This window comes from Vagococcus vulneris (assembly GCF_003950515.1).
In the GTDB taxonomy this organism is placed as follows: domain Bacteria; phylum Bacillota; class Bacilli; order Lactobacillales; family Vagococcaceae; genus Vagococcus; species Vagococcus vulneris.
Window position 1 is genome coordinate 115,343 of sequence record NZ_NGJS01000001.1, and the last position, 115,343, is coordinate 230,685.

Genomic DNA, 115,343 nt, shown 5'->3' on the forward strand with positions numbered 1-115,343 from the left:
TGATTCGCAAGTATTTGCGGTGGGGATTGCTTGGTTATCCTCTGTGAATGTCCGGATGTTGTAGTAAAGTGATTTAATGCCTTTCATCCAAGCACATAATCTCGCAAGCGATTTAAGTCGCGTGTAGTTAATTTTAATTGATTGTTAGTTTTCCACTCATCAAGACCTTTTAGTAAAGTCAACCCATGAATAAGGTTAAACTCATTAATTAAACGCTGATCAATCTATATAAAAAACACAATATATCGCAACAAATACTAATCGATGCAGTATAATGTGTTATTAATTTTTTAACTATCTGCTACATTAACTTATGAACATGTTCTTTCAAGACTGGTAGCACATCTGTATCAAACCATGGATTTTTACGCATCCAAATCTGGTTTCTAGGAGACGGATGAACTAAAGGGAAATAACGTGGCAAGTAGTGATTATAGTCACGAACAATATCTGTTAGTTTAACCGATGTTTTCAAGTTTAAATAGTGGTGAACAGCATAAGAACCTACTAAAATAATTAATTCTAAGTTTGGCATTTGCTCAATTAATTTAGGATGCCATTTTTCTGCGAATCCTTTACGAGGTGGTAAATCACCAGACTTTCCCATTCCCGGAAAGTAAAAATCCATCGGTAAGATGGCAATTTTATCCGTTGAGTAGAATTTTTCACGTGATACACCTATCCAATCGCGTAATCGATCACCGCTTTGGTCATTCCAATACATCCGAGATGCTTCTGCTTTTTGACCAGGTGCCTGACCAACAATCATAATCGTCGCATTTTTATCTGCGGAGTATAACGGATCAATTCCCCGGTCAGTAAAATCTTTATTCATCGGATCATCTTTAATATCGTTAAAAATCTCTTTAAGCACATCAGTCATATCAATCACCCTTTAAAAATTACTTGTTTGATATCTATATTTATGATTCTAGACATTAAAAATAAATAAGTCCAGAATAACGACTTTTAACGTGAATTCATTAAAGATATAGCTTAAAATAAAAGTACTAAGACTAGAAGGAGCGAAAATCTTGAGTAATTTTAAAATTTCGATTCGTGAAATAGAAACTATAAATACAATTCATTGGCAACTTTTGTTAGAAGCTGATCCATCTGTTACTAGTATTGAGAAATATCTTAGAAAAAGTAAAATTTATGAGGCTGTTCAAAAAGATGAAATCATCGGTATTCTAACGCTTACTCCACGTTCCATTGAAACCATTGAATTAACCAATATTTCGGTAAGTCAGAAGTTTGAAAATCAAGGGGTTGGGTACAGCTTACTGACGCATGCTTTAAATGAAACTAAGAAGAAAGACTATCAAGAGATGCTAGTAGCAACAGGAACAACAAGTATCAAGCAGCTGTATTTCTATCAAAAATATGGATTCCGTTTTTGGAAAATTAATTCAGATTATTTTACGCAGCACTATTCGGAAAAAATATTTGAAAATGGACTACTATTAAGAGATCAAATTGTATTGAAAAAGACTTTAGCTGTGGACTAAAGTCTTAGTATTTTTTATTCTTATTAATTGTCATAATTGTTAGAGGTAAAGTTAATAAAACAAACCCAACAACGATATAAAGCACAAGTTGAATTGATTGTGACGTGATATCAAAATAATTAATAATCATAAAAGGAATAAGAATTGATATAATATAGCAAATGAATAACTGAACAAAACGTTTAATTGTCATTTTTAGCCCTCCTAGATAGTTAGTTACTGTACCTTAGTTAGTTTAAAATAAAAAAAATGAAATAGCAAAAAATATTTAGTGAAAATACAAGCAATCTATTATATAATTTTTTATATAAGGAGCGATGAACATGATAGTCATTGATTTAAACGAAAATCTGTATGATACAGTTAAAAAATATCCAGAAGTTATAGAGATTATGTACAGTCTAGGTTTCAAAGCAATTGCACAACCTGGAATGCTGCAAACAGCAGGAAGATATATGACAATTAAAAAAGGTGCACAGATGAAAAAAATAGAATTAAAAAAAGTTATCGAGGTTTTCCAGAAAAATGGGTTTATTGTGGAGGGCTATAATTAATGGAAAAGTCAATTAAAGAGCAAAGACAAGAGAGAATAGTCGAAATATTGAGTTTACTTCATAAAGGCGGTTCGTTTGAAGAAGCTAAAAAATTATTTAACGAAGAGTTTGATGGGGTTGATGTTACGGAGATAACAGCAGCCGAAAGAGCACTCATTCAAGGTGGATTAGATCCTTCTGAGATTCAAAAGTTGTGCAATATACATGCTGCTGTTTTTAAAGGATCAATTAATGATATCCATCAATCAAATGAAGGATATGGACAACCAGGACATCCCGTACATACCTTGAAACTTGAAAATCAAGTACTGCAATCATTGATGTCTGATGAAATAGATGGACTTTTAACAAAGATTGAAGCGGGAGATTGGAGTTTTAAAGAACGTTTAATTGCTGCGTTAAAAGATTTAAATCAATTGAATAAGCATTATGCACGGAAAGAAACACTAATATTTTCATATATGGAGAAATACGGAATAACCGCACCCCCAATGGTTATGTGGGGTGTGGATGACTCAATTCGCGATCAAATAAAAGAAATAAATAAACTTGTACTTGATGAAAAAACAGCATTTAATCCATTAAAAATTAAATGGGAAAATCTGAAAAATGAAATAGATGAAATGATTTTTAAAGAAGAAGAAATTATGATACCCATGACTCTCGACATTTTTAGTCTAAATGATTGGGATCAAATAGCGAAAGATAGTTTTGATATCGGCTTTGCTTACATACCAGATCCGCTTCCTTGGCGTCCCAGTAATGAAAGCCTTATATCAGAATTAGAAAGAGAGCCTGCACGTTTAGAAGCCATCAATGAGGCTAAAGAAATGACTGAAGGTATAGCTGCTGGATTAAAAGTAAATCCAGATGAAGAAGAGTTAAAAACAATTTCGTCAAACATTATTTCTGAAAATCATAATTTATCAGAAAGGGAATCTATCGAATTTCCAACTGGTACTCTTCAAATGAGTCAATTGATTCAAATGTTTCGTTCTATTCCTGTTGATTTAACTTTTGTAGATGATGAAGATACAGTCTGTTTTTATTCTGAGGGAAAAGATCGTGTATTCCCAAGAACCAATTCTGTTATTGGGCGAAAAGTAGTTAATTGTCATCCCCCTAAAAGTATGCACATTGTTCAACAAATTCTAGATGATTTTAGAAACAACATTCGCTCTCACGCTGAATTCTGGATTGACCTTCATGGGAAATATGTTTATATTCAATATTTTGCTTTAAAGGATGATTCAGGTGACTACATGGGTTGTTTAGAAGCAACACAAGATATAACTCATATTCGTTCACTTGAGGGTGAAAAGCGTCTAATGGACTAATATCTGTTAATAATGAATTTGTTTTCGAAAATGTATTTTTATTAAACATTTTGTATTCTTAAGCATATTATTTGTGCTATCTAAATAATCTATATAAAATAATATATAGAAATAGGAGGGATTCTTTATGAGTAAAAAAATATCAGTATCAACAGTAATTAATACTGGAGGTCGCGAAGGTGAAAGTAAATCAGTCGGTGGTTTTCTAGACTTAAAAATAAGCAGTCAAAAAAAAGCTGGTTATACTAACCCCGAAGAATTATTTGCAGCAGGTATTTCGGCATGTTTCAACGGAGCACTTGAGTTTCCGCTTAAAAGAGATGGTCTAGAATCACGTAATCGTGAAATTCGAGCCGAAGTAAGTTTATTAGGCGATTTGCCTGATTTTCATTCATTACATTTAGCAGTTAATTTAATAGGAAAAATTGAAGGATTAAGCAAAGAGGAAACAATGAAATATTTAAAAGAAACAGAAGGTATCTGCCCATATACAAAAGCAATTGAAGGTAATGTTAAAATTAATTTAGTTGCTGAATAGAAAAGAAAATAACACAATGATGATGAAAGCTGATGATCAGAATGAGATTAACAATATCCGATGACGTACTAAAAGTTGTACCAGAACTAAAAAAAGGTTTTGTTTTAACTTTAAATGATGGTTCTAATGATTTTTCTTCAGCACAAGGGTGCTGTATGATTGGTGAACGGTGTCTTTTAATTCCTACTGATTCTTTGATTGAGCCATTTAATATCGTCGTTAACAGCAATGTAAGCAAAGTATGGATATCTAAGTACGATACAATGTTTATTAATGGCAACATGACGTTGGATATTAATCCCACAGCAAAAACTATAATGTTGCGCAATGATGGAGGTATTATCGATAGTAACGTCACAGTTTATAAAGAGACTGCAACAAAAGTAAATTAAACTATAATTAATTTAAAGCAAGACATCTGGAAATTTTTTTCGGGTGTCCTTTTTTTGGAAAATAAAAATATTTTGTTTTTTTTTATAAAAAAATTGAAGTAATAATGTTCTTAAATTGAATGTATTCCGAAAAGTAATTATTTTTTTCTAAATTTGTAAACGTATTAGACGAATAACTTCAGCAATGATATATAGTAAATTAACAATTGACAATATTGGTAAGGAGATATTATGAAATTTAAAAATATTTATTTTTTATTTTTTCTGTTTATATTTTTAGCTGGCTGTTCGCATGATAAGCAGACCACTAAACCAAGCACCGATAACTCCAAAATGAAAATTAGTCAGAGTTCTTCTAGTTCGGATAAAAAGGGTACAACTGAACTAAATCAGCAAGCATTATGGGCTGACAAAAAACAAAAGGAATTAAATAACTTTATGACGGGTTGGGGAAAAGAAATGCAACAAACATACAAGCCGTTGATTAAAGATGAATCAATCAAGTGGTACGACAAAAGAATATCGCTTAATACCTTAACAGAAAAGAATAAAGTCTGTATCAATAATCAAGTAGTTAATATGCTGCCTATAGCGTCAAATGTCAAAAAAGACAGTGAGGTGCTGTTGTTAACGGCATATTCAGATATTGACAATGGCGGTCAGCATTTATATATTTTTACTATTAAAGAACAGACTCCTACTGTATTTATTACTGAACAACCAGAAAATGATCAGGGACAACTTAACTTTATCGAAACAAAAAATAAAGAATTAAGCGATGGTTTTAAGACTGTCTTTAACCAAGATAATACCAAAAATACGTTTTCCAACAGTAGCCAAAGTGATACCAAAAAAGAAGTATCAAAATTTAAAGAATTATCGAAACAACTACAAGTATTAATGGCTGGGCAATATGCTGATAATCGTGTCAATCAATATAAAGGACTTTCAGGCATGGATTTTTATTATTCGTTTGATGGCACAGATTTATATACATACATAACCAGCGGTGTTGGCACAGGACATCCATTGTATCATATAGAATTTTTTGAAAACGGAATAAAAGTTATACAAGGTGTTGTCTACCAAGGAGCTGTGAGCGGATTTAGTACAATAGAAACTCCCAACGAAATAGTTTCATATTCTGAATTATACGATAAATATATTAACGATAAACAAAGTTATGATCAAGCACTTAGTAAAATGAAAAATACAGGTAATGAAACTAAGGAAAATTACATTGACACTTGTTCAAGTGCTGGTGTACAACCTTTATAAAAATAGGGTATCTTCATTCGTAGAAGATACCCTTATTTGTTAAACCATAAATTATTCATTGCTTGCCTTTGCTCTTCATCAACGATATGAGTATATATCGCTGTAGCACTTGTACTTGTCTGACCTAATTGGTGAGATACTGTTAGGAGGCTGTTCGTTTTTTTATATAGTTGAGTACCGACAGTATGTCTCAACTTATGAGGAGTTATTCGTACTTTGTATGCTGATGAGTATTTTGCAACCATTTTTTCTACAGTGGAAGTGTCTATTTGTCGTCCTTCACCTTTATAAGTTGTTAAAAAAAGATATCTTTGAGTGGTATTAGGCTTATAAAGTGCATTACGGCGGTCACTATAATTAGCTATATAATCTATAAATAGACTTGAAATAGCAGTTGTATCTTTAAAACCTCCCTTACGAATTATCGTAGCTTCCGAATTATTTATGTCTAAATCTGAAATCTTCATATTGACTAATTCCGAAAGTCGCATACCAGTTCCTAAAAAAAGCGCATTTATAGCAAGATCTCTTACTTTATTTCTTTTAAAAGCCGCTTTAGCTTGATGACTTGTCAAAGTATCTTCATAATCATTATTAATAAATTCCAAAAAGCCTAAAGCTTCGTCATCCAAAAATAATTTTTTTTCAATTGAACGAGAACGTTCTTTCAAAGTTTTGCCGCTTTTAACGTTCTCAATGGTTAAAAATATATTTTGTGATAAATAAGGAACTCCTGATTCATTCTCCGTTTTTAATGATAAATATTTGAAAAGAGAGCGCAATGCAGTAATTGATCGTTGTATTGTAACAAATGAGCGCGATTGGCCATCAGCAACAGTTCCTTGTCGCGGCGCATTTAATAGATAAGACTTGTAAGCTTCGACATCTTCTTTTTTTAATCTATTTAAATCATCTAAAGTAGTAAGAGTGTTGCTGGTAAGATTTTCGGAGTAGAGCCAATTAAAAAAACGTCGAAACTCTTTAGTATATTCGTATAAAGTTACAGTGGAATAGGGGATTGAACTTTTTGATTGAATATATTCTTTCACAAAAGAAGGTAAAGCTTCTAATTCTTTTTGCAAACGAGTATAAATTAAATTATTAGCCATTTAATTCCTCTCTTTCATATAAATCAGTAGGGAACGTATGTTCAAATATATTTTAACATATCTATACCAATATTTAAATAAAGAAATATTATTAGATAAAACAAACTTTTATAAATATATACCTTTACGGAAAGTACATACTTTCACGAAAGGTAAAAATACGACAGACCATCTTCAGAATAAAAAAAGTATACTGATATGAATCGAGTAGTTATCTTAATGTTCAATGCCATAATCACGATACATTAAATGAAAAACAATTCATATATGACACGTTGAATCTTTATAATGATTAACAGCTTATTCTAAAAAAAATTTAAAACACTTAATTATAAATTATAGATCATAAAATTTTATGAATGTCATTTCGATAATTGATAATTATATAAGGCACAATACCTATATACAATTCAAATAATTATTAAATGCAGATGCTGAAAACTACTATTAATTTGCTAAGATAAAGAATACTATTATTAGATAGATCAATTTTGTAAGTTGATAGGGAATGTTTGATTTTGATATAAAATAAAAAATATTTCCTTTGGTTTACATAATATATATTATATAAAGTTACGTTTTTATAATTAATTTAAAAAAACCAACCATTTAATTTTGGTTGGCTTAAGCTTATATATTGTAAAACGTCTATATAAATTTTTATTCTTGATTTGTATCATCTGAATCATCATTATCGTCACTGCTATTATTTTTTTTCTTATTTCTAAGAATTAAGACTACAATAATAATTAAAACAATACCGATAATAATGCCCATGATTCCTCTTTGTTCACCAGTTTGAGGTAATTTTGACTTTGAAACTGCAGCGTTACTTTGGTTAGTTGGAACTGTTTTCACCTTTGCTTCTTTAATGCTAGAGGAAGTTGAACTTATTCCTGAACTTTCCTTTGAAGTTGTTGTTGTGATTGATGAAGTAGAACTAATTGTTGATTCGTTTCGATCGATTGCTTCACTAAGCCCGCTAATATCTGAAATTGTCTTTGCAGTATTTAGGAGATTTAAAAACTCATTCATTTTTTCTTTTGAAATTTTACCATTTTTATTTAAATTCTCTATACGTATTTTTAAAGCATCATAGCTTTTCTTAAAAGCTTCACTTGTTTGACCGATTTTAATTGCTTCATCATAAATATCACCAGCTTTATCAGGAGTATCAACAGATGGATCGTTTAATCTTGCTAAGAAATCAGTGACTTGATTGCTTGTTAATTCACCAGATTTACCCATATCTTTAATCATAAATAAGAAATCGCTTCGTGCAACGCTTGCCGCATAGTTAGCTTCTAATTTTTTAAATTCCAAAGATACTTCGTTTAAATCAGTAATGGTTTTCGCGCTTTTTAAATTTGCAATTATTGTATCATACTCCGATTCCGTACAATTTCCAATGTTATAAAAACCAGTGATATCTTTTTCTAATTTATTTTTTTGAGCGCCAATATCATTTTGTTGTGTTGAAGATTGTGTCGTCTCAGTTGTTCTAAAAGAATCTGTTGAGCTGGTTTCTTCAGCTAAAACATCTGTAATGCTCATATTTAATAAAAGACCTAATGCTATCCCGATAATATACATTTTCTTCATAAAGCATCCTTCTCTCCATAATTTTCCTACCTTTACATATTAACACTTTGTTTTTAACTAATCAAAAAACAGACAAAAATGTTCTTTAAATTCACTAGTTTAAATTCACTAGATAGTATTTTGCTTTTCATTTTTATCTATTTTAGTTATTATTATAACTAGAACATAGTAAAGGGGGATTAATTTGAAAAAGAGGACTGCTATCGTTTTGGTCACCACAATTGCTGTTAGTCTATTTATTGGATTTATTCTTGGTAATCATAAATTTGTCAATACAGATACATCATTTAAAGATACACAAGTCATCAAATCGCTAACTAAAGAGAAACAGGTTGTATTAGTAAATTTGGGGGTTTCCGAAGTATTAACTGCTAAACAAAGTATTCAATTGTTTGACACTGATTTATTTGGTACCAATAAATACAAATACGTGCAAGCTGAATTTGACGCAAAATTAGGATTAGACGGTAAAAAAGTTACAATAGAAAAAACAAATGACAACACATATAAAATCAAGATTCCTGAATTTATTTTTATCGGTCATAGTAACGAGAAGTTTTCAGTGATTGCTGAAAACAATGATATCTTAAGTTGGGTAACACCTGATATAAATGAAACGCAAATGGTAACCAAAATCTTAAATAGTACCGCTCAACAAAAATATTTAAAAAAGTATCATGACTTATTAAAGGAATCTACACAAGATTTCTATGGTTCCCTGCTGCGAACAGTTAATCCAGAGGCTAAGTTAGTATACGAGTTCCCCAAAAAATAATTAGAACATTACTTTAGAGGCGATGTTCTAATTATAATATTTTTACTTTTCGGTATAGATATAATAACGATTAATCTTATTCTTATCCATTTCTACTTGATCAATCATCTTGCCAGAATTTTTTTCTATAACTTTAATTGATGCCATGTTATCATTTTTGACTGTAAAAAGAATTCTTTTTAAATTCGGATTAATGCGTGCCATCTCTTTTAGCATCTGTCTGACCATTTCTGAACCAAAACCTCTATTTAAAAAGTCAGGATGAACAGTAAAACTGCTGTTTCCCCCGTAAATAGTATCTTGAAAACTTAGTGACTCTTTAAAATTTATTATCCCAACTAGATTGCCTTTCTCATCTCGTGCAACAAATAAATAGTCACCATGGCGTATGTTAGCCGTTATTTGTTTAAACCACTTTACTTCGTCTTTTGTCCTTTCCAAATTGTATCCGCCGTGGATACGGTGTTTAGATTGCAAACAAATCACTTTAAAATTCTTCAATTCAGCTAAGTCGTTTCGCCTAATTAATGTTAACTTCATAAATAGTCCTCTCAGAAAAATTTTAACAAATCATCCATTGTCAACTGTTCTTTTTCAAATTTTGAATAATCTTTAATTACCTGTCCTTTGCTTAAGACAATTAGACGGTTTCCGTAATCCAAAGCGTCTTGCATTTGATGAGTAATCATCAAACATGTTAATTGATCGTCTTTCACCTTCTCATTTGTCAACTTTATTAGCTGCTTTCCCGTCTTAGGATCTAAAGCTGCTGTATGTTCATCTAATAGTAAAATTTCAGGTTTATTGATTGTAGCCATGAGTAAACTCAAGACTTGACGTTGTCCACCAGATAAGTTTCCTGCTGGGGTATTTAGATGGTTTTCCAGCCCATTACCTATTTGTGCACATATATCTTTAAAGAGGGGTAAGTATTTTTTTAGTTGCCGAGTTTTTAAAGTTCTCTTTTTCCCTCTTTGTTTAGCTAAAAGCAGATTTTCGGCTACAGTCATTCTCGGAGCAGTCCCATTTTTAGGATCTTGAAATACTCGTGATAAATAATCAGCTCTTTTTTCTTCTCCCAAATGTGTCACGTCTTTTGTTTTAAGAATAATAGCTCCTGATGTTAATGGCATTGTTCCACTAATAGCGTTGAACAGCGTTGACTTGCCAGCACCATTACCACCTAGTACTGTAATAAAATCTCCTTTATTTACCGTCAAATTTAATTTATTCATAATAATCATACCGGTTTCCGTCACTTTAGAGCCATCTTTAACTGTTAAAATTGCTTCCCTCATTCACCGTCACTCCTTTTAAATAAATCAATATTCTCAAAAAATCTTTTTTTTAATTGAGGTACCATCAAGCAAATTGCGAGAATGACTGAAGAATACAGTTTTAAATAAGTCGTATCAAAATTCAGTTTTATGACTGCTAGAATTAATAACTGATATAAAACGCTCCCTACTACAATAGCTACGAAACGATCAATCATTGTTAATTCACCGAATAATAACTCTCCAATAATAATAGAGGCTAATCCAATTACTATCACACCAATCCCTTTATTCACATCCGCATAGCCGTCACTCTGAGCAATCAATGCGCCAGCTAAAGAAATAATCCCGTTGGATACAACCAAACCGACAATCTTCATTGTATCGGTTTTTATTCCCAAAGATTTTGCCATGATTTCATTGTCACCTGTTGCTATGTAGGATTGGCCTATTTCTGTATTTAAAAAGAATACTAATAAAATTAAAACGATAATTACAATAGCCAAACTCATAATAACGATATCAAAATTCTTAGGTAATGAAAGGCTATTAAATATACTGAAAATAGTTCGATGGTTTAATAACGATACATTCGGTGACTTCATAACAAACAACATAACAGAGTTCAAACCGCTCATTACTAAAATACCAGCTAATATTACTGGGATTTTACCTTTTGTATATAATAATCCCGTCGTTAGGCCAGCCAGCATCCCAGCTAGAACGCCTAAAATGGTTGCAATCGCTGGATTTATACCATTGGTGATTGCAGTCACACAAACTGCTCCTCCTAAAGGAAAACTTCCCTCTGCTGTTAAATCAGGAAAGTTTAAAATTCGAAAAGTTAAATAAATACCCAAACCTAAAATAGACCATAAAAATCCTTGTCCAATCGTAGAAACCAACATTTAATTCACATCCTTTGCTTTATTTGCTTGATTTATAATGTCTTGTGGAATCGTTATACCTAATTCTTCAGCTTTTTCCTTATTGACTGAAGGGTCACCTTCTTTAAAGATTTCTACAGAAGTGTCTGCAGGATTTATTTTACCTTCCAGTACTCCCACTACCTTTTTACCAACTTCTCGGCCAAGTTTATACTGGTTGCTACCAATTGTTGCAAGACCGCCTTGTTTTACCATCGCATCAACAGAAGGTATAACAGGTATCTTGTATTGATCTGTCACAGCAATAACTGAATCGATTGCATTTGCAATAGTATTATCATTAGGAATATAAAGAAAATCTATCTGACCAGCCATTGAGTGCACCATTTGTGTGATTTCATTTGAACTTGGTACTGTGTATGATTTTACTGTGAAACCTTTAGCTTCTGCAATTTTAGTTGTTCTCTCTATGTAAGACTTAGAGTTATCTTCACCTGAAGAAGTTAAGATGCCCATTACTTTTTTTCCAGGTAAAATCTTTTCTACCAAATCCAATTGTTTGTCAACCGGCGCTATATCACTCACTCCTGTTGCATTCGTTTTCGGTTTCTCAAGTGTTTTTACCAATCCGGCACGAACAGGATCGCTTACAGCTCCTAATATTAATGGAATATCCTTTGTCTGATTAGCTAAGGCTTGTGCTGCTGGAGTGGCTATTCCAACAAGAACATCAGGATTTTTAGAAATTAACTGCTGACTCATACTAGCGAGTTTGCTTTGATCTGCTTGACCATTTTGAAAATCAATGTTGACTGTTTTACCCTCTTTATAGCCGCTGTCTGCCATTTCATCAATCATTCCCTTTCTAATCTGGTCTAATGATGGGTGACTTACAAATTGTAAAATACCAACTGTTGGAATTTTATTTTCTTTTTTTGCTTCAATTCTCCCTTCAGATGCACGAGATTCTTTGATAAATGACCCGACTAAAAATATTAAAATGATACTAACTGCTGTAATAAGACGTTTACTCTTCATGGCTATTCCCCCTAAAATTGTACTAAAAAAACAGGAACCGTTAACGGTCCCTGTCACGTAATAATGACAACAAAAAACCGCACAGCTGATTTATAAAATCTTCCATGCGGATTATGTTTCTTATATGTCCTCGCATAGATACATCACTTTAGATTGCTCTCTAAATGTTGTATCTATGAAATTACTTCATACATACAACTATCTACGCCAAGTTTGCCATGAAAATCCAGCTGCTGTTCTTTTGGTCTTTTTACTATTTAAAATAAACATGACAATCCCTCATCTCTTTTTAATATTTATTGTGATAATCATAGCTGTTTTACTTTGTCTTGTCAACTAATTATCAAAATAAATTTCCTTAGTTTGTTTTTTTACATTAGGATTCACATTAAAATCTAATTCTTTATCTTTTTTGACACGGACTGGTTTATGCTGTGGTATTACAGGATTTACTAATTCGTAAATTTGTCCCTGAAGCTTATTGATATCTTCACCATTTTTACCAAAATTGTCAAATGCAATTCTCTGTTTTTCTTTTCCATTATCAAAATAAATCAAATTATTTTTTGAAGTAAGTTGGTAGTCAGCAACTACCGTCCTAATTTGATAAATCGGCTGATACAGATACACAGGATCTTTGACTTCTTTAAAGTTTTCTGGTTGATTTATAAATTTTAGTAATTCATTCGTTGCAGTGTTATCTCGATTATCTATAATAATTAATAAATAATTTGATTTATCACTTTTTAACTTAGTGAATTGGCTAGCATTAATTGCTTTAATTTTTTTGTTTTTCAACTTCAGATTAACAACAGATGAAATTTGCTGTTTCCTAATAATTGGTCGTAGTGTTTTATCAAACAGGTTGTTAATACCAATAGCAAGTAAAAAAGCAATCAGCACAACTATGATAATTTTATTTCTTTTACTGGCATTCTCATTTCTGTTAACCCTTTGTTTTGTACCTTGTCCCATCAGTATCCACCTTAAAAAAATTAATATATTTATTGTACATCATGACTTATCATAAAAGAATAGTAACAATAATGCAATATACAATCTGTTTTTTAAACAGGACGAGACTATTTTTTTTGTTTATAATAGTATATAATGTATAAGTTGAAGTAAGATTATTAAACGATTAGGAGCGATTTACTTGCCTAAAAAGGATAAAAAGTGCCCAAACTGCGGCCAAATTATAAAAGAAAATGAAGAATATTGTCCAAATTGTCATCTTTTTGTACCTGAAAATTCTGGTGACGAAACTGATAAGTTGGAAAATAGCGATGATAACCATGATGTTGTCTTTCATCATAGAATCAGACCTAGTTCAGCTCAAGACGAAGAAACAATACAAAATAATCAAAATGATGATAGTTCAAATAACACAGCTGACGTAAGAGAAAATGAAGAATCAGCAACTAAATCTGTGTCAGAATCTTTAGATGAAGAACAGCATTTTGATTCTGAAATCTCTGAAGAAACAGAAAGTGACACTGTAACAAACAGTCAACAAAAATCAGACTCTAAAGAAAAAAATGTACCGAAAATCTCACAAGATACTGTTTCCAACGCTCAGCCAATTAAACGTCAAATGCCAAGAAAATCAAAAAAAACACTCTATATTTTATCAGCAGCAGTCGTTTTAATTGGCGGCGGCGGATATGCTTATTCATCTTATCAAAAATCACAAGAACAAAAAGTAACTGCACAAATGGTTGCAAGTGCCAACACCGATGTCAAGTCATTATTCTTGAATTCAGAACATACTTTCTTAAAAAAAGGTATCACTAAATCGGATTTTAATAAAGCAAAAGATGCCTTAGATAAAATTAAAACACAGAGTGAATTTAATGATATGAACAAGCTCTACGAGCAGGCAGAATCAATATTCAACAATCAAAATGATATAAATGATTTGTTTAAAAAAACAGTTCTTGATGCAGATAACTTATCACTAGACGGTGCTTATGTAAAGACGGCTGATGCAACTGGATTGAAAAACCTTGATAGTAAAGACAATTCAGCTTTTAATAAACTTTTTAACGAAGCTCTTACTGAAGCAAATAAACAAAAAGAATTATTAACAAAAGCTCAAAATGCTGTAGCTGCCGTCTTTAAAAATAATAAAGTAACTGACGATGCGACAATAGATAAATATGATTCTGCCATTGATGCTGTTAAGTCAGTCAAAGATCCAGATATCCAAAAAACTTTGAACAACCAGTTGGATCAAGTGAAAAAATCACTTGATGAAAAAGCTATGGAAACACAAAAGGCTGAAGAACAGCGCAAAAAAGATGCTGAAGCAGCTAATAATAACCAGTCTCGCAGCCAAACAAATGATACTGTAAACAATAGTCAAGGTGCGCGACAAAATGGTGTTCCATCAACAAATGGCAAGTGGGGAAATAGACAAGATGCTAACATTGATTTATCTAACCCTGCTTGGGGTTGGAACCCTGGTGTTCAGGATAAATTTATTAATACTGTTGTTTCAAGGGGCTATGTTGTACCGGGTGGATATTCATTAGTACCCAAATTCATCGAAAACGGTGATGGCTATTATGATTTATACGCTACAACTAATTCACGTATCTTCCCTAACAGCAAGCCTGAAGAATTTCCAATTTACGTTGTAACAGTTAACGTAAAAACAGGTTGGTTTAGAGGAAACGGTCCTCGATAAATAAATACGAAAAATAAGAAAGAACACCTTGTTGTTTTTTCTTATTTTTATATTCTAAAGGAGTTTTAATATGTCATATGACGGTCTTTTTACCCATTATATGGTCAAAGAATTAAATGCTGCGCTTCTAAATGGCAGACTATCCAAAATTCATCAGCCATATGAGCATGAAATTATGCTTGTTATCCGAGCAAACGGAAAAAATCAAACATTGCTTCTTTCTGCACACCCTTCCTATGCTAGAGTACAGTTAACAGATATTTCTTATAAAAATCCCCTATCACCTCCTAATTTTTGTATGATTTTAAGGAAGTATTTAGAGGGTAGCATCTTAACAAAGATTAGACAGATTGAGAATGATCGCATCATCCATTTTTCATTTAATAGTCGAAATGAATTAGGTGATATTGAAGAAATCGTCCTCATCGTTGAAATTATGGGTCGACACAGTAATATCATTTTACTAAATAAACAAACAAATAAAATTATTGATACAATCAAACATGTTGGCAGCAGTCAAAACAGCTACCGCCTGCTGCTTCCAGGTGCTGAATACATAAATCCGCCAGCATCTGATAAGATGAATCCTTTTACATTGTCTTCAGATAAATTATTTGAATTTGTTCAGACTCATCCGAATTTAGATTCAACTGCAATCATAAACTCTTTTCAAGGAATCGGCAGAGATACTGGTGAAGAAATTACCTACCGGATGATTCAATCTGAAAAGGAAAAAATCGCTGCGTGGAACTCTTTCTTTAGCGAGTTAGCATCTTCATTATCACCGACTTTAACTAATTTTCAGAATAAAGATTACATCACTCCTGTACCTTTTATTAATTTATCCGGGACAAAACAAAATTTTCAAACTCTAAGTCAATTACTAGACGCTTTTTATGAAGGAAAAGCAGAACGCGATCGTGTCAAACAACAGGCTGGCGAGTTAATAAGGAAAGTAACAAATGATCAGCAAAAATTAAAGAAAAAAATAAAAAAATTAGAACAATCGCTTATCGATGCAGATAATGCTGATATATACCGGATTAAAGGAGAATTACTGACAACATACCTTCACGAAGTTCCTAAAGGAGCAAAGGAAGTAAAGCTGCCTAATTACTATGATGAGGCAACCAGTCTCCTAAGTATTTCGTTGAATAAAGCACTCAGTCCCAGTCAAAATGCACAAAAATACTTCCAAAGATATCAAAAACTTAAAAACGGTGTCAAGGTTGTTAAAGAACAAATTTCCTTAGCTAGGTATGACTTAATCTACCTAGAATCGGTGTCTTCGCAATTAGAAATTGCAAATCCAAGCGATATTGATATGATTCGCGAAGAACTAATTGAAGAAAAATATATTAAGCCTAAACGTCATGAAGCGAAAAAGAAACAAAAGAAAAGCAAACCTGAAGAATTCATTTCATCTGATGGTGTGAATATCCTAGTCGGCCGAAACAATATTCAAAACGACCAACTTACCTTAAAGCAGGCTAAAAAGACTGATTACTGGCTGCATGCTAAAGATATTCCTGGATCACATGTTATTGTTAAGACAGATCAACCTAGTGAACAAACATTGTTGGAAGCTGCTCAACTTGCGGCTTATTTTTCTAAATATCGATTATCCAATCATGTTCCTGTTGATTATGTTCAAGTCAAACATATCAAAAAACCGAACGGTGCTAAACCAGGATATGTCATTTACGAAAATCAAAAAACACTTTTTGTGACACCATCTAAAAATATCGTGACCAAATTAAAATTTTAATCTTTAAAAAGATAATGTTCACACGTATGACAAGAATTAGTTTCCCACTAATTCTTGTCATTTTTCCTTCTAACATAAAAACTAATAAAGACACCGATTGAAGTTATCTTTTTCAATCGGTATCTTTATTAGAAAAAACTTATTTTATCTCATGACATTCTCAAATTATTATCATTTTTATTAGTTTTTCATTGTACAAGTTAACTTTTAAACTTATGATTAATAGTGTATAAACTATATTTTAAAAGGAGTGTGATTGCTTTGGGTAGTTCTAAACAATTACGTTGGTACAATGTTGCCATCATTGCCTTTGTTTCAGTTTGGGGACTAGGTAATGTTGTCAATAATTATGCAACACAAGGTATATCAGTTATTTTTTCTTGGATTTTGATTATGCTTTTATACTTTATACCTTACGCATTAATTGTTGGGCAACTTGGATCAACATTTAAAGATTCTAGTGGAGGTGTCAGTAGCTGGGTTAAAAATACTACAACTAAAAAAATTGGCTACTTTGCTGCGTGGACTTATTGGGTGGTACATATCCCCTATTTAGCTCAAAAACCTCAACAAATTGTTATTGCATTTAATTGGATTATTAAGCAAAATGGTAATTTTATTAAAGAAGCCGGTGCAACTGTTACATCTATTTTAAGTCTTGCTATTTTCCTTTTCTTCTTATGGATTGCATCTAAAGGTTTGACAACATTAAAAAGAATTGGAAGTATTGCTGGAACTGCAATGTTTATTATGTCACTGCTCTTTATTTTATTAGCAGTCAGCGCACCAATGATAAGTAATCAAGCCACGTTAGCAACACCTGACATGGGGTCATTAAAAACATACTTGCCGACGTTTAATCTAGGTTACTTTACTACAATTTCTATGTTGGTGTTTGCAGTAGGTGGTGCTGAGAAGATCTCGCCTTATGTCAATGATACCAAAAATCCAGCTAAAGAATTTCCTAAGGGTATGTTGGCATTAGCTGCAATGATTGCTATTTGTGCAATCTTAGGTTCTTTTTCAATGGGGATGCTATTTGACAGTAATAATATCCCATCCGATTTAATGGCTAATGGTGCTTATGTTGCCTTTGGAAAATTAGGCGCTTATTATGGTGTTGGAAATTTATTTGTTATTGTTTATGCAATTGCACAAGCCTTAGCACAAATTTCTGCATTAGCATTTTCAATTGATGCACCTCTTAAAATTTTATTAGCAGATGCTGATTCTGACTACATCCCCGAATCATTCTCTAAAATGAATAAGAATGATACACCGATTAAAGGTTATGCTTTAACTGGTGTGTTAGTTAGTATTCTAATTATCATTCCTGGTCTAGGTATGAAAAACATGAATGATTTATACAACTGGCTGCTTAATCTGAATGCTTCTGTCATGCCACTTCGTTATTTGTGGGTATTTTTCGCTTATATGATGGTTAATAAACTTCATAAAGAGTTTAAGTCTGAATACAAATTCGTAAAAAATCCAAAAATTGGCTTTATCATCGGCCTTTGGTGCTTCTTATTTACTGCATTTGCATGTATTTTGGGAATTATTCCTAAAACACCTTATGCTGCTAATCCAAAAGCTTGGATTTTCCAAATAACATTAAATATTCTAACACCTCTTGTCTTGTTGGCTTTAGGCTTTATCTTCCCTTATATGGCTAAGAAAAATAAAGAAAAAGCACACATTCAATAAAAATGATTTAATAAAAAACCTGTTGAATTCATGAAAAATGAATCCGACAGGTTTTTTTTATACTCTTTTTCGTCGAGCAAACTCGACAAAGCGAAATTTATCCAACCGATGAATTGACTCAGTATACTCAAAACAACGTGTATCTTCTAAATAAACCAGACTACGGATGACAACAACATGGGTATCTTCTAGCAGATCCATTAACTCACGAATACCTTTAGTTGCTGGTTCAACAGTTATCTCTTTTTTGGCATAAGAAATATCCAAGTTCAAATGATCTTCAAAATACTCATAAATTGAGTTTTCGGCTTCTTTTTGTGGTAATGTTGAAACTATGTCGGTTAGTAAGTAATCCCTATCTAGTATAACTATCTCATCATCAATTTTACGCTGACGAACTAGCTTCCAAGCTTCTGCAGCAACGTTCCAACCAGTTATTTTTGACAATTCCTTACTAACAGCTATCTTTTTTAATTCAACCACATTAGTTTCACCTGAGATTTGTTGGCTTTCTCTCACCTCTTTATAGCTTGTCAAACCAGATACAGGAAAATTAAACCTGTTTATATCCAAAACAATTGATCCTTTTCCTTGCTGCTTTTGAATATAACCAGCATTTTTCAATAATGTCAATGCTTTTCTGACAGTCTCACGTGATACTTTATAGTGTTTGATTAACTGACTTTCACTAGGAAGCATTGTATTAGCCGGATATTCATGAGTTAAAATTTTTTCTTCTAAATCACGATAAATCTCTTTAAATTTATTCATCTTAGAACTCCTTTGAATGTTCTAAAATTCATTATAGTTATTCTGACTCCTGATAGCAATAGTGAATACCAAACATTACTATCTATGATTTTGACAATAAAGACACTTTAAATAAATCATGCTTTCTAAGTTGATAAGATTTTCCAAAAATAACCGCTTGACTATTTTCTGATGAAATAATTTCAATATCTTTTGTTGTTACAACCACATCAAACAAAATATTTTGATGTGATACCTTAAATGACAATTTTCCCCAATTTTTTGGCAAGTTTGGGTTTAATGAGATACTCTCATCAGTTACTTCAAGACCTGCATACATGCTTAACGTAATATCTAAAGTTGCTGCCATCACGCCAGTATGTATCCCTTCAGAAGTTGTACCTCCCTGGATATCAGCATAATCAGAAGAAAGAGCTTCGGAATACAGCTGCCAAGCTAATTCATCATTACCAACAATTTTAGCTAATTTTGCATGAACTACACGGGATAATGTTGACCCGTGTGTCGTACGTTTTAAATAATACTCTAGATTATCAGAGAGTGTACGATCAGTATAGTCATATCCCAATTGACCAAAGATATTTTTAACTTTTTTTTCAGGTAAGTTATAAAATATCATTAATGCATCGGCTTGTTTAGCAACTTGGTAGTCATCAGCCTTTTTACCCTCCGCATCTAAAATCCGATCCATACGATAAATATTACTGTGTTTTTCTTTATATGCCGCAAAATCTAATTCTTTCAGTTTAAAATATCCGTCAAATTGTGCAATGATGCCGTCATTATTTATGTCTAGATACATACTTTCTTCAAGCTGTTGTTGTTTGTTCGTTTCGTCTGCTGTCCAACCGACTTTAGTTTCTAGTGGCGTTAAATAATCTTTAAATTCACTTTGATAAATTTTCAATTTATCTAAAACAGCAACCAACATTAAATTAGTATAGGCATTGTCTTTAAAACCACCCTTGTCAGATCCTGGGTAAGCTTCATGAAATTCATCTGGGCCCATAACACCTGAGATCGAAAAACGGTGTTCGTCGGCATCCCATTTAGCTAAATGCAACCAGAATAAACTGATTTCCATCAACATTTCAAGACCGTAATTAATCATAAAATTCGCATCTTTTGTTTGGTCATAGTAACGAATAATGTTGAACGCAATAGCTAAAGAGACATGTCGTTGATTTTGGCTATGATCTTCTTTCCATTCGCCACTCACAGGATTAAGATGCATCTTTTGCGATTGTTCGTCACCAGTCAGACCTGATTGCCATGGATACATTGCACCTTTATGGCCTGCTTCCTTAGCATTAATCTTTGCTTGGTTTAATCTTGTATAACGATACATCAACAATTCTCTCGCAGTCTTTGGAAAATGATTGATGTAAAAAGGTAAAATGAATAGTTCATCCCAAAAAATATGACCACGATATGCTTCGCCATGCAGTCCTCTAGCAGTAACTGAAGCATCTAGTTCCTTATTCCCTGTCGGTGAAGCTGAACACAACAGATGATATGTGTGAAGGTTAATTAAAAATTGTGATTTTTCATCACCTTCAACAACTATTTCCGCAGCTTTCCATAGCTTTTCCCACTCATTAATCGATTGTTGTTTTACATCAATGTAATCCAACGGTTTGATTTTTTTCTCTGGAATAACTGTTTTTGAATAGTCCGTGTAAACTAATTTTTCTACACTATACATTTTATTTTTTTCAGTTTTAAAGGTAATCTCTTGTTTAATTTCTTTATTGTCTTTAACGATATTTATATCATTGCTGCTTAGCAAGTCCCCTGTTAACAATGTTTCTTGTAAAATATTTATTTTTGAATTTTTAGTTTCACTCCGCAACCACGCATGATTTTTGTGCGCACCTAAATCTAATATATCAAGATGTCGATTCGTTAAAGAACGATAGCGTTCAACATTATAATTATAGACATCACCATCAATCGATGAAATCAAATTTAAAACTACATCGTCTGCATCAATACTGAAACTATACTTAACACCAGAGTAATGTTTATCAGCCATACTGACAAAACGTTCAGACATAATAGTTAAATTATGTTTATTGGCTAATTCAATGACGACAGTCGATTGAAAGACCCCATTTTTTAGATTTAAAGATCGGTCAAGTTCTTTCACAGCATTATCTTCGATATTAATCCTTTCACCGTCTACGACAACATAAATCTTATAAGCATTCGGTAAATTTATAAAATCTTCATTAAATATAGCATGACCTGCTACGTCGGATTCTTCTGTATTATAAATACCTGCCAAGTAAGTCCCAGGGTAATTATTTTCAGATATTTCCATTTCAGGCAATGTTCCTCTGACACCCAAAAAACCATTTCCGACTGTTGTTAATGACTCTTGCGAATATTCTTCTTTACCTTTTGAATATGAATGATAAGTTAACATAAATTCATTTTCTTCTGTTGTCATTCCCTCACTCCTTAACTTGTATATACATGATTAAATAAAGCATATCAGGTTTATTTAAATTTTTCAAATATTATTTATTTATTTAATTTATAGACTTTTATAGTATATAAGTCAATTATACCGTTTATTTAAACGCTTGCATTTTTTACAAAAAAGTATTATGATAACTTCAAACAACCACTTGTCTAGTCAAGTAGGAAAATTAGGAGTGTTATTATGGGAAAATATTCAAAAGAGGCTGAGCAGCTGCTGAATTATGTCGGCGGATCTGAAAACATTGCAGCTGTTAGTCATTGTGCAACGCGTATGAGATTTGTTTTAAACGATGAAAGTCTAGCGAACAAAGAAGAAATCGAAAAATTGGATTCCGTAAAGGGTATGTTTACAAATGCTGGTCAATTTCAAGTAATTATTGGAAATGACGTTGCAACTTTTTTCAATGATTTTTCTACCGTTTCAGGCGTCAGCGGTGTTTCAAAAGAAGCTGGAAAAAAAGCTGCAAAACAAAATCTGAGTGTCATTCAACGAATTGTAACAGTATTAGCTGAAATATTTGCACCACTGATACCTGCTATTATTGTTGGTGGTTTAATTTTAGGTTTTAGAAATGTCCTTGAAGGGGTTCCGTTTGGTTTTCTCGACGGTAAGACAATTGTAGAAGTTTCGCAGTTTTGGAAAGGAACCAACGACTTTTTATGGTTAATCGGTGAAGCCATCTTCCACTTCCTACCAGTTGGGATTACTTGGAGTATTGCAAAACGGATGGGAACAACTCAAATTCTAGGAATCGTCTTAGGGATTACTTTAGTCTCTCCGCAATTATTAAATGCATATAGTGTTGCCGGTACTGCTGCAACTGATATTCCTGTATGGGATTTTGGTTTCGCTCAAGTACAAATGATTGGTTATCAAGCACAAGTTATTCCTGCCATTCTAGCAGGTTTTCTATTGGCCTATTTAGAGTTGTTTTTCAGAAAAATAATTCCTCAAGCTGTATCAATGATTTTTGTTCCATTTTTCTCTTTAATAATTACAGTTATTGCCGCACACGTTATCTTAGGTCCGATTGGTTGGACAATCGGCAGTGCCATCAGTCATGTTGTCTCAACGGCAATCGAATCAAATTTTGCTTGGTTGGCTGGTTTAGTTTACGGTACCTTCTATGCGCCACTCGTTATTACTGGATTGCATCATTTGATGCTGACCATCGATTTACAGATGATTGGTGACTTAGGCTATACGACACTTTGGCCAATGGTAGCTTTATCAAATATTGCTCAAGGTTCAGCTGTTCTTGCTATTATTTATTTACATAAAGGTAATAAAAAAGAAGAACAAGTATCTATCCCTTCAACAATTTCAGCTTACCTGGGTGTTACTGAGCCGGCAATGTTTGGGATCAACTTGAAATATTTTTATCCATTTGTAGCTGGAATGATTGGTTCAGGGATTGCGGGCTGTTTTATTACAGTAATGAAAGTTAAAGCCAAAGCAGTTGGTATTGGCGGTTTGCCAGGAATTATCTCAATGAAGCCCGGCAGTTATGGTTCATTTGCAATAGGAATGGTCATTGCGATCGTTATTCCTTTTGTATTAACATTAGTATTTAGAAAATCTAAAAAACTAAATAAATTAGACTCTGTTGAATTGGAAAAAATAGTCCCAAAACAAGCAAACGCAGAAAGAAGTGCTATCCAGACCGAAACATTTTATGCTCCTGCTGATGGTGAGCTGATTCCAATATCTAAAGTAAATGATCAAGTTTTCTCAGAAAAAATGATGGGAGACGGATACGCAGTCTTACCAGAAAAAAATGATATTCATTCACCTGTTGCCGGTCATGTGACTAATATTTTTCCGACACAGCATGCAATTGGAATAACTACAGACAGCGGTATTGAAGTTCTTTTACATATGGGACTAGATACAGTTGACTTAAATGGTGAACCTTTTAAATTGTTTATCGAAGAAGGACAAAAAGTGACACAAGAAACAAGAGTTGCCGAGATGGATCTCAAAGCAATTAAAGAAAAAGGTAAAGGTATCGATGTTGTCGTTGTTCTGACAAATATGGATAAAGTACCTAAAATAGATTTAACAAAAACTGGAAAAGTAACTGCAGAAGCCGTGATTGGTTCTGCTGACGTTTTATAATAATCAAAAAAGACTTAACAGAAAATCTGTTAAGTCTTTTTTTAAAGTAATTCTTTTCTTAAATCAGCACCTGATTTAGGTGAAATATAACTTGGTGCAATATCTAATACGGTATATGCACCATATTTTTTCTCTTCAGCTAGTCTTGCACATGCTCTGGCGTAAGCTACTAAAGTACTCGATGTAAATTCAGGATTACTATCCAAAGCTAATGAAAAATCATATATTTCTTTATTTTGTTTCGATGTTTGGCCAACACGTAATACTTTACCGCCGTGCGGCATTTTTTGTTTATGATTTTTCTCTAATTCTTCTTGTGTAATAACGTTTACTGTTGTGTCGTATTCATTAAAGTAATTTGGCATTGTAACAATTTTTTCAATAATTGCTGCTTCATCAGCCCCATCTTCTAATACAATAAAACATTCTCTAGTATGTTTGTCTCGAGTTGATAACTCTAAATGTTCACCAACTTTCAGACGATCAATAATATCATTATTAGGAATAGTATATTGAATTGCATCTTTAATTCCATCAATCCGGCGTAATGCATCACTATGTCCTTGGCTAACACCTTTACCCCAAAAAGTAACCGTTTCACCATCTGGTAAAATACTCTCAGCATAGGCACGATTAATACTAAATAATCCTGGATCCCAGCCAACTGAAATTATTGATACTGTGCTATTTTTTTTCGCTGTATCGTCTATTACCGAATAATGTTCTGGTATTTTAGCATGAGTATCAAAGCTGTCAACTGTATTAAATATTTTCGTCAATTCAGGCGTTTGGACGGGTAAATCCGTTGCCGAACCTCCGCATAAAATACAGACATCAATTTCATTTTTTTTATCATAAAGGTCTGCCATTGAATAAACCTTTCCTGCTTTGGCCTTAACTGTCAGAGGGTCTCTTCTAGTAAAAATTCCGACTAATTCGGTATCATCAGTCTTCTTAATTGCAGTTTCCACTCCGCGTCCTAAATTACCATAGCCAATAATTGCAATTCTAATCATTCAATATCATCCCTTTTTCTTTAAATTCAGAAGTATGAAAAACTTCTTGTTAAAAACAATACAACAAAAAAATGAGAATGTCTATAAAAATTCTCATTTAATATTAATTTTATTTTTATTTATTCCATTTTTCTGGAGCAGTTTTCCACTCTTCTAAAAGAGTCAAATCATCAGCAGAGATATAATTTTTTTCTAGTGCTACACTTAACAGCTCGGTATAATTTGTCAGTGTCAAGAAAGATAATTTTGCTTTTTCAAAATTATCTGCGCCTTTTGGTAACTGGTAACTAAAAATTGCTACAGCACCTAAAACATCAGCACCTTCGCGTGTCGCTGCTTCTGCTGCATCAATAACGCTTCCGCCGGTTGAAATCAAATCTTCAATAATAACCATCTTTTGATTTTTTGTTATGTGGCCTTCAATCTGATTTTGTTTTCCATGGTCCTTTGCTTTTCCGCGAATATATACCATTGGCAAGTCTAATAAATCTGCTACCCATGCAGCATGCGGGATTCCTGCAGTAGCTGTCCCAGCAATTACTTCCGCATCAGGATATGTTTGTTTAATTAATTCTGCTAATGACTTTGCAATATCTCTCCGAACTTTTGGATAACTCATAGTAATTCGATTGTCACAATATATAGGGCTTTTAATACCGCTCGCCCAAGTATACGGCTGAGATGGACTTAAAGTAACGGCTTTAATTGATAATAATTCTTCTGCAATATGTTTCATTAGTCAACACCATTCCATTCATTTTTTATTTTTAGGTAGCTTTCATACGGTATGTTAGATTTTGTAATCGGTCGCCCGACAACAATATAGCTTGAGCCGATATCTCGTGCTTCTCTTGGGGTAACGACTCTTTTCTGATCGCCGACAACTGCATCAGCTGGACGGATTCCTGGTGTCAGACAAATAAAGTCACGGGACGTTCTCTGTTTAATCATATCAACTTCTAATGCAGAGCAGACTACTCCCGCTAAACCAGATTCAGCAGTTATTTCAGCATAGTGGCAAACACTTTCATTAAGAGTACAAGTGATTAGTTGGTCCGTATGCATTTGCTGTTCACTAGTTGATGTCAACTGAGTAACAGCGATTAATTCTGGAACTTGTTGACCTTCAGGCGTTCCTTCTTTCAGTCCCAATAAGGCTTGCTCCATCATTTCTTGTCCTCCCGCTGCATGGACATTAGTGATTGCTACTCCTAAAGAGGCGATACTCTTCATCGCTGAGCGAACAGTATTTGGAATATCGTGTAGTTTTAAATCAAGGAAAACATCATGGCCGAGATCTTTTAACCATGTCACAATACTTGGACCTTCTTTGTAAAAAATTTCCATTCCTACTTTGACGAACAAAGATTCATTTTTTGGAAATTTATTCAAAAATAATTGAACACTGACCTTGTCCGGAAAATCAAGCGCAATAATTGGTCGATTCATTAATCTCGTACCTCCTTAACTTCTTGAATTAAACTTTTTAAAGATTCGATACCTAATTCATCCATTCTTTGCGGTAATTCATCAATCAGCTTAGGACAGATAAAAGGATCTGTAAAGTTCATAGTTCCGATAGCTACTGCACTCGCTCCTGCTAGATACATCTCAAGAACATCGTCAACAGCAGCGACACCGCCCATTCCTATAATCGGTATATCAACAGCATGCGACACCTGATGGATCATACGTATTGCTACCGGTTTTATTTCAGGTCCAGATAAACCGCCAGTTCCATTTGCTAAAACTGGACGACGAGTTTTTAAATCAAGTCGCATACCTAATAGAGTATTAATCATTGTAATACCATCTGCACCTGCTGCTTCCACAGCCTTCGCAATAGGTACAATGTCCGTCACATTTGGCGAGAGTTTGATATAAACCGGAACAGTTGCAACAGCTTTAACTGCACGTGTCAATTGTGCAGCAACTTCTGGACTAGTGCCAAAAGCGATACCGCCTTCTTTTACATTGGGGCATGAAATATTCAGTTCAATTGCATGAACGTTAGGTGCATCACCAATTCTCTCACACACCTTTACATAATCTGCCTCAGTTGAACCAGCAACGTTAGCTATGATTGGTACATCATACTTTTCAAGTGCTGGTAATTTTTCATTCATAACAACTTCAAGACCTGGATTTTGCAAGCCTATTGCATTCAACATGCCGCTTGGCGTTTCAGCGACACGAGGTGTTGGGTTTCCATATCTGGATTGATAAGTGGTGGCTTTCACCATAATTGCACCCAAGCGGCTCAAATCATAATACTTTGCATATTCTTCACCAAAACCAAAACAACCGCTAGCTGGTATTATTGGATTCTTCAAATCTAGACCAGGAAGTTTAACAGCTAACCGACTCATATAATAACCTCCCCTGTTTTAAATACCGGACCTTCATCACAGACCTTTTTATTCTTTGTTGGATCTTTTTTTGATTTGCAGACACAAGCATAGCATGCCCCAACACCACATGCCATTATTTCTTCCATAGACAGATAGACATGTTCTAATTCTTCGAATGCACCTTCTACACTTCGCAACAAAGGACTTGGACCGCATGCATAAACTGCTTTTGGTAGTCCATAAACTTTCTTTGCCTCATCAATTAGATGACCAACATGTCCCTTTTTACCACAACTTCCATCATCTGTTGCCAGCATGACTGTTCCCAAATTTTTAAATTCAGTATCGTAAAAACTAACTGATTTTTTAGCAAATCCTAAAAGAAAGATCAACCGTGCTTTTTTTTCTTTTAGTTCTTTGCCTAATTGATAAAGCGGCGGAACACCTATACCTCCGCCAATAATAAAAACTGTGTCATTTTCAGCAATGACTGAGGTGTCAAACCCATTCCCGAGAGGACCTAAAACATCTAAATAATCATTCGTACCTAACGAGCTCATCGCTGTTGTACCATCGCCATCAGCACGATATATTATTTTGCAAGTTTTTTCCTGATGATTAATCTCAGCTAAACTGATTGGTCTTCGTAATAATAAATCAGCTTGCGGTACTCTGATATGAATGAATTGACCCGACTGTTGCAATTCATTTGTTAATTCTCCAGTCAATGTCATTTCATAAATATTTTCGGCTATTTCTACCTGCTTTAAAACGCGCATATCCTCTTGCTTCATGGTCGACCTCCATCATCTATATTTTATAAATTGACTAATGAAAAACTTCTAGCTTCAAGAACCTTTAATATTGCATCAGCTGTATCTAAAGACGTCATTAAGGGAACACTAGCTTCAACTGCCTGACGCCGTATTTTAAAACCATCAGTCGCAGTCGTTGTATCTTTTCCAGGTGTGTTAATTACTAATTGACAGCGCCCTTCTCGGATAACAGTTAAAATATTATCGGTATCTTCCGAGTTTGCTTTTGTCACAGTATCAACCGTCAGACCATTTTCTTTCAAATAGTGCCCCGTTCCTTCCGTTGCCATTAAACCATAACCAATATCATTGAATCGTTTTGCCAGTTGCAGAGCTTCCTCTTTTGCCTCATCATCAATGGTAAATAAAACAGAGCCAAAGTCAGGCAAGTGCATACCGCTCGCTTCAAAAGCTTTATACAGAGCTTTTTCAAGTGTTTTATCAGATCCCATTACTTCACCAGTTGACTTCATTTCCGGACCCAAATTTGTGTCAACATCATGTAATTTTGCAAATGAAAATACTGGTGCTTTAACATGAACTTGCGTACTTTCATGATAAAGACCTTCCTGATATCCTAAATCATTTAACGATTGTCCTAGTATTAATTGAGTAGCAACTTGAGCCATTGGAATACCCGTAACTTTGCTTAAAAACGGAACTGTACGACTAGCACGCGGATTAACTTCAATTACGTAAACTTCATCTTGATGGACGATAAATTGAATGTTCATCATACCTTTACAATTCAAACCAATTGCTAACCGTTTGGTATAATCAATAATTTTGTTAATTACAGCTTTTGTCAATGATTGAGGCGGATAGACAGCCATTGAGTCTCCCGAATGAACACCCGCTCTTTCAATATGTTGCATAATTCCTGGGATTAAGACTTCTCTGCCATCGCTTATTGCATCAACCTCACATTCAACACCCATTAAATATCGGTCGATTAAAACCGGGTGTTCTGGTGATGCTTTAACAGCTTCTTCCATGTAACGTTCTAGATCTTTTGTTGACCATACTATTTCCATTGCGCGACCTCCAAGCACGTAACTAGGTCGTACTAAAACTGGATATCCTAATCCCTCAGCAATTTTTACTGCATCCTCTTTATTAGTTGCTGTACTGCCTTTTGGTTGTGGAATCTGTAGTTCATTTAATGCTTGTTCAAATTTATCTCTATTTTCAGCTCGGTCTAAGTCTTCAATAGTTGTACCTATAATAGTCACTCCATTTTTTGTTAAACCTTCGGCCAAATTAATTGCTGTCTGTCCGCCAAATTGAACAATAACTCCCACAGGCTTTTCTAAGTCAATAACATGCATTACATCTTCTAATGTCAATGGTTCAAAGTATAATTTATCAGATATTGAAAAATCGGTCGACACTGTTTCTGGATTGCTGTTCATGATAATTGCCTCATATCCGGCTGCTTGAATCGCCTTAACTGAATGGACTGTTGCGTAATCGAATTCTACACCTTGTCCAATTCGAATCGGACCAGAACCAAGTACTAGAACTGAAGGTTTTTCACTAATGTGACTTTCATTTTCTAATTCATAACTGCTATAAAAATAAGGTGTTTTAGAGTCAAACTCTGCAGCACATGTATCGACCATTTTGTATATTGGTATAATATTATTTACTTTTCGGAATTGATAAACATTTTCTTCTGTTGTTTTCCAAATTTCAGAAATTATTCTGTCCGAAAAACCATATTCTTTTATTTCTTTTAAGACCTCTTTATCGTCTTTATTGTCCGCTGCCAATCTTTCTAGTTCGATAATATGAAGTAATTTGTCTAAGAAAAACAAATCAATCTTAGTTAAACCAGCAATATCAACTATATCAAATCCGCGTCGTATGGCTTCAGCGACATAAAACAAACGATCATCTTGCGCATAGACCATGCCGTGTGTTAATTCTTCATCTGACACGATCTTTAATTCAGCTAATTCAATATGATAGACCCCGATTTCTAATGATCGAACTGCTTTTAATAAGGACTCTTCTAGATTTCTTCCCAGTGCCATTACCTCGCCAGTTGCTTTCATTTGTGTGCTTAAAAGACGGTTGCCTTTTTCAAATTTGTCAAAAGCCCACCGAGGTATTTTAGATACAACATAGTCTAACGTTGGCTCAAACATTGCGTAAGTTGTTTGTGTTACTGGATTTTTCATTTCATCTAAGTTTAAACCAACAGCGATCTTTGCTGCAATTTTAGCAATTGGGAAACCTGTTGCTTTACTTGCCAGTGCTGACGAACGTGAAACTCTAGGGTTCACTTCTATAATGTAATAATTAAAACTGTGAGGATCTAATGCTAATTGAACGTTACATCCACCCTCAATCTTCAGTGCTTTAATAATTTTAAGTGATGCATCTCGCAGTAACTGTACTTCAACATCTGATAAAGTCTGACAAGGTGCAAAGACAATTGAATCACCAGTATGTATACCGACCGGATCAAAATTTTCCATGTGACAGACAACAATCGCATTATCTGACGAATCGCGCATCACTTCAAATTCTATTTCTTTGTAACCAGCTATACTTTTTTCGATTAAACATTGGTTAGTCGGTGAAAGTGCTAGTCCGCTTGAAGCAATAACAATCAACGACTCTTCATTTTCACACATACCACCGCCGGTACCTCCAAGCGTAAACGCTGGTCGTACAATTAACGGATACCCAATTTTTTTACCAAACGCGATAGCTTCTTCAACTGTATGAACAATTGTACTTTCAGGTATTGGTTCATCCAATTCTTCCATTAATTGTTTGAACAAATCTCTATCTTCTGCTTGGTCGATTGCTTCTAGTTTCGTTCCCAACAGTTCAATTGAAAGTTCATCCAATAAGCCACTCTTTGATAACGACATAGCCATATTTAATCCAGTTTGTCCTCCTAATGTGGGTAAAATAGCATCTGGACGTTCTTTTCTTAAAATTTTCGATACAAATTCAAATGTAATTGGTTCAATATAGACTTTATCAGCAACTTCTTTATCAGTCATGATAGTCGCTGGATTTGAGTTAATTAAAATGACTTCATATCCTTCTTCTTTAAGAGCTAAACATGCCTGAGTTCCTGCATAATCAAACTCAGCTGCCTGACCGATAATAATTGGACCAGATCCGATAACTAAAATTTTGTTAATATCTGTACGTTTAGGCATTATTTTTCCCCCAATTTTCCATTAATTCAATAAATTCATCAAAAATTCCGACTGCATCATGAGGCCCCGGCGCTGCATCTGGATGAAACTGAACTGAAAACGCAGGGTACTTTTTATGTTTAACGCCTTCAATGGTGTTATCATTAATCTCAATGTGTGTCACCATCAAATCTGTCATCGTGGTGCTTTCCTCAGACACAGCATATCCGTGATTTTGTGAAGTAAAGCAAATCTGACCTGTTGCAATTTCTTTAACCGGATGGTTGCTGCCACGATGACCGAATTTTAATTTATACGTATCTGCACCATTAGCTAAACTAAGTAATTGATGTCCAAGGCAAATGCCAAATATCGGCACTTTACTTTGCAACTTGGTGATTGTTTCAATTCCCTCAGGTACGTCTTTGGGATCACCAGGACCATTTGACAACATAATGCCATCCGGTGCCAACGTTAAAATATCGTCTGCTGAATAATTGTAAGGAACAACCGTAATATTGCATCGGCGATTAATTAATTCTCGAAGAATGCTGTGTTTCATTCCAAAATCAACAACTACTACCTTTTTACCATCTCCAGGTATTGTATAAGGCTTTGTAGTTGATACTTGCTGTACTTGGTTTCTCGGTAAAACCGTTGCTCGCAGCTGATCATATTCATGATCAATATCCGGGACAATATCGATAATACTGCCTTTTAATGTACCGGCATCTCTGATTTTCTTTGTCAACGCTCGTGTATCGATACCGGATATACCAGGTATCCCTTTTGATTTTAAAAATTCATCCAATGTCATTTGGCTACGCCAATTCGATGCCAAACGAGCTACATCTTTAACAATGACACCATTACATGAAGGCAGCATAGATTCAAAATCATCTCGATTAATACCGTAATTGCCGATTAAAGGGTACGTAAACATAATAATCTGTCCCTTGAAACTAGGATCTGTTAACACTTCCTGATAACCGCTCATACCGGTCGTAAACACAACCTCTCCGGTACCGATTCCTTTAGCTCCAAACCCTTTACCTTCAAAATAAGTGCCATCTTCTAAAATTAATAATCGTTTTATCACGTTACATACCACCTTTATCCCAAACTATTTTCCCATCCACTAATGTAAATAGTGTATCTCCTTTAACCTTTTCACCTATAAAAGGTGTGTTATCCGCTTTAGAAGTAAAGTCTTTTGTTATCTCTACTTCGCTGTCTATATCAAATATTGCAATATCAGCTGGTGTCCCAATATCTAAAGTCCCAGCCTCTAAGCCAAAGATTCTGGCTGGTGCATCTGTCATCCAGTAAACAACGTCTGCCAAGGTGAAAATTCCCGTTTCTACAAAATGGGTGTACATTAATTTAAATACTGTTTCACTACCGATAATTCCAAAAGGAGCCTTAAGCATACTTTGATTTTTTTCTTCATGACCGTGAGGAGCGTGATCTGTTGCTATGCAATCAATTGTTCCATCTAAAAGTCCTTTAATTAAAGCTTGTCGATCCTCATTGTCACGTAATGGCGGATTCATCTTAAAATAGCCGTGGTCACAAGTGATATCTGCATCCGTCATAATTAGGTGATGTGGGCAGACTTCGCACGTCACGTGGATTCCGTTTAGTTTTGCTTGTCGGATAACTTCCACACTCTCTTTTGTAGAAACGTGACAAACGTGGTAATGAACCCCTGTTTCTTTAGCCAATAAAATATCCCGAGCTATTTGTGATGATTCAGTCGCACTCATAATACCTGGTAATTCTAACTCTTCCGATTTTTTTCCTTTATGCATTACGCCATTAAACAGCAGTGATTCATCCTCTGTATGTGCAACAATTGCCATATTGAGCGCAGCCGCGGCTTCCATAGCAAGATACATTGTACCTGCGGTTTGTACACCTACCCCATCATTGGTAAAAGCAAAGGATCCGGCATCTTTTAACCCTTTAAAATCAACTAACTCTTCACTTCTTAAATTATTTGTGATGGAAGCGTATTGTAAAATTTTGACATGCGCATTTTTATTTATAAGTGATTGTATCAGCTCCATATTTTCAACTGTATCAGGAACAGGATTCAAATTAGGCATCGCACAAACTGTAGTAAATCCCCCTCGAGCTGCAGATAAACTGCCAGTTTCAATTGTTTCTTTGTATTCAAAGCCAGGTTCTCTGAAATGAACGTGTACATCTACCATTCCTGGAGTAATTAATCCATTTGCGGCATCAATTACCTTATCAGCACTAACAGTTCTTGCATCAAACTTGCCAATACCTTGAATCTTACCTTCTTCAATAAAGATATCTGCAGAAATTAATTCATTTCGATTTGTTACCATGCGTCCATTTTTGATTAATAGAGTTGTCATACGTTTCACCTACGCCTTTCCATGTAGAATTGCTTCTAGAATTGCCATTCTCATATAAACACCATTTGTCATTTGCTGTGTAATCCTTGATTGGTAAGACTCTACCAATTCGTCAGCTAGTTCTACATCACGGTTCACCGGTGCTGGATGCATAATAATTGCTTTCGCTTGCATCTTTTCAGCTCGTTTCACGGTCAACCCGTATCTCTGATGATACGTTTCTTTAGAGAACCCTTCATCTGAGTCATGCCGCTCATGCTGCACTCTAAGCATCATCATCACATCGACTTTGTCTAGAACATCATCTATAACTAAATATTCACCATATGCTTCATACTGCTTGTTATACCATTCTTCTGGGCCGCAAAAATAAAGATTTGCACCTAAACGTTTCAGCATTTTCATATTTGAATTAGCAACACGCGAATGAGTCAAATCCCCGCAAATTGCTACGTTCAACCCAGAAAAATAACCAAATTCTTCGTATATCGTTAACAGATCCAGTAAACATTGAGTCGGATGATTGCCGCTACCGTCACCGCCATTAATAATCGACGTCGTAATTGTTTTGCTTTGAATCAATTCATTATAATAATCTTCTTGCGAGTGTCTGATAACACAGGCCTGTACGCCAATTGCTGACATCGTCAATACAGTATCATATAATGATTCGCCCTTCGTTACTGAGCTAGACTTTGCATCAAATTCTATTACATCAAAACCCAATTTTTTTTCGGCTACTTCAAAACTCTTATGTGTCCGTGTGCTGTTCTCAAAAAATAGATTGGTAACAAAAAATTGTTCATCCGGCAGATTTGATTTCGCCCCTTGTTTAAAGGCCTGTGCCCGTCTAATCAGCCCCATTACTTCTTGATCGCTCAATGATTCGGCCGTCAATAGATGCTTTAAACTGATTTGTTCTGATGTAATAATCATTCGTAACTCTCCTTTTCTTTACTCTTCTTCACTTTTGGCAACTTTTGGTAAAACAAGATTCATAACAATCCCGAAGACTGTAGCTAGTGCCATACCTGAGACTGCGACTGGACCAGCTTTAAAGGTTAGACCGCCAATACCAATCACTAAAATGACTGATGCTATTAAAAGGTTGCGTTTCGAATTAAAATCAACTTTATTATCAATTAATATTTTCAAACCGCTTGATGCAATAACTCCGAATAAGATAAAACTGATTCCTGCAATAACAGGACCAGGTATACTTTGTATCAAAGCACTTAATTTGCCGACAAAGCCTAATACCATAGCAAGGATCGCTGCCCCGCCGATAACAAACACACTATGTACACGTGTAATTGCAAGAACACCAATATTTTCACCATAACTTGTTACTGGAGGTCCACCAACGAAGCCAGCAACAATTTGTGCTAACCCATCACCCATCAAAGTTTTATGAAGACCTGGATTTTCATAAAAATTCCTCTTTGTTAATTTATTCAATACCATTAAATGTCCGATATGTTCAGTCATCGTAACAAAGGCTATCGGTGCCATCGTAATGACTGCTGTTAAATAAAATTTAGGCGTATAAGTTACAAAAGGTGTCTGAAAATTCGGTAAAGCAAACCATGCTGCATCTGCAATCGGCTTTGTATCAACAATACCGAACAGCAAAGCGACAATATAGCCGCATATGATACCCAACAAAATCGGAATAAGTCCTAAAAATCCTTTTAAATACATATTGAATATAATTGTTAAAATTAATGTAATCATTGCCACAGCGATATACTTTACATTATAAACTTGAGAACCATCCGGCATATTTTGAAACATTGCTTGATTCGCAGCGTTCGCAGCTAATCCAAGACCAATTACCATAACAACCGGTCCGACTACGATTGCCGGTAATAATTTGTCTAGCCAGCCAGATCCAGCTTTTTTTACAATCATTGAAACAATCAGGTAGACAATTCCTGTTGTTAGTGCGCCAAGAGCGATTGCCGGATAACCATCTTCTTTCATCAACATTTGCATAGCTGCTATAAACGCAAAACTGCTGCCTAAGTACGCTGGAATTTTACCTCGAGTCACACACAAGTAAACGACCGTACCTAAACCTGAACTAAATAGAGCGATCCCTGGATTTATCCCCACTAAAATCGGAACTAATACTGTTGCACCAAACATAGTGAACAAATGTTGCAAACTTAAGCCAAGCCACTTAATTCCTGATGGTCTTTCATGAATATCAATTACTGCATCTTCATTACGAAACTCTTCTTTTTTCATTTTATTTTCCCCCTTATAACAAAAAATCCTCGTTTCTTAATTAGAAACGAGGTTCATAACAAAATGATGCACATAGTGTTCCTTGTGCATTTGTTACTCTTCCAAGTCTCTCTGTACTTGATTAAAAAGTATTTTTATTGATCTGATTTTATAGAAATGCTGTCTTTACCGTCAACTTCCTGAACTTGTACGATAACTTGCTCTTTCCTTGATGTTGGAATATTTTTCCCAACATAATCAGCACGAATCGGTAATTCTCTGTGGCCTCTATCAACTAACACTGCTAAAGAAATCTTATCTGGACGGCCTAAATCCATCAAAGCATCTAATGCTGCACGAATAGTACGACCTGTGTAAATAACATCATCAACTAGAATGACCTCTTTATCTTCCAATGAAAAAGGAATATTTGATGCATGAACCGTAGCATCATCATGCTCGTTCTTGTGGTTATCATCTCGGTATAAAGTAATATCGAGCTCACCGACAGGCACACTATGCCCCTCTAGTTGCTGTAAACGTTCAGCAATACGTTCAGCTAAATAAATACCACGAGTTTTGATGCCGACTAATGCAATATTATCGATGGATTTATTGCGCTCAATTATTTCATACGTAATTCTTGTTATCGCGCGTTTCATTGTCACAGCATCCACCACTTCTTTTTGCTTCACAATACATCCTCCTAATTGAATCCAATAAAAAACTCCTACCCAAGAAAAGGATAGGAGGAAATGTTCTCATAAAGACATTCTATATAGAATAAGACACACAGCCACAATCCATATAGAGCATTTACCTTCTTAGCCTCTCGGGACTATTCTTAAAGGAATCATGTTTGATTTGTTAATTTCACTTTAACGTAAATTTAGATAAAAATCAATCTTTTTTTCTCAGTTCAGCTAAAGTTTCTTTGAAAACAGGTGGTATTTCAACAGAAAACGTCATTAACTCATGATTTTTAGGATGCTCAAATCCAATGGTTTGGGCATGTAAAAATTGACCATTACCGGGTAAAGTTTTCTTCGGACCATACAACGGATCACCAGCGATTGGATAACCAATGTATTCGAGATGGACTCTCAGTTGGTGTGTTCTACCGGTTTCCAGTTGACATTCAATTAATGTAAATTTATCAAATTTTTCAATCACTTTAAAATGTGTGAGTGCAGGTTTTCCGTCTTTAATAACCGCTTGTTTCTGTCGATTGTCTTTGCTTCGTCCTATCGGAGCTTCAATAGTCCCTTTTTCATGAGGAATAACACCATGAACTAAAGCAAGATACTTTCTTAAAGGTTTTTTTTCTTTTAATTGATCCGATAAATACTCGTGTGCTTGATCATTTTTTGCCACCATTAATAATCCGGATGTATCTTTATCTATTCGATGTACAATACCAGGTCGAACAACATCATTTATCGATGATAAATGATCGGCATGAAATAGTAAAGCATTCACTAACGTGCCATCAGGATGACCTGCTGACGGATGTACAACCATTCCTTGCGGTTTATTAACAATGATGACATCTTCATCTTCATAGACAATATCAATCGGAATATCCTGAGGTTTAAGCGTTAATTCTTCTGGCTCTGGAATAGTAATTGTAATGATTTCACCATTTTTAACTTTATGATTTGCCTTAACAGGCGTCTTATTAATGTCTACTAGTCCATCTTTAAGCCATGATTGGATTTGAGAACGTGAATATTGACTAAATGCACTAGTTAATACCTTGTCAATACGACCGCTCTCATCAGATATTTTTAAATTAAATTGATCCATTTAAGTCCTCCTAAGACTATTTATCTTTTTCTGATTTCTCAGCTACTATATTTTTATCACTGAAAACTGCTGCTATTTTATTATCTTCCTGTAAAGCCGCATAGACCAGATAAAGTTTTTTTCCCTCATATTTAGACAAAGCATAACTATCATCTTTATCTTTCGCATCATCTAATGCATCCCATGAGTCAAATACTTCGGTATACTTATATTTTGCTTCATATTCTTGTGCTTCTTTATTATATTTTGCTAAATCATCTTTTTGAATTTCCTGAGTCCCAGTATCTTTCGCTATTTTATCAGGAGTTTGCTGAGATGATTGTTGCTTGTAGAAATAAAATCCACCAAATCCTAACAACACAACCACTAACAGGAATATTAAAACCTTCTTCAAATGACGTCACCATCCTTAACTTTATATTAAGCTATTTAACTACTTTGTCAATGTCTTCTTCCAAGTAAATCAATCAATTTGATTTTATAGTTTTTATGAATCAAATGCTACCACAAAGAAAATACCATATTTTAAAATATCCATAATTCTCAAAAAACCAACAATTAACAATTTATTTTTAGTTTATAATATTTTGGATAACTCACAAAAATTTATGACTTATTTCTAATAACAGGAATTGTTTTATTAATATCAATACTTCTTTCAATAACTAACTGATCTAAAAGACAATTTATTAACAAAAAATCTCCAATTGTTTCATAGTCTAGCGTTCTTAATAAATCTTCTTTAATACAATCATACCATACTGGACATTCTTTAGATGTTTTTTCAGGTAGATAAACTACCATCATCTGATAATAATCTTTTTCAGCAATCAAATAATCTAAATCAACTAGTGAAGTCATCAAAATGTCGGGATGATTAGAGATTTTATTTTTTCCTTTTAATAATCGGCGAATTTTTCGGTCAATATAGCTGAAATAAAATTCCGGATTAACATCCCCAATCTTTTGATATATCTTCTGATATTTGGAAGGTATCTGTTCTTCATTAATAGATAAATGGTTAAAATAATCATTTAAATCGTATCGCTCAGAAATAACTGGTTGATGAAAAACATCCCATTTATAGAGAATACCGTCACGCGTTGATAGTTGATTGGGATATTTTTCCCATCGTTGGATAAATTCATTGGTTTCAAAAAGTACAACTTTATTTTTGGAAGGAGTTTTAACAAATAACGAGAGCAGCTCTGCAAGGACAAATTGATCATCATCTGACTTTAACTTTTCCTTATCAAACCAAGCTAAGAATTTTTTTTTTTGATTGTTTACACTTTTAATTATTTCTTGACAGCTTTCTTCCAATTCATTGGTTTTAATGTAGGGAATATCCGTCATATATCGACCATGATACCTTTGAAGCAATCCATTTTTAATAAGTACATCTATATGTCGCTCAATATTACTCATACTCGGAAAATAGCGCTTAATATCTCTTAATGTCACTGTATCATCACGATGAGAAACTAAAAAGTCAAGTAGTTCTTTTGGAAAATCAGTTTCTCCATATTCTGCTAGTACCGAATCCTCTTTTAAAATATCCATTTTAAGCATTAGCTTACCTCCTCTGCAAAAAAACTTCCAAGAGAAACACCTCTCTTGGAAGTAATTGAATTTCTAAGCAAATGCATTTGTTAAAGGCGGAACAACTTGTTTCTTACGTGAAACAACACCTTTTAATAATGCTGTATTATTTTCTAATTTAACATTAAATGCAACTTCTACTTTTTCTTTAGGTTCACCGACAACCAATACGACTGAATCGCTATCTAAGATATTCGTAATCACTAAAATAAACATATCGAATCCGTTATCTTTATTTGCTTTAAGCATAGCTGCTTCGACTTCAGTCTGACGAGATAAAACATCTGAGACATCAACAGTATTAACCTGTCCGATTCTTAAATTTTTACCGCCCATCGGAAAACTCTTAGCATCTGAATCAATTAAATCTTCAGCTGATTTGTCTGTTAAGTTCGTTCCGGCTTTCAGCATAGCTAAACCATAAGTATTCAAATCGATATCAGCTAGTTCAGCTAGTTCTTTCGCAGCAGCAACATCTTCTGATGTACATGTAGGTGATTTAAATAGTAAGGAATCAGAAATGATTGCAGATGCCATCAAACCAGCAATTTCTTTAGGAATTGTTACATTATTTTCTTTGAATAATTTTAAAATAATTGTATTTGTACAACCGACTGGTTCTGCACGATAGTATAATGGATTAGCAGTTTCAAAATTAGCAATCCTATGATGATCTACAACTGACAAGACTTCAAGTTCTTTAATATCTGAAACGCTTTGCTGAAATTCATTGTGATCTACAAGCATGACCTGTTTCGTTTCATTTGCTGCTGTTTCAATTATGCGCGGAGCAGCTGTGTTAAAGTAGTTTAAAGCGTAAGCTGTCTCTTCATTGACCGCCCCTAAAGCAACAGCTTCAGTATCGATTCCCAATTTATTTTGTAAGTATGCAAATGCAATAGCAGATGTAATTGCATCTGTATCAGGATTTTGATGTCCAAATACTAATACTTTTGACATAAGTTAATTCCTCCAATTTGTTTTTTCATACTGACATTATAACATAAATAAAGCTGTGCTTACGATATTATTTTTAAACCAATTGTCGCAATAATTATTAATGAAATAAAAAATAAGCGTTTTAAATCTTTTGATTCCCCGTGATAAATAATTCCAAGTATCGCACCACCAGCCGCACCTATTCCTGTCCATATTGCATAAGCAGTACTCATCGATAATTTTGTTATTGCATACGATAATAATAGAAAACTGCATAAGAAAAATATAATTAACCCAAACAGATTAGCTGCTGATTTTTTTTCATTAAAACGATTAATTGCATTAACACCTAACATTTCAAATAAACCTGCTGCGATAAGCGCTGCCCATTCCATTAGTCATTACTCTCCTTTAATTGAGTTGTTTGTTTTAATCCGATTATGCCGATAACCAAAATCAACATTAAGCATATTTTTGATATGGTTACTGGAGTTCCAAAAAAAATACTGTCGACTGTCAAAGTCCCCACAGTCCCAAGGCCGACAAAAACCGCGTAAACTGTTCCTACGGGAATTTTTTCACCAGCTTTAATCATTAACGAAAAACTTAGAAATATAGCTGCAATTGTAACAATCCATTCTAAAGGGGATCCCGCATATTTTAAGCCAATTACCCACAACACTTCAAAAATTGCAGCAACAATAATCATTACCCACTCTTTCTTCAATCTAATTTTCCTCCCTAATTATGTCTACAAAAAAAAGCCTGAGAATTATTTATTCAATAACTCCCAGGCTTTTATCCTTCCGTGTCATAGCAGAAAGCTGCCATGGTTTTCTCTCGGTCCAGACTGAAAAAATTTCACGGAACCCTAGAAAACTTGACTATTAATTTTTCAATATATATGTTAGTATATCCAACTATTGCAATTAAAGCAATAGTTGACGACTTTCTATCTTGTTAAATATTTTTTATAATCATCGACATGTAAAAGTTTTTTTGCATTTTCAACTCTCTCTTGCGAAGGGGTAGGTATTCCTTCTAATGGGTATTCTAACCCCATATCTTCCCACTTAAACAGCCCCATTGTATGATAAGGTAAAACTTCAACTTTATCAACATTATTCAATGACTTTATAAATTCATCCAATCGAATCAAATATTCATCATAGTCTGTTCTTTGCGGAACCAATACATGTCTGATCCAAACAGGTTGATTGCGTTCAGATAAATATTTTGCCATTTCTAAAATATTATCATTTGTATTCATTGTTAAAATTTTATGACCGTCGTTATCAATATGTTTAATATCAAATAGTAGAAGATCAGTATAATTCAAAAGTTCTTCAAATTCACTAAAGAATGGTTCATCGTAAGTGAATGGTTTTCCACATGTATCAATCGTTGTATGAATTCCTAAAGCCTTAGCCTTTTTAAACAGTTCAGTTATAAACTTAGGTTGAAGTAACGGTTCACCGCCACTAACAGTTATCCCACCGTCTTTACCCCAATAAGTTTTATACTTTAAAGCCTCCGCAAGAATTTCATCAGGAGTTACCTCTTTGCCTCCCCCTATCTTCCATGTATCAGGATTATGACAAAATTGGCATCTCATTTTACATCCTTGCATAAACACAATAAACCTTACACCTGGTCCATCTACTGTACCAAAGTTTTCTGTTGAGTGAATTCTACCCGTTACTTGTTCTGTCATAATGTCCCATCCCTTTATCTAAAAAGGAGATGACGATGTAACACGTCATCCCCTTCAATAATTTTTTTACATTCTTTCGTGTGCTGTACGTGAGATAACATCTGCTTGTTGTTCAGGAGTTAAGTCACGGAATTTAACAGCGTAACCTGATACACGAATTGTTAAGTTTGGATATTTTTCAGGATGTGCTTGAGCATCCAATAATAAATCTTTAGTAAAGACGTTTACATTTATATGGTATCCGCCATTGTCAAAGTATCCATCTAACACGTTGCGTAAGTTAGCAATACGTGTATCGTCATCCTTACCTAAACCATTAGGGTTAATTGTTTGTGTATTTGAAATACCATCTAAAGCATTAGAGTAATCTAAGCGTGCAGTAGAGTTTAATGATGCTAATAAACCGTTCTTTTCACCTAAATATTTTCCATCTTGATAGCTTGGGTTTGCACCTGGTGCTAACGGTTTTCCTCCGCGGCGTCCATCAGGAGTGTTACCAGTACCTTTACCATAAACAACATTTGATGTAATTGTTAATAATGATGTAGATGGTGTTGAATTACGATAAGTATGTTGACGTTTGATTTGAGTCATGAAGTATTCTAAAATCCAGTTTGCCATTGCATCAGCTTCAGCATTATCGTTACCATAAGTTGGGAATTCTTTTGTTGGTACATAATCTACAGCTAAACCATTTTCGTCGCGAATAACTTCTACATGACCGTGTTTAATTGCCATAATACTATCAGTCGCATGAGAAATACCTGCAATACCAGTTGCAAATGTACGTTTTAAGTGAGTATCCATAAATGCTAATTGCGGTGCTTCATAAGCATATTTATCATGCATGAAGTGAATAACATTTAATGTATTTACATACAACTCTGCTAACCAATCTAAGATATCTGTAAATTTAGACATAAATTCATCATATTCTAAAACTTCGCCAGTCATTGGACGGAATCTTGGAGCAACTTGAACCTTAGTCATTTCATCAACACCGCCGTTAATTGCGTAAAGAACAGCTTTAGCCAAGTTTGCACGAGCTCCGAAGAATTGCATATCTTTACCGATAACTGTTGCAGATACACAACAAGCAATACCGCAATCATCTGAACCCCAGTTAGAACGTAATAAGTCATCATTTTCAAATTGAATTGATGAACTTTCTTTAGCAATACGAGAAGCAAAAGTTCTGAAACCTTCTGGTAAATGAGAAGAATAAAGTACTGTCAAGTTAGGTTCTGGAGATGGTCCCATATTTGTTAATGTATGTAAAATACGGAAATCATTTTTTGTAACTAATGAACGACCATCAAGACCCATACCGGCAACACATAAAGTAGCCCAAATTGGATAACCAGAGAATAACTGATTATATTCAGGTGTACGTGCAAATGTTACCATACGTAGTTTCATAATTAAGTGGTCAATTAATTCTTGTGCTTCAAATTCTGAAATAATCCCTTTTTCAATATCTCGTTGAATATAAATATCTAGGAATGCAGAGATACGTCCGATTGACATAGCTGCTCCATTTTGTGATTTAATAGCAGATAGATAAGCAAAGTACAACCATTGAATTGCTTCTGCAGCATTTTCTGCAGGTTCAGAAATATCAAAACCGTAATAAGTTGCCATCTCTTTAATAGCATTTAAAGCTTTGATTTGATCTGATACTTCTTCACGTAAACGAATAACATCATCTGACATTACTTTATTACCAACATTAGAAAGATCTTTTTTCTTTTCAGCAATTAAGAAATCCATACCATATAATGCTAAACGACGATAATCACCAATGATTCGTCCACGTCCATAAGCATCTGGCAAACCAGTAATAATTTTATTTTTACGTGCTGCTCTCATCTCTGGAGTATAAGCATCGAATACACCTTGATTATGTGTTTTTCTCCAGTCAGTGAAGATTTTTGACATTTCTTCATCAACTTCATATCCATTAGCAGTTAAAGCATGATTAGCCATATTAATCCCACCAAATGGCATAAATGCTTGTTTTAAAGGAACATCTGTCTGCAAGCCGACAATTTTTTCTTCATCTTTAATTAAATATCCAGGTTCATGAGAAGTAATCGTAGCAGGAATATTGTTATCCATATCGTAAACACCATTGTGTTCATGTTGAACTTCAAATAATTCTTGCAATCTACCCCATAATTTATCAGTGCTTTCTGCCGGTCCTTCTAGGAACGAGTCATCTCCACGATATTCTGTGTAGTTCTTTTGAATAAAATCACGAACGTCTACACTTGATTCCCATTTTCCACCTTTAAAGCCATCCCACTGTTTTCTCATGATGAGAAACCTCCTTAAGTTTGTTTCGTTTTTAGCGTTTTAGTTTTTTATTTATCTTTTAACAAATTCAGTATAACACAAATACAATCGTTTTCAAGTGTTCTAGTTAAAAAAAATACAATATATGTTAAAAAAAATACAATGGCAGCAAAACATTGTAATATAGGGGTTTAAATGTTTTTGATACCGGTATCAATTCTGTTTTCAACTTCAAGAAAACTGTACTATAACAGTGCTCTTTGTGAAATAATTATATAGAACACAAAAAAACACTCACGTTTGTGTAAGTGTTTTCCTAGTTTATTTATTCTCTGTTTTGTAATGTAACAGTTGTTACATTAGCTTCTGTATACAATGATCCGTTTGACTGGCGATCAGTTATCGGAATTTTTTTTATTTCAATTAAATATTCCTTATTTTCCTCATCAGATAATTTAATTTTTGAATGTTCGCTGGTTATAAAAGCATTTAAAACTCGATGGGGATTTGATTTTAGCTCTCGCATAATCATCAAACCTCGTTTAGCCCTGCTTAATTTACTGATATCATTAACTTTCATTCGCTTTAATCCGCCCCGATTTGTCGCGATAGTTAAAATCGATTCTGCGCCACGCACAACTAGTAAACCTGCTGCTACAAAATCACCATCTTTTAAATTAATAGCTTTGACGCCAGCAGCTTTCGCACCAACGCAAGGCACTTCATCTAAATCATACAAAAGACCATATGCTCGATTTGTGATTAGCAGAACATCCATCTTCTCTTGTTTATCGATTAACTCTGCCGTAATAACAATGTCATCATCTGACTTTAATTTCATGGCCATCGTTGACCGACTTTTATAGGTACGCCATATATCAAAATCCGTCATTTCAGACTGTTTAATCATTCCGTCTCTAGTAATGAAAACAAATCTTTTTTGGTTTTCTAATTCTGTGTAAGGGAATACAGAAAGTATCTGTTCATTAGCAGTAAAATTATTAATGCTTTGAGAAAGATGTTCCCCAACCTCTTTCCAGCGTTTATCAGGTAATTCATGAACAGGACGATAAATCATATTTCCTTTTGTTGTCACTATCAACAACTGGTCATGTGTATTCAGCTGATTGCTGAATACAATAAAATCTGTTTCCTTCATATCCATTTCATCATCTTTTGAAGCATTAAACGAGCGCAAGCTACTTCTCTTAACATAACCTTCTTTAGTCACACAAACCATCACATCTTCTTGCGGAATTAATACAGACGCTTCAATCGTAATTTCTTCAATTTCTTCTTCTAACTTAGTTAGACGCTGTTTTGTATATTTTTTCTTAACTTCTCTAAGTTCTTGTTTCATTAATTTAAATAGTTCTTTTTCATCATTTAAAATATTTTTTAAATAAGCAATTTGTTTATTTAAATCTTCAGCTTCAATTTTTAATGCTGTAATATCTGTATTGGTTAGTCGATACAACTGAAGGGAGACAATAGCTTCAGCTTGTACTTCGGTAAAATCAAAAGATGTCATTAAATTATGTTTTGCATCTTTTTTATCTTTACTTCCTCTGATAACACTGATCACTTGATCAAGAATAGATAATGCCTTAATTAGACCATCAACAATATGCAGTCGTGTTTTTGCTTTATTTAATTCAAACTGACTTCGTTTACGGATTACCTGCTGACGATGCTCAATATAGGCTGATAAAATTATCTTTAATCCTACTTGTTCAGGTCGAGAAGCATGAATAGCCACCATATTAAAATTGTAATTTATCTGTAAATCAGTATTCTTTAAAAGATAGTTCAAAATACCCGAAGCATCCGCTTCTTTTCGTAACTCGATAACAATTCTTAATCCAGTTCTATCACTTTCATCTCGTACCTCAGATATACCCTCAATTTTTTTATTTAAACGTATCTCATCAATTTTTTTGACTAAATTTGCTTTGTTGACCTCATAAGGAATTTCGGTTACAACAATTTGTTCTCTACCGGCTTTTAATGGTTCTATTTCCGTTTTTGACCGTAAATTCACTTTACCTTTACCAGTTTCATAAGCCTTCCTCAACTCTTTTTTACCTTGCAAAATCCCCCCAGTCGGGAAGTCTGGTCCTGGTACAAATTCCATCAATTTATCTAAACTTGCATTTGGATGATCGATTAAATACACTGTACCATCAATAATTTCAGCTAAATTATGTGTTGGAATTTCTGTAGCATAACCTGCGGATATTCCTGTAGAACCGTTCACTAATAAATTCGGATATTTAGCTGGCAAAACGGTCGGTTCTTTTTCAGTATCATCAAAGTTCCAAACCATCTCAATGGTTTCTTTTTCAATGTCTTTCAACAATTCGTCACTAAGTTCTGATAATCTTGCCTCAGTATAACGCATTGCTGCTGGCGGATCTCCATCCATACTTCCGTTATTCCCATGCATTTCAATTAAAGGTTCCCTTAACTTCCAGTCTTGGCTCATACGCACCATAGCTTCATAAATACTGCTATCACCATGCGGATGATAATTTCCCATAATATTACCAACTGATTTCGCAGATTTTCGAAATGCTTTATCAAATGTATTACCATCGTTATTCATCGAAAATAGGATTCGTCTTTGCACCGGCTTCAGTCCATCACGGATATCTGGAAGAGCCCGTTCTTGAATAATATATTTAGAATAGCGCCCAAAGCGATCTCCCATCACTTCTTCAAGCGTTAATTCTTGAATTCTTTGATGTTCAGTCATCTAATTCTCTCCTATCATGCCGATTAATCAAATAAACTTATTTCTTGATTATCTGAGTTATTCGTTGCTGCTGTATGAATTGCTGTATCGTCATGGTGTTCTAAAATACTGCCATCTTCTTCCAAAGTAAATTGAACATACTTTTCAATCCACTTTCTTCGAGGCTCTACTTTATCACCCATGAGAGTTGTCACTCGACGCTCAGCCATTGCAGCATCTTCAATTTTTACACGAATTAAAGTTCTGGTTTCCGGATCCATTGTCGTTTCCCACAATTGCTCTGCATTCATTTCACCCAACCCTTTATAACGCTGAAGCATATAGCCCTTGCCCATAGATTTAGTAACAGAAGTCAATTCTTCATCTGTCCAGGCGTAATTAATATTAGCCTTTTTACCGGTTCCTTTTTGAACTTTATAGAGAGGTGGCAGTGCTATATAGACTTTACCAGCTTCAACCAAAGGCTTCATGTAACGATAGAAAAAGGTCAATAAAAGCACTTGAATGTGCGCGCCGTCAGTATCCGCATCAGTCATAATAATAACTTTATCATAATTACAATTTTCTACGTCAAAATCAGCTCCAACACCTGCTCCGATAGTGTAAATCATCGTATTGATTTCTTCATTTTTTAAGATATCCTGCAGTTTAGCTTTTTCTGTATTAATTACCTTTCCGCGCAAAGGCAGGATAGCCTGAAACTTTCGGTCCCTGCCTTGCTTAGCCGAGCCGCCCGCAGAGTCACCTTCGACCAAATATAATTCATTTTTTTGAGGATTTTTTGTCTGAGCCGGTGTAAGTTTCCCTGAAAGTAACGCTTCACCTTTGCGTTTCTTCTTGCCATTACGACTGTCTTCTCGAGCTTTTCTAGCGGCTTCTCTTGCTTCTCTTGCTTTAATTGCTTTTCTGACGAGCATCTGGGACATATCACTATTCTCTTGTAAAAAGAATCCTAACTGCTCGCTGATCGAACCTTCTACAGCAGCTCTTGCTTGAGGAGTTCCTAATTTTCCTTTTGTTTGACCTTCAAATTGAAGCAGATTTTCAGGAATCCTAACAGAAATAATAGCAGTTAAGCCTTCTCTGAAATCACTACCCTCTAAATTTTTATCTTTCTCTTTCAATAAACCGGTCATCCTAGCATAATCATTAAACGATTTTGTCAATGCCGATTTCATACCAGTTTCATGCGTTCCACCATCTTTAGTCCGAACATTATTAACAAAAGACAGGGTATTCTCAGAATAACCATCATTATATTGACAGGCAAACTCAATTTCAATAGAATCTTTCTCACCAGCAAAATAGATAACAGGAGTTAAATTATCTTTACCTTCATTTAAATAGGTAACAAACTCCTTAATTCCTTCATCATAATGAAATACTTCAACTAAATCTGTCCGTTCATCTGTTAATGTTATTTTAACTCCTTTTAGTAAAAAAGCTGTTTCTCGTAAACGCTCTGCTAACGTATCATAAGAAAAAATAGCTGTTGAAAAAATAGTTGTATCCGGTTTGAAAGTTATTAGTGAACCATTTTTTACAGATTTTGAGACTTTTTTCCGCTCAACTTTACCAGTAACATGTCCACCATTTTTAAAAGAAAGTTTAACTTCTTCGCCATCTCTGACTGTTTCTACGGTTAATTCACTTGATAATGCATTAACAACGCTTGCTCCAACGCCATGAAGGCCGCCGGAAGTTTTATATCCTCCTTGACCAAACTTCCCACCTGCATGAAGAATCGTGAAAATGACCTCGATTGTCGGTTTGCCAGAAGTATGCATCCCCGTCGGCATTCCTCGTCCGTAATCACGAACGCTGATACTGTTGTCTTTATGAATGATTACATCAATTTGGTTCCCATACCCCGATAAAGCTTCATCGACAGCATTATCAAATATTTCAAATACCAAATGATGAAGTCCCTTAGAATCTGTCGAACCTATATACATTCCCGGACGCTTTCTAACAGCATCTAATCCTTCTAACACCTGGATAGATGAATCGTCATATTGTTTTTGAATTTCTTTTGCCATTATTTTCTCCTTTACAAAAAAATAAATTATAAAAAAGATAAATCATTATGTGAAAATACAATTTCTAGATACTTTCATAACAAATGATGCAAAAAAAAAGCAACTTTGTTGAAAGTTGACACGTATAACCTTTAAATAATGACCTACGAAGTTTATCTTATAATAATTCAATCCAACTTGCAAAGTTTTTTAAATCCTAAGAGAGTTCATTTTTTATGTAATATTTAATATAATAAGGTTACATCGAAATTTATGACAAAGTATAATCGGTCTCATCTTCATAAAAAAAACAAAGTGGTAATCTACACATTTTTATATGAGTTGATCTGATTATTCTGATAATCTCTAGATTCATCTTAGGACTGTTTGCATATCGAAAATTTATTAGAGGATTCTTTTATCATTAACTGGTGTTAGCCAATTATTATTTCACCTTTTAATAACCAATAAAAACAGCGTAACTAAGTTACTGTCACACTGTTTTTCGTTATTTCAATATTCGATCATCACCAAACCATTTTTCACTAATTTTCTGAGCTTGACCGTCTTTAATTGCCTTTTCCAAACCAGTATTAATCACTTCTACTAACTCTTTATTGTCTTTGGCCACACCGACAGCAAAATCTTCTTCTGCAAAATCAGTTGGCAGTATTATATAGTCAACTTGGTCTTCCTGTTTAGATACATAATACTCCGCGAATACCTTATCAATAACCAAACCATCGATTCTTTTTGCCTTTAAATCAATAAACGCTTCTGTAAATGATGGGAATAATACAGCTTCTTGGTTTTTCACATTATTTTTTAACAGTTCAGGTTTTTTGTCAAAAGATTCTTGACCACTAGACCCTTCCTGCAGCCCTACTACTTTATCCTTCATCTGTGCTAAGTCTTTAATACCGCTATCTTTCCTCACAACTAAAACTTGTTCATTTTTTAAATAATAGTTACTGAAATCAACTTGTTTCTTGCGTGCATCTGTCACAGTATAGCCATTCCAAATGACATCAATTGTACCATTCTTTAATTCTGACTCTTTTAAGGACCAATCAATTGGTTGAATTTTCGCCTTTAGACCTAATTCTTTTGTGACAACATTAGCTAAATCAATATCAAATCCGACTAATTTATCCTGTTCATCTCTAAAACCCATTGGGACAAAAGTATCATCCACACCAATAATTAATTCACCGCGCTTTTTAATTGCTTCATAACTTTGCTGTTTACCTTGGGACCCGCAAGCTGTAAAAATCGTTACTCCAAAAATAATTCCGACAAGAACCACTAACTTTCTTCTTATGTTTTTTCTCATCTCTATTTCTCCTTTTCTATTTAATTGGCTCTACTTCTATCAGTTTATCTGCTACTTGTTTTGCAAAATTCATATCGTGCGTCACAATCAGCTGTGTCATACCACTTTTACTTAACTCTTTAATTGTTTTCGTCACATCTGTTACTAACGATGGATCCAGTGCGCTTGTCGGCTCATCGTAGCAAAGGATACTAGGATTCATCAACAAGGCACGAACAATTGCTACTCGCTGTTTTTGCCCTCCCGATAGATTTACGGGATAGTAAGCTTGATGATTTTCTAATCCAAATTCTTTTAAAAATTCTATTGCACGTTTCTTAATAACCGCTTTATCTTCGTCTTTTTTTAATAACGGTGCCGTCATAACATTTTCTAGTACGGTCAAATGTGGAAACAAATTAAAGTCTTGAAATACTATACCAATTCGACCCCGATTATTTTTGGGATCTACTTCATGCCCATTAATCATAATCGTTCCGCTGTCTAATGATTCTAAACCTGATATACACCTCAATAAAGTGGTCTTACCACCGCCAGATGGTCCAACAAAAACGACGATTTCACCATCATTAATCGACAAGTTAAAATCTGAAATAATTCTTTTATCTGCATATGACTTGTTTAACTGACTGATAGTTATCATATTATATACCTCGTTTCATTCTTTTTTGTTCTATATAATTAAGCAACAGCGTCATGACACCTGTCAGAATTAAGTAAATAATACCTACGACAATCAGCGGAACAATACTGGCTTCCCGTTGCATGGCGATCCGTCCAGCTTTCATAACATCGCTTAAACCTAACGCATAAATAAGAGATGTATCTTTGACTAAAGTAATAACTTCGTTAGATACCGATGGAAAAATTATTTGGAAAACTTGCGGTAAAATAATTTTAAATGTGGTCTGATTTTTAGAGATACCTAATACTTGGGCTGCTTCATATTGACCATTGGGAATCGATTGAATACCACCTCTAAATATTTCAGCAAAATATGCTGAGTAGTTAATAACAAACGCTATCAGTACCGCGATCACCCTACTTTCAATGATAATCCCCATAAATGGTAATCCAAAGAAGACAAAAATTAATTGTAGCAACAACGGTGTGCCACGAATAATCCAAATATAGACGCCAATTAAACTCTTTAGTAATTTCGGCCCCTTTGCACTGGCAAAACCAATTAAAATCCCTAATGGTAAAGATGTTATTAATGTTAATAAAAAGACGAGCAGTGTCATCTTTGTCCCTTCTATAAGCGCCGGTAAAATTTTTACGATTAACTCCATTTGGTTTCCTCCTTAAAATAAAAAAAGCCCTCTTGGCAGATTGCCAAGAGGACGAGCATTAACAATGTCGTGGTCCCACCTCATATTCGCTAAGTCAAAAAACTTAACCTCAAGACACGATAACGAGTGAACCGATAAATTCTACTATTCATTCAAATTTATATCTCCGAGGTGTGTTCAATGACTAGTCGTGACCTTTTTACAGCAACCAAAGGCTCTCTATACACGATGATTAATCAATTACTTGTCCTCATTACAGATGATTTTCATTTATTTTCAAGCATTGTTCAATAATTTGACGACATAAAACAAAAAAGTCCTCTTGGTTATTACCAAGAGGACGAGCATTAACATGTCGTGGTCCCACCTCATATTCGTTAAGCCGAAAAGACTTAACCTCAAAACACGATAACGGGCGCCCGGCTTAACCTACTTGATTTCAGCTAAACTTCTCAAAGGTGTGTTTATTATTTAGGGATGGTCTTCTTCCACCAAACGAAGACTCTCTATACATCTGACTAAATAATTACTTGTCCTTTTCATTGATTTGCTTGATTAATTTAAATTAGAATACCATGATAAAAAACAGTTGTCAATACTTATTTGTTTAATTCGATTTTAATGCAACGATTCATCACAATATCGTTTCGATTATGATTTTGCAGATATGTAGCAGCTTCATCGCTTTCGATGCCCAGCTGTGCCCAAAACACCTCAGCATCTGTCTTTACAAAATCTTCTGCTATTTCAGGCAACGCATCGCTTCTTCTGAAAATATCTACAATATCGATTTTTTCTGGTACTTCCATCAAAGAAGCGTACACCTTTTCATTCAGTACTGTTTGACCTGCTATCATCGGATTTACTGGAAAAATTGTATACCCCTTTTGTTGCAGCAATTCCGCAATTTGGTAACTTGTTCTGTCCGGCTTATTGCTTAGTCCTACAATTGCAATATTTTTTGCTTCTTTCAAATATGTTTTTATGGTTGCATCACTCGGATTTACAAAAGACATGTTAAAGACCTCCATATTATTTTAATATCGCAATCATAGCGTTAATTTTTTTAAAGTGCAAGCAATTAAATTGTATTGTTGCCTTTTAATTTTCATGGTAAAATTAGACTTGTCGTTAAGGAGGCAGTCATCGTGAAAGTTATGTTACTTCTTTTTCTAGCCTATATTTTAGGCTCCATTCCTTCTGGAGTTTGGGTAGGAAAATTATTTTACAACAAAGATATTAGAAATTTTGGTAGCGGTAATATGGGAACTACTAATACTTTTAGAGTTTTAGGAAAAAAAGCTGGAATCATTGTCCTAATCATGGACATAGCCAAAGGGGCCGCTGCAACATCATTACCGATTTGGTTTGGTCTTGACGTTAATCCTTTATGGTTTGGTGTCCTCGCCATTCTAGGTCACACATTTCCAATCTTTATTGATTTTAAAGGCGGCAAAGCGGTTGCTACAAGTGCTGGTATGTTATTAGGATACAGCCCGACTTTCTTTATTTACTCTGCTAGTATATTTGTCATTTTACTCTTTCTAACTAGCACTGTTAGTCTATCAAGTATGATCAGTGCTATTCTAATTACAATCTCAACAGTTGTAATTCCGCTGATTTTTCCTGATATTTTAGCTGAACAAAATTGGCTTTTAACTACACTTGCAATTATTATTACACTGTTTATCATTTACCGTCACCGCGATAATATCAAACGTATTAAAGATGGCACTGAAAGTCGAATTCCCTTCGGATTAAAAAGCTCAAAAAAACAAGATGCTAATTAATGCATCTTGTTTTTTTCATTTATATAATCTTGTGCCACCTGATAATCACCTTTATAAGGTACATCTTTGCCATTTTTCTTTTGATATCGATCCTGGCCCTTACCGGCTAATATAACAACATCTCCAGCAGCCGCTAAATCAATTGCCTTTTTGATAGCCTCTTCTCTATCCAAAATAATAAACTGCTTTACCTCCGGATTATAGATAGCCTCTGAAATTTCATTAATAATTTTTTTAGGATCCTCAAATTGCGGATCGTCTTCAGTCAACACTACTGTATCTCCTAATTCAGATAAAGCTTTTCCAAAATCTTTCCGGCGTGATACCCCTTTATTACCTGTACTACCGATAACCGTAATAATTTTTCCATCCGGATACTCTTTTTCAGCAAAACTTAATAAGTTTTTTAAGCTATCATAATTATGAGCATAATCCACATAAATATGTTCACCTTCTGTACCTAAAACATGCTCCATTCGACCTGGCACTTTGGCCGCTTTTAGTCCTTTAGCTGAATCTTGCTTTGAAGCCCCCGCCATGTTAGATACAATCAGACTTGCTAGCGCATTATCTTTATTAAAATCTCCACGTAACTGAAGTCTATACTCACCAGTAATATTTATTTGCGAATGATTTGACGATGACACATGAAAAGTTAAAGCATCAACATCAGGCTGCCAATAAAAGTCAGCATCAGGCTTATGACCATAGGTAACATAAGGTTTTCCGTAAGCATCTGCTGTTTCAATCAATAAAGTAACGTCTTTTGTCTCCTTAAATATAACAACTTTTTTTGCCTGCTTAATTAATTGCCGCTTGCAATAATAATAATCATCAAATGTTGGATGCTCAATTGGTCCAATATGATCCGGAGAAATATTCATAAAAATACCAATATCAAAAACCAAACCATAGGCTCGTTTTACTTTATATGCTTGAGAGGACACTTCCATGACCATGTGTGTCATTCCATTCGTAACAGCTTCTGCCATCATTCGATACAAATCCAATGATTCCGGTGTTGTTAATTCAGATTTAAAAAATGTTTTACCATCTAATGTTGTGTTCATAGTTGAAAGCATTGCAACTCTTTGATTCGTCGTTTGATCTAAAATAGCTTTAGTAAAATAAGAAGCCGTTGTTTTTCCTTTAGTTCCTGTATAACCGATTAATGTTAATTTATTTTGAGGGTAATCATAAAAAGCCATACTTAATAGTGCCAAAGCCTCTCGAATATCAGTAACAATAATCCCTAAGTCGGCTGTAACATCATAAGGGTTTTCTGAAATATAATAATTCAAACCTTTTTCTAAAATTGCTGTTTCCAAATATTCTTGTTTAAAAGATAATCCTTTACAGAAAAATAATGATTCTGCGCCAACTTGACGTGAATCATAAGTTATATGATAAAATGTTCTATCTTCAACTGGAAGTTGAAAATACCATTTACCTTGATGAACATATTCTTTAATCAAGCCTGAATTAAAAAGAATTGATTCAATTTGTTTTAATGATAACGACATCATGTAACACCTCTACTTTAAGTTTGGTTTATTATAACATAAGACGGCAATCTTATTAAGATGACCGTTCAAATAAAAAAGAATCAAGATAAAGTGATCACCTGCTTTATCTTGATTCAGCGTCTAGTTTTTAGCTTTGTATAATAGATAGGTTTTATCCCACTCTGCAAATTGACTATGATCAGCAACTAAATCATAATTTTTCTGGATATTCTCTGGAACAGCTTTATCAGGTGTCTCACCAAAATTTATCCTACACACAACAAATTTTATAGTCTTATTGTCAACCGCTTTATTTTGTGTTTCCATCATTTCTGGTAAGTATTCATCGCTGATATTCTGTCGTTCAAAATAATAAACTGTTGGTACTATGTTAGCAGCCTGATAAAAACCTTCGTCTAAAGCACCGTAGTTCAACAGTGTGGGCTCTTTTTCTTTATTCATTATTCTAGCAAATTTTTCCTGTGCAAAGGAATGATCCTTCGTATTAAACGTCAACGACCGATTATTAGGAAAGAAAGTAGAATATTTGAAATTTCCATTTAAACCAAAAACGAGGATTAGACTCAACAGACCGGTAAAAATCCATTGTATTTCTGTTAATGTCTTTGCTTTTACATAAGTCAATGCCCACAGAATACTTAAACATGCAAACGGCATCAAGATTAAGAAATAATAACTAAAATCTTTACCCCCATAAAACGTGCTGATAATTAATGTGAAAAAAGTTGCACAGTAGATAAACAAACTTTCATAATCACTGAACAGTCTCTTGGTCAAGCAAGTAACGGCTAGACCAAAGCCTAATGTCACCGTTAAAATTTGATTGCCGATTACTCTTCCAGAAAAAATACGGACTGCGTTTAAAATATTACCTATTAAACCGCTTGTTTCATTATTTGGATAGAGCGAAATATTAGCATAAAAGTAATTAAAAATTAATTGATTTAACCCGCCGAGAACCGAAAAATATGCGACAATCAACATACTGACAACAATAAACATCAACAAGAACCAAACCAGTGAATTTACAGCTTGATAGGTTCGCTTTTTTAGTAAAAGAATAATAAACAAGGCTATGTAAAAACCTAAGTAACCGCCAACCATAGTAAATTTCACCCAAAATAAATAAGAAAAACCTAATCCTGCTAAAATGTAATCACGGTTTGTCAGAACATAATCGGTGTGTTGTAATTTTACAATTAAATAAATCAGAAAAACAACCGGTACGAATGCAAACTCTTCGGCGCTTCCTCCCATCTTAAAAAAAGGACTCATCAACAACAAAGTGTAACTTAAGAAAACGAACACTAAGCTCTTACTTTTGTCTAAATAAAAGCGAGCAGTTTTAAAGAGTAGCATAGATACCCAAGCTAAATTGACTACTTCTAAAAAGTAAATACCATGATAACTGGGTGAAAGTTTCGAGGCTATCATAAAAACCAGATATAATAAAGGACCTTTCTGTTCAAATAAGTCACGATAAGGGATCTTCCCATGCCCCCAAGATTTCCCCATTGTCAGGAAAGCATTTAAATCGACCCAATCATTGTATCGATAAATAGGCGAATTCTTGCTTGCTATTAATAAAAAAATTGCAGATGTTAAAAAAAACACTAAAAAAAGCAACATTCCTAGTGACGGTTTCCACTTTCTTATCGTTTGATTATTACTTCTCATAATCCTTAACCTCGCGCCCATTTAAGTTCGTCTCGATGATAAAACGCGGACGATGTTTCACCTCAGAATAAATTTTACCGATATATTCTCCCACAATTGAGATTCCTATCAACTGCACGCCGCCAATCAGCCATATACTCATGATAGTTGATGCCCAACCGGTGTCTGTGTTGCCGCTGATTTTTTGATATAACGTATAAAATACATAAATTAGTCCAATTAATGTTGTTAATAATCCAAGATTTCGTACAAAGCGAATCGGCATGATAGAGAATGAAGAAATACCTTCCATTGCAAAACTAAGCATTTTTTTTAAAGGATACTTCGACTCGCCAGCTGCTCTTTCGTTTCTCGAGTAATGTACTTTGGCCGACGGGTAGCCGACCAGCGGAACCATGCCCCGCAAAAACAAATTCTCCTCTTTAAACTGAAGTAACGTTTTTACAGCTCGTTCACTCATCAGACGAAAATCAGCATGATTTGGAACCATGTTTATCCCAATTCGCTGCATAAAAGCATAAAAACCGTTAGCTGTTATACGTTTAAAAGCAGTGTCTGTATCACGATTATTACGTACGCCATAAACGACATCGTTTCCTTCATAATATGCATCTACCATTTTAGGAATTGCAAAAATATCATCTTGCAAATCAGCATCAATACTAATAATCATATCTGAATATTCAACAGCTGTCGCCATACCTGCTAAGACTGCATTTTGATGTCCAAAATTACGACTAAATTTTATACCGTTATAATGAACTGAATCACTATTATTTAATTTACTAATCACTTGCCATGTTTTATCTTTACTGCCATCATCAACAAATAAAATTGAACTATCTTCAGTAATTTTATTGTCTTTAATCATATTTAAAATTAATTTGTGTAATTCCTTGCTAGAAATAGGTAAAACTTCTTCTTCGTTATAGCAAGGAACAACTATCGTCAACTTCGCTATTGTCATTTTACATCCTCCAAAAATTTCCATCATAAAATATTATAGCATTGCTAGTACTTAGTTCATAGTTTTTTTGAAAAATCTACCAAAAAAAAATTTTGTTTTCATCTATCTACAGCAAATTATTGGATTATCTAATTTATAACTGTTACAATCTGTTTGTACGACTATTAATTATTTTAGGAGGTTTCATGATGAAAGTTATTGTCTTAGGTTCTTCACATGGCGGTTTTGAAGCAGTTGAAGAATTATTACTAACTCATCCTGACGCAGAGATCCAATGGTACGAAAAGGATGACTTTATTTCATTTATGGGTTGAGGTACCCAACTATATCTTGAGGGAGCAGTTAAAGATGTGAATTCTATTCGCTATATGACTGTTGAAAAGATGCAAAAACGTGGGGTCCACGTTTTTAACAATCACGAAATTCTATCTCTTGATGCCAAAAACCATCAAGTAGAGGTTATAAATCATAAGACGGGCGAAAAACGCACCGAGTCTTACGATAAGATTATTTTAAGCCCTGGCGCTACACCATTTATCCTACCTGTTCCGGGAAATGATTTAAACGGCATTGAAACTATGAGAGGTCGCGGAGATACTATTCAATTAAAAATGAAAAGTGTTGATCCTGACATTGAAAATGTTGTTGTCGTCGGCAGCGGTTATATCGGCATTGAAGCAGCTGAATCATTTGCATTAGCAGGAAAAAATGTAACGGTTATTGATGTCATTGACCGTCCGCTAGGTACTTATTTAGATAAAGAGTTTACTGACATTCTTGAAAAAGAAATGACGAATAATGGTATCCACTTAGCAATGGGTGAAATGGTGAAAAGTTTTGAAGGATCAGATAAAATTCAAAAAGTTATTACCGATAAAGGTGAGTACACAGCTGATTTAGTTGTTATGTCTGCAGGTGTTCGACCAAATACTGCATGGCTAAAAGATTCCATTGAGTTATTGCCAAACGGAATGATCAAAACAGATGAATATATGCAAACAAGCGAACCTGACGTATTTGCTATTGGTGATGCTACTTTAATCCAATACAATCCTGGTGAAACAACCGTTAATATCTCATTAGCCAGCAACGCCCGTAAACAAGGTCGTTTTGCAGCTAAAAACATTGATGGTCCTAAGTTTGCCTTCCCAGGTGTACAAGGTTCTTCAGCGTTACGGGTTTTTGACTATAAATTTGCATCAACTGGTGTTAATGCACTTATGGCTGATAAATTAAAGATGACCGTTCGTTCTGTTCTTATTGATCAAGATACTTTAATGGACTTTATTCCCAAATCAATGAAAACAAACGTCATGTTTAAATTATATTACTCACCAGAAACACATCAAATACTTGGGGCTCAAATCATGTCCAAAGAAGATTTGACTCCTTATATCCATTCTATTTCGATAGCTATTCAGACTAAATTTACTATTGATCAATTGGCTTATGCCGATTTCTTCTTCCAACCAGAATTTGATACGCCTTGGAATCTATTAAATTTAGTCGGCTTAAAAGCCTTACAGCAAGAAAATTAAAAAAAAACGCCTGAATTCAGGCGTTTTTTTAATTACTTTCAATATCTCTTATATACCTAGCAGGTGTTCCCGCGACAATGACATTGTCCGGAACATCTTTTGTAACAGTTGAGTTGGCTGCAACAATTGCGTTTTTACCGATAGTTACTCCTGGCATCACAACAGCAGAGGCTCCAATCCAAGCACCTTTTTTTATATGAATAGGTGCTGTAATAACCCCTCTTCGATCTTCCGGATTCTCAAAATGATTCACTGTTAACAGACTCACTCTCGGACCGATAAGTACCCTGTCATCGATAGTAATCCCACCAAGGTCAACAAACATAGCATCACGATTAATAAAAATATCTTTACCTAGTTTTATATGCCGACCAAAATCTGTCAAAAAAGGTAATAAGACATCAACGCTATCGTCAATAGGACAATGAGTAATACGCGCTAAAATAGCACGTGTTTCATCTTTATCATGATATCCTGTATTCAATTCCGCCACAAGCCGATTATTTTCCGTTTGTATAGCAGTAATAGCCTGCAATTCTTTACTATTCGCTTTTATGCTCTTAACTGTCATTGTAAACACTCCTTATTATTAGTTGATAGATATAGTATAGTTCGGTATATTGTACATAACAAATACATATATATTATCACAAAGTATAACCAATAGTTATGGAGGATGTTTTATGGAATTACGCCTTATTGAATATTTTTTAGCAGTTGTCGAACAACAATCAATTACTAAAGCAGCTGATAAACTGCATATTTCTCAACCTGCTTTATCAAAGCAAATAAAACTCTTAGAAGAAAGTTTAAATGTTAAACTTTTTCACCGCGGAAATCGTCAGATCCATTTGACAAGTGAAGGACGCTATCTTGCTTCTAAGGGAAAGGACATTCTAGATTTAGTAAGTAAGACAACTAATAATCTTCAAGCACATAGTGACTTAGTTGGAGAAATAAGTATTGGAGCCGGAGAAACTAAATCTATCAAACTTATTGCTAAAGCAATAAATCATCTACGAGCTGCATTCCCTCTAATTACAATAAAACTTTATAGTGGAAATGCTGATGATGTGATAGAAAAACTTGACAACGGTTTGATTGATTTTGCGCTTACTATTGATCCAGTCAATAAACAGCACTACTCCTTTATCCCCCTAATGACGACTGATTTATGGGGAATTATAACGAAAAGAAATAGTACCTTAGGAAAAAAAGAAGAAATAACATCCAGTGATTTGTTAAATGAACCACTGCTTATTTCATCACAATCACTCGTCCAAAATAACTTGTCAGAATGGCTAGGTCTCAATATCAACCATCTTAATATAGTTGGCACCTATAATCTACTATACAATGCTGCACAATTAACTAGTCAAAATACAGCACACACTCTTTGTATTGACGGAATTATAAATACAGAAAATAGCGATATTATTTTTATACCTTTATATCCCGAAGTTAGAGTCCCTCTTAACGTTATTTGGAAAAAGAATGGTCAATTGTCAAAACCATGTGAGTTATTTCTTGATTACTTAGCTAATGAAATTAAAAAAACAGACAGCTTAAAAAAACTGTCTGATTATGTGTTATTTCCCATTGTAAACCGGGAATTTCGCTGAATCTCCGTAACTGTCTAATTTCTTGATATGTTTTAATTTTTCCATATCACCGTCTGAAATGATAAAGTCAACAGCAGCATTATCTTTCATATGCTCAGGATTTCCTGTCTTGGGCAACACTACAGTATTTAACTGTAAATCATATCGGATACATAATTGTGGAACTGAGACATGATATTTATCAGCCATCTCTTTAATTAACGGATCTTTTAGTGTTTCACCATGTGCTATCGGTGAATATGATTCAACTAATATATTATTTGACTGACAAAAATTAATGACATCCATTGGTGTATTACTAATATGGCACAAAACTTGATTGACCATCGGTACAATATTACAGTTTTCTATAATATTTTCCAAATCATCAATCAAAAAGTTGGAGACACCGATAGCTCTAACTTTTCCTTCTTTATACGCTTCTTCTAACGCACGCCAAACATTGATATTTTCTTTAAAATAACGTTTGTCTCCCCTAAACTCATCCCAAGGCTGAGGGCTATGAATCAACATTAAGTCAATATAATCCAAGTCCATCTCTGTTAAAATATCACTAATTGACTGTTTAGCTGACTCGAAAGTTTTAGCATTAGCAGAAACTTTTGATGTTATAAAGAGCTGTTCCCTATCTATACCGCAATTTCTGATTCCTTGCGCTACTTCAAATCGACTGTCATATGCTTGTGCTGTATCGATTAACCGATATCCGATTTTAACTGCAGATTCAACAGCAAAAGCAGCTTTATCTTCTGGAATCAACCAAGTACCAAGTCCTAATTTAGGAATTAATATCCCATTATTTAATTGAAAATTTTCATCAAAAATCATATTAACATCTCCTTAAAGATCATTATACACCTCATCAGGCACAGATTCACACCATTCGCTTTTTCCCGAAGTGATAGCTATATGAGAAAACCAACTATCTTTCGCAGCACCATGCCAGTGTTTAACACCATCTTTAATTGAGACAACATCGCTGGATTGTAATTTTTGAGCTGGTTTTCCTTCTTCTTGATACCATCCACTACCGTTTGTCACCAATAAAATATTGTGCATACGTATCATTCTTACTACCAATTGGAAATATCTCATTTTTTAAATCTTCTTTGTCCATTCTATATTACCCCACTCTCATTATTAATCCTTGTAAACTTCTTTAGCCGCATTAAATGCCGACCAAGCTTTCGGCCATCCAACATAAAATGATAAATGTGTAATAACTTCTGCTATCTCTTCTTTCGTAATGCCATTATCTTTACCTATAGCTAAATGTGCCGGAAGTTGTTCCAAATTGCCACCAGAAATTAATGCAGAGATTGTAATCAGACTTCTTTGAAGAGCACTTAATTCGTTCTCTCTTGACCAAACTTCACCAAAAAGAACATCATCATTTAATTCTGCAAATTTAGGTGCAAATTCTCCCAAGTTATCTCGTCCTGCTGTTTGTTTTTTCATCACCATTACCTCCTAAAAAATGACACAAATTGTAACTTCATTACACTGTAATAGTAAAACTGATTAATTATGTCGTCTAATACTTTTTCTATACAGTGCTATGCCTTGAAAACATGGCTAACATTTGAAAAAAATTTTTCTGCTGGTGCAGTCAGCAAGCAATTCGCTTTAATCTCCGGATAAAAAGGAATAAATACCAGATCATCATCAAGAATTGCAACTGCAGAGCCGACACACGATTGAACTAACGGAAGTATGTTAAATGTTAGATTAAACGTCCCTCGAATATTTAAATCAGAAATTTTCGAACAGAACAGTATCTAATTCTTCTTCTAACTCCTTCAGTTGACGACTCAGTGTAGGTTGTGTAATATTTAATAACTTTGCTGCTCCAGAAATAGATCCCTCTTTAATAATTGCTAAAAAATAGTTTAGTCGTCTTAAGTCCATGTCATCAGTTCCTATAAAGTTTACATAATATATTTATTTGTTTTAATAAACTAATAAATATTAAAATGAATATAAATATAAGTGATAGAATGATTATTGATTTAGATAAAGTTGCAAAATTAATATTCAACCGCAATATTTCTGCAAACGAACTAGCTGAAAAAGTTGGTATGTCACATCGAACAGTTTTAACTTATCGTAACAAAGAACACGATTTAAAAAAATGAGCGTAGAACACACATTAGAATTTCAAAATTACCAAGATGAATTAGAATTTAATAAACATCTTAACCATGGATTATATAGGATAAGACATTGTTATCAATGTTTATGACAAATGATGAATACTTCGTATTTCATGAGAATGTCACTAAACATCCGATTCCATAACTTGATAAAATCGACATTTTTAAACAAATAATCCATTTCCTTATAAATAGTATTGATCATGATAGTCTTAATGGTGACACAATAGATGTTCCGTTAAAACCTGAATGGTTAACAAACACGATAAATTTAAAACTAATCATCTCCAAGAACGATGAGAGTATCAAATTTTACAACAGACTATAACAAAAAAACCGCACAAGAATTTTTTCTGTACAGTTTTTTTACAATTCTTGACTTAACTTCTCAATCTTTGCTTTAAATTCTTCACGGTCATCCCCATCATAATCATTTAAAAGTTCGTATGCATCCTTCAAAAGATGACGACGATCTGGCTGCTGCATTTCGCGTTGTAATTCTTCATAATCATCAGCAGTTGCATTTTTCATTAAATCGATTAAATAATCTAAATTTTCTTTGATTTTTTTTTCATTTTTCAAAAGCCATCCCTACTCCCTATTTTATCTCTTACTATTCATTATTATACGCTCAATTTTTAATAGCGTCATTTTTTTATACAGATATTAAATAATACTCTCATAAATTGAAGATATCTTTTAGTTCAATCTTTAAAGTTAAAAAGTTTTAAATTAATCACTACAGAATACTATCCTATACATTAATCTATTGATAATCCGCTTAAATTTTTCATGTCTATAAATTCATTTTTAATGGAAAAATGTAAAAAAGTTGACCCATCATAAGTTATCCTTTTAATTAAGGAAAAACAAATGACAGGCAACTTTTTTACTTCTTAAACGATTTATAAATTCAATTACTTCTTAGGTTCGTCCTCATCCATCTTCGATACCGCCAACCATAGCCTAAAGCCTGGTATATCAACATCGGAAACATCAATAATGGCTCGTGACAACCAATTGACAGCATAAAAATGAGAAAAAATTAAATATCAAACTTCGTGAATTCATCCGCGAGTGTTTGATTAGTTTCTGGATATAGATGGCCATATTTATCTAAGGTAGTTTTTATGGAAGAATGACCTAATCGCTTTGATATCGCATAAATATTTTTATTGTGTTCAACTAAAAAAGCAACATGTGAGTGTCTTAATCCATGCATGTGTATTGGTTTTACTCCAGCAAGCTCTGACAACTTTTTGATACGATTAAGGATTGTACGCGGTGAAGGTGGCAGACCGTCAAACGAGAAGACAAAATCGATATTATCACCAATCGTTGCCTGCATTTCTTTCCACTCTTTCAGTTCCTTAACAGTTTGTTTATCTAAAGTAATTGTGCGGATGCTTGACTTGTTTTTGGTATCAGTAAATTCATAATCTTCTCTTGTACGAATATAAATGGATTTATTGATACTACAGGTCCCTTTTTCCAAATCAAAATCAGACCATTGCAAAGCCAATAATTCTTCACTTCTGACACCTGTTACAAAAACAAAGCGAATTAATCGTTTGTAAAATGATTCTTGAAAATCATTCTGATAAGAGTAATTATAAAAGCTCTTAAATTCATCAACAGTCCAAAAATCGACCTGAGAACGTTCCGTTTTAATTTTTCCTATTGTATCAACCGGGTTCTCCTTGATAACCTCCAGAACAACTGCTCGTTTAAAAACAACTCTCAATTTATTGAACATTTGTTTGACATAATTGTTCGATAAAGGAAGAACAGAGCCATCTTTCCTTTTCACATTACAATTTTCAACAAGATGTTGCTGAAATTCTTGAATATGAATCGGGCGAATATTTTCCATTTGCATCATTCCAAAATAATCGAGTGCACGTTGTAAAATATTATTAGTTTTAACATAAGTCTTTTCAACAGTTCCAAGTCTATACCATGGAAAAAAGTATTTCTCATAGAAGTCATTAAATTTGATTCCTTGTAAGTACACACCTTGCGAATCTGAATAATTCTTTTTTAATTCCTCCAGAGCTTCTTTTGCTTCACGTTGCGTTTTAAACCCTCTTCTTGTTGGTTGAATTCTTTTCCCAAAACGATCATATCCTAAAGTAACACTAAAATACCAAGTCCCTCTTTTTTTATCTTTGTATATATTCGAAACTCTCTTCATCAGTATTATTCCTCCCAAGAAATATTCAAAACTTCTTCGATAATATTTATGGGAATTCTTTTTATTTTTGTGTTTCGATAAAAAGAATAACCTCGTTGAACCAGAAGTTTTTTACATTCCTTGAAAATTTTGTCAGCGTAATACTGTGAAAAACCTATCTCAATTAGATCTTTACGAGTAGCTGTTTTCATTATAGCGCCTTCTTTGTTAATAGTCTTGGGTTTTAATCATTATTTTTACGAAATCAAAACTATTTTCATAATAATTGATTTCTAAATATTTAAACATCTATCAGCTGCAATATTATTGCACATAGGTATTTTACCTCTCCCCAGTGATGGCGAGCCAATTTGGTTACGGAAGTATCATTATAAAGCATTCAACTAATTCTCTTCATAGTATTCGCTCTGAGCTAGTTACCCGTCATGGCGTATCAAAAGAAGAAAGTTTAAAAACTAAAGTACTGATAGAATTGATATTTTCTTGTCAAAGAACAGAAGGGTTTTTCACCCTATGAAAATTTCGAACAAAAAATGTACAAAACTTTCATAGAACGAAAATGGAAAGAGAAAAGAGTCAGAAGACTAACGAGTAATATTAAAAGTCATGATTTTTTCCATTAACTTCGTCTCCAACCTTCTGCGAGTATATTCATCAACATAAAAAGGAGATTTAGCAAATTCTGTATAATCTTTGCGTAACGAGAGACTTACTATATATCCTTGATAGTGATTCAATACACAGTTCATTGCTATTGGATCGCCAGATACAGCTTCAAGTATTACTTTTGATGTTAGCGTTAAATGATTATCCTTAATATTCATTTCTTAGATACTCCAAATTTTCTCTCAGTTCATCTTCTGCTTCTTTGCGTTGATACCATATTCCTCCAACGCTCATCTGTAAAACTTCTCCAATTTCACGATCATTGAAACCAGCAAAGTAATATAATAAAATAATCTTTTTCTTTTGTTCAGGCAGATAATTAATTCCCTCAGATAAAGTAAGATCAGAAACAATTAACTTCATTCCAAAAATGGAATATAATTCACTATTTTCTATTGAACAATCTCTAACCTGAAAACCGTCTAAAATATCTTTAGGAATCTGTGACAGTGATACTTGACGCCTTCTTATACGTGAGTATTGTTTATTAATATTCCTCACTTCATTACGTATCACGGTCTTACAAAAACTATCAAACATATGAGTTATATGAGAATCCAGCGAATGATTCATATTTATTTCCTCCTAGACAACAGCTTTTTTATTCTGACATTCTTTCCTCTTTCCACTACTACTACAATTTGAGTTATACTTTTTTTCGAAAATTCAAAAAAAAATATACGTATAGACAAAATGTCCATACGTATTTCAGAAGTTATCATGTAGATATAAGGTATTTTTTCTTATTATTTTTTTATGAACAGTTGCCTCACGTAATGTAAGCTTTCAAGTGTCGATTCTTGTATGATTGATACACTTTTTTTGATGTAAAAATGTTGATTTACCATTCAGAAAATAGAAGTAACACGTTTTGATACTAATTAATAGATTAAAAAAATGAAGCTTTGATATCGATAACATTTTGCATTAATTCTACCAAAAAATTATCTGATTCTTTCGGAGATCTCAATAACCTCATTGTTAGGGCCTAAAAAATTGAAATATAGAATCCCCTGCTCCCAAAAAGGCAAGTTTTCAATTTTTTCATTTATTAAGGGGTACCCTAGCTGCTTGACTGTTTGATAAGCCAGCTCAATATCATCGGTATCCAAGGCTATATGATCAATAGCGCCTTTAGTACCACTTGAAGCATCTTCCCAAATTTCAATAACTGTTCCATTTAGATTGAAAAACCCCACATTACTCGTACCGTTTTTCTCTTGATTGATCAAGGTGAAACCCAAAGATTCATAAAACTTTTTCGAAGCCGTAAAATCTTCTGTTGGAATACCAATGTGTTGCAAGCCATTTAATTTCATCTGTCTTTCCTTCCTAGTGGTTAGAACCCACAACTATACTCTGTTGAATAGCGAATCTCTCCCATTTCAATGGTCCCTTCAGTAACAGTAAAACTGATACTCTTTCCGGGTTTGTCATACATTCGTGTACTCAATGCAACATCATTAATATAAAGAACGGCCAACGTCCCATCCACAATCAGCTTCACATCATACTCTTTTTCTGGTTCTAAATATAAAGGACGCTGTAACCCTTTATCAAACAGCTGTGGCCAAGGATAATTCGGTGTTTTATTAAAAGAAAGCTGCTGATTGTTCAGTGAAATACGATATTCATAGCCTTCTTGCGTTACTTGGTCTGTAAATAACTTCACTGCAAACTCTTTTGTCCCACTTGCTACAGTCACCTTTGTTTCCATTAAGAAATAGTCATCACTTTCAGGAATTATAAATTTCTCTTTCTTTCCATCCACCTGTTCTAAGCTAAAACCTGGAAAAGAGGTATTTTTTTCAAAATGATCAATAATTGTTTGGGGCAATCGAACTCCCAGTGTCTTGTCCTCTTTTTGGATAACTTGGTGTGGAACAAGCGCTCCTCCCCAATCCCAAATATTTTGATCGTCTTCAGCTTCTTTTGTGGCAACCCATCCGGTTAGAAAGCGACCGGTCTCATTTGTCCCAACAGTGCGTGCTGCATAATAAGCTTTCCCATCAAATGCTTCGTCTAGTGGTGACTGCCATTTATTGAACAAGCCTGAACCTATTCGATATTTTGTTTTTTTATCTTCGCAGTATTCCGAAAATAATAAATACCACGTACCATTCATTTCGAAGATGTCCGGCATTTCAATCATGTTGAATTCATCATTTGCCCAATAATCACCCATAAATTCCCAATCTTGTAAATCAGATGATTCAAAATACACAAGACGCCCCGTTGGTTTTTTCTTACTAGCGGGTTTTCTAGCCCCTAACACTAAAACATATTTTCCTCGCTCTTGATCATAAATCACAAAAGGGTCACGCCAATCGTTCTTATCGTATCCGGCTTGCGGGACAAGCTTGGCTGCTTCCCCAGACTTTTTCCAATGAACCAAATCATCAGAGCTTGCCACCATCAGGACTTCCGATGTTTTTCCAGCTAATTTTGCCTGACGGTTATGTCCTGTATATAACGCTAGCTGCTCATGTACTCCTTGAATAATACTTCCCGCATAGATAAACTGATCAATATCGTCTTTCCCGCCATGTGGAATCACTTCTCCATAATCTTCAAAAGTCACAAAGTCTTTAGTTGTCACCAGAGACCAACCAAAAGGATCGGTCAATGGCTTAGGCTTTCTAGTATCACGTTGATGAAATAAGTAGTAGACCCCATCTTTAAAAAATGGCATACAGTCACCAAACCAAAGTCCGTTTGGTTGATAAAAAATTTTTTGCATGGTTTCTATTCATCCTCTTCATTCGTCATTTTTTGTAGATCTTCATAAAATCCGATCGTAGTGTTCTGGCGTAACCGTTTTACGATAGCACTACCTTTTTCTTCCTGCAGTTTCATATTCATGGCTTCAATCAACAAACCTAAATTTGTTCCTCCAAGGAGATGAAATTCCTTTTGAAAACGCTCACCTCTTTTAGCAAACTCATTAAAGGGAGTCCCTCCAATTAAATCTGCAAAGATCAGGACATCCTCTGTTTTAATTAGCTCGACCGTTTGCTCGATCTTTATGCGAAAATCTTCAATTCCCTCATTTCCCAACGAGACGACGTGGCAATCAGCCGTCTCACCGAAAAACATTTTCAATGTTTCAGCAAAACCAGCAGCAATGCTACCATGAGAAGTAATTACAAATTCCATCTACCTATCCCTCAACTTTATTTGATAAAATCTTTTAAATATTCTTTGGCATCTCGCGGCGTCTGAACTACGGTCACCTCTACTCCACGATCCATTAAGTCTTTAAAAGCTTGTCGTTCAATGTCCGTGATATTTATCGTTGGCCGGATTCGCTCAGTCCCTTCTCGCCTTGATAAATTGCCGACATTGACACTCGTTATCGGTAGTCCTTGCTCAATTAGAAACTGAACATCAACTGGCGATACCGCGACAACAAGTACTCGTTGACCGGCATACTTTCCAGCAAGAATATTAGTAAGTGCTGTTTCTTTAGTAATTATTGATGTTCTAACATTTGGCGGAGCTGCTAAACGGACAACGGATTTCTTTACGTCATCGTTGGCCACGTCGTTATTAATTACCATAATTCTGCTAGCATTTAATTGATTGGTCCATTGTGTGGCTACTTGTCCATGGATCATTCGGTCGTCAATCCGTACATGGATAATCCCTTTCATCTGTTCACTCATTTTCAACACCTACTTCACTATATTTGCGGCTCTTAAAGCAATCGAAACAACTAAAATCAATAAAATAACGTATACAGGTTTTACTTTTTTACCTAATAAATAGTAGACAATTGCGACTACACATGCTGGCAAAAGACCCGGCATGACTTGATCGAATATCTCATTTCCTGTCATTTTCAAATCGCCTTGCTTAAATTCAAACGCGACATTCACTTTCACAACTGTAGCAATCAACGCTCCTACTACCATTAACCCCAAAATTGAGACAGCGTTGGTAATTGATTTAAGCTTGGTCTCAATTTGAGTTAATAAACTGCTTCCCGATTCCTTACCTGCTCGATACAGTGGGTAAGCGGTTAATCGCAATAAAATTGAGGCTATGATCCATAGAATAATTCCTACAAAGCTACCTTCTAAAGCCATATTTGCGGCAATTGCGCCAAATATTGTCCACGGAATGACAACAAAAACACTATCACCAATACCAGCCAAAGGACCCATAAGTCCTGTTTTAAGGGCACTAACGGCCTCTAATGCGCCGTTTTTTTCTTCTTTCTCAATCCCAACATTCATTCCAATAATGTACGGTGCAGTATAAGGTGTCGTATTAAAGAACTGAAGATGGGCTAATACTGATTGCTTCATACCTTCTGGGTCGTCTTTATATGTTTCTTTAATGAACGGAAGCATTGAATAGGCATAACCTAAGCCTTCCATTTTTTCATAATTCAATGAAGTTGCTCCATTGAGAATCCAGCGAAAAATTACTTGTCGATCGGTTTTGGTCAATTTTTTACTCATCTTCATCGAAACCTCCCCCTACTGTTGATACTGCCTGTTCCTTGTGAGCATTTTGTTTATAAACAATTAACGCAATTGCTGCACCTAGTAATGAAATCCCTAAGATCGGTAGCTGCAAATAAACAGCCAGCACAAACCCAACTAACAAATATGCAAAATAGTCTTTCGTAGGAAGATATTTTAATAGCATTCCAATACCCACAGCAGGGAGTAAGCCTCCTGCCACCTTCAATCCTCCTGTTACCCATTCGGGAATATAATTAATCGCACTGCCAACTAAAGTGGGGCCTAAGATAACCGTTAATAAAACTGGAATTCCCGATACAAAGCTCGTATTAATTGACGCCAAGTATTGCATCCATTCTAATTTACGATAATCCGCTTTTTGTGCAAATTTCTCAGCTTGCTGCTGGAAAAAAATGTTGGTCGACCATTTCAAAACATCCAATTGAACAATCAGCATCGCAACAGGAATAGCTAAAGTAATTCCAATCGCTGCATCTTGATTCGTTGAAATCGCCAAATAGGTGCCAATTAGCGCAGCTGTTTGATAATCTGGTACCGAAGCACCGCCAAAACTGGTGATTCCCAGTGTCATTAGTTGAAGCGTCCCACCAATGTATAGGCCTGTTTGTACATCTCCCATGATGAATCCTGTCAAAAAGCCTGCAACTACTGGTTGAGAGGTCCCTAGCTTGGGCCCTTCCTTATCCCAGTTAATAAAGAACCCATACAGTACAACTAATAGTGTTTGCCAAAATGCCATTCTTTTCTCTCCTTTCTGTTAATACTTTTATTTATGCAATTAGTATGCCAATTTTTTAAGGGGCTAAAAGTAGACGATAGAAAGCTTTTCTAACTATTAAGAGCGTCCAAAAAAAAATTGAACACCCTTTCATTTTTTAGACGCTCAATTAAATAGTGAAAAAAGTTTGTTCAAAAATCATAAATATTAATTCGTACTCTCCTTTAGGGATCTCTATACAATAGATCATCCTAATTTCCGAAAAAATCTTTTGTGATATTTGTAAGAACTCCGCAAATGTCTCTTGTTCTATCATTAGATTCGCATCAACTGCTCCATCCCCTATCATGATTCGTTCAATCATGCTGGAAAGATGTAAAAATAGGTTGATCCGTAAAAAACTTGGGATTTTTATTTGATAATATTTTTCGTATTCATAGAGCACTTTTTCAATATCATTAAAAACCTTTTTAGAATCTAAAAAGCGTAGTTTCATACTGGCACCCTCAATTGTGAAGAGTTTAATCAATTCATTTAGACACCGCTCACATTGATCAGCCGCGAGATAGTCCTCTAATTTTTCCAAAGTTTGATTTCCATTAATCACTTCTTCAAGATTTAAGCACTCAACTCCTTCAATGCATAAATCAATCGAAGACAAAACAAAAACAGTATCCTTAAAAATTACCTGGTCTTTCTCATCCGCTATTTTTTTCAATGCGTTTAAATCGAAGGTTAGAACCTCTAACTGTTCTGCTAAATAATTACTCAATATTTCTTTTACTTTTTCAGAAATCCCTTGCCCTGAAAGGCATGAAACAATAATATTTTTCTTTTGAGATAGTCCTTTGTAATATTGAACCTTTACTTTATAGGGATCAAAATCCATTTGATGAAAATAGCTCACCGGTTTCTTTTGACAAACTTGCATCCCGCACTCAATTGCTAACCCGGTAGAAACGTTGTTTAAAATTACTAAATCCCCGATTACATTTGATTCGATTTTTTCATACATCTGTTCCAAAGAACCCATATCGACAAGCACAATGAGCCCCTTTGATGTATCAATATTTTGGCAAAAATTATTGATTAGTGCTATAACATCTTCTGTCTTTCCATCAATGGGCATGTTGAATCCGTCATAGACGTAGTTTCCTAACAGTTTATTTGTTTCACTAGCTAATGCTGTAGCTGTTTGTCCACCATGCATCACAATCAGGCAATGGGTTTCAGGTAAATTTTCATAATATTTTGTTACAAGAAAAACCGTCCATCTCAATAATAAATCCTTTTTACTCCCTTCAATTTCTATATCTGTGCAAATCTTTTTAGCTAATAAGAGATATTTTTCATTTTGTGATGAAAATTTCCGTAAATGAGAGAACAAGAAACTCCTATCTATCTCATCAACTGCGTCAATGAATAGAATGAAAATACTAAGTGCTTCTGCTATTTCTTCGATCGCCCCCTTCCCTGCATTCATTATCGTGGTGGAAATACAATCCAATACGTAGGTCCTTAAAACCTGAAATTCATCATCTTTGAAATAATCATACCCTGAAATATTTTGGCATTTTTGATTGATTTCATTATCTAGCTGAGACATCTTCTCTTTGATTGAATCACTATTTTGGAATAAACCACGTAAATTAATAGTCGTAAGCGCCTCATAAAAGAATTGATTAGAATCAAAAGGAATGCCGGGCTCTATCCAAAAGCCACTATCAGATGGGTTACCTAGATAAATGGCTTCCTTTTTACTATTTTGGATATACCCTTCTGCACATAAAAGTTTTATTTCATTCTTAAGCTCCCCGATATTTCCTTCAAATGATTTTGACAAAAAATGGGTAAAAAGAGGGATTGGACAAAAAATTTTGCTCGCAATCTCAGTTGCTTCCGCACTCAGAAAGCCAAACAACAACTGAATTTTTTCCGAAGTGCTTCTATTGTTATAGTCTGGTAGGGTGATTTCGGCAGGAATCCTCCTTCTAAACGTTGTTAGCAATGCATTATTCGTATTTTCAGTGGTTGCTAAAATTAGTCGAACATTGGCCGATTCCCACTTTTCACTTTCTCCTAATTTCCGATATTTATGAGAATCCATTAATAGAAAAAGTTTTTCCTGATTTTCTGAACTTAAATTGTGCACCTCATCTAAAAACAAGTAGCCCCCATCTGCCGAAGACAGCATCCCCTCAGTATCCTTTTCTGCTCCCGTGAAGGCGCCTTTTTTATAGCCAAATAATACTGCTGACAATAATTCTGGATTATTCGCATAATCCGCGCAATTTACAACAACGAATTTCGCCTTCTGCTTGATTACTTCTCGGTCAAGCGCATAATGATAGATCAACTTTGCTAAGTAACTTTTTCCGACACCGCTATTTCCTTTTATAATCAACGGTAGACCATTAGGTGGATACATTACGGCAGCTTTGCATTTATTTATGGTCGACTTCAACGACTTGTCAAAACCAATGAAAGTAGAAAAGTAGTCCGTTGCTTCGTTTTTAGCTAATTGAAATAGGACCGGTCGAACAGTATCATTCTTAGATAGCTTCCTTTCAGAAAATAGTTGGTTCAAATAATGTGAAGCCACACTTCGTTTGATACCAAAATGAGTTGCGATTTCTTGCGCGGCAAAAGTCGCTTTTTCCAAGTCTTCTTCAATGTATCCCAAGACTGCTTCCTTCATCTTTATTTTCAACTCTTTTCCTCCCACTAGCTTTAATAGAAATAGACCGCCTCAACCTTAAAGCCAAGACGATCTCGTTTGTTTACGCTGAATGCTGTTTAACTTCTTTTGCCAATGCCAAGCAGCCAGTTATCCCGGCATGATCCCCTAACTTAGGTGTTACGATATAATCAGCAATCTTAGGTATACTAACATAGTCATTAAGTAACTCTAGAAATTTTTCCTGCACTTTCATTTTTAGTTGTGTCTGTTTCATGACACCGCCACCAAAGATAATCACGTCAGGAGAAAGCATCAATGTGGTGTTATAAGCACATTGAGCAATATAAGAGGCTACAATTTCCCATACTGGATCTTTTTCAGCTACTTCTTGTCCTTTTTTACCTGTTCTTTTTTCAATGGCTGGACCGGCTGCCAATCCTTCTAAACAGTCTTGGTGAAACGGACAGCTACCAGAAAAATGATCCTTCTGATGTCGCCTAACAAGCATATGCCCCATCTCTGGATGGCTGAACCCTTCAATGAAACGCCCATTTTGAATTGCGCCTCCGCCGATTCCTGTTCCTACGGTATAGTAGACTACATTAGAATATTCACTGCCATAACCTAAAATATATTCCCCGTAACAAGCCGCATTGACGTCGGTAGTCCAAGCGATTGGAACCGCAAAAAATTTTTTTAAAGTACCTACAAAATCAAAATTCTGCCAAGCACTCTTAGGAGTCGCTGTGATAAAACCATAAGTTTTAGACTCTCTTTGAATATCAATCGGCCCAAAAGATCCGACTCCGATACTTTGCAAATCCTCTTTATACTGAGTAAAAAATTCAATCACCAATTGCATTGTTTCTGCCGGCGTGGTTGTTGGGAAACTCGCTTTAGCCAAAAGATTGAAGTCTTCATCGCCAACTGCACACACAAATTTCGTTCCACCAGCTTCAATTGCACCATAAACCATTGCTTTCCCTCGATTTCTCTTTTTTAATTATGAATGATTTTTGCTAAATCATCATTCATCATACTAAATCGAAAAGCTTTTGCCCCTGTTCTACACTTTTCAATTCAGGAATAGATATTTTTCCTTGATATTCTGGAAATACCACGATAACATCATTGGGTTTGTCCCTTTCTTCCAAAACTTGAAGATTTACAAACATCAGATTGTCTCCAGATTTTACTTTTTGATTTTCTTTCACTTGAACATCAAAGCCCTGTCCGTTTAATTCAACGGTATCCATCCCAACATGTATTAAGAGTTCTAAACCGGATGCGCTTTTTAAGCTAATCGCATGCTTAGTCGGAAAAATGTTTGTGACAATTCCATTTATGGGAGAAACAACTTCACCCTTAATAGGCCTAATAGCAAATCCTTGACCCATCATACCCTTTGAAAATACAGGATCGCTCAATTCTGCCAATTCTTTAAAAATCCCCGTTGTTGGCGCAACAATCTTAACTTCTTTTTTCTTAAAAATATTTAGCATATCAGTCGCTCACTTTACCTGTATTGGCTGTTTTTTTGATGATAACTCATCTGAAAATTTACGATGCTTAGATTCTGGAATAAACACCTTATATTTGTCATATACAAGAATAAATATAATTGGCAACGTAAACGCAATAAGATTCCCAATAATATATGGTAAGACAGGATTAGCAATCGTCAATCCTGGTAAAACTGTCAAGCCCTGACCAATTGCTTTAACATCAAAAATCTTCATGAAAGCTCCACCAAAACCAGCACCGATAAATGAGCAAACAAATGGAACAATGGAATACTTCAAATTAACAGCAAATATCGCTGGTTCCGTAATTCCTACCAGAGTGGGAATGAAACTTGAAAGGGCAATATCACGATCTTTTGATTTCTTTTTAAATAATAGATACATCCCGATACAGCCTCCGCCCTGCGCAATTATAGATACTGACCAGATAGGTTGAATATAATTAAAACCTGTAGTTGCTACCAAATTTGCTTCAATCCCCTGAATAGCATGTTGCGTTCCAGTAACAACTAACGGTTGAAGTGCGCCAGCGAATACAAACGCTCCAAATGCCCCCATTTTCATATATAGAAAATCAATGATTCCTCCAAGAACATTACCAACAAAATTTCCTAACGGACCAAATACTAAAAATAAGGCAAAATTGGATAAAATAATGGTAACTGTAGGAACTAGAATATAAGCAAGGACTTGTGGTGAATACTTATTCGTAATTTTTTCAACTTTTGCTAAAAACCACGAGGTCAATATGGCTGGAAAAACTCCCCCCTGAAAAGCTACAGCCGGAATACTTAGACCAAATAAATGCCAATATTCTGGTTTGACTGCATTCATGACAAAATCATTGCGATTGGCAAGTCCCGGATGAATCATCACAAATCCGACTAGCAACCCTAAGATTGGGTTACCTCCAAAACGCTTTGTTGCCGAATACATAACTAAAACTGGTAAATAATCAAAAGTGGTAGCGATGATCCCAAAAAAACTAGCTAAATCATTTAGAAAAACATTATGGTCAGCAAAGGAACCCTCCATGCCAAACATTCCTGGAGTCGTTATTAGGGAACGAATACCTAATACCATAGCTGCTCCAATAAAAGCCGGAATAATTGGAATAAAAATATCTGAGAATACTTTGAATGCTTGTTGTAGTTTATTGCCTGAATTGTTAACGCCTTCATCTTTCATTTCTGAAACCGATACTTCTTTTACCCCAGTTAATCTTACAAATTCCGCATAAACTTTTTCGACTGTACCAGTGCCAAAAATTACTTGAAGTTGACCGCTGTTGAATAGAACACCTTTAGCTCCTTCAATATTCTCAAGCTTTTCCATGTCGGCCTTGTCCTTATCTTTAAGAATCAGACGTAAACGAGTGATACAATGAGTAACACTGGCAACATTTTCCCGGCCACCAATGTTGGCTAATACTTCTTCAGCAGCTTTTTTATAATCCATCTCATTTTCCTCCTCATATGCGGCAAATGAAGAGGTCTCACCTGCCGCAAGAATAGTGTAATTTTCTATTTCAAAATTTTATTTGAAAACTTTGAGTCAGATACGGTTAGTGATCCATTCGTAGCTGTAATTGTGATCGCATCGCCAAACTGATCATAAACACGAGCATTCAAAGCAATCCCATCAATATATAGAGTCAAGATATTGTCATCAACGATTACTTTCAAATTGTAAGACTCATTTGGTCTTAAGTTAATTGGTCTAATTAAGCCCTTATCCATGTATTGGAACCATGGATAGCAGGGATTTTTGTCAAAAGTAAGTCGACCTTCATCCAAGTTAAATCGATATTCATAAGATTCATCCGTCTCAAAGTTTTTGTAAAGCCTAAGTGAGAAGTCACTGAGCTGCTCATCAAATGAAATAGTTGTTTCAAAATTGAAAATTGTACCACTATGCTCTACAAGCGTCTTTTCTTCCCTAGTGTCAATCGTCGAAAGTTTCGTATCAATCAAACTAATTCCATCTGTAAAGGATTTCCATACTTCATCGATTGGTTTTACTCCTAGTGAGAAATCTTCTTTTTGATAAACCTCATGCGGTACAAAAGTCCCTCCCCAGAGATAATTATTTTTGTCATCTTCTTGGTCTTTGGTTGGAACCCAACCAAATAAAACACGACGTTCCCCATCGAAAGCGGTCCTTCCTGCGTAATATGCCCGTCCATCAAAAGCTTCATCTTTCGGTTTTAGCCAAGGACCATCCAGACTCTTACTCATACGATAAAGTATCTTATTCCCATCAGAATATTCTGAATAAACTAAATACCACCAATCACCTATTTTAAATAATTCGGGCATTTCAAACATTGTGTACAAATCTGGTGCCCAAAAATCTCCCTTGAATTCCCAATCAATCAAATTGTCTGATGTGAATTTTACTAAACGACCTGTTTGTAAATGCTTGTCTTGACCTTTACGGGCACCCAAAATTAATAAGTACTCTTCCTTTTCGTCATCCCAAACAACAAAGGGATCTCTCCAGTTTCGAATATCGTATCCTTCCTGTGGCTCTAATTCCAAAGCCGCTTCTGATTTTTTCCAATGAACAAAATCATCGCTCTCAGCATGCAGTAGAACTTGCGATGTTTTCCCCTGTGCTAAAAATTCTCGATTGTATCCAGTATAAAAAGCATGAACTTTCCCATTTGCTTCAAAAACTGACCCGGCATAAATAAACTGATCCCGCTCATCATCTTCGCCTCTTAAAAGCGATTCTCCAAAATCTTCATAATGGACAAAATCTTTAGTAGTCGCTAAGGCCCAACCAAACGGTTCTCCAAAAGGAACGGGGTTTCTTGTATCTCTCTGATGATAAACAAAAAATTTACCATCCTTACCATAAGGCATAACATCACCCACCCAAACATCTTTAGGCTGATAATAGAGTTGATGTTGGTTGCTTGTAATTGCTTGTTTTTCCATCTTCTGTTCCTCCATTGAAAAGGTTTTATTTACACCAATAATATATGTCAACCCGTTTCATATGTCAACCCGTTTCACATAAATTATTTTTTATCGACGAAAATTATTTTTTCGTCGATAATTCCTAAGCTGTATGATTTTTTAAAAGTCTTACCGGTAAATCTAGTTCATCTTTTTCTTCTTTCCCACCAATCATGTTTAACAATTTATGAACCGCCACACTAGAAATCTGTCCGATAGGTTGTTGGATTGTAGTTAAATCCGAATTATAGATTAACGTTTGCTCCGCCCCGTCAAAACCAACGACCTTAACATCTTCAGGAACATTTTTACGCATATAAATCAAACTATTAATTGCCAATGTAGCTAATAAATCGTCACCAGCAAAAATTCCGTCGATGTTTGGATGCGTCTCTAGATACTCTCCAATCATTTTTTTCTTATCTTTTATCTCTGCGACAAATGGAACCTCCAAAATTAATGGATCAAGGTTGTTTTCTTTCATAATATTTTTATAGGCTAACGTTCGACTATTAGCGGGTAGCTTTATTTTGCTATCACCTCTTATACATAAAATGTTTCTGCATCCATGACTAACTAATAATTGAGTGGCTATTTCTCCCCCCGTATAGTTATCACAAGACACAGTGACGGTATTCTTCCCTAGATTTCGATCTATTGCTACAATCGGTAATCCGGGAATATTATAATCATCAATATCTTTATTATGTGTTCCTACAATAATCCCATCAACTTGATTTTTCCTTAACATTGCTAGATATTCTTTTTCCTTAGTTGGATTATTTAAACTATTGCACAATAATACCTTGTAGCCTTTGTTAGACAGTTCAAACTCGATTGATTGAATCAACTCTGCATGAAAAGGATTTGTTATTGTTGGAAATATAAGGCCAACAGTATACGTCTCATTTTTAAACAGCGCTCGCGCCAGCTCATTAGGATAGTATTCCAGTTTATTCATGGCATCAAAAACTTTATTCTTAGTTTCCTCACTGATGTAGCCACGATTATTTAAAACTCTTGATACAGTTGTCGGAGAAACCTCTGCTTCTTTTGCAACTTCTCTAATACCAATTTTTTTCATTTTTTTCTGACAAGGTTGTAGGTCAACTCATTATCCCTACTCGATTTTTCGACATTCCAAGAACCCTGATTCCACTCATTCCTTTTCACAGTAAATAGTATCTACATCATAGCATTTATATCAGTCATGTGAAAAGTTAGAAAGTCCTTTTTCTCTCGCCAAATCGATTGTAACCGAATTTTAGTTTACTTTTAGGTGTCACTAAGAAAAGCTGAGGATATACCCCGCCTAAATCAGACTGTAGTCATTAATAAAGGAAGAGCTGAAATGAGCTGGTATTTCAGCTCTGTAAACTTTCTATTCTTAAAAATTTGCTATCCGGTAAAAGTTGCAGTCCCATCAATTACAGCGACCGAAAAAGCATCCGCATTGTTTTTTTCTACTCGACAACTTAATGTGATTCCATCAATCGTTATCACTGCTATTGTGTCATCAATCAGGACCTCAGCTTTATAGTCGGTATCAGGAAAGAGCGCGATTTTTCTTTCAAGTCCAATATTCATCATTTGGAACCATCTAAGATTTGGCGTTCGTTCTACACGTAATAATTGCTTTGAGACATCAAGATCAAAAACGTAACTCTCATTCGCTTTTTGATCTTGATAAAACATAAATTGAATATGTTTCGTTCCTGCTTTAAAAGAAAAAGTGGTTTCAATAGAATAATGTTTTCCTAGCCCTTCTTTATATCGGACTTCTTTTCGTTGACCAAAAGCATTGATTTCACCCAAGTTTATTGCCGACCGCTCTTCAACTTGTTCAATTATACTTTCAGGTAGTTTAGTTTTTAAGGTATGATCGGGTGTCGAATAAATTTCTAAGGGCAAAAGCGTTCCGCCCCACAAATAATTGTTTTCGTCCTTGCCCGCTTCTTTTGAAGGCACCCATCCAACTAAGGTATGAGTATTCTCGTTCGCAACACTTCTAGCGGCGTAATAAGCTCTTCCAGCGAATTCATCATCTTCAGGAATAGTCCAAGGTCCGCGGAGATTTTCACTCACACAGTAATGGGTGGTTTTTTTATAGTCATACTCTGAATAAATCAAGTACCAATATGAATCGATTTTTACAATTTCTGGCATCTCAATCATTGTATAGATGTTAGGCGCCCAAAAATCACCTTTAAATTCCCAGTCTTGACAATTCGTTGAAGTAAAATAAACAAGTCTTCCCGTTTTTTCCTTCTTGGGTCCACTCAGACGAGTACCTAAAATCAGGAGATATTCTTGCTTTTCCTGATCCCAAATGATAAATGGATCACGCCAATCATCTGGATCGTAGCCTTTTTGTGGGGTCAAAGATTCCACAACGCCTGTTTTCTCCCAAAGGAAACCATCACTGCTTTGAGCTTGCATTAAGACCTGAGAAGGTTTCGGACTATCAATGAACGTACGATTATATCCAGTATAATAGGCAATTTTATTGCCTAATGGTTCCTTAAAAACCGACCCTGCATAAATAAACTGATCCTGATCCGTCTCATGCCCCCGTACTAAAACTTCACCATGCTCAAAAAATTGGACAAAATCTTTCGTCGTTAATAGGTTCCAACCAAACGGCTCTCCAAAAGGAAGCGGGTTTCGGGTATCACGCTGATAATACAGATAATACTCAGAGGACTTGTCATTGAAAAAGGGCATACAATCTCCAAAAAAAGCTCCTTCAGGTCTAAACAAATACTTTTCCATTCACCTTCACCTACCTCTAAACAATTTTTAAAGCACTTAACACAAACGATAAGATAACCATTAAGACAATAATTTTATTTGGACTAACCTTTTTACGAATTAATGTAAAACACCCCAATGTTATTCCTAAAGGTAATATTCCCAGCATGATCTGATCGAGTACTTCTTGTAACTTAAAGGTCATCTCACCCATTTGAAATTTTAACGGAGTCGTAACTGTGACTGTTGTAAAAATCATCGCTCCAACCATTACCATCCCGAGAATGCCTGCAGACTTTGTCAAAATAGCAATCATTCCATTCTCATAAGCTTTCTTGATAAAGTCTCCACCTAGGTTATATCCTAGCTTCAAGCCATACCATCTAGTTAAGATGTTGGGGATGTTGTAAAGAATTAGAAAAATAATTGGGCCCAAAACATTTCCTGTTTCTGCTAAACTAATTCCAATCCCTGCAGCAATAACACGAATCGTGCCCCAGAAAAGAGAATCCCCAATACCTGATAAAGGTCCCATCAAACTTGCTTTCACCGCATTGATTGAATTTGGATCAAACTCCGTTGTGACCTTATTTTCCTCTTCCATTCGAGAAGCAATACTCAATGGAAACGGTGCCACAGCTGGGGTGATGTTAAAATATCCCATTCCTCGTTTTAAGGCTGCTGTTCGCTTTTCTTTATCTTCAGGATTAGGATACAATTTCTTAATAAATGGAATCATCATATAGCAGGCTCCTATTCCCGCACCGTTTATATAATTCCATGTTCCTTGTAATAAGAAGGAACGTAAGAACATTTTTCTAAAGGTCTGCTTATCCATTAAATTTTCAGAATTATTCATTAAAAAAATCCTCCTCTAATGATGACGTAGCTTCTATTGATGTAGCCTGCTGATTTCTCTTTTCAGCAATTTTCTTATTATCAAGTAGGTTTTTATCAATTGCTCCTAAAACAACTACAATAACAATCCCAAACAATGCAATGGCAATAAGTGGTAATTTTAAATAGGAAGCTGCTAAAAAACCAAGCAACAAGAAGATCATATTTCCTTTTTCATAAATCATGTTTAATAATAAGGATATCCCTAGTGCGGGCAATACTTTCCCTAAAACCGTTAACCCATTCATCACAAACGAAGGAATCGCATCCACTAATGCCGATACAGAGTTCGTTCCTAAATAGATTCCTAGAAAACCAACAATCGCATAGACTAATGGTCCGGCAAAAATACTGGCATAATGCAACAATTCGATCGATCTGATTTGATCTTCCTCTGCAAACTTATTAAATTGATCTAAAAGTAGTCCTCGAATAAATATAACTAATTGATTAATAAAGACGGCTAACAAACTAATTGGAATCGCTAGAGACAAAGCGACTTCTGTTCCTTGATGATTCAAGATAGCAAATGCCGTTCCAAAAATCGAACCGGTCATTGAGTCTGAAGGCATCGCCCCTCCAATACCGCTCATCCCTAAGAAAATGACCTCCAAAGAAGCTCCCATGATTAAGCCTGTTTTTAAATCACCCAATAAAAGACCAACAAACATTGCCATAACAAGTGGCCGACGAATCATCGGATCAGACAGACCACTATCAGATAAATTTCCAATAAACATTACTAATGCAATACTCAAAGCTGGCACTAACATAATTTTCCTCCTTTATAAAACTTCATTTAAACTGATATCTTGATCAGTTGGAACCGGTTGAATATTTACCTTTACACCTGTGTCTATTAATTGTCGAAGAACTTGTTCGTCCTGTTCACTTACAAAAATCGTTTTATTTAGCTGGCGTTTTTCTTTCCCTTCTGGATTATTCATTCTTCCGTAGTTGCCTAGGTTAATTAGCGGAATATTTTGAACTTTTTCCGCAATTTTTAACGCATCCTTGGGATTATCAATCACTACTAATATCTTAAGATCATTTGATTTTGGATTATTCAACAGTGCAATTGCTTTATCTACACTGACAAAAAAAGCTTTTATCCCTGCAGGAACTGACATTTTTAAGGCCATGATTTGTGTTTCATTATTGAGAATTTCGTCATTAGCGACAACAATTCTATCTACTCCCAAATATCGACTCCATACTACTGCCACCTGCCCATGAATCAAGCGTTCATCTAAACGAATCATACTAATCATAAAAATCCTCCTCCTCATTTTGTTTTTCATTTTGCAATTCCATCATTGAGACCGCCTTTTTACCGGATTCTACTGCTTTGTCTAAAACACCTGCGATCGGTTCTGCATCATTTGCCAAGACAAGTTCTAACACCATTGGAATATTCAACCCAGACAATTGTGAAATTTTAGGCTCTCCTAGTAAACCCATCATAGCAGTATTAATACTTCCACCAGGAAAATCAGAAACTAAAATAATTTCTTCTCCACTCGTTGCATATTCTAAAATGTTTTCAATTTTCTTAATGACATCCTGTGGGCTTTCTCCAGCTTCCATTGAAAAAGCAGACAAATTTTCTTGCTTACCACTTATCATTTCCACGGAATCCTTGACACCTTTAGCCATCAGTCCATGACTAGCAATAATCACTTTTCTCATAAAAAATCTCCTTCAATACTTTTTTCACTTTATTACTAGCAAATTCCATGCCAATTTGTAAAACGCTTCTAAATCAGCTCTTTTCACTAAAAAAAAACAAAGTGTCTAATCTGTTAACAGAGATTAGACACTTTGTTAGACGTTTATTTATTGATATTCGGTCCCATTAATTCATACAATAAGGATAGTTCATACGCATTTACTTTGAAATTGTACTTCATTTCCATTGATTGAAAGATGCTTCTAGATACATAATAGAATTCCTCCTGCTCATCTGTAAGCTTATAAGGCAATTCTTCCGCCTTTTCAGTTCTAGATAAGAATAGTCTTTCCATCATTAGCGCTGTATGCATATACAAGTTTAACTTGATTCTTCCATTTAAAGTAAAATGATAATAGTTTTCATACTTGGAGATAGCAGTCTCTACCTCATTCATAACAATATCGGGATTTAAAAAGTTTAGTCTATTAGCGATACCTTCCAAAGAAAAAAATTTTACTAACTCTTGCAGCAAATTATTAAAATCCTGTTGCGATAGTTCATTTATTAGTAAACTCTCCAAATGTTTAGCTCCTTCACCATCTAAAATATCGTAAACATTAATATTAGGAATCTCAAAAGATTTTGGAAGATCCGATGTTGTGAGGACTAATTTGGTTTTCGCAAAATAAGAGACATCATTTTGATCAATTAATTTACGCAACTCACGATAATCTTTAGTAAAAACCTCGACTGTCTCGTCTGCTAAGTGGATTCTGAAAACTTCTTTCAATTTATCAGAGATCCCTAAACCAGACATACACGAAATAATGATATTACTTGTTTGGGAAAATCCTTCAAAATATTGTGCGTTGATTGAATATTTTTCGGTAGCATCAACAGCGATTTGATTAAATGGTGCATTTATCATCATCTTTAATCCGATATCTAATGCAATAGACGTAGTTAAATTATTTAGTAGTAACAACTCACCTTTCAAATCATTTTTGATCTGCGTGTAGATTTGATTTAGCGAGCCCATATCAACAATCAGTACCAAACTGTCCGTGTGTACTTGTTTTTTGATAAAATCTTTTGTCAACTCCACGATTTCTGAAACATTGCTTTCAATCGGCATGTCCAAAGCTTCAAAAACATAATTGCCACATAATTGGTTCACGACCGTTTGAATACTGCTGGCGGTGCTATCGCCATGCGCCAATAATAATCCCTTCAATTCAATCGACTCATCAACATAATCAGACAAGGTCACTAGGATCAATAAACGTAAAAAACTCTTTTCACTATCTGACAGCGCGGGCAAGCAATCAAGAAAACGTTCGCTTAAATAGGCAGTACGTGGCAGACTGATGCTCAAACTACGATTGGCTTGAGCTAAATCGACTCCATATGTTGGCAAAAAAACATATGCGCGGCTTGTTATTTCAGCCGCCGGACCACTCTTAGTCAATCCGTATTTCTTTTCTAAAGTAGTCATCCAGCTGTCGCGATACATTTTTATCAACAGTTTTTGTCTCATTGAAAGAAAACTATTCTGATCGATTAGCTGTAGCAGATGCTGAGTTTCTTTTTGGATCATTGGGAAATTCTCATCAAAATCACCTTGCGTGCTTAATGCGACAATTTTTGCTAAATGATCATCGCAGTCCGCCCACTTATTTTGATCTAATTGAATGGCTTGATTTTTCTTAATAACCAGATCTGACAAAGGCACGTTCTCAACATCCACCTCTTCATCCCCTAATTGTGTAGCAATCTCATTTTTTTCAATAGCCAGTGGTTCTTTCGTTGAACGGCTATAGATATCAGCACAACTGATCTTAATCAAATTTTTCAATCGCCCGATATTTCCGCTGAATGGATAGAACAATAATAGAGACAACGCCTCTTTTAAAACGAGGATATCTTTTTGTAAGATTTCAGCCTCATTCTGGAAGAACTGCTGAATCAATGCTAGACGTTCTTGAATCGGGCGCTCCTCAAAGGTCGGTAATTGAATAGTGATCTGGATCCGGCGATTAAACGTCTCTAAAAGAAAATCTTCGTTTTTTTCAGTCGTCGCAAAAATAAAACGAACCTCGGAGCTGGACCAATGAACATTTTCCCCTACTGGACGATACTTGCCAGTATCCATAAAAAGAAATAACTTTTCCTGATTTTCTTTTGAAAGTCGATGGACTTCATCTAAAAAAAGATAGCCATTATCGGCGGTCGCCAACAAACCCGCAGTATCTTTTTCTGCCCCAGTAAAAGCCCCTTTTTTATAACCAAATAATGTAGCTGAAAGCAATTCTGGATTGTCCGCATAATCAGCACAATTCAAAATTGCAAAAGGTGCTCCTTCCACGATAACACCTTCAACTAAAGCATATTCAAAGATCTTCGTAGCTAGAAAGCTTTTCCCTACTCCGGTAGCTCCATTGATCAATATGCTCAAACCATTCGGAGGGTATTTAACCGCCGAAATGCATTTCTGAATCGCGTCTCGTAAACTACCATCAAACCCAATCACTGAACGAAAGGCTTGGTTGGCAACAGGACTATTTCTCACATCAAATTCAGCTGCTGGTTGCCATAAAACTGGTTTTCCGGGAATTTTATTTACTTGTTTGTCTTCCATCAGCCGAGTCAAGTAATGACTGACATTTTGTCGGGAAAGACCTAGATTTTTTGAAAGTTGCTCTGCCGTCACCGATTCATTTTCACCAGTTAGACGGGTCAGTTCATCAAAAACCCGTTCCTTTGCACTCTTTTTCATAACTACCTCCATTAATGTGTCTAAAAGGAATCATAAACGATTCTAGATGATGTGTCTAATTGTTTTTGTATCTCGTTGGATAGTTAGAGCTTTATCAAAGTATTCTTGATGCCATTAATTCTAGTTGACTATTGATTATTGTCCATGAATTCGTATGAATCTAGCCATCCAACACATCAATTTCAAAGGGGGGAGGGGTTTCCCCCATCACACCGAGCGTACGGGTTTCGTATACAGCGCTACATCTGTATTGTTCACGATTGTCTTAGATAGTAATATAGAGGCTTTCAATACGTCGAGCATTTCTGACTAAACAATGATGACAGTATAGAAAAATTTTCAAAGTCTATTTTCCATGAACCATATCTTCAAATTTTTTAGAGTATTCCTTTTCATTTAATACAACAACAGGAATCATCAACTCACGAATTTTTTTGCCCTCTCTTCTTAAAGTAACAATTATTGGAGAAAATTTTTCTTGAGACTCCCCTTTTATATATAATTTCAGTTTATCTTCAGGTTGAGTAAAGGGTATTTGAAATAGATGGCTACTTAACATCACACTCTTCGAATTACCTTCATACTCTTTTGGAAGGTTAATATAAAAACCAGCTACATTGTGCACTCCACCAGCTACATTCCCTAGTGTATTTATCATCGTATTGTTTTTATAATTTGGCTGATAATCCCAAATATAAACATTTTTGCAACCTACTTGCCAACGTGTGTCAGTTTGTATTTCTACTTCAACATCTTTCCAGTTTACAATTTCATTATGTGCAAAAATAAATCGCAAAAGAAATTCACTACAATTCCGACTATACAATTTTGGCATGACTATACCATATGGACCAAATTCAATCCCGTCTTCTTGAGCCATACATTCACTCTCAATTATTTTCACCTCTTTAGGTTCAAAATTTACTGTTCTAATTGAGACATCCAATGTTTCTCCAGACTCAAGACAAAAATTTTTATTTAGTGAATCGCCTTCAGTACCCGATCCAAATGGCCTTGCAGCTAAAAGAACTTTAAACGATTCATTGTTATTGTTTCTTACCTTAAACGCCGTTTCATTTTTCTGTTCTGAATAGACAATATCAAACTGATACCGTCCAATCTTTCCTTGTTCCAACTTAAAATGTGAAATAAGTCCCTGTGGTTGGATAATAATAGTTTTATTAAGGCCATCAACACGAATACCAAACCACTGTTCAATACTTTGTTGAACCCACTGGCCTTGTCCTTGACTGCATCTAGTTAAACACCGTTTTTTATTATGACCACGCGGCCACCAAAATAAAGAGCCGCTTTCATCTAATCTTTCATATAGTAAATTCAAATTATCTCGCATTTCAGCTCTTGTATGACTACCCCCTAAACGAATAGTACAGCCGGTTGCAGAGGGATGCATCCCATAGGGTAATTCCCGCATAATTTGAAATTCAGGATCATAACAAGGTAGGAACATGGATCTAGCATAACGATGCAAATTCACATATGGCTCATGGTTAAACCCATATAACCCATACAAAGGAGCTAATACTGTTGTTGTATCCTCACCAGCATAGTAATATTCTTTCTCCGACAAATAGAACCTTTTCGCATCAATATCATCTAGGTTTGTCCCACCAGTAATCTGTTTTCCAAATGGCCCGTCAGCTTCCATTACTTGGGCCATGTCTTCTGGCATTTTCATTAGGAATTCCTCTACCAATTTCGTATCTTCAGAAAAAATATCTAGGATATTTTTGTATCCTTTCAAAGCATAATAACATTGAACATTGGCCCCATAATCATATTTCTTAAAAACTGGCAAATCACTTGCGTAGCGACTTGAAAATAGTGTTTTCTGGCTATGCTTAAATGTGAGCAACTCCTCAAAAATACCTTTGATCCTCTTTGATATTTCAGGATTATCCTTAAAATATTTACTATCACCTGTTAATTCGAGATATTTTTGGGCAATTAGTAATGGAGATACGAGAAAAAATATGCTGTGATCATCATAAATACTATATCTTGGTCTATTCCTTTCAATTAAGTATTCGATTACTTTAGGGCCAATTTCAGGAATTGCATACATCACACTTGTAATACTCGGTACAAAGTCAATTCCCCAAGAACGAGAAAGGCCATGAGATGGGGCTCCCTGACTATTCGTTAAAAGCCCTCCTTCCCTATTAAAAGAAAGACAGTTAAAATTATCTATTAAAAAGCGTATATGCATGTCACGATACTTCATAGCATTATTAGGGTCCTCGTGTATTCCAAGATTACAAATCCCTAATCTTTCCTTCCAAAACAACGACGTGGAATTAATCCACTCTAGTGGTGTATGTTGATAAATAATTCCTAAAGCTTCATGAACATCTTTCCGCTCTGGAGCTACTGAAACAATCGTTGTAAATAATTTTCTTTGCCCTGGTTCTAAAGACAATTCTGTTGATATTCTTGGATTATTTGGATTTCCACTAATATCTGCATCCAACATTTGAATAGCTGCACAAGCTTCTGGATCCCAAAGTATTAATAGTTTCTGTTCCCAAGCCTCTTTATATGGAGAGTTTGAAAAACGTTCAAATTTTTCCCCATATTTTTCAAATTGATTGACAAATTTTTCGTCAAAGGAGAGACTAACTTGCCCCTTTACAGTCGTTGTAGAAGTGTTTTCAATTTCCATACAATACAAAACTGCTTCCGGACCTGGGAGTGGATGAATGCTAGTTCTTTTTAATGATTCTTTTTCCAAAATAGGCGCTAAAGAAAAGACTCTTGTATCAAATCTCGCATTCTTCGTTTCTGTAACTGGAAGATAGTGATCCAAATAAGTAGTAACTGAATTTTTTCCCGTTGTTGAAACAACAGCCCCACTATCTAGGTTAATTTCATAATTCATTTTACCTAAAAATAAAGAAGTATCTGTTTGATAGTATTGACCAATATTTCCTTTAAATTGTCCACCTAAATCACTCCCGCCAGAAGGTATAGCATAAATGCGATTGTGTGGAGTGCTTACAAAATGTAATCTTCCTTGAGTATCTTGACCAATTAAACTTCTTCCATTCGATTGAGTAAAAAGTTGTCTTTCACTCAAGGATAAATCGATTTGTTCACTCTCTTCATCAAATTTTGCTCTAAAATATTTTGAACGGTAACCGTTTTTCCAAAGTTGCTTCCAATTTTTATAGATAGGCTTTCCTCGTAAATACATATAGACAAGTCTCCTTTTGATATTAAATTTTTCCCAATCTTATGACTTAATCCTTATTTTTGTTGAAAAAATTCTAGTCTCGTCAAATTAAGATTCTTATTTTCTTCATCTTATAGGAAAAGGAAAGAACCTTTTCGAAGATTCTTTCCCTTTCTGACTTCTCAATCACTTGAATACTTAAACTAAAATAACCCGATGAGTGCACCAACAAGACAAAATACTATCAATATGAGCAATAGTTTAGTAATCGACATTTTTTTATACTTAATTGCCCAAAATACTAGAAAAACTAGACCTAATGAAAGTAAACCTGGAGCGATTTGATCTATAGTATCTTGAATAACAACCATTTGTCCATTAATGTTAAACTTAACTTTAGTAGTTAACTTTACGAAAGACGATGATAATGCCCCCATCATAAACATCCCAATGATAGATCCACATTGAATCAGTTTGTTAATCATACCGCTTTTCAGTACCTTGGAAACCGACTGTCTCCCCATCTTATACCCCATATTAAATAAAAAGTTCCCTACAAAACCATCAAATATATTATAGGCAATAATAAGAATTGGTCCTAAAATATTCCCCTGAATTGCAAAAGATGCTCCTAATGCGTTAACAATCGCCATAAAGGTCCCACCCTCTAATGCATCACCGATTCCTGCCATTGGTCCCATTAAACCTGTCTTAAAACTAGTGATGGTCTCATCTGGAATATCTTCTCCAGATGCCTTGGCCTCTTCCATTGCTAATACGGCCCCTGGTATCATTGCTCCCCAAATAGCTTGTGTATTGAAAAATTCTAAGTGGCGCTTTAAAGCTTTTTGTAATTCTTCTCCTGGTCCATATAACTTTTCTAAACATGGAGCAAAGGAATTACAAAATCCTAATCCCTGATAACGTTCAAAATTGAGGGTTAACTCACACCCCATCCACCATCTAAAATAGACATTCCTAATATCTCTTTTTGTCAACTTACTATTTTTTTGTGTCTCCATTGTTAAACTACCTCCCCATCATTTTCCTTTGGCCAAAATGTGATCAGTAGCGCAATGCAAATAGCGAAAATTGCTGCTCCCATAACCGACAATTCAAAGTATGCAACCAAAAAGAATCCTATGATAAAAAGTGGGATTAATCTATTCTTTCCAATCACAAATATTGTCATTGCAAATCCAAGTGCTGGAAGTACACCACCCATTGCATTCAAACCATTCATTAACCAATTTGGAATTTGATCTAACATGGACTTGATTAGGTCTGATCCAAAATAATTCGCGATAAATACAATAGGGAATCGTAAGATAAACCCAAATGCAAGGGAATACCATGTTGCACATCTTTGAATACCTTTAATATTTCCTTCTTCAGCAAATTTATCTGCTTTTTGTATCAAAAATGCATTTCCAGTTCGTCTGATATTATTAATGAAAACCCCAATTACTCCAACCGGGATAGCAATACTAACTGCCATCTCTGGCTTCATACCAGTGGCCAAAACAACCGGAATAGCAATTAATCCTGCTAACATACGATCAGCGGGCAAATTCCCTCCTGCATTTACCATACCAATGTAAATAACTTCTAGACTTGCGCCTGCAATGAGTCCCGTAGTCATGTCGCCATATAAAAATCCTAACACCATTCCAATAACTGAAGGAGATATTACGATAGGATAGATGGTATATCCTATAAAACTTCCTCCAATCCAATACCATGTAGCAGTTACCAATGCTAACGTAATAGTAGACATGATTTTCCTCCTTTATTCACCTACGCGTTTTAGAATTTCATCAAAACTTATTTTTGATTCTTCTGGAATTATTTGTGCACTTACCTCTACCCCTTCATTGTGTAATTCACAAATTTGCTTCAATTCAGTAGAATCTACCGATACAGCGGTTACAATTTTCTTTTTCCCTTGTTCATTTGGAATCCCTCCTAACTGTAATGTTGGAAAATGTAACCCCTTTTGATACGCTGCAAATGCTGAAGAAACTGTTTTAAAAAGTAACATAATCTTTCCTTCACCCAATTCATCCTTTTGATAACTTTTGCCTGCTTCCTCCGTTGACATCAACTCAACTTTCATCCCAGATGGTGCAGCCATTTGATAGATATCAACCATAAATGGGTCGTTTGATAAAGTGTCATCGACAATTAAAATTCGGTTACTGTTTGCGATCCTAGACCATTTTACAATCACCTGACCATGGATAAGTCGATTATCAATTCTTGTTAGTGTCAATTCTGCCATTCGTATCCCCTCCATTTTTGAATTCATGATATAGACGAACTATATTATTTCTACAGAGACTTTCATTGAGTTCTAGCGTGTCTATGGACTCTTCAAAGGATTTTTCTTCTTCAAGTATATCCGCTATACTCATCAACAAGCCTAAAGATAAATTCATAAAAGCTGGAATCTTACTATCCAGTGCTATTTTTAAAGCTACTTGAAATGTTGTACTCCCAAATAAATCGCAAACAAGAATAGATTGTGGTTTGTTTTTCGCATAAGATAAAACATCTTTCTCATACTTTTCTTTAGATGTGTCTTTTCCCAAAGGAAAAACCTTTATTTCACATGAACTTCCAAAAAATTCTTGAAAATCATTGACTAATGATTGCCCCCAAAAACCATGACACAAAACAATAATAGTCCTATCCAAAGTATCCCACCTTTCCTAATGAACAACTAGCTTAGCACATCATTTAATAATACTGCTTTATCTTTTGGAATCATTTGTTGGAAAATCCTAATTCCTTTTCTGTCCAAAAACCGTAGACATTCAACGTCCTCATTTGATAAAAATATTCCCTCACTAAATTTCTTTTTTCCTATTCCTGCAGACAGTCTTCCTATTATTAAATCATTCGCTAAAATACCTCGGTTTAATAAAATTTGTGCTACTGACAATCTTTTGAATAAAATTAAACAGTTGTCATACACTTCAATGGAATTATTTAACTCCGGAATTGTTAGAATCTCCACGGGATACTGTTTATCGACGGACATTCGAATAATATTCTTTTCTTGGAGATCAATTGCTGCGTCATCATCCACAATTAATATGGATGATAATTTATTTTCATGTAACCATCGATAAATAACCTGACCGTGAACTAAGCGATCGTCGCAACGAATTATGTTCATTTCACCAGCTCCTTCTTACTATTGAAGAACCATGATCGAATCTTTTGATACCTGTGCTGCTTTTGTGACTAACTCTTCCTCATTCTGTTGCTCATTTGATAAGGAAAGTTCTATTAGCAAGGGCAAATTTACACCTGTAATAATTCTAAAACCTCCTAAAGTTTTTAGAAGAAAATTTGCAACATTGCTTGGAGATCCACCCAAAATATCTACTAAAACGATTACCTCCCCTTTTTTCTTTAATACTGTCAATTTCTCCTCAACAATCTGCTTAAGTTTCTCAATATCATCATCTTTGTCCAATCCTAAGGCAAAATAATTATCCAATTTTCCTGTGATTAGTTCACAACTGTCTAATAACGCCTGTCCAAAATTTCCATGTGTAATAATCAAAAAACTCGTCATTCTAACACCTCCCTTTCACTTATACAGTAGCAATTATCATGCCAAGAATGGAAATTGCTCACTAAAAGCATTCATTTTAAAACAAAAATGACACACATGACAAATCAATAATGAGTGTCGTAATGTGTGTCGTTTTCTCTGTCTCTTTTTTTATTCATCATGGATGTGTGTCAATACTAGATTATTGGGATATTCATGAATTATCATATCCATAACATTCGCAACTTCCTCTATAGCGATTTTTAATCCGAAATACTCTTCAATGCCCTCAAATGCTTCTATTACAGAATGATATAAATTAGGATATTTTTTGAATAGTCTCTTAGGATTTTCATAGTTAAGTACTTCTTCAGTAAAAGATCGTTCTACCATACAAGAGCAATGAAATATGAATTTAACTAGAAACTCTTCTGATAGATTTAAGTTGTTTTTCTCAAGGATAATTTTTAATGCATAATTCGAAATGTCGAAAACTTTTTCAGGATCAATAAAAGATAAAATTCTACTCAGATTATCTATTAGTACCTGATCGAAGTATCTATGTTCTTCATTCTTTTTAAGTGTATTCGATCCTCTGTTTTCCTGTAATAGCTTTGAATATATTACGTCAATAGTATCTTTACTGCTCAAAACATAATTCGTTGCTTCAATAGCTATTGGCGTACTGATTCTGTCTAAAGTTCTTATTTGTATCCCTAGTTCCGTTTGAAGTTTATTTCCAAAACTCAGAATTGAACCCATGTCACCAAGAATAAGTACACCATCTCCCTCATTGATTTCTAGGACCAATTCTTTGGTTTTCTTATATACATTATCAATATCCTCTGTTAAAACCATATCAATAGCTTTAGCATGCTGTACTTGAAGCAATTGGTTCACAGTTTTTGCCATACTCGATGCCGTCGAGTCTCCATGCATTATTATAACAATGCCAATTTTTGAGTTTGGATTTCCCTCCTGTACCATTCTTTCTAAAATTCCAGAAAAAAAACGTTTATCAACAATCGAATAAAAACAGTTACTCTCGGTTTCAATTTTTTCAAAAATCTCTTGGGTCATTTTCTCTGAAGGGCTATGAGAAACAAACTCTCCAGGTGATTTTTCTTTAGGAATTAATTTACCTACATGATAGGCAAGCAATTGAGATACATGAATTACTTTTTCTTTGTCTTTTAAATAGGGAGCAAGGGTGCTGGAAACAGTATCTTTTATTTTCTTATTAATAATTGTTTCTAAAACTGTTGTATTTTCCGTCATCTCATTCTGGCTTTCAAGTAGTCTCGAATAGTCATTTGCTAACTTATTCATATATTGGAGAATTTCATCTTTTAAATTTTGTTTAGCTTGTTCATCTGAGTTTTCCTTTTCGTAAAAGTCTCGTATCTTTACTTCAGAAATACTATAATAGTCTTGATCTAGTATTGAATACACTTTGCTTTCCTTTGTGAAACTGTATTCTAATGTATTTGACAACTTGTAAATAAATTTTTTGTCTTCAAAATCTGTCAAATACCCTTGTTCAACCAAAGACGTTGAGACATCCTCTAACTCAATTACGACAGATCTAGTGTTTTCTGAGATAAATCGTAAGAAAGCTCCTGCACAGGCAAATTGAATATTACTTTTGAGGTTTCCAATGTTCCCTTTAAATTTTCCTAATAAAAAAAAAGTAAGTATATCTCTTGAAAGGAAGATATTTTGTTTAATACTCTGTGCTTCCCTTTCAAAAAAATAGGAAATTAGCTCAAATCTTTCCTTAATACTTTTTTCATTCAATGAAACTAGCCGAATATGAACAGGGATTCTTCTCAAAAAAGTGTTCAACATCACTTCAGAAGGTTTTTCTGTCGTTGCTGCAATTATTCGAACTTTTGACTTGGAGGATTCTCCAACTTGTCCCAACTTTCTGTATTCACCATGGTCCATCAATGAAAATAACATTTCCTGCCCTTTGTCACTTAATCTATGGACCTCGTCCAAAAAGAGAACACCACCGTCGGCAATTCCTACTAAACCTTCTTTATCTTCAAGCGCACCAGTAAAACTACCCTTAACGTACCCAAAAAGTTGTGAAAGAAGCAATTCCTGATTATCAGCATAGTCTGCACAGTTGAAAGTAATAAACGGACTAGTAGGTTTGATTACTTCCTTTTGAACGCCAAACGAATACATTTTCTCAGCAAAAAGAGATTTTCCAACGCCAGATTCTCCGGTTATCAAGGTGGCTAATCCATTGGGCGGGTAGAGAATCGAAGCTTTTGACTTAGTTATGGCTTCTTTTAACGACTCATCCCATCCGATCAGTTCTTTAAATGCTTCTCTCGAGTTTGTTTCAATACTATTTTCAAATCTAAGAATCTCAGAAATACTATTAAACTTAGTAGCATTCAATTGAATATTAAAAAAATTTTCTATCTCTTCTTTAGAAAGGTACTGAGTCGGTTTCCCCTTTATCTTGATCAAAATTCCTTCTTTTACGAGAGTGTTCAACTCTCTACTAGTATTACTTCGATCAATACTCAATTTTTCTCCAATCATTTGAGTAGTAACTCCATTATTAATCGTATGGTACATAAGCAATTGATTTTGAGTATCAACTTTGACTGCTTGAAGTATCTTCTGTTTACGTGAGAGATTTTTCATTTTTCCTCCTAACCGAAAATGTAGTCCAATACTAATATTTTCATATCTGTTTTTCCATCAATAAAAAGACCTTTTCGCTAAAAAGCTATCTTTCAAAATATTGTGAGACTAAATTTAGTTTAGTAAAAGTAAGGAATTCCTAAATTGGGCTTTCTGAATCAATATAGAGCAAGAAGGTAAAATCACTGTCAATTAAAATGGACAGTAATAATTATATTTCAAATCTATTATGAATTGATTATACAGTAGAACGCTAAATCCACATAATTGAACTCCAAAGAATTGGTTTTGACCAATGAATACGATAATTAATAAGCGCCGAACCGCGCTTACGATGTATAGACGCTGTAGCTTCAATTTATAAAAAATGTCTTGACCATAGAAAACCGAAAAAATATAAGATTGGAAAGAGCCGGTTCAACGCTTACGTTTCATATGTAAAAAGCACCAAATGGCTTAAACCTATTGCAGGTTCAGGCCATTTGGTGTGTAGATACTCAATGATTAAGTATTTAATATTTTTCCTAATATTCAGCAACCATTTGTAATTGATATAATCGCCACGTCATTGCTAAAAAGATATCTCGAAAATCATTAATCAGTATTCATTTTTTTGCTAGTCACTTTTGAAATCAAGATGTCCATTTCTGATAAATATTGAGGATCAAGAATTTTTAGTTAGATTACATATTCCTTAATGGCTACTTTAAACTAAACCCGGATTATTTTTTTCCGTTCGCTCTTCAAGCATTTTTTGTAACTCAATAGTTAACGATTTATTTTTTAACGAAACACATTCACAGGGGTCATCAATATACATTATCATATTTGAATCCATATCGAATCGTTCCCATCCAGGAAGATCTGATGTATTAGGATCATGATTTCTAGCAAAGTTAGCCCAATACTTAGCCATTGCATTACTAACACGTACATCGCTCTCTCCATAATTAATAAATTCACTACTAAGATTTTGAAAGTGGTATGCGTTTTCGCTCGCATGATAGGCCCCAAAATAATAGGGTTCTTTTCCAGGAGTCACTCTTTGAAAAATATAGTAGAAAGTTGGTGAAATTCTGTTCTTGTCTAAACACGAAGCAAAATACCTCATATTTGCAATAGTATTGTCAGATCTAAATCGTCCAAGTGCGTACGCAGGAGAAGCATCTAAATATGATCCATATTTCTCGTAGATAAACTTCTTATGATTTGGGTATTTAGTATTTACTGTTTTATCAAATCGCTCTTTTCCAACCTTGTCACGCTCTCCAAGCAAAATAGAAGCTTCATCTGCAGTACATCCAAGAATAATTGGAATATCATGAATGTTTCCTTTCAAAAAAGATTTTTCCAAGCGATCTGGAATTAATCGATTATCGACATATGGGCAGAATTCTGAGGCTTCATATTCATCAGGTTTACTCAATAATTGATCTACTGTGGCCGTAAATAGATCTTCATCATCAATACCTACACTATCCAAATACTTTTTACAGCGTTCCTGTTCTTGCAACTCATCGATATCCCACTCATCATGATTGAACGGTGATCCACTTTGAGTGATAGCAGCTTGAAATAATCCTTCAGCTTCCGGGCAAGTTAATAGGACATTAATAGCAGAAGAACCTGCAGAAACACCGAATAAAGTAACATTATCAGGATTTCCTCCAAAATTCTCAATATTGTCCTTTATCCATCGCAATGTCGCTAGCATGTCTTCTAATCCAGCATCAGGGGGAACTTCTAACAATATTTGAAGCCTTTGTCGTAATAAAATGGACGCCTTTTAAAAGAGATTACATTAGAAAATTATCCAGTGTCCTTTAGCCCTTTAATACTATGCTACTGTTCCTCAAAAAAGCTGCTTTCTATTTTCCTATAGATAAACTGGAAAATGGAAGCAGCTTTTTTCTTTGCTGGTAAGCTAGTTTAGCAATTTTGAAAAAATTTTTACTCAATGCTTGTTCATTTATTTTGTAAATAGATATACTTTTGCTTCATACGGTCTTATATTGTTTGCATCATCATCCCCGTAATTGCTAAGTAATAAGGTTTTTTCAACTGGTAAATGATCGTTTCGTTCCACCGTTTCAGCTGTGAAATTGCAGATAACGAATACTGTCTCTCCGTTATAATTTCTGCTATAAACAAAAACCTTAGGATCATTAAGATCAATTACCTGGTAATCCCCATAGGTAATAATGGGGTATTCTTTGCGTAACTGAATAATTTTTTGATAATAGTAAAAGATTGAGTTCGGGTCTTTCAAAGCCTCATCCACATTAATATCTTTATAATTTGAATTCACTTCCAACCAAGGCTCACCTTGTGTAAAGCCAGCGTGCAAATCAGTGCTCCACTGCATTGGTGTACGAGCATTATCACGCGAGGAATGGTGGATATACGTCAGCATCTGTTCAGCACTCAGGGTTTCCTTTTCTAACACATACTCTTGAAACGCATTCAACGTATCAATATCACGATAATTTTCAATTGTTTCAAAAGAAACATTGGTCATTCCAATCTCTTCACCTTGATAAATGTATGGTGTACCTTGCATAAAATGTAAAACCGTTGCCAGCATTTTGGCTGACAGCTTTCTAAAGGCTGGCGAATCATTCCCAAAGCGAGAAACAACTCTCGGTCGGTCATGATTATTCCAATAAAGACTGTTCCACGCTTTATTAGACAAACCCGTTTGCCATTTTGATAAGATTTTTTTCAATTCGATTAAATCAAAACGATCGGCATTCCATTTACCAAAACCATCCTCTTTATTTTCAATATCCGCATGGTCAAATTGAAAAACCATCTGAAGTTCTTTCGATTCAAACCCCGCATATGCTAATGCGTCCTCAATTGTTACCTCTGGTGTTTCCCCTACTGTAATCACTGGATATCTTGAAAGAACTTCTTGATTCATTTCTTTCAAATACTCGTTCACTTTTGTGCCATTCGCAACCATCGCTAAAGAAGTCGTTCGTTTCCCAGCTTTGATCAATGGATCATCTGGATAACTCTTATCTTTTGAGATTAGATTAATAACATCCATTCTGAATCCATCTACCCCTTTGTCTAACCACCATCGCATCATCGCATAAATCGCTTCTCGGACTCTTGGGTTTTCCCAATTCAAGTCTGGCTGCTTTTTAGAAAAAATGTGTAGGTAATACTGATTGGTTTCTTCATCAAATTCCCAAGCAGAACCACCAAACTCAGACCCCCAATTATTAGGAGGCTGCCCCTCTTTAGGATCTCGCCAAATATAAAAGTCCCGATAAGGATTGTCTATTCCTTTTTTACTTTCTTGAAACCAAGCGTGTTCATCCGAGGTATGATTGACAACTAAGTCCATCATAACCTTTAACTTATGCTGGTGCGCAACACGTAATAGCTCATCAAAATCTGCCATCGTCCCAAATTCAGGTAAGATTTGTTGATAGTCACTAATATCATACCCATTGTCATCATTTGGCGATTGATAAATCGGACTTAGCCATAGTACATCTATTCCAAGTTTCGCAAGATAAGGCAAGCGTTGAATGATACCTTTCAAGTCACCAATCCCATCATTATTGCTGTCTTGAAAACTACGAGGATAGACCTGATAAACAACGGCCTCCTTCCACCACTCTTTTTCCATGACTCTCTCCTTAATGTTTTTCACAAAACTCGATTTTTTCTTTGTTTGGCCCTTCGATAATAAAAAAACTAATCCCTTTATTCCAATAGGCTAAAGTCTCGATACCCTCTGATAGGATTGGATAATCCTTCGCTTGAATCATTTCAAAGAGCGTATCAATTTCTTCACTCACCTGCAAGGCAATATGATCAATCACACCCGTATGTCCGTCTAGATTTTTTTGTTCGTATAATTCGACAATGAAATCGTTGTTTTCGAGAAACGCCACCCCGCCACCATCCGGTTGAATTTCTTGATTGACTAATTTGAACCCTAGCTGTTGATAAAATGTTATAGATTGAAGCATTTTTTCCGTCGGAATCCCAACATGCTGCAAGCCATTGATAAAATCTTTAATTTCCATTTTGCCCTCCAAATTACGGCAGTTTAATCACCTGTTCTGTTTCTAAATCAAAAAAATGGGCCTTATTCATATCAAAAGCCAATTCAATTCGTTCTCCTGGTTTATGAAAATCACGGGCATCTACTTTAGAAATGAATTCTGTCGAAGCTGTTTTCGTGTATAACATCGTTTCAGCTCCTAATAATTCTGAAACAACAACTTCTGCTTGCAAGGTGGAACCGGGTGTACTCTCCAAGACAATTTGTTCTGTATGAATGTCTTCTGGTCGAATACCAAAAATGACCGTTTTCCCTTCATAACCTTTTTCAAGCAATACTTTATTTTTTCCTTCAGGGATTTTAATTTTCAACGTATGCCCATCCGAAATATACCCATTCCTTATGGAGATCCGGAAAAAATTCATCGCTGGCGATCCAATAAAACCGGCGACAAAAACATTTTGAGGATTATTATAGACCTCCTTTGGTGTCCCAATTTGTTGAATGAATCCATCTTTCATGATAACGATGCGATCGGCCATCGTCATCGCCTCTGTTTGATCATGTGTGACATAAATCGTCGTTGTTTTTAATCGCTGATGCAATTTTGCGATCTCCGCTCGCATCGCTACTCTCAATTTGGCATCTAGGTTGGACAATGGCTCATCCATCAAAAATACTTTTGCATCGCGAACAATTGCTCGGCCTAAAGCAACCCGTTGCCTCTGCCCACCAGATAATGCTGCTGGTTTACGAGTGAGATAGTCGCTTAGTCCTAAGATATCTGCAGCATTCTCAACTCGCTGCTTTATTTCCACCTTGTCATATTTTCTTAATTTCAAACCAAACGCCATGTTATCAAAAACCGTCATATGAGGATATAAAGCATAATTTTGGAAAACCATAGCAATGTCTCGATCTTTTGGTGCCAGATCATTCACAATCGTTCCATCGATGATTAGCTCGCCTTCAGTAATACTTTCTAAACCAGCTACCATCCGTAACGTTGTCGATTTCCCACACCCCGATGGTCCAACAAAAACAATAAACTCTTGGTCCACAATCTCCAAATTAAAATCGGTTACTGAATAGTTTTCAGCATTTTGATATTTTTTATGAATACTTTTTAACGATAACTCAACCATATAGTTTCCTTCTTTCCTCCAAAAGACATTTCTTTTTCGTTCAATACTATTTATGAATGAAGTTCTATTTCTTTTGCTAACGCTAAGCCGCCAATCACACCCGCATTGTCTTCTAATTTAGGTGTAACCAGGTATTTTTCTAAAGGGGGTATCTTTACGTAACCATTAAGCAGTTCAGCAAACCGTTCCCGTACTTTTTTAATTAATTGTGGTTGTTTCATCACACCGCCACCAAAAATAATGATCTCAGGTGAAAACATCAACGTTGTATTATAAGCACATTGCGCTAGATAATCTGCCTCAATCTCCCAAAAGGAATCCTCTGGCACCAATTCTTGGCCTTTCTTACCTATACGTTTTTCGATCGCTGGGCCAGCTGCCATTCCTTCTAAACAATTGGAATGAAACGGGCAGGCACCTTCAAATGAATCCTCAGAATTTCGATGTACCAACATGTGACCCATTTCAGGATGGCTAAATCCTTCTACAAATTTACCGGATTGAATCACACCGCCACCAATTCCTGTTCCAACGGTATAGTAAGCAACACTGGTCATTCCTAACCCATGGCCCGCGACATATTCGCCAAAGCAAGCAGCATTTACATCAGTTGTCCAAGCAATTGGAACGGGTAAAGTCTGCTTCAGATAGCCGACAAAATCAGTCTGTGCCCACCCATTTTTAGGAGTAGACGTAACATAACCATAGGTTTTAGACTCCGGATGTATATCAATTGGACCAAAGGAGCCCACACCAATACTCTGAAGTTCTTTTTGGTATTTTGAAAAAAATTCAACCACGTTTGCTAATGTTTCTGCAGGACAAGTAGTTGGAAAACTCACTCTTTCAATAATCGAAAAATCTTCGTCCCCAACCGCACAAACAAATTTTGTTCCTCCTGCTTCAATAGAACCGTACATTTTTAATCAGCATCCTTATTCAATATTTTTTGTATAGATTTCTTTGGGCATTCTCTGATAACGATCATTCCTTCCTTTTTCCTGATACCAAAAAGGAGTGACTTCGTAAATACACTGATTGCTCTCGTCCCAAGTATCTGCTTTGTATTTTTCAATGAAACCTTCAAAGCTAGTGAAAAAAGGAACATTGTCACAGATTTGTACTCGCAAAACAGACGTATGACCATTGCCATCAACTGGCATTAATGACTGAGCTGCATACGGACTATCAAACAATGCGAAAGGAGGTTCCGCCGCCCACGCATAGCCAATATAGTCCTCACTTCCAGTTCCAAAGGTGGAAGGAAATTTTTCACCATCAACAAAAAATTTCTCATCTCCTTCACCCCACCACCAATCAATCGTCTTTTGATTGTCTTGACCATACCACCACTGTTGACTCTCTTCTTTAGGAGAAGCCCACGTGTCAAGAATGTGCATGTGTACACCACAAAATCTTCCTGTTCCTTCCGTCAGCAATAATGGCCAGTCCGGCCAACGCTGACCATCCTCAGTAAATTCATGCTGATTCAGTTGCTGGAAATCGCCATTATGCCATTTCGCATGGAAACGTAAATAATCCTCCGCCTGATCTTTTTCAAGTTCTTCAATTTTATAAGTAAAGATTAGCGGAATGTTTTCCGTTCCTTCATTGATTAACTCGACCTTTACTCCCTTTGAGTAAGGCATAAACCAATTTGAATAGAGTCGCTTCTCAGTCATCCCAACTGGCAAAGTTTTAAAAAGATTATATCCTGGCGAGCTACCAAAAAAATCGCCTAAGGGCACACAGACCGCTGGTACCTCTTCTTCATCCCAATAAATTGTTAATAACACTTCTCTTAAAATTTTTTTCAAGACGTCTGTGGGATAGCTTTCATGTTCCAATTGAACGCCCATATAGACCAATGCGCCGGATTCTTTTTTATCAAGTACGCAATGCGTTTCTTTGTCTAAGACAAACGATTCACTGATGGCTTCTTTTTCATAACGATCCCCGCGGCTGTAGAGAGCCCTGTCCATCTCCGCTAGTTGAATCAAACCTTCTTTTGAAATCACTTCTTGAAAGCTTGGAAGTATCTCATCTGGATAAAGGCTATAGGTAAAATGATAATATTCTCCCCAATCTTCTGAAAAAGTGATCTTAATGCTTTTTTCAAAGGGAATCGGAAGGAATGACGTGTATCCGCCTGAAAGTTTAGGCATCAAGCTAGGAAAACCGGCTGGTGAGACATTCTCAGTAGGCTGCTCAAAAAATTGTTTGAATGGGCGAGTATAACTCGCTTCCTCTTCTCCATCAAAGTAGACGTTCATCTTCCCTTGTTGAGGCTTTGCCGACCAAACTCGCCAAATCACACCTGGCCCCTCTAGTTCTACTGCAACATTTTCAGTTCCTTCTTTGCGAATAAACCCTGCATTGTCATCGTTGGCAGCCCAATCGACATAGCGCATCTTTTGATCGTCATAATATGAACGGCGATCATAACTACTAAAAGTTCCAGCTTTTTCTCCCGCTTTTGGTTTATTTGCTAAACGCCTCATATCTACTAAACGATCTATTAATTCTTTCAGACTACGACTTGACATTATCTATATTCCTCCCACAAAATGATTATTTCACAGCGCCATCCGCTACCCCTTTAATAATATGTTTTTGCATAAAGAAGTAGAAAATAATCACTGGTATAATAGCAATCAAAAGACCTGCTAAAGCTAAATGCCATTGTTTCGTATAGGCACCAAAAAAGTAGAACATCTTAATCGGAATAGTCTGCATTCCTGGTTTATTGATGACTAACGAAGGAAGCAAATAATCATTCCAAATCGAGATCGCATTTAATAGCGCTACTGTCACAGCAGTTGGCTTCAACATTGGATAAATAATCTTAAAGAAAATCTGCCAACGCGAAGCACCATCAATCGTCGCTGCTTCGTCCAATGATTTTGGAATCCCTTTTAGTGCTCCCACAAACATAAATACACCCATACTCACGTTAAAGCCTAAATGCATAAAAATCAGTCCCCCACGATTCAACATGCCCAATTTCCCATAAATTGAGACGAGAGGGATCATTACTGATTGGAATGTCACCAACATAGCGGCAACAAACACAAAGTAAGCTATTTTGCTAATTTTACTTTCTGAACGCTGAATCGCATAAGCGGCCATAGCTGAAATAATTGAAATAAGTAATACTGCGATAATCGTAATAACGAGTGTATTAAGAAACGAGCGGCCAAAATCTAGCTCCTTGTATGCTTCTGGATAATTTTCCGTTGTAAAATTTTCAGGTAAGCCCAAAGTGTTGGAAAAGATTTCGGTCTTTGACTTAAAGGAATTGACGATGATTAGATAAAAGGGCATCAGCCAAAGCAAAGCCAAAACAATTCCTACTAACGGAGATAAACTGAATCGTTTTTTAAACATTACACTTCAACCTCTTTTCTAGAGCTTAAGAATACTTGCGTAACTGAAATAATCGTTAGGATTAGGAAAAAGACCATCCCTTTCGCTTGTGCTAACCCCATTTCTCTCTGTGAAAAGGCTGTATTCACGATATCCATAGCAACCATTGTTGTTGACTTAAATGGCCCGCCCGAAGTTAGCGCTAAATTTTGATCATAAATTTTGAAACAGAAAGACAAACTCATAAACAGACTAATTGTAAATGCTGGCCGAATCATTGGCAGTTTGATTTGAAGCATCTGTTGCCATTCGCTAGCACCATCCAAACTTGCAGCTTCTAATAATGATTCATCTACACCTTGTAAAAAGGCCACGTAAATGACCATGATATAACCGGCATATTGCCAAACCACCATCAAGACCATCCCCCAAAAGCCCGTTGTCGGTGTTGAGAGCCACCCATTCAGTGCCTCGATACCAACCGCTGTACCAATGGCAGAAAAGGCCTTCACAAAAACAAACTGCCAAATAAATCCAAGAATTAGTCCACCGATTAGATTAGGCATAAAGAACACTGTTCGTAAAATGGTGCTTCCACGAAAGCCTTTTGTGACGATCAAGGCTAAACCTAGTCCCACCAAATTAATCAAGGCAACTGTCACAACAGAAAACTTTATCGTAAACCACAATGAATGCATAAATTCTTTATCACTCAAAATCCTTTTAAAATTCTCTAAACCAACAAACGTTGAAACTGAAATTCCATCCCACTTTGTAAATGAGTAATAAATACCAATTACAAAAGGAATGACAACAATCGCACAAACAGCTAGCACAGCCGGTAATAAGAAAGGATACGACCATTTCTGGTCGTTTATCCTTTTCTTCCCAACTGTTTTCGTTGAAACAATTCTTTTTGACGATTCCATTTTTTCCCTCCTATTTTTCTTCAGCTGGTTTCCAGGCCCCTTTTACATCAGAAACAACCTCATCCCAGCTTGCATCATCCGTAATATATTCTTGAATGCCTGTTCCGATTGAGTTTTTCAACCAATCAACATTTGTTGCGTTAAAGACGGATTGACGATAAGTATCTTCGTTTACATACTTCGTATATTCTTTAATCAGATTTACATCAGAAGCATAATCTTCATACCCTTGGTAGGCAGGAATAAACATAAAGTTTTCAACAGTGTTTTTCTTTCCATCTTCTGAGCAATTCATATAATCTAGGAATTTTTTAGCTGCTTTAATCTCTTTCTTACTAGCTTCCTTATTCACGATATAATAATTTAAACAACCACCGTCCAAGTACCGCTCTGGAGTGCCATCAACTGGAATAGGTAAAATCCCAATATTTTCTTGTGCCCATTCTTCATCGGCTTCAACTAAAGTTGGGACTACCCAGCTCCCCTGCATAACAACCGCTACTTTTTCACCAATGAATTTGTCATCAATTTGAGTCGAGTAATCCATGCTCACTGCCGGTTGAACACCATAATCATTTTGAATATCCACGTAATATTTCAACTGATCCGAGTAATCAAAATTGAATTTTGGAGCTGAAACAGCAATTGTTGGGTCATAATCAAATTCCGGTGCAATGAACACTCCTCCGCCATGCATTCCAGTTGACCAAGTTTCCTTTGCTGGAAAGGCAAATACCGCATCCAATCCTAATTTGTCCTTTTGCTTATCAATTTTTTTTACCGCTTCGGTTAAATCATTTTGTGTCTTAATGGTATCTGCATCAATACCAGCATCCTTGAAAATTTTCTTATTATATAGATAAGAGTAAACTTCCATACTCATAGGTACTGCTCCTACTCCCCCATCATCCAATTTCATGGATTCAATAGTACTCGGAATAGCATTCTTAATCGATTCTGTGTCAGAGACATCTGCAGCATATTGCTTATAATTCACGAACTGTTCTAATCCCGCTGCCATAAATATCGTTGGCGCTTCACCAGAAGAGAATTTTGCTTTTAGACTAGATTCCGAATCCTCTCCGCCACCTACAAAGGTCAAATCGATAGCGATATCAGGATTCTTTTCTTCAAACTTCTTTACAAACGCTTCCATTTCTTTCTTATACTCAACTTTTGACAAAAACATACTAATCGTTGTATCGGAAGCTTTCTTTTCATCCTCCCCATTGCCACAAGCTGCTAATCCACCCAAACTAAAAAGAACAATCGTCGATAATACCATTTTTTTCCAAATCTTCACAAAAAATTCCTCCACTTCTTAAAAATTATAGTAATTATTCTCACGAATGGTAACGGTACCATTCGATGTTAACTAATCCTATCATGACAAAAATACAATTTCAAGACTTTTTTTGGTAACGATACCATTTTGTGCTATACTATTTATATATTTAGGAGGTACCTATGACGACTATAAAAGACATCGCAAAATTGGCTAAAGTAGGAACAACAACTGTTTCTCGTGTAATAAATAATAGTGATAAAGTCTCGCCCACTACAAAAAAAAGAGTCGAACAAGCTATGCAGGAATTAAATTATCAGCCGAATCAATACGCCCGTACACTTAAATCAAACAAATCAAATACAATTGCCGTGAGCGTTCCTAGTATCTGGCACCCTTTTTATTCTGAATTCATTTTTCACATTGAAAAGAAGGTCGCTGAAAAGGGCTATCGTTTATTGATTTCCAGCAACGATTCGGATGATCAAGTCGAGATCGAATTTTTAGAAATGGTCCGTCAAAATAAAGTAGATGGCATTATTGCTTTGACCTATCACAACATTGATAGATATCTGTCCTCAAATATTCCCTTTGTTAGCATTGATCGCTATTTCAAGGAAAAAGTTGCCTATGTCACATCGGATAACTATCATGGTGGTGAAATTGCCGCCGAAGAACTTACTAAACGGGGCTGCAAAAAATTAGCTTATGTAGCAGCTGTAGCCCCTCAAAAAAATGATACCTTGAAAAGAAAGGACGGCTTCATTGATAAGGCTCGAGAATTGGGATATGAAGTTGCAGTTTTTTTGAAACCTGAACCCATCGAAGATTATCATGATTTTTTTGAGCAGTTTTTTGAAATGTATCCTGCTACGGATGGTATTTTAGCAATGAATGACTCCAATGCCCTATTGCTATTAGACTACCTACAAAGTAAAAATATCCGTGTTCCTGAGGATATTCAAATTATTGGCTATGATGGCTTTCGTTATTTTGAAAATTTTGAAACATCGTTGACTTCCATTAAGCAACCCATTCAACAAATGGCGGAAGCCGCTTTTGATTTACTTTTTCGTTTGATTGCCGGCGAAGAAATCGGCAACCCGATTGTCCTACCCGTTCAGTTCAAAGAAGGAAAAACGACGAAAAAATTCCCTTTGACAGATTAACTTCACTTCCTGGCAGAAAAAATGGTCACTTTAACTAGCTGGTTATTCGGCTTAAGAGGTCGTGACATAACTTCTATCACAGCCTCTTTTTCCGAATAATGAATAGAACTATTATCTTGGAAGTCGTTCTTCACGAACCAAGATGTTAGTGAATGCTGCATGTGGCTCCTTTTGATACCAATACGCTACAGATGAAATATCATCTTGCCGCTCATAAAGTTTAATATCGTCATTCCCTAAAGTCTGGAAGGTTACTTTTAAATCCTTTTTAAAACTAATTGGGTCTGGAAGGTGCCAGCGATAAAGGCCATGCATCGGTAACGCATCATCACCGAAACCATGAACCGGATTGGGATTCGGTTTCCCGGCACTGAAAAAGTCTCTCGTATGATCTCTTTTGGATTGGAAAGGATAGCCCATGAATAAGGTATTAAAGTTTTGAGCATAGGGCAGTTCGCCAAAAGCTTTTTTATGAAAAGCCCATGCTCCACCGAAGTAATCCTCGGCCCCCGTGGAAGTTATCGTAGGGAAAGCCTCATCTCCATCTAAGTAAAACTTGAACTCGCCCTCACCCCACCAGTATCTTTCCAGTGCGCATAAAGCAAAATACGTTCCGACATAATAGCCTGTTCCTTTGATCCCATCTATCAGTGTGTAATCTTCCCCCTTTGTCGTAATAGCCTCACGATTCCATTTTGCATGAAAATACATGGCCTCTTCTGGAACAGCGGTCAACGCATAATTGAATGTATAAAAAATATGTTTAATAAATTCCGGATGTTCATTTGTCAGTGTTATCTTCGCCTTTTTCCGAAAGGGCATTTCAAAATAGCAATTCATACCGGAAGTTGGGTTAACCACAATTGGTAATGAATTCACATCACATCTTGTTCCAAAACCATTGCAGAAAAAGTCGCCTAATGGGCTTTCGACAGAAGGCGTTTCTTCATTGTCCCAATAAATGCGTAAAATTAAATCACGTAACACAAAACTACCAGCAGTTGTCTTATCCGTTACAGTCATCCAAAAATGACGAATAATTCCGGGGCCTTCAATTTCTGCTAAAGTAATGGTCTCACCAGAATTTATTGGAACAGAAGGCGTCCCTTTTCTGCCAACCCCCAAATGACTAGCGGTCATAGCGGCTTTTCCTTTTTCGCCATGTTTATTTTCAGGTGAAATTGTTCGACTCTCTTCCCCTTGATGTAGCCAGATTTTGTTCAGATAATCCATCCTATTCATCCTCTACCTTCTCTTCATTTTTTTGCTCGTTCATATAAATAATTTGCTGCTGTGCCTCTTCTACAATAGAGGGAATATCCAGAGTATCATTGTCTAGCTGCAAAGCGATCGACATTGCAAGAGGTAAATTCATCCCAGCAATGACATGTACATGTTCAGAAATATGTTGATAGAACTTTTGATTCACGCTTCCACCAGCCATATCTGTTAAAATGATCACTTCATCCGAAGTAGCTAATAACTCCGGAATCTTTTGATCGATCTCTTCTGTCCCCTCTACATAGGCACATAAACTATTAATACGACTTTGGATACCTGTTAAAAATTCTAACGTCTCCTTAAAGCCTTCCGCTAGTGTCGAATGACTAGCGATTATCAATTTTCTCATAATCAAAATCCTTTTCTTTTTATGCTAATATTCCGAATGCAGCCATAATCATCGCAAAAACAATGACTAGCAAAATTAGGATAGTCATACTGATTTTTTTCTTACTTAATAAGTAATAGGCCGTCGCAGTAATCAATACCGGAATCAATGTTGGTAGGATTTTATCCAACATTGGTTGAATTTTCATACTAACTTCACCAAATGTAAACTTAAGGGGTGTTGATACACTAATTACAGAAGCAATTAATGAACCCACCACCGTTAATCCTAATACTGAAGCAGCTTCGGTTAAATAATTGATTTTTTCACCATATTCTGTAACAATCTTCATACCTTGTTTATAACCAAATTCAAACCCTCTCATCCGGAAAAAGAAAATAACCATAATCAAAATGAACCACAAGAAAATACCCACAGGATTATTTTCTAAAGCCATATAGGCGGCAATCGAGCCCATAATCGTTGGAATCATCGTCATCAACAACGAGTCACCAATTCCAGCAATTGGTCCCATCGTCCCAACCTTAAAATCATTGATTGCATCTTTTGCTTCTAATCCTTGTCTTTCTTCCATTGCTACACAAGCACCTAAAACGATCGCCGCTAACCATGGTTGCGTATTGTAATATTGAAAATGGTTATTCAATGCCTCGGTATATTCATCATCGTCCTTGTATAGCTTTCTTAAAATGGGGGACAATGCGTAGGCTACTGATGCACCTTGTTGTGTTTGATAATTAAAAGTACACACCGACATCAACCAACGATAGTTTGCTTTTCTAAGATCTTTTTTCGTCACTTGATAGTTTTCACTCATTTTATTCATCCTCCCCAATAAATCCTCCGTCTGAAGCACCTGCAGAAGCTGTAATTTGCGCATCCTTTTCTGCTCGGTGATAGACATTAAAGGCCAAAGCAAACCCAATAATTGCCGCGCCAATGATTGGAACCTTCAAAAAGGCGGCTAAGAAAAAGCCCACAAGTAAATAGCTAATGTATCGACCGGTTGGCATAAAGCGCAGTAGCATCGCAATACCCACAGCAGGTAACATTTTCCCAGCTAAGGTTAAACCATCCATAAACCAGCTAGGAAGAACTTCTAAAACGTAGTTTACAGCTGACTGGCCTAACGTTACGGAGATAAATACTGGAATCGCCGCTGATAACCCGAAGAAAATTGGTCCAAGCCATAAGATACTCGTCATTTTCTTAAACTCTCGTTTATTCGCAAATTCCTGTGCTTTTCTCACAACAAAGCCATTTAAAATTTTGACAATGACATCCAATTGAACCCCCAGCATACCAACTGGCAACCCAATCGCTAAGCCTGCTTCTACTCCCAATTGACTACCAAAAGCAGTAGCAATAATTGCACATGTCCCATAATCTGGTACTGAAGAACCACCAAAGCCGGCAACGCCTAAAGACATTAGTTGAACTGTCCCCCCTACGATCAACCCAGTTTTGACATCACCCATTAAAATACCTGTAAAAAGTCCCCAAAATACGGCATAATTCACGAAAATCATTGGAATCCCATAGTAGTCAACATGTTTGATAAACGCTAGCAATGTTAACATAACAATTTGAAAAATAGTGAAATGCATCGCGAGTCTCTCCTATCCTATTTTTGATTGAATATCTTGTGCCTTGTCTGCTGGAACAAATTGCGTGACAATCTCCATACCGGTCGCTAACAATTTTTTGTACGTTTCAACATTTTCCTCTGAGGCATATGCTCGAGAAGACAGTTGCAGGGCATTTTCTTTGACCATTGTTCCCCCAACGATCAAACGATCCAGCTCAATTCCGTTTTCTACTAAATGAAGAATCGTTTCCGGTTCTTTAACAATGACAAAAACTTTTTCTTTATCGTATTTTCCCTTTTTAAAATTGGTAATCGCTGTTTCCTCTGTGATAATTGACACTGCCATACCTGCCGGACGTGCTAAACGCATACTAGATTTCTTTATGTCATCATTTGCTACTGAGTCATCAATCACCATTACCCGATTTGCTTTAGACATTGGGGCCCATTGTGTAACAATAATTCCATGCAACAGTCGATTATCAATCCTAGACATAACAATACTCATAAATAATTCCTCCTTTATCTTTCACTTTTCATTAAGCAAGTTGCGTGCCAAAATAAAAATAGCTTGATAAATCAAGCTATTTTTACATAATCATAAACATATTTAACTTCATGCGGCGGGATGTCGACACTATAATAATGTTCAACGACACTAAATGACTGTTTAAAATAATTCTGAAAGTTATCGAACTCTTCCGTTGTATCATTCATGTAGATTTCATCTTCTAAAACACTTTGCTTGACCAGGCGTTCAATTAGACAACTAATATGCACATATAAGCCAAAACAAGTATTATTATCTAACGACACACCTAAACTGTTTTGCAAAATATAAATTGCATCAGAAACTTGTTCTAATAACTTTGTTGGATTCAAGATCGTCAGCTGTTCCATCAAATTTGTAAGACTAAAGTTCTTTAAGATATTATCATTTAGAAGTTTCAGTTCGTTATCGCTAAAATGTCGATTTAATTGATTCGAAAATTTTCCAATATTCACTCCCAAAATTAACTCCTCAATTGAAATAAATTCAATATCCTGTAATTGTGGATTTAGTGTGCCCACAATGAAAAGAATATTATTCTCTTTACGAAGCTCTTCTAAATAATTCTCATTCGCTAATGAATAATAGTCACAAGTTTCTATCACTAAATTTGTAGCAGTGGGAAAACTGTCCTCTAGTATCTTTTTCAATTTGAATGACGTTCCTAAACCACTAGCACAAGAGCAGACAATCATATCTTGTTTAAGACTTGACGCCTCATAAATATAATCAATACTTTGATTCTCTTTCACTTGTTCAAGAATCTGTTTAAGCGGCAAATTCAAAAGCAGTTGATTGGCAACATCGATCGCCATTCTAGTAGATACATTGTTAAGTAAGCCTAATTTTTTCTGTGAATCCAATTCTAAATTCTGATAAATACTTTCTAATGACCCCATATCGACTAGCAAGATAATTTCCTCATAACCAGTACGTTCATGTAAATAACTGTTGATTTTTTCTGAAATCTCACTGCTTGAAGTCGTTAGCGGCATATCAATCGCATCAAACATATATCTTCCAATAAGTCTATTTGCTGTGCTTGCGATACTGGTTGCTGTTAAATCACCATGCGCTAAAATCAACGCTAAACGCTTTTGTTGGAACTCTTTATTACACATTAACTTAAATAGAATGACTAAAATTAACTTATGAATCTCGGATAAATGGATATCCCCATTCTGAACAAAGCGATTCACAAGCTGAGCCTCTTGACTGCAGCTTCCCTTAATGCTGTTGTTAAACATGAGCAGTTTCTCATTGATTGGTACATGTGTTTGGTGAATCCAAGCGTTCAAAAAAATCGAAATGATTTGCAAATAATAATAATCCACTTCTATTTGAAAATCTCGCTCTAATTCCTTGATATATTGTCTAAATCGTATTACTTGATAGGTTGGATACGTAAGTGCGGCGTTATGTTGGACATCCACATTCTTCTGCCTGAAATATTTATCATAGTCCTCAAAAAGGGATTGAATGTCTTTTTTATCTGTCCATCGTTGATATAGTGACTCAACTAGTTCATTTACATTAAAGCTGTCATCTGCTTTTTCTAGATCATCTATTCCGATAAATTTTAACTCTGTATTCCTTGCTAACGTCTTCATCCCATTCAAATTGATCCATTGTGGTAAATGATACATTTGAATAGCTAGTTCTTCTGATCCTTCGGAAGAAGAAAAAGCGTTTGCGCATGTCAATTGAATAATGTTTTTTAGATTCCCAACATTTCCTGTAAAACGATAATTTAATAAGAAGTCTAATAGTTGTTGAGACAATATTATTTTTCTCCCAATCCTTTTCGCTTCTTCTTTAATAAATATCCTTATTAATTGCTTTCTTTCATACAGAGAACGGCTATCTAATGGTGGCAGTGTTAGCTTCACAGGGATCCTACGCAATAAAGTTGGTAAAAGTTTTTCTTCTGGCGACTCCGATGTGGCAAAAATGATCCAACAGTCCGAGGTATACCAGTTTTCATTGTCCCCCATTCGATGGAATTTTCCGCTATCCATGAATTGAAATAGCTTTTCTTGACATTCACTGCTTAATGCATGAATCTCGTCAAGAAATAGGACCCCTTTATCTGCTAATTCAGCTAATCCTTTACGGTCATTTTCTGCTCCAGTATACGCACCCTTTACATGACCAAAAAAATTCGCTAAAAATAATTCGGGATTATTAGCATATTCACTACAATTGACAGAGATAAATGAGGCCCGCTCATCAATAACCTCATTTGTAATAAGATCTCTATAAACATAATTTGCCAGATAGCTTTTTCCTGTTCCCGTCTCACCATGAAGTAAGATTGGCAATCCGTTAGGTGGATAATAAATGGCTGCTTTCATTTGTGAAATGATATTCCTCAAGCTTCCTTTACTACCAACAACTTGTTCTAAACCGAAATTAAAGAAATTATCATACCACTTTTCTGCCTCATCCATCGTGCTAAAAATATGTTGACCAGAAGTTTTTTCAGGAAATGAGAAAAAGATAACGGGCCGACTATTCACTTTCCCAAATTGACCATTTTTTACAAACTCGTTTAAATATTGAGAAACAATATTACGACTCACCCTTAATGTCTCTGAAATGGTTTGAGCAGTATTACTACTCCAAGTTTTTTTGCTTTTCGAATTTTTAAGAACAAATTCAAAGATCTCTTCTTTCAATTTTTCCACAACAATGAACCTCCTCGACACTAACGCAAATATCCGACACTATTTTATCATACAAATAAAGGGGGCGAAAGGAAGATTCAAATTGAATAATAATTTGAGAATTTTTCTCAGCTAAATTAGTACTTAAAAGTTATGATAGTTTATACTAAGAGTGTCAAAAAAATCACTATAATAGTTTAAGAACTGTTTCTCAAGTTTAATCAAAGGAAAATAATAAAAAAATTATTAGCTACTCTGAAGGTAATATTGCCGAATGCCTCAACTCTACGGCAAGAACAGTACTTATAATTATAATGAAGAAGCTCAGGTCATATAAAAAAGAAAGCCTTTAGTCAACATCAAAAAAGGATACCAATTTCAATTTATTTCCTCCATTTTGAACGAAAGAGTAGCCTTGTCTTATCCACTGAAGAACGATAGAAATAATTACTTATATACTTAAAATCCCTGATACATCAAAAGTATCAGGGACAACACAACTCTATTTTTATATCCACTTGCTGGTGTTCACAGTCGATTTGTTCGTAGTAATTAACGTAAAATCATGAATTCAGCTCATCAAACATGTCTATAGTTCATTTTCTGCCAAGGTCAAATCGACTTTTTTTATAAATGGATAATAGATGGCAATTGATGACACTATAATTATAAACTGCCATAAAGCAACACGCCATCCACCAATCAGAAAACCTGAGATAACAGGTGGCGTAGTCCATGGTACCATTACACCAGTAAATAAGGGAAGTATACCTAGAGACATGAGTATATAACTAGAAGCTCCTACTAAAATAGGAACTAACACAAACGGTAACAATAAGTAAAGATTCATAACAATAGGCACCCCGAAAATAATTGGTTCATTTATGTTAAACAAATTAGGAATGAAAGCTAATTTCCCTAGCTCTTTTAATTGTTTAGATTTTGCAAAAAATGTGATAAAAAGTACTAAGCCAATTACAATACCAGCACCAGTCATACAGAGAAAATTGTCCCAAAATTGTTGAGTAAAGATATGTCCCCCATTAGCGATCGATAGCTCTTTTCCTGAGTCAATAATTGCTTGATTATCTGCCATATTTGATTGCAGAATGGGTGATAATATGGCTCCACAAATATTGCCTCCGTGAACACCAACCCACCATAACAATGACATAATCATCGCCATAATTACAACTCCCCAAAAGGAATCAGTAATCCCTTGTAATGGTGTTTGAACCATCTTGTAAATAAACTCTGCAAAAGAAGAATTAGTAACAAAATAGAAGACAGCGAACAATAACCCTGTAATAGTTAAAGTGATTCCAGCAGGAACTAACGCCGCAAAAGAATCAGCTACTCCCTGAGGTACACCATCTGGCATCTTAATTCGAAGATTTTTTTTCATGCAGAA

Annotated in this window: 105 protein-coding genes, 3 pseudogenes, 1 riboswitch and 2 other annotated features (2 of these 111 running past the window's edge); of the genes and pseudogenes, 16 read left to right on the top strand and 92 right to left on the bottom strand. The window is 35.1% G+C overall.

The window, feature by feature from the left end; genetic code table 11:
- Both CBF37_RS11745 and CBF37_RS00560 read right to left on the bottom strand, forming a co-directional pair.
- Positions 1-205 (bottom strand): annotated as a pseudogene (locus CBF37_RS11745) (ribonucleoside-diphosphate reductase); its annotated part reaches 12 nt to the left of the window's first position; the annotation flags it as partial.
- A 96-nt stretch (positions 206-301) separates the two neighbouring features.
- Positions 302-883 carry a uracil-DNA glycosylase family protein gene (locus CBF37_RS00560; RefSeq protein WP_125982864.1) on the bottom strand — a complete coding sequence of 194 codons (582 nt, stop codon included), beginning with the start codon at positions 881-883 and terminating at the stop codon, positions 302-304.
- Positions 884-1,034: 151 nt separating this feature from the next.
- On the opposite strand from CBF37_RS00560, the gene CBF37_RS00565 reads away from it, so the two are divergent.
- The gene (locus tag CBF37_RS00565; protein WP_165866589.1) at positions 1,035-1,511 is read left to right on the top strand and encodes a GNAT family N-acetyltransferase; all 477 of its coding nucleotides are present in this window, start codon (positions 1,035-1,037) and stop codon (positions 1,509-1,511) included.
- 4 nt (positions 1,512-1,515) lie between these two features.
- Here CBF37_RS00565 and CBF37_RS00570 read toward each other — a convergent pair whose 3' ends face one another.
- Positions 1,516-1,704, bottom strand: a complete 189-nt coding sequence (locus CBF37_RS00570) for a hypothetical protein (protein ID WP_125982866.1) — start codon at positions 1,702-1,704, stop codon at positions 1,516-1,518.
- 130 nt (positions 1,705-1,834) lie between these two features.
- On the opposite strand from CBF37_RS00570, the gene CBF37_RS00575 reads away from it, so the two are divergent.
- The 5 genes from CBF37_RS00575 to CBF37_RS00595 all read left to right on the top strand — a co-directional run bounded on the left by CBF37_RS00575 (position 1,835) and on the right by CBF37_RS00595 (position 5,610).
- Positions 1,835-2,065 carry a DUF1858 domain-containing protein gene (locus CBF37_RS00575; RefSeq protein WP_125982867.1) on the top strand — a complete coding sequence of 77 codons (231 nt, stop codon included), beginning with the start codon at positions 1,835-1,837 and terminating at the stop codon, positions 2,063-2,065.
- Positions 2,065-3,402 carry a DUF438 domain-containing protein gene (locus CBF37_RS00580; RefSeq protein WP_125982868.1) on the top strand — a complete coding sequence of 446 codons (1,338 nt, stop codon included), beginning with the start codon at positions 2,065-2,067 and terminating at the stop codon, positions 3,400-3,402. Before CBF37_RS00575 ends, CBF37_RS00580 begins: the two co-directional genes overlap by 1 nt.
- A gap of 127 nt (positions 3,403-3,529) precedes the next feature.
- Entirely contained in the window at positions 3,530-3,940 is a 411-nt protein-coding gene (locus CBF37_RS00585) for an Ohr family peroxiredoxin (RefSeq protein WP_125982869.1), read from the top strand.
- 41 nt (positions 3,941-3,981) lie between these two features.
- Positions 3,982-4,332, top strand: coding sequence for an iron-sulfur cluster biosynthesis family protein (locus CBF37_RS00590; protein WP_240626636.1), 351 nt, complete (start codon positions 3,982-3,984; stop codon positions 4,330-4,332).
- 231 nt (positions 4,333-4,563) lie between these two features.
- Positions 4,564-5,610: a DUF4767 domain-containing protein gene (locus tag CBF37_RS00595; RefSeq protein ID WP_125982871.1), complete on the top strand. Its 1,047-nt coding sequence runs from the start codon at positions 4,564-4,566 to the stop codon at positions 5,608-5,610.
- 32 nt (positions 5,611-5,642) lie between these two features.
- Here CBF37_RS00595 and xerS read toward each other — a convergent pair whose 3' ends face one another.
- The gene (gene xerS, locus CBF37_RS00600; protein WP_125982872.1) at positions 5,643-6,719 is read right to left on the bottom strand and encodes a tyrosine recombinase XerS; all 1,077 of its coding nucleotides are present in this window, start codon (positions 6,717-6,719) and stop codon (positions 5,643-5,645) included.
- Between the two features lie 660 nt (positions 6,720-7,379).
- A complete protein-coding gene (locus CBF37_RS00605) occupies positions 7,380-8,321 on the bottom strand; it encodes an LPXTG cell wall anchor domain-containing protein (RefSeq protein WP_125982873.1) in 942 nt (313 codons plus the stop codon).
- Positions 8,322-8,505: 184 nt separating this feature from the next.
- On the opposite strand from CBF37_RS00605, the gene CBF37_RS00610 reads away from it, so the two are divergent.
- On the top strand, positions 8,506-9,096 hold the full coding sequence (locus CBF37_RS00610; RefSeq protein ID WP_125982874.1) for a hypothetical protein: 591 nt from the start codon (positions 8,506-8,508) through the stop codon (positions 9,094-9,096).
- Positions 9,097-9,138: 42 nt separating this feature from the next.
- Here the strand turns inward: CBF37_RS00610 and CBF37_RS00615 are convergent, their stop codons facing one another.
- From CBF37_RS00615 to CBF37_RS00635, 5 genes are all read right to left on the bottom strand, one after another.
- A complete protein-coding gene (locus tag CBF37_RS00615; RefSeq protein ID WP_125982875.1) occupies positions 9,139-9,636 on the bottom strand; it encodes a GNAT family N-acetyltransferase in 498 nt (165 codons plus the stop codon).
- A gap of 11 nt (positions 9,637-9,647) precedes the next feature.
- Positions 9,648-10,394 carry an ABC transporter ATP-binding protein gene (locus tag CBF37_RS00620; protein WP_125982876.1) on the bottom strand — a complete coding sequence of 249 codons (747 nt, stop codon included), beginning with the start codon at positions 10,392-10,394 and terminating at the stop codon, positions 9,648-9,650.
- Positions 10,391-11,281 (bottom strand): ABC transporter permease, encoded by an 891-nt coding sequence (locus CBF37_RS00625; protein WP_125982877.1) that lies wholly within the window; start codon positions 11,279-11,281, stop codon positions 10,391-10,393. The genes CBF37_RS00620 and CBF37_RS00625 overlap by 4 nt, the downstream gene beginning before the upstream one ends.
- A complete protein-coding gene (gene trpX / locus CBF37_RS00630; protein ID WP_125982878.1) occupies positions 11,282-12,298 on the bottom strand; it encodes a tryptophan ABC transporter substrate-binding protein in 1,017 nt (338 codons plus the stop codon).
- 336 nt (positions 12,299-12,634) lie between these two features.
- Positions 12,635-13,273, bottom strand: a complete 639-nt coding sequence (locus tag CBF37_RS00635; RefSeq protein ID WP_125982879.1) for a hypothetical protein — start codon at positions 13,271-13,273, stop codon at positions 12,635-12,637.
- Positions 13,274-13,454: 181 nt separating this feature from the next.
- Here CBF37_RS00635 and CBF37_RS00640 point away from each other — a divergent pair, with 181 nt between their 5' ends.
- From CBF37_RS00640 to CBF37_RS00650, 3 genes are all read left to right on the top strand, one after another.
- Positions 13,455-14,987 (top strand): cell division site-positioning protein MapZ family protein, encoded by a 1,533-nt coding sequence (locus CBF37_RS00640; RefSeq protein ID WP_125982880.1) that lies wholly within the window; start codon positions 13,455-13,457, stop codon positions 14,985-14,987.
- Positions 14,988-15,057: 70 nt separating this feature from the next.
- Positions 15,058-16,755 (top strand): NFACT RNA binding domain-containing protein, encoded by a 1,698-nt coding sequence (locus CBF37_RS00645; protein ID WP_125982881.1) that lies wholly within the window; start codon positions 15,058-15,060, stop codon positions 16,753-16,755.
- Between the two features lie 261 nt (positions 16,756-17,016).
- Positions 17,017-18,462, top strand: a complete 1,446-nt coding sequence (locus tag CBF37_RS00650; RefSeq protein ID WP_125982882.1) for an amino acid permease — start codon at positions 17,017-17,019, stop codon at positions 18,460-18,462.
- Positions 18,463-18,519: 57 nt separating this feature from the next.
- On the opposite strand, the gene treR is transcribed toward CBF37_RS00650, so the two are convergent.
- Both treR and CBF37_RS00660 read right to left on the bottom strand, forming a co-directional pair.
- Positions 18,520-19,233 (bottom strand): trehalose operon repressor, encoded by a 714-nt coding sequence (gene treR / locus CBF37_RS00655; RefSeq protein ID WP_125982883.1) that lies wholly within the window; start codon positions 19,231-19,233, stop codon positions 18,520-18,522.
- Between the two features lie 82 nt (positions 19,234-19,315).
- Complete coding sequence (locus CBF37_RS00660; RefSeq protein WP_125982884.1) at positions 19,316-21,685, bottom strand: glycoside hydrolase family 65 protein; 2,370 nt, start codon at positions 21,683-21,685, stop codon at positions 19,316-19,318.
- A 216-nt stretch (positions 21,686-21,901) separates the two neighbouring features.
- On the opposite strand from CBF37_RS00660, the gene treP reads away from it, so the two are divergent.
- Complete coding sequence (gene treP / locus CBF37_RS00665) at positions 21,902-23,839, top strand: PTS system trehalose-specific EIIBC component (protein ID WP_125982885.1); 1,938 nt, start codon at positions 21,902-21,904, stop codon at positions 23,837-23,839.
- A gap of 41 nt (positions 23,840-23,880) precedes the next feature.
- Here the strand turns inward: treP and CBF37_RS00670 are convergent, their stop codons facing one another.
- The 25 genes from CBF37_RS00670 to CBF37_RS00790 all read right to left on the bottom strand — a co-directional run bounded on the left by CBF37_RS00670 (position 23,881) and on the right by CBF37_RS00790 (position 52,568).
- Positions 23,881-24,855: a diaminopimelate dehydrogenase gene (locus tag CBF37_RS00670; protein ID WP_125982886.1), complete on the bottom strand. Its 975-nt coding sequence runs from the start codon at positions 24,853-24,855 to the stop codon at positions 23,881-23,883.
- A gap of 115 nt (positions 24,856-24,970) precedes the next feature.
- On the bottom strand, positions 24,971-25,591 hold the full coding sequence (pyrE, locus tag CBF37_RS00675; RefSeq protein ID WP_125982887.1) for an orotate phosphoribosyltransferase: 621 nt from the start codon (positions 25,589-25,591) through the stop codon (positions 24,971-24,973).
- Positions 25,591-26,304: an orotidine-5'-phosphate decarboxylase gene (gene pyrF / locus CBF37_RS00680; protein WP_125982888.1), complete on the bottom strand. Its 714-nt coding sequence runs from the start codon at positions 26,302-26,304 to the stop codon at positions 25,591-25,593. The genes pyrE and pyrF overlap by 1 nt, the downstream gene beginning before the upstream one ends.
- The gene (locus tag CBF37_RS00685; protein ID WP_125982889.1) at positions 26,304-27,224 is read right to left on the bottom strand and encodes a dihydroorotate dehydrogenase; all 921 of its coding nucleotides are present in this window, start codon (positions 27,222-27,224) and stop codon (positions 26,304-26,306) included. The genes pyrF and CBF37_RS00685 overlap by 1 nt, the downstream gene beginning before the upstream one ends.
- The gene (locus CBF37_RS00690; RefSeq protein WP_125982890.1) at positions 27,221-28,000 is read right to left on the bottom strand and encodes a dihydroorotate dehydrogenase electron transfer subunit; all 780 of its coding nucleotides are present in this window, start codon (positions 27,998-28,000) and stop codon (positions 27,221-27,223) included. Before CBF37_RS00690 ends, CBF37_RS00685 begins: the two co-directional genes overlap by 4 nt.
- 23 nt (positions 28,001-28,023) lie before the next feature.
- Positions 28,024-31,203 (bottom strand): carbamoyl-phosphate synthase large subunit, encoded by a 3,180-nt coding sequence (carB, locus tag CBF37_RS00695; RefSeq protein WP_125982891.1) that lies wholly within the window; start codon positions 31,201-31,203, stop codon positions 28,024-28,026.
- Complete coding sequence (locus tag CBF37_RS00700; protein WP_125982958.1) at positions 31,196-32,278, bottom strand: carbamoyl phosphate synthase small subunit; 1,083 nt, start codon at positions 32,276-32,278, stop codon at positions 31,196-31,198. The genes carB and CBF37_RS00700 overlap by 8 nt, the downstream gene beginning before the upstream one ends.
- A 4-nt stretch (positions 32,279-32,282) precedes the next feature.
- A complete protein-coding gene (locus tag CBF37_RS00705) occupies positions 32,283-33,569 on the bottom strand; it encodes a dihydroorotase (protein ID WP_125982892.1) in 1,287 nt (428 codons plus the stop codon).
- Positions 33,570-33,578: 9 nt separating this feature from the next.
- Positions 33,579-34,505, bottom strand: a complete 927-nt coding sequence (locus CBF37_RS00710) for an aspartate carbamoyltransferase catalytic subunit (RefSeq protein ID WP_125982893.1) — start codon at positions 34,503-34,505, stop codon at positions 33,579-33,581.
- Between the two features lie 18 nt (positions 34,506-34,523).
- Positions 34,524-35,819, bottom strand: a complete 1,296-nt coding sequence (uraA, locus tag CBF37_RS00715) for a uracil permease (RefSeq protein ID WP_125982894.1) — start codon at positions 35,817-35,819, stop codon at positions 34,524-34,526.
- Positions 35,820-35,953: 134 nt separating this feature from the next.
- Positions 35,954-36,493, bottom strand: coding sequence for a bifunctional pyr operon transcriptional regulator/uracil phosphoribosyltransferase PyrR (gene pyrR, locus CBF37_RS00720; protein ID WP_125982895.1), 540 nt, complete (start codon positions 36,491-36,493; stop codon positions 35,954-35,956).
- 205 nt (positions 36,494-36,698) lie between these two features.
- The gene (locus CBF37_RS00725; RefSeq protein WP_125982896.1) at positions 36,699-37,604 is read right to left on the bottom strand and encodes an RluA family pseudouridine synthase; all 906 of its coding nucleotides are present in this window, start codon (positions 37,602-37,604) and stop codon (positions 36,699-36,701) included.
- Between the two features lie 16 nt (positions 37,605-37,620).
- Complete coding sequence (locus CBF37_RS00730) at positions 37,621-37,998, bottom strand: hypothetical protein (RefSeq protein ID WP_125982897.1); 378 nt, start codon at positions 37,996-37,998, stop codon at positions 37,621-37,623.
- Positions 37,999-38,210: 212 nt separating this feature from the next.
- Positions 38,211-39,176: a DUF1803 domain-containing protein gene (locus tag CBF37_RS00735; RefSeq protein ID WP_125982898.1), complete on the bottom strand. Its 966-nt coding sequence runs from the start codon at positions 39,174-39,176 to the stop codon at positions 38,211-38,213.
- A gap of 63 nt (positions 39,177-39,239) precedes the next feature.
- A complete protein-coding gene (locus CBF37_RS00740) occupies positions 39,240-40,166 on the bottom strand; it encodes a manganese-dependent inorganic pyrophosphatase (protein ID WP_125982899.1) in 927 nt (308 codons plus the stop codon).
- Between the two features lie 59 nt (positions 40,167-40,225).
- Positions 40,226-40,540, bottom strand: coding sequence for a DMT family transporter (locus tag CBF37_RS00745; protein WP_125982900.1), 315 nt, complete (start codon positions 40,538-40,540; stop codon positions 40,226-40,228).
- Positions 40,540-40,872 (bottom strand): DMT family transporter, encoded by a 333-nt coding sequence (locus CBF37_RS00750; RefSeq protein ID WP_125982901.1) that lies wholly within the window; start codon positions 40,870-40,872, stop codon positions 40,540-40,542. The genes CBF37_RS00745 and CBF37_RS00750 overlap by 1 nt, the downstream gene beginning before the upstream one ends.
- A 58-nt stretch (positions 40,873-40,930) precedes the next feature.
- Positions 40,931-41,031: riboswitch (guanidine-I (ykkC/yxkD leader) on the bottom strand.
- A gap of 66 nt (positions 41,032-41,097) precedes the next feature.
- Positions 41,098-41,859: a pyruvate formate-lyase-activating protein gene (gene pflA / locus CBF37_RS00755; RefSeq protein WP_125982902.1), complete on the bottom strand. Its 762-nt coding sequence runs from the start codon at positions 41,857-41,859 to the stop codon at positions 41,098-41,100.
- 66 nt (positions 41,860-41,925) lie between these two features.
- Positions 41,926-44,175, bottom strand: a complete 2,250-nt coding sequence (gene pflB, locus CBF37_RS00760; protein ID WP_125982903.1) for a formate C-acetyltransferase — start codon at positions 44,173-44,175, stop codon at positions 41,926-41,928.
- Positions 44,176-44,479: 304 nt separating this feature from the next.
- Entirely contained in the window at positions 44,480-46,909 is a 2,430-nt protein-coding gene (gene parC, locus CBF37_RS00765; protein WP_125982904.1) for a DNA topoisomerase IV subunit A, read from the bottom strand.
- Between the two features lie 23 nt (positions 46,910-46,932).
- A complete protein-coding gene (parE, locus tag CBF37_RS00770; RefSeq protein WP_125982905.1) occupies positions 46,933-48,948 on the bottom strand; it encodes a DNA topoisomerase IV subunit B in 2,016 nt (671 codons plus the stop codon).
- A 487-nt stretch (positions 48,949-49,435) separates the two neighbouring features.
- On the bottom strand, positions 49,436-50,260 hold the full coding sequence (locus CBF37_RS00775) for an amino acid ABC transporter substrate-binding protein (protein ID WP_125982906.1): 825 nt from the start codon (positions 50,258-50,260) through the stop codon (positions 49,436-49,438).
- Positions 50,261-50,276: 16 nt separating this feature from the next.
- On the bottom strand, positions 50,277-50,903 hold the full coding sequence (locus tag CBF37_RS00780; RefSeq protein ID WP_125982907.1) for an amino acid ABC transporter ATP-binding protein: 627 nt from the start codon (positions 50,901-50,903) through the stop codon (positions 50,277-50,279).
- A gap of 1 nt (position 50,904) precedes the next feature.
- Entirely contained in the window at positions 50,905-51,552 is a 648-nt protein-coding gene (locus tag CBF37_RS00785; RefSeq protein WP_125982908.1) for an amino acid ABC transporter permease, read from the bottom strand.
- A gap of 44 nt (positions 51,553-51,596) precedes the next feature.
- Positions 51,597-51,818, bottom strand: a binding site (T-box leader).
- A 67-nt stretch (positions 51,819-51,885) separates the two neighbouring features.
- Positions 51,886-52,104, bottom strand: a binding site (T-box leader).
- A gap of 47 nt (positions 52,105-52,151) precedes the next feature.
- A complete protein-coding gene (locus CBF37_RS00790) occupies positions 52,152-52,568 on the bottom strand; it encodes a CoA-binding protein (RefSeq protein ID WP_125982909.1) in 417 nt (138 codons plus the stop codon).
- Between the two features lie 132 nt (positions 52,569-52,700).
- On the opposite strand from CBF37_RS00790, the gene plsY reads away from it, so the two are divergent.
- Entirely contained in the window at positions 52,701-53,342 is a 642-nt protein-coding gene (plsY, locus tag CBF37_RS00795) for a glycerol-3-phosphate 1-O-acyltransferase PlsY (protein WP_125982910.1), read from the top strand.
- On the opposite strand, the gene CBF37_RS00800 is transcribed toward plsY, so the two are convergent.
- The 3 genes from CBF37_RS00800 to CBF37_RS00810 form a co-directional block, all read right to left on the bottom strand.
- Positions 53,339-54,865 carry a UDP-N-acetylmuramoyl-L-alanyl-D-glutamate--L-lysine ligase gene (locus CBF37_RS00800; RefSeq protein WP_125982959.1) on the bottom strand — a complete coding sequence of 509 codons (1,527 nt, stop codon included), beginning with the start codon at positions 54,863-54,865 and terminating at the stop codon, positions 53,339-53,341. The genes plsY and CBF37_RS00800 overlap by 4 nt on opposite strands.
- 123 nt (positions 54,866-54,988) lie before the next feature.
- Positions 54,989-56,545, bottom strand: a complete 1,557-nt coding sequence (locus CBF37_RS00805; protein WP_125982911.1) for a hypothetical protein — start codon at positions 56,543-56,545, stop codon at positions 54,989-54,991.
- Positions 56,535-57,512, bottom strand: a complete 978-nt coding sequence (locus CBF37_RS00810) for a glycosyltransferase family 2 protein (RefSeq protein ID WP_125982912.1) — start codon at positions 57,510-57,512, stop codon at positions 56,535-56,537. Before CBF37_RS00810 ends, CBF37_RS00805 begins: the two co-directional genes overlap by 11 nt.
- Before the next feature lie 188 nt (positions 57,513-57,700).
- Between CBF37_RS00810 and CBF37_RS00815 the strand changes: the two genes are divergently transcribed.
- A complete protein-coding gene (locus CBF37_RS00815) occupies positions 57,701-59,050 on the top strand; it encodes an FAD-dependent oxidoreductase (RefSeq protein WP_125982913.1) in 1,350 nt (449 codons plus the stop codon).
- Positions 59,051-59,078: 28 nt separating this feature from the next.
- Here the strand turns inward: CBF37_RS00815 and CBF37_RS00820 are convergent, their stop codons facing one another.
- Entirely contained in the window at positions 59,079-59,621 is a 543-nt protein-coding gene (locus tag CBF37_RS00820) for a DapH/DapD/GlmU-related protein (RefSeq protein ID WP_125982914.1), read from the bottom strand.
- Positions 59,622-59,733: 112 nt separating this feature from the next.
- On the opposite strand from CBF37_RS00820, the gene CBF37_RS00825 reads away from it, so the two are divergent.
- The gene (locus CBF37_RS00825) at positions 59,734-60,672 is read left to right on the top strand and encodes a LysR family transcriptional regulator (RefSeq protein WP_125982915.1); all 939 of its coding nucleotides are present in this window, start codon (positions 59,734-59,736) and stop codon (positions 60,670-60,672) included.
- On the opposite strand, the gene CBF37_RS00830 is transcribed toward CBF37_RS00825, so the two are convergent.
- From CBF37_RS00830 to CBF37_RS00850, 4 genes and pseudogenes are all read right to left on the bottom strand, one after another.
- Positions 60,640-61,500 (bottom strand): aldo/keto reductase, encoded by an 861-nt coding sequence (locus tag CBF37_RS00830; RefSeq protein ID WP_125982916.1) that lies wholly within the window; start codon positions 61,498-61,500, stop codon positions 60,640-60,642. The genes CBF37_RS00825 and CBF37_RS00830 overlap by 33 nt on opposite strands.
- Positions 61,501-61,512: 12 nt before the next feature.
- A pseudogene (locus CBF37_RS00835) lies at positions 61,513-61,722 on the bottom strand (cupin domain-containing protein); the annotation flags it as partial.
- A 90-nt stretch (positions 61,723-61,812) separates the two neighbouring features.
- The gene (locus CBF37_RS00840) at positions 61,813-62,133 is read right to left on the bottom strand and encodes a carboxymuconolactone decarboxylase family protein (RefSeq protein WP_125982917.1); all 321 of its coding nucleotides are present in this window, start codon (positions 62,131-62,133) and stop codon (positions 61,813-61,815) included.
- Positions 62,134-62,436: 303 nt separating this feature from the next.
- Positions 62,437-62,580 (bottom strand): annotated as a pseudogene (locus CBF37_RS00850) (LysR family transcriptional regulator); the annotation flags it as partial.
- Between the two features lie 89 nt (positions 62,581-62,669).
- Here CBF37_RS00850 and CBF37_RS11560 point away from each other — a divergent pair.
- Positions 62,670-62,807 (top strand): hypothetical protein, encoded by a 138-nt coding sequence (locus tag CBF37_RS11560; RefSeq protein ID WP_165866591.1) that lies wholly within the window; start codon positions 62,670-62,672, stop codon positions 62,805-62,807.
- Positions 62,808-63,191: 384 nt separating this feature from the next.
- Here CBF37_RS11560 and CBF37_RS00855 read toward each other — a convergent pair whose 3' ends face one another.
- The 40 genes from CBF37_RS00855 to CBF37_RS01050 form a co-directional block, all read right to left on the bottom strand.
- The gene (locus tag CBF37_RS00855; RefSeq protein ID WP_125982919.1) at positions 63,192-63,407 is read right to left on the bottom strand and encodes a hypothetical protein; all 216 of its coding nucleotides are present in this window, start codon (positions 63,405-63,407) and stop codon (positions 63,192-63,194) included.
- 463 nt (positions 63,408-63,870) lie between these two features.
- On the bottom strand, positions 63,871-65,019 hold the full coding sequence (locus CBF37_RS00860) for a site-specific integrase (RefSeq protein ID WP_002350249.1): 1,149 nt from the start codon (positions 65,017-65,019) through the stop codon (positions 63,871-63,873).
- Positions 65,020-65,024: 5 nt separating this feature from the next.
- Entirely contained in the window at positions 65,025-65,210 is a 186-nt protein-coding gene (locus tag CBF37_RS00865) for a DUF3173 family protein (RefSeq protein ID WP_002350250.1), read from the bottom strand.
- Positions 65,211-65,603: 393 nt separating this feature from the next.
- Positions 65,604-65,843, bottom strand: a complete 240-nt coding sequence (locus CBF37_RS00870; protein WP_002350251.1) for a helix-turn-helix domain-containing protein — start codon at positions 65,841-65,843, stop codon at positions 65,604-65,606.
- Entirely contained in the window at positions 65,833-66,258 is a 426-nt protein-coding gene (locus CBF37_RS00875) for an RNA polymerase sigma factor (RefSeq protein WP_042958156.1), read from the bottom strand. Before CBF37_RS00875 ends, CBF37_RS00870 begins: the two co-directional genes overlap by 11 nt.
- A gap of 371 nt (positions 66,259-66,629) precedes the next feature.
- Complete coding sequence (locus CBF37_RS00880) at positions 66,630-67,004, bottom strand: VOC family protein (RefSeq protein WP_002350253.1); 375 nt, start codon at positions 67,002-67,004, stop codon at positions 66,630-66,632.
- Positions 67,005-67,024: 20 nt separating this feature from the next.
- The gene (locus tag CBF37_RS00885; RefSeq protein ID WP_002350254.1) at positions 67,025-68,425 is read right to left on the bottom strand and encodes a glycoside hydrolase family protein; all 1,401 of its coding nucleotides are present in this window, start codon (positions 68,423-68,425) and stop codon (positions 67,025-67,027) included.
- Between the two features lie 5 nt (positions 68,426-68,430).
- The gene (locus tag CBF37_RS00890; protein ID WP_002350255.1) at positions 68,431-68,841 is read right to left on the bottom strand and encodes a PTS sugar transporter subunit IIA; all 411 of its coding nucleotides are present in this window, start codon (positions 68,839-68,841) and stop codon (positions 68,431-68,433) included.
- Positions 68,842-68,858: 17 nt separating this feature from the next.
- Positions 68,859-69,350, bottom strand: a complete 492-nt coding sequence (locus tag CBF37_RS00895) for a PTS sugar transporter subunit IIB (RefSeq protein WP_042958160.1) — start codon at positions 69,348-69,350, stop codon at positions 68,859-68,861.
- Between the two features lie 9 nt (positions 69,351-69,359).
- Positions 69,360-70,151, bottom strand: a complete 792-nt coding sequence (locus tag CBF37_RS00900; protein WP_042958178.1) for a PTS system mannose/fructose/sorbose family transporter subunit IID — start codon at positions 70,149-70,151, stop codon at positions 69,360-69,362.
- Complete coding sequence (locus CBF37_RS00905; RefSeq protein ID WP_002350258.1) at positions 70,144-70,917, bottom strand: PTS mannose/fructose/sorbose/N-acetylgalactosamine transporter subunit IIC; 774 nt, start codon at positions 70,915-70,917, stop codon at positions 70,144-70,146. The genes CBF37_RS00900 and CBF37_RS00905 overlap by 8 nt, the downstream gene beginning before the upstream one ends.
- A gap of 148 nt (positions 70,918-71,065) precedes the next feature.
- A complete protein-coding gene (locus tag CBF37_RS00910) occupies positions 71,066-73,606 on the bottom strand; it encodes a sigma 54-interacting transcriptional regulator (protein ID WP_125982920.1) in 2,541 nt (846 codons plus the stop codon).
- Between the two features lie 70 nt (positions 73,607-73,676).
- A complete protein-coding gene (scrK, locus tag CBF37_RS00915; RefSeq protein ID WP_002350260.1) occupies positions 73,677-74,552 on the bottom strand; it encodes a fructokinase ScrK in 876 nt (291 codons plus the stop codon).
- A gap of 58 nt (positions 74,553-74,610) precedes the next feature.
- On the bottom strand, positions 74,611-75,078 hold the full coding sequence (locus tag CBF37_RS00920; protein WP_002350261.1) for a PTS sugar transporter subunit IIA: 468 nt from the start codon (positions 75,076-75,078) through the stop codon (positions 74,611-74,613).
- Between the two features lie 9 nt (positions 75,079-75,087).
- Positions 75,088-76,557, bottom strand: a complete 1,470-nt coding sequence (locus tag CBF37_RS00925) for a PTS transporter subunit EIIC (RefSeq protein WP_002350262.1) — start codon at positions 76,555-76,557, stop codon at positions 75,088-75,090.
- 65 nt (positions 76,558-76,622) lie between these two features.
- Complete coding sequence (locus CBF37_RS00930; protein ID WP_042958164.1) at positions 76,623-78,041, bottom strand: family 43 glycosylhydrolase; 1,419 nt, start codon at positions 78,039-78,041, stop codon at positions 76,623-76,625.
- 124 nt (positions 78,042-78,165) lie between these two features.
- Positions 78,166-79,146 carry a LacI family DNA-binding transcriptional regulator gene (locus tag CBF37_RS00935; RefSeq protein ID WP_002350264.1) on the bottom strand — a complete coding sequence of 327 codons (981 nt, stop codon included), beginning with the start codon at positions 79,144-79,146 and terminating at the stop codon, positions 78,166-78,168.
- A 314-nt stretch (positions 79,147-79,460) separates the two neighbouring features.
- Positions 79,461-80,834 carry a family 43 glycosylhydrolase gene (locus tag CBF37_RS00940; RefSeq protein ID WP_002350265.1) on the bottom strand — a complete coding sequence of 458 codons (1,374 nt, stop codon included), beginning with the start codon at positions 80,832-80,834 and terminating at the stop codon, positions 79,461-79,463.
- 16 nt (positions 80,835-80,850) lie between these two features.
- On the bottom strand, positions 80,851-81,672 hold the full coding sequence (locus CBF37_RS00945) for a PTS system mannose/fructose/sorbose family transporter subunit IID (RefSeq protein WP_002350266.1): 822 nt from the start codon (positions 81,670-81,672) through the stop codon (positions 80,851-80,853).
- On the bottom strand, positions 81,665-82,483 hold the full coding sequence (locus CBF37_RS00950) for a PTS mannose/fructose/sorbose/N-acetylgalactosamine transporter subunit IIC (protein WP_002350267.1): 819 nt from the start codon (positions 82,481-82,483) through the stop codon (positions 81,665-81,667). The genes CBF37_RS00945 and CBF37_RS00950 overlap by 8 nt, the downstream gene beginning before the upstream one ends.
- Before the next feature lie 12 nt (positions 82,484-82,495).
- On the bottom strand, positions 82,496-82,981 hold the full coding sequence (locus tag CBF37_RS00955; RefSeq protein ID WP_002350268.1) for a PTS sugar transporter subunit IIB: 486 nt from the start codon (positions 82,979-82,981) through the stop codon (positions 82,496-82,498).
- Positions 82,974-83,399 (bottom strand): PTS sugar transporter subunit IIA, encoded by a 426-nt coding sequence (locus tag CBF37_RS00960; RefSeq protein WP_002350269.1) that lies wholly within the window; start codon positions 83,397-83,399, stop codon positions 82,974-82,976. The genes CBF37_RS00955 and CBF37_RS00960 overlap by 8 nt, the downstream gene beginning before the upstream one ends.
- A gap of 143 nt (positions 83,400-83,542) precedes the next feature.
- Entirely contained in the window at positions 83,543-86,158 is a 2,616-nt protein-coding gene (locus CBF37_RS00965; protein ID WP_125982921.1) for a sigma 54-interacting transcriptional regulator, read from the bottom strand.
- A 346-nt stretch (positions 86,159-86,504) separates the two neighbouring features.
- Complete coding sequence (locus CBF37_RS00970; RefSeq protein ID WP_002350274.1) at positions 86,505-89,372, bottom strand: hypothetical protein; 2,868 nt, start codon at positions 89,370-89,372, stop codon at positions 86,505-86,507.
- Positions 89,373-89,554: 182 nt separating this feature from the next.
- Entirely contained in the window at positions 89,555-90,373 is an 819-nt protein-coding gene (locus CBF37_RS00975) for a PTS system mannose/fructose/sorbose family transporter subunit IID (RefSeq protein WP_002350275.1), read from the bottom strand.
- Positions 90,374-90,375: 2 nt separating this feature from the next.
- A complete protein-coding gene (locus CBF37_RS00980; protein ID WP_002350276.1) occupies positions 90,376-91,128 on the bottom strand; it encodes a PTS mannose/fructose/sorbose/N-acetylgalactosamine transporter subunit IIC in 753 nt (250 codons plus the stop codon).
- A gap of 12 nt (positions 91,129-91,140) precedes the next feature.
- Positions 91,141-91,632, bottom strand: a complete 492-nt coding sequence (locus tag CBF37_RS00985; protein ID WP_002350277.1) for a PTS sugar transporter subunit IIB — start codon at positions 91,630-91,632, stop codon at positions 91,141-91,143.
- A complete protein-coding gene (locus CBF37_RS00990; RefSeq protein WP_105467015.1) occupies positions 91,604-92,047 on the bottom strand; it encodes a PTS sugar transporter subunit IIA in 444 nt (147 codons plus the stop codon). Before CBF37_RS00990 ends, CBF37_RS00985 begins: the two co-directional genes overlap by 29 nt.
- A gap of 26 nt (positions 92,048-92,073) precedes the next feature.
- Complete coding sequence (locus CBF37_RS00995; RefSeq protein WP_002350279.1) at positions 92,074-92,532, bottom strand: PTS sugar transporter subunit IIB; 459 nt, start codon at positions 92,530-92,532, stop codon at positions 92,074-92,076.
- An 18-nt stretch (positions 92,533-92,550) separates the two neighbouring features.
- A complete protein-coding gene (locus CBF37_RS01000) occupies positions 92,551-92,937 on the bottom strand; it encodes a PTS sugar transporter subunit IIA (protein WP_002350280.1) in 387 nt (128 codons plus the stop codon).
- A gap of 150 nt (positions 92,938-93,087) precedes the next feature.
- A complete protein-coding gene (locus CBF37_RS01005) occupies positions 93,088-95,580 on the bottom strand; it encodes a sigma 54-interacting transcriptional regulator (protein ID WP_002350281.1) in 2,493 nt (830 codons plus the stop codon).
- A gap of 706 nt (positions 95,581-96,286) precedes the next feature.
- Positions 96,287-97,330, bottom strand: a complete 1,044-nt coding sequence (locus CBF37_RS01010) for a carboxylesterase family protein (RefSeq protein WP_002350282.1) — start codon at positions 97,328-97,330, stop codon at positions 96,287-96,289.
- Between the two features lie 219 nt (positions 97,331-97,549).
- Positions 97,550-99,223, bottom strand: a complete 1,674-nt coding sequence (locus CBF37_RS01015; RefSeq protein WP_042958171.1) for a glycoside hydrolase family 13 protein — start codon at positions 99,221-99,223, stop codon at positions 97,550-97,552.
- Positions 99,224-99,233: 10 nt separating this feature from the next.
- On the bottom strand, positions 99,234-99,626 hold the full coding sequence (locus CBF37_RS01020) for a VOC family protein (protein ID WP_002350284.1): 393 nt from the start codon (positions 99,624-99,626) through the stop codon (positions 99,234-99,236).
- Positions 99,627-99,639: 13 nt separating this feature from the next.
- The gene (locus CBF37_RS01025) at positions 99,640-100,749 is read right to left on the bottom strand and encodes an ABC transporter ATP-binding protein (RefSeq protein WP_002350285.1); all 1,110 of its coding nucleotides are present in this window, start codon (positions 100,747-100,749) and stop codon (positions 99,640-99,642) included.
- A gap of 50 nt (positions 100,750-100,799) precedes the next feature.
- The gene (locus tag CBF37_RS01030) at positions 100,800-101,669 is read right to left on the bottom strand and encodes an ROK family protein (RefSeq protein ID WP_002350286.1); all 870 of its coding nucleotides are present in this window, start codon (positions 101,667-101,669) and stop codon (positions 100,800-100,802) included.
- Between the two features lie 15 nt (positions 101,670-101,684).
- Positions 101,685-103,295, bottom strand: coding sequence for a glycoside hydrolase family 172 protein (locus tag CBF37_RS01035; RefSeq protein WP_125982922.1), 1,611 nt, complete (start codon positions 103,293-103,295; stop codon positions 101,685-101,687).
- A gap of 25 nt (positions 103,296-103,320) precedes the next feature.
- The gene (locus CBF37_RS01040; protein ID WP_002350288.1) at positions 103,321-104,136 is read right to left on the bottom strand and encodes a carbohydrate ABC transporter permease; all 816 of its coding nucleotides are present in this window, start codon (positions 104,134-104,136) and stop codon (positions 103,321-103,323) included.
- On the bottom strand, positions 104,136-105,044 hold the full coding sequence (locus tag CBF37_RS01045) for a carbohydrate ABC transporter permease (RefSeq protein ID WP_002350289.1): 909 nt from the start codon (positions 105,042-105,044) through the stop codon (positions 104,136-104,138). The genes CBF37_RS01040 and CBF37_RS01045 overlap by 1 nt, the downstream gene beginning before the upstream one ends.
- A gap of 10 nt (positions 105,045-105,054) precedes the next feature.
- The gene (locus CBF37_RS01050; RefSeq protein ID WP_240626637.1) at positions 105,055-106,347 is read right to left on the bottom strand and encodes an ABC transporter substrate-binding protein; all 1,293 of its coding nucleotides are present in this window, start codon (positions 106,345-106,347) and stop codon (positions 105,055-105,057) included.
- Between the two features lie 164 nt (positions 106,348-106,511).
- Here CBF37_RS01050 and CBF37_RS01055 point away from each other — a divergent pair, with 164 nt between their 5' ends.
- Positions 106,512-107,498 carry a LacI family DNA-binding transcriptional regulator gene (locus tag CBF37_RS01055; protein WP_002350291.1) on the top strand — a complete coding sequence of 329 codons (987 nt, stop codon included), beginning with the start codon at positions 106,512-106,514 and terminating at the stop codon, positions 107,496-107,498.
- A 111-nt stretch (positions 107,499-107,609) separates the two neighbouring features.
- Here CBF37_RS01055 and CBF37_RS01060 read toward each other — a convergent pair whose 3' ends face one another.
- The 7 genes from CBF37_RS01060 to CBF37_RS01090 all read right to left on the bottom strand — a co-directional run.
- The gene (locus CBF37_RS01060) at positions 107,610-108,731 is read right to left on the bottom strand and encodes a glycoside hydrolase family 172 protein (RefSeq protein ID WP_042958184.1); all 1,122 of its coding nucleotides are present in this window, start codon (positions 108,729-108,731) and stop codon (positions 107,610-107,612) included.
- Position 108,732: 1 nt separating this feature from the next.
- A complete protein-coding gene (locus CBF37_RS01065; RefSeq protein WP_002350293.1) occupies positions 108,733-109,128 on the bottom strand; it encodes a PTS sugar transporter subunit IIA in 396 nt (131 codons plus the stop codon).
- Positions 109,129-109,147: 19 nt separating this feature from the next.
- The gene (locus tag CBF37_RS01070) at positions 109,148-109,954 is read right to left on the bottom strand and encodes a PTS system mannose/fructose/sorbose family transporter subunit IID (protein WP_002350294.1); all 807 of its coding nucleotides are present in this window, start codon (positions 109,952-109,954) and stop codon (positions 109,148-109,150) included.
- Complete coding sequence (locus CBF37_RS01075) at positions 109,947-110,735, bottom strand: PTS mannose/fructose/sorbose/N-acetylgalactosamine transporter subunit IIC (RefSeq protein ID WP_002350295.1); 789 nt, start codon at positions 110,733-110,735, stop codon at positions 109,947-109,949. Before CBF37_RS01075 ends, CBF37_RS01070 begins: the two co-directional genes overlap by 8 nt.
- 12 nt (positions 110,736-110,747) lie before the next feature.
- Positions 110,748-111,224: a PTS sugar transporter subunit IIB gene (locus CBF37_RS01080; protein ID WP_105467014.1), complete on the bottom strand. Its 477-nt coding sequence runs from the start codon at positions 111,222-111,224 to the stop codon at positions 110,748-110,750.
- 71 nt (positions 111,225-111,295) lie between these two features.
- Positions 111,296-113,953: a sigma 54-interacting transcriptional regulator gene (locus CBF37_RS01085; protein ID WP_002350297.1), complete on the bottom strand. Its 2,658-nt coding sequence runs from the start codon at positions 113,951-113,953 to the stop codon at positions 111,296-111,298.
- Positions 113,954-114,521: 568 nt separating this feature from the next.
- Positions 114,522-115,343, bottom strand: partial view of a PTS sugar transporter subunit IIC gene (locus tag CBF37_RS01090; RefSeq protein ID WP_370683876.1) — the 3' portion only. The gene runs 471 nt beyond the window's last position; 822 of the gene's 1,293 nt are visible here — the last part of the coding sequence; the start codon falls outside the window, past its right edge — the gene reads right to left on this strand; it ends in the stop codon at positions 114,522-114,524.

Bases quoted from the DNA above. Each gene is read 5' to 3' on its own strand.
- CBF37_RS00560 (WP_125982864.1), bottom strand. From the start codon at position 883: ATGACTGATGTGCTTAAAGAGATTTTTAACGATATTAAAGATGATCCG.
- CBF37_RS00570 (WP_125982866.1), bottom strand. From the start codon at position 1,704: ATGACAATTAAACGTTTTGTTCAGTTATTCATTTGCTATATTATATCA.
- CBF37_RS00575 (WP_125982867.1), top strand. From the start codon at position 1,835: ATGATAGTCATTGATTTAAACGAAAATCTGTATGATACAGTTAAAAAA.
- CBF37_RS00580 (WP_125982868.1), top strand. From the start codon at position 2,065: ATGGAAAAGTCAATTAAAGAGCAAAGACAAGAGAGAATAGTCGAAATA.
- CBF37_RS00585 (WP_125982869.1), top strand. From the start codon at position 3,530: ATGAGTAAAAAAATATCAGTATCAACAGTAATTAATACTGGAGGTCGC.
- CBF37_RS00590 (WP_240626636.1), top strand. From the start codon at position 3,982: ATGAGATTAACAATATCCGATGACGTACTAAAAGTTGTACCAGAACTA.
- CBF37_RS00595 (WP_125982871.1), top strand. From the start codon at position 4,564: ATGAAATTTAAAAATATTTATTTTTTATTTTTTCTGTTTATATTTTTA.
- xerS (WP_125982872.1), bottom strand. From the start codon at position 6,719: ATGGCTAATAATTTAATTTATACTCGTTTGCAAAAAGAATTAGAAGCT.
- CBF37_RS00605 (WP_125982873.1), bottom strand. From the start codon at position 8,321: ATGAAGAAAATGTATATTATCGGGATAGCATTAGGTCTTTTATTAAAT.
- CBF37_RS00615 (WP_125982875.1), bottom strand. From the start codon at position 9,636: ATGAAGTTAACATTAATTAGGCGAAACGACTTAGCTGAATTGAAGAAT.
- CBF37_RS00620 (WP_125982876.1), bottom strand. From the start codon at position 10,394: ATGAGGGAAGCAATTTTAACAGTTAAAGATGGCTCTAAAGTGACGGAA.
- CBF37_RS00625 (WP_125982877.1), bottom strand. From the start codon at position 11,281: ATGTTGGTTTCTACGATTGGACAAGGATTTTTATGGTCTATTTTAGGT.
- trpX (WP_125982878.1), bottom strand. From the start codon at position 12,298: ATGAAGAGTAAACGTCTTATTACAGCAGTTAGTATCATTTTAATATTT.
- CBF37_RS00635 (WP_125982879.1), bottom strand. From the start codon at position 13,273: ATGGGACAAGGTACAAAACAAAGGGTTAACAGAAATGAGAATGCCAGT.
- CBF37_RS00645 (WP_125982881.1), top strand. From the start codon at position 15,058: ATGTCATATGACGGTCTTTTTACCCATTATATGGTCAAAGAATTAAAT.
- treR (WP_125982883.1), bottom strand. From the start codon at position 19,233: ATGAATAAATTTAAAGAGATTTATCGTGATTTAGAAGAAAAAATTTTA.
- CBF37_RS00660 (WP_125982884.1), bottom strand. From the start codon at position 21,685: ATGACAACAGAAGAAAATGAATTTATGTTAACTTATCATTCATATTCA.
- treP (WP_125982885.1), top strand. From the start codon at position 21,902: ATGGGAAAATATTCAAAAGAGGCTGAGCAGCTGCTGAATTATGTCGGC.
- CBF37_RS00670 (WP_125982886.1), bottom strand. From the start codon at position 24,855: ATGATTAGAATTGCAATTATTGGCTATGGTAATTTAGGACGCGGAGTG.
- pyrE (WP_125982887.1), bottom strand. From the start codon at position 25,591: ATGAAACATATTGCAGAAGAATTATTATCAATTAAAGCCGTTACTTTA.
- pyrF (WP_125982888.1), bottom strand. From the start codon at position 26,304: ATGAATCGACCAATTATTGCGCTTGATTTTCCGGACAAGGTCAGTGTT.
- CBF37_RS00685 (WP_125982889.1), bottom strand. From the start codon at position 27,224: ATGAGTCGGTTAGCTGTTAAACTTCCTGGTCTAGATTTGAAGAATCCA.
- CBF37_RS00690 (WP_125982890.1), bottom strand. From the start codon at position 28,000: ATGAAGCAAGAGGATATGCGCGTTTTAAAGCAGGTAGAAATAGCCGAA.
- carB (WP_125982891.1), bottom strand. From the start codon at position 31,203: ATGCCTAAACGTACAGATATTAACAAAATTTTAGTTATCGGATCTGGT.
- CBF37_RS00705 (WP_125982892.1), bottom strand. From the start codon at position 33,569: ATGACAACTCTATTAATCAAAAATGGACGCATGGTAACAAATCGAAAT.
- CBF37_RS00710 (WP_125982893.1), bottom strand. From the start codon at position 34,505: ATGATTATTACATCAGAACAAATCAGTTTAAAGCATCTATTGACGGCC.
- uraA (WP_125982894.1), bottom strand. From the start codon at position 35,819: ATGAAAAAAGAAGAGTTTCGTAATGAAGATGCAGTAATTGATATTCAT.
- CBF37_RS00725 (WP_125982896.1), bottom strand. From the start codon at position 37,604: ATGGATCAATTTAATTTAAAAATATCTGATGAGAGCGGTCGTATTGAC.
- CBF37_RS00735 (WP_125982898.1), bottom strand. From the start codon at position 39,176: ATGCTTAAAATGGATATTTTAAAAGAGGATTCGGTACTAGCAGAATAT.
- CBF37_RS00740 (WP_125982899.1), bottom strand. From the start codon at position 40,166: ATGTCAAAAGTATTAGTATTTGGACATCAAAATCCTGATACAGATGCA.
- CBF37_RS00745 (WP_125982900.1), bottom strand. From the start codon at position 40,540: ATGGAATGGGCAGCGCTTATCGCAGCAGGTTTATTTGAAATGTTAGGT.
- pflA (WP_125982902.1), bottom strand. From the start codon at position 41,859: ATGACAGAACAAGTAACGGGTAGAATTCACTCAACAGAAAACTTTGGT.
- pflB (WP_125982903.1), bottom strand. From the start codon at position 44,175: ATGAGAAAACAGTGGGATGGCTTTAAAGGTGGAAAATGGGAATCAAGT.
- parC (WP_125982904.1), bottom strand. From the start codon at position 46,909: ATGACTGAACATCAAAGAATTCAAGAATTAACGCTTGAAGAAGTGATG.
- parE (WP_125982905.1), bottom strand. From the start codon at position 48,948: ATGGCAAAAGAAATTCAAAAACAATATGACGATTCATCTATCCAGGTG.
- CBF37_RS00775 (WP_125982906.1), bottom strand. From the start codon at position 50,260: ATGAGAAAAAACATAAGAAGAAAGTTAGTGGTTCTTGTCGGAATTATT.
- CBF37_RS00780 (WP_125982907.1), bottom strand. From the start codon at position 50,903: ATGATAACTATCAGTCAGTTAAACAAGTCATATGCAGATAAAAGAATT.
- CBF37_RS00785 (WP_125982908.1), bottom strand. From the start codon at position 51,552: ATGGAGTTAATCGTAAAAATTTTACCGGCGCTTATAGAAGGGACAAAG.
- CBF37_RS00790 (WP_125982909.1), bottom strand. From the start codon at position 52,568: ATGTCTTTTGTAAATCCGAGTGATGCAACCATAAAAACATATTTGAAA.
- CBF37_RS00800 (WP_125982959.1), bottom strand. From the start codon at position 54,865: ATGTCGTTATCATTAAAACAAATTGAATCAATTCTTTTTAATTCAGGC.
- CBF37_RS00805 (WP_125982911.1), bottom strand. From the start codon at position 56,545: ATGAGAAGTAATAATCAAACGATAAGAAAGTGGAAACCGTCACTAGGA.
- CBF37_RS00810 (WP_125982912.1), bottom strand. From the start codon at position 57,512: ATGACAATAGCGAAGTTGACGATAGTTGTTCCTTGCTATAACGAAGAA.
- CBF37_RS00820 (WP_125982914.1), bottom strand. From the start codon at position 59,621: ATGACAGTTAAGAGCATAAAAGCGAATAGTAAAGAATTGCAGGCTATT.
- CBF37_RS00825 (WP_125982915.1), top strand. From the start codon at position 59,734: ATGGAATTACGCCTTATTGAATATTTTTTAGCAGTTGTCGAACAACAA.
- CBF37_RS00830 (WP_125982916.1), bottom strand. From the start codon at position 61,500: ATGATTTTTGATGAAAATTTTCAATTAAATAATGGGATATTAATTCCT.
- CBF37_RS11560 (WP_165866591.1), top strand. From the start codon at position 62,670: ATGATTATTGATTTAGATAAAGTTGCAAAATTAATATTCAACCGCAAT.
- CBF37_RS00860 (WP_002350249.1), bottom strand. From the start codon at position 65,019: ATGAAGAGAGTTTCGAATATATACAAAGATAAAAAAAGAGGGACTTGG.
- CBF37_RS00865 (WP_002350250.1), bottom strand. From the start codon at position 65,210: ATGAAAACAGCTACTCGTAAAGATCTAATTGAGATAGGTTTTTCACAG.
- CBF37_RS00870 (WP_002350251.1), bottom strand. From the start codon at position 65,843: ATGAATATTAAGGATAATCATTTAACGCTAACATCAAAAGTAATACTT.
- CBF37_RS00875 (WP_042958156.1), bottom strand. From the start codon at position 66,258: ATGAATCATTCGCTGGATTCTCATATAACTCATATGTTTGATAGTTTT.
- CBF37_RS00880 (WP_002350253.1), bottom strand. From the start codon at position 67,004: ATGAAATTAAATGGCTTGCAACACATTGGTATTCCAACAGAAGATTTT.
- CBF37_RS00885 (WP_002350254.1), bottom strand. From the start codon at position 68,425: ATGCAAAAAATTTTTTATCAACCAAACGGACTTTGGTTTGGTGACTGT.
- CBF37_RS00890 (WP_002350255.1), bottom strand. From the start codon at position 68,841: ATGGAATTTGTAATTACTTCTCATGGTAGCATTGCTGCTGGTTTTGCT.
- CBF37_RS00895 (WP_042958160.1), bottom strand. From the start codon at position 69,350: ATGAGTGAACAGATGAAAGGGATTATCCATGTACGGATTGACGACCGA.
- CBF37_RS00900 (WP_042958178.1), bottom strand. From the start codon at position 70,151: ATGAGTAAAAAATTGACCAAAACCGATCGACAAGTAATTTTTCGCTGG.
- CBF37_RS00905 (WP_002350258.1), bottom strand. From the start codon at position 70,917: ATGGCATTTTGGCAAACACTATTAGTTGTACTGTATGGGTTCTTTATT.
- scrK (WP_002350260.1), bottom strand. From the start codon at position 74,552: ATGGTTTATGGTGCAATTGAAGCTGGTGGAACGAAATTTGTGTGTGCA.
- CBF37_RS00920 (WP_002350261.1), bottom strand. From the start codon at position 75,078: ATGCTAAATATTTTTAAGAAAAAAGAAGTTAAGATTGTTGCGCCAACA.
- CBF37_RS00925 (WP_002350262.1), bottom strand. From the start codon at position 76,557: ATGGATTATAAAAAAGCTGCTGAAGAAGTATTAGCCAACATTGGTGGC.
- CBF37_RS00930 (WP_042958164.1), bottom strand. From the start codon at position 78,041: ATGGAAAAACAAGCAATTACAAGCAACCAACATCAACTCTATTATCAG.
- CBF37_RS00935 (WP_002350264.1), bottom strand. From the start codon at position 79,146: ATGAAAAAAATTGGTATTAGAGAAGTTGCAAAAGAAGCAGAGGTTTCT.
- CBF37_RS00940 (WP_002350265.1), bottom strand. From the start codon at position 80,834: ATGGAAAAGTATTTGTTTAGACCTGAAGGAGCTTTTTTTGGAGATTGT.
- CBF37_RS00945 (WP_002350266.1), bottom strand. From the start codon at position 81,672: ATGAATAATTCTGAAAATTTAATGGATAAGCAGACCTTTAGAAAAATG.
- CBF37_RS00950 (WP_002350267.1), bottom strand. From the start codon at position 82,483: ATGTTAGTGCCAGCTTTGAGTATTGCATTAGTAATGTTTATTGGAAAT.
- CBF37_RS00955 (WP_002350268.1), bottom strand. From the start codon at position 82,981: ATGATTAGTATGATTCGTTTAGATGAACGCTTGATTCATGGGCAGGTG.
- CBF37_RS00960 (WP_002350269.1), bottom strand. From the start codon at position 83,399: ATGAGAAAAGTGATTATTGCTAGTCATGGACTGATGGCTAAAGGTGTC.
- CBF37_RS00965 (WP_125982921.1), bottom strand. From the start codon at position 86,158: ATGAAAAAGAGTGCAAAGGAACGGGTTTTTGATGAACTGACCCGTCTA.
- CBF37_RS00970 (WP_002350274.1), bottom strand. From the start codon at position 89,372: ATGTATTTACGAGGAAAGCCTATCTATAAAAATTGGAAGCAACTTTGG.
- CBF37_RS00975 (WP_002350275.1), bottom strand. From the start codon at position 90,373: ATGGAGACACAAAAAAATAGTAAGTTGACAAAAAGAGATATTAGGAAT.
- CBF37_RS00980 (WP_002350276.1), bottom strand. From the start codon at position 91,128: ATGTCTACTATTACGTTAGCATTGGTAACTGCTACATGGTATTGGATT.
- CBF37_RS00985 (WP_002350277.1), bottom strand. From the start codon at position 91,632: ATGGCAGAATTGACACTAACAAGAATTGATAATCGACTTATCCATGGT.
- CBF37_RS00995 (WP_002350279.1), bottom strand. From the start codon at position 92,532: ATGAACATAATTCGTTGCGACGATCGCTTAGTTCACGGTCAGGTTATT.
- CBF37_RS01000 (WP_002350280.1), bottom strand. From the start codon at position 92,937: ATGACGAGTTTTTTGATTATTACACATGGAAATTTTGGACAGGCGTTA.
- CBF37_RS01005 (WP_002350281.1), bottom strand. From the start codon at position 95,580: ATGAAAAATCTCTCACGTAAACAGAAGATACTTCAAGCAGTCAAAGTT.
- CBF37_RS01015 (WP_042958171.1), bottom strand. From the start codon at position 99,223: ATGGAAAAAGAGTGGTGGAAGGAGGCCGTTGTTTATCAGGTCTATCCT.
- CBF37_RS01020 (WP_002350284.1), bottom strand. From the start codon at position 99,626: ATGGAAATTAAAGATTTTATCAATGGCTTGCAGCATGTTGGGATTCCG.
- CBF37_RS01025 (WP_002350285.1), bottom strand. From the start codon at position 100,749: ATGGTTGAGTTATCGTTAAAAAGTATTCATAAAAAATATCAAAATGCT.
- CBF37_RS01030 (WP_002350286.1), bottom strand. From the start codon at position 101,669: ATGTACGGTTCTATTGAAGCAGGAGGAACAAAATTTGTTTGTGCGGTT.
- CBF37_RS01035 (WP_125982922.1), bottom strand. From the start codon at position 103,295: ATGTCAAGTCGTAGTCTGAAAGAATTAATAGATCGTTTAGTAGATATG.
- CBF37_RS01040 (WP_002350288.1), bottom strand. From the start codon at position 104,136: ATGTTTAAAAAACGATTCAGTTTATCTCCGTTAGTAGGAATTGTTTTG.
- CBF37_RS01045 (WP_002350289.1), bottom strand. From the start codon at position 105,044: ATGGAATCGTCAAAAAGAATTGTTTCAACGAAAACAGTTGGGAAGAAA.
- CBF37_RS01055 (WP_002350291.1), top strand. From the start codon at position 106,512: ATGACGACTATAAAAGACATCGCAAAATTGGCTAAAGTAGGAACAACA.
- CBF37_RS01060 (WP_042958184.1), bottom strand. From the start codon at position 108,731: ATGGATTATCTGAACAAAATCTGGCTACATCAAGGGGAAGAGAGTCGA.
- CBF37_RS01065 (WP_002350293.1), bottom strand. From the start codon at position 109,128: ATGAGAAAATTGATAATCGCTAGTCATTCGACACTAGCGGAAGGCTTT.
- CBF37_RS01070 (WP_002350294.1), bottom strand. From the start codon at position 109,954: ATGAATAAAATGAGTGAAAACTATCAAGTGACGAAAAAAGATCTTAGA.
- CBF37_RS01075 (WP_002350295.1), bottom strand. From the start codon at position 110,735: ATGCATTTCACTATTTTTCAAATTGTTATGTTAACATTGCTAGCGTTT.
- CBF37_RS01080 (WP_105467014.1), bottom strand. From the start codon at position 111,224: ATGAGTATTGTTATGTCTAGGATTGATAATCGACTGTTGCATGGAATT.